The following is a 112,539-nucleotide window of genomic DNA, read 5'->3' on the forward strand; positions in this document are numbered from 1 at the left end:
CGTGGGCAGCCATCCTGAATACGCAACACCTGAGTGTGACAACGTCATCGAGCTCGTCACGCACGACAAGGCGGGTGAGCGCATCCTCGAGGCGATTGGGGAAGGGGTGCGCGGCCCGGCGGTGCAGGCGGTCCACGGAGCGGAAGCCCCCGCCCCCGATTGGGTCGGAGGCTTCCGCGTCAGTGGCCCCTCCTGTCCTGGTGGCCCGGTGCCGGGGCCGCCGAGACGCTGGACACGGCACCGGGCTGCTCTTGTGCGCCGGCCGTGGGACGCGCCACGGCCGGCGTCATGGAGGTGCGGGGCCGGCCCGCGGGTGCTGCCCGCCGGCCCGCTTCTCCTGGTCCCGGAGCCGGCCGCGCAGGCCGTCCGGGTCGTCCGCGTCGATGGTCATCGCACATCCGGCATCGCGCTGCGCCGCGTCGAGCGGACGGTGTCTCGTGGCCCACCAGCGGCCCGCGTCGCTCCGCCAGATGGTCCATTGGGGGTACTCCCGGGCAATCTCGGCAAGATGCCGATCAAAGGACATCGCTGTTCGCCTTTCCCGGCCCCAGGCGAGGTTTCCATCTCCTTCGACGATGCGGCACTTCTCTAGAGAACACAATGATCGTGCCGGACAGGGTCACCTTCCTTGACAAACTAGGCATCGAAGTCGTACTGGAGTACGTACGCGGCGGAGTCGAGCACCATCTCGTTGAGCTCGACGGGCACCCCGCCCGAGGTGTAGGCGGTCCTGGCGATCACGATCACCGGCGTGCCCCCCGGCAGGTCGAGCATCGCGATCTCGCGGGGTGACGGCATCCTGGCCCGCACCTCCTCGGTGAAGTGGGCGGGGGAGACGCCCAGGTCGCTCAGCCTGGCGTAGACGCCACCGGGTCCGGTGTCCGCGAGGGTGATCGCGCTGCCTTCGACCAGGTGCGCGGGGAAATACGAGGTGGCCAGCTGCACGGGTCTGGTGTCGACCGAGTAGCGGCGGCGACGTACCCATACCTCGCCGCTCTCGAGGACGCCCGCCACCTCCTCGCCGGCTCGCTCCAACACGACTTCCACCCCGTCCACCGTGAAAGGCCGGCCACGCGTGTCGGCGTCCCAGATGGCCCGCCCCTGACCCCACTGCTCTCTCGACAGGCGGCGTGAGCCGTGCCTGCGGATCGGTTTGAACAGCCGCACGTATACCCCCGAACCTCGTTTGGGCACCGCCAGCCCCTCGTTGATCAGTACGGCAAGCGCCTGCCTGGCGGTGGCTCGTGCGATTGCGTATTCGGCCATCAGCGCGTTCTCGCCCGGCAGTCGGTCCCCGTCGCGCAGTTCGCCGGACAGAATCCGGGCGCGGAGGCCGTCGGCGATGCGGCGATAGATAGGGGGCTCGTGGGGTACCGGGGATTCAGACAACTTTGATCACCCTCTGTCACCAACCAGGTTGTGGCGTCTCCAGAGAACTTGCCCCGTCTTGTCCACGATCGCACAGATGGAAAGGTTGGTCGTGGCCTTCTTTTGAGCGGATCGTGCCCGAGTGGTGAATTCCGGCGAGTTTTAGCAGACCGTTACCGTGGAACGGTCCCGGCCGGTATCCGATCGGCCCACCAGCGCCGAGTAACCAAAGCGAAGATCACGGCGCCTGCCGTGTTCATGAGCACGTCGTCGACGGAGGAGAAACGGCCTAGTCGCAAGGCGTACTGGAGGACCTCGACGATGACCGAAAACGCGGCCGCGACCGCCGCAACGCGCGCGAGAGAGGACATCGCCCGGCTGCGTACCGGAAGCAGCGCGCCGAGCGCGGCGAACACCAGCAGGTTGCCTCCGACCTGCACCAACACCGCGTCCCACGGCGCGCTGACCAGGTCGGCAAGATCTTTGAACGGGACGAGACTGACTCCGGTCTGACCGTTGCGCGGGGTGAGGGTCATCCAGATCCACGGGGCCGTGCCGACCGCTATGCCGACGTCGGCGATCGACGTGCGCAGCGGTGCCGGGTGGCCGGCGCGGGCGCGGTGACGGGAGAGGAGCAAGATTGCTAGCAAGGCCAGGGGAAGTGCAAAAGTACCAGCAATAATGACGTTTCCCCACAATTCCCACGTCCGCGCCATCCGCCCATAATGGCGATGATCTAGGGGTACCGGAAGATGTCTATCTGGACAGGGTCACCGGCAGGTGCTCGGACAGGAAGGTGAGCGCCACCTCCCAGGTGCGCGCGGCCGCCTCCGGGTGGTGGAACATCGGTGCCTCGCTGTTGTGGAAGGCGTGCCCGGCCTCCTCCTCGACGTGCATGACCACGTTCGGCCGGCCCTGCGCGGCCTGCTCGACGACGGCCACCCGGTCGCGCCGGATGAACGGGTCGCTGCCGCCGAAGACCAGCAGGAGCGGCGCGGTGACGCGGTCCATGAGCCCGGTCGCGTCGGGCACGGCGGAGCCGTAGAAGGACAGGACCGCGGCCAGCTCCACCTGCGTGGCCAGCATGTAGTCGATCGAGCCGCCCAGGCAGAACCCGACCGCGCCGACCCCGCCCGCCACCTCGGGCAGCTCGCCCAGGTGGGCCACCGTGAGCGCGCAGTCGGCCACCCCCTGCGCGAAGTCGAACCGGCCGGCCAGCTCGATCGCGGCCGCCGTGCCCTCGGGGGTGTGCTCGCCCAGCCAGCCGGGGTGCAGGCGCCAGAACAGGTCCGGCGCGGCCACCACGTAGCCGCGCGAGGCCAGGTCCAGGGCGACCTTCTCGATGTACGGCCCCACGCCGTAGATCTCCTGGACGAGCAGGATGCCGGGGCCCGTCCCGGCGTCGGGGAACCACAGATGGACGTCGAAGCCGCCGTCGTGGGCGGCCACTTGATCGGTTCTGGTTCGCATGTGCAACAGCATCGCGCATGGCGCGGGCCGCGTTCCGGGGAGACGATGCGATCAGAAAGGTCCCGACGCACCCGTTGTCCGCCGATCGACCAGCGATCTATACAGGGAAGTAGAGGAGAGTGTGGTGCTGACGCATTTCATCGGTGGCGAGCCGGTGGGCGCGGGTAAGACGTTCCCCGTCCATGACCCCGTGACGGGCGCGGTGATCAGGCAGGTGCACGAGGCCGACCCCGAAGTCGTGGACCGGGCGGTGCGCGCGGCCAGGGAGGCGGCCCGCGACTGGGCGGCGCTGCCCGTCGGCGAGCGCGCCGGGTGGATGCGGCGCCTGGCCGAGGGCATCGAGTCCCGCTTCGACGACCTGGTGGACGCGGAGATCGCCGACACGGGCAAGCCGATCGACCAGACCCGCACGCTCGACGTCCCGCGCGGCATCGCCAACTTCCGCGCGTTCGCCGAGATCGCCGCCCAGCGCCCGGACGACGCCTTCCACCTGTCCGGGGTGCTCAGCTACACCGTGCGACGGCCGCTCGGCGTGGTCGCGGTGATCGTCCCGTGGAACCTGCCGTTCCTGCTGATGACCTGGAAGCTCGCGCCCGCCCTCGTCGCCGGCAACACCGTGGTGGTCAAGCCGTCGGAGCACACGCCGGGCTCGGCGGCGGTCTTCGCCGAGATCTGCGCCGACGCCGGGCTGCCCGCCGGCGTCGTCAACATCATCTTCGGGTACGGCTCCTCCGGACACCTCCTGGTCGAGCACCCGGGGGTGGACGCCGTGTCGTTCACCGGTTCCACCAGGACCGGCACCGCGATCATGAATACGGCGGCCGACCGGGTCAAGCCGATCTCGTTCGAGCTGGGCGGCAAGAACGCGGGGCTGATCTTCGATGACTGCCGGCTCGACCGGGCCGTCGAGGGGACCGCGAAGTCGGTCTTCACCAACGGCGGGCAGGTGTGCCTGTGCACCGAGCGGGTCTACGTGCAGCGGCCGATCTTCGAGGAGTTCTGCGCCCGGCTGGCGGCCCGCGCGCAGGAGTTCGAGCCGCAGCCCATGATCTCGAAGGAGCACCGCGAGAAGGTGCTCTCCTACTACGCCTTGGCCCGCTCGGAGGGAGCCAAGGTGCTCACTGGGGGTGGCGTCCCCACGTTCGGCGACAACCGCGATTCCGGATATTTCGTGGAACCGACGGTGGTGGCAGGCTTGTCGGAGTGGTCGAGGTTCAACAGAGAAGAGATCTTCGGCCCCGTCTGCCATGTCGCCCCCTTCGACAGCGAGGCCGAGGCGGTCGATCTGGCCAACGGCAGCGAGTACGGCCTGGCCGCCACGCTCTGGACGGGTAACCTCGACCGCGCCCACAGGGTGGCGCAGCGATTGGAGGCCGGGCTCGTCTGGGTGAACACTTGGTATCTGCGTGACCTGCGTACCCCGTTCGGCGGTATGAAGCTGTCGGGCATCGGCAGGGAGGGCGGCGTCCAGTCACTCGACTTCTACTCTCAACCCACCACGATCACCATCAAACTGGAGCAGCCCGATGCATGACGAATGGTCCGAGGCCGTGGACGCGCGGTCCCAGGTCGCCGACCGGCTGGCGGAGGCCGCGAGTTCCGGCAAACCGTGCCCGCCGATCAGGGACCTGGTCGGCACGGTGGCCGAGGCGTACGCCATCCAGGAGATCAACACGCGGCGGGCGCTCGGAGCGGGGCGGCGGCTGGTGGGCAGGAAGATCGGCGTGACCAACGTCGTGCTGCAGCGGCAGTTCGGCATCGACCAGCCGGACTTCGGCATGCTCTTCGCGGACATGTCCTACTGCGACGGGCTCCCCGTGCCCGTGGACGCCTTCCTGCAGCCGCGGGCCGAGGCCGAGGTCGCGCTGGTGCTCGGCAAGGACCTGGCCGGCGGGCCCTTCACGGCCGCCGACGTGCTCAGGGCCGTGGAGTTCGCGCTGCCCGCCATCGAGATCGCCGACTCGCGGATCGCCGACTGGGACATCACGCTGGCCGACACGGTCGCGGACAACGCCTCGGCCGGCGCGTTCGTGCTGGGCAACACGCCCGTCCCGCTGGCCGGGCTCGACCTGCGGGCGGCCCGGATGACGATGACCCGGGGCGGCGAGGAGGTCTCGACCGGCTCCGGCGAGCTGGTCATGGGCAACCCGCTCAACGCCGCCGTCTGGCTCGCCTCCCGGCTCGGCCGCACCGACTACGCGCTGCGCGCCGGAGACGTGGTGCTGACCGGCGCGCTCGGCCCGGTCGTGCCCGCCGGCCCGCAGGACGAGTTCGAGGCGCGCATCGAGGGGCTGGGCTCCGTCCGGGCGGTGTTCGCCAAGTGATCGAACGCACCAAAGGGCTCCTGGTGCCCGGCAAGGCCACTCCCCGAGGCAGGTTCCCGCACGTCAAGCAGGCAGGCGACCTCCTGTACGTCTCGGGCACGAACTGCCGGCGCACCGACGGCACCTTCGTGGGTGTGGAAGTGGACACGTACGGTGCGACGAACCTGGACATCCGCGCACAGACCAGAGCGGTCATCGAGAACATCGGCGACATCCTCAAGGCCGCCGGAGGCTCGCTCGGCGACCTCGTGCAGATCACCACGTATCTGGTCAACATGAACGATTTCACGGGCTACAACGAGGTCTACGCCGAGTTCTTCGACGAGGAGGGGCCCACGAGGGCCACGGTCGCGGTGCACCAGCTCCCGCACCCCCACCTGCTCATCGAGATGCAGGCCGTCGCCTACCGCCCGCAGGAGCGGCCATGACCTGCCGGGGGTGAGCCGTGCGCGTATCCGTCCTGGGGTTGGTGGTGCTGATGGCCGCCGGTTGCGGCGGGACGGCGCCGCTCCTGGCCGAGGGCGATCCCCCGGTCAAGGTCGGCGCGATCATCTCGCAGACCGGCGTGTACGCCGCGCTCGGCGACGACATGGAGGCCGCCATGCGCCTCTACCTGGACGACCACGGCGGACGCCTGGGCGAGCGCCCGGCCGGGCTGGTGGTGGCCGACGACGCGGGCAACCCGGAGGAGGGCCAGAAGCAGGCCAGGCGGCTCATCGAGGACGAGGGCGTGAACGTGATCACCGGGCTGCTCTCCTCGCCCGTCGCCGAGTCGGTGGTCGAGGTGGCGGGCCGCACGCCCGTGGTGATCGCCAACGCGGGCGCCGACGCGCTGGGCGGACCGAACGTCTTCCGCGTGTCGTACACCAACCGCGACCACGGCTACGCGGCCGGCCGGTACGCCGCCGAGCGGTACGGCAAGGAGGGCGTGGTGCTCATGGCCTCCGACTACTCGGCGGGCGTCGAAACGCTCAGGGGCTTCGCCGAGGGATACGGCGCGCAGCCCCTCAAACGCATCCTGACGCCCTACGGCAGGGTCACCGACCTGGAGCCGTACTTCGCGCGGATCCCGCCCGGGACGAAGCTCCTGTACGCGTTCTACGCCGGGGGAGAGGCGGTCGAGTTCCTGAAGGGGTACCGCCAGCACGCCTCCGAGATCGCGTTACTGGGCTGCCAGAACCTCACGGACGAGGACGTGCTGCGGGCCGTCGGCCGGGAGGCCGAGGGCATCACCACCGTCGGCATGTACTCGCCCGCGCTGTACAACCCGGACAACGCCGCGTTCGTGGCCCGGTGGCGGGCCAAGACCGGCAGGAACCCGTCCGCGGTCGCGCTCCAGGGCTGGGACGCCATGCGGCTCATCGACCGGGGCCTGTCCGCGAACGGGGGAATGGCGGCGGTGGGTGAGCTGGGCGGCCCGCGCGGGACGTTCCGGCTGGACGCGACCCACAACCCGGTGCAGAACTGGTACGTCCGCGAGTACCAGAATGGCGTGAACCGGATAATCGCCACCATCCCCCCGCGACAGGAGTGAATCGTGGACCGCGACCAGTGCCTCGCCCTCGACGCGAACGACCCGCTGCGGGCTTTCAAGGGCGAGTTCGTGCTGCCGGAGGGGGTCGTCTACCTCGTCGGCAACTCGCTCGGCGCGCTGCCCCGCCGTACCGCCGAACGGGTGCGCCAGACGGTGGAGGACGAGTGGGGCGGGCAGCTCGTCGGCGGCTGGAACCACGCCGGCTGGTACGCGCAGCCGCTGACCGCGGGCGACCGGCTGGCCCCGCTGATCGGCGCGGGTCCCGGGCAGGTCGTGGTGGGCAACACCACCTCGATCGCGGTCTTCCAGGCGGTGGCCGCGGCGCTGCGGCTGCGTCCCGACCGCCGGGTGATCGTCTCCGACGTCCGGAACTTCCCCACCGACCACTACATGGTCCAGGGCCTGGCCGGGCTGCTCGGCGGCTACGAGGTGCGCGACTTCGCGCAGGGGCGGTTCGACGACGCGGCCGTGGTGCTGCTGTCGGAGGTCGACTACCGCACCGGCGCCCGCCACGACGTGCCGTCGGTCACCGCCCGGGTGCACGAGGCCGGCGCGCTGATGGTCTGGGACGTGTGCCACAGCGTGGGGGCCATGGACGTGGACGTCTCGGGGGCCGACTTCGCGGTGGGGTGCACGTACAAGTACCTCAACGCGGGGCCGGGCGCGCCCGCCTTCCTCTACGTCAACCCGCGCCACCACGCCGCCGCCGAGAACGTGCTGTCCGGCTGGCACGGGCACGCCGAGCCGTTCGCGTTCGAGACCGGCTACCGCCCGGCGGAGGGCATTCGGCGGTTCGCGGTGGGCACCCCGCACGTGCTGTCGTTCGCGGCGCTGGAGGCGGCGCTCGACGTGTGGGAGCGGGTGCCGATGGACCAGGTGCGGGCCAAGAGCATGGCGTTGACCTCGCTCTTCGTGGACCTGGTCGGCGACGCGCTGGAGCTGGTCTCGCCCGCCGACGCCGCCGCCCGGGGCAGCCAGGTGAGCTTCCGCCACCCCCACGGCTACCCGGTGATGCGGGCGCTGATCGACCGGGGCGTGCACGGGGACTTCCGCGCGCCGGACGTCCTCAGGTTCGGCTTCGCGCCGCTCTACATCGGCTACGCCGACGTGTACGACGCGGCGGCCACGCTGCTCGAAGTGCTGGACAAGGAGCTGTGGCGGGACGAGCGGTACGCCACGCGCCTGGCCGTCACCTGACCGGGTGCTCGTCCAGTTGCTTGACCGCCCGCTTGGGCGCGATGGCCCGGTAGCTCTCCTCCACCCAGTCGAGCAGCACCTCCGTCTCGGGCAGCTCCGACAGGAACGGCACCGTCACCCACCCCGCCCGGCCGAGCCCGTGGCCGGTGGGCGCCGCCCCCTCGACGGTCAGCGCGTGGCCGTGCGCCTCCGAGACCAGCTTCACGCTGAACATCGGGTCCCACTTCTCGGTCTGCTCGTCGATGCCGAGGAAGAGGAAGACCTTCTTGTTCGCCTTGATGACGGTCTCGCCCCACGGGTGGTCCTCGTGCGCCTCGGGCAGCCGGAGCGCGAAGGCGCGCAGCTCTTCCCGTACGTCGTGCCAGTCGCTCATCCGCGGAACTCCTCCAGTTTGCGCTCGATGCGTTCCCTGATTCTGTCCCTGGCCTCCATCCTGGGAACGCCCGACATGAGCAGGCTGTCGTAGTCGGTGTCGAGGTGCCTGATGGAGGCGATGACCGCCAGCGTGATGGCGTTCTCGTCGAGCGCCTTGGCCGCCGCCGTCCTGCCCACCCGGCCGCTGCCGCGCTGGGCGGCGTGCTCGGCGATCTCCTGGGCCCGGTCCCGGGGGCAGCCGGGGAACAGCCTGGCGATCTCGGCCGCCATCCTGGCCTGGAAGTCGACGTCCTGCTCGGCCCTGCGGTCGCGGTCGCGTACGCGGCGGCGCTCGCGTACCTCCTCGTCGGCCAGGCACCGCTCCTCGGCGGCGGCCAGCGCGGCCTCCTCCACCAGCAGGCCGAAGCGCTGGTAGACCTTGCGCCGCCGGTTGTACCGCACGACCACCGCCGACAGTCCGCTCTCCTGCTTGGCGCGGCGGCTGAGCGCGGCGTTACCGGACGGCAGGAACACCAGGTGGTCCATGTCCGCGCAGGTCAGGCAGTGCGGCCGGTCCTCCTCCATGATCAGGTAGGGGCCGGTGTCGCCGCAGGAGGCGCACGTCCAGGTGTCGAGCGGGGCCACCGCCACCAGGTCGGGCACCTTGGGCTCGCTCAGCTTGCGGACCCTGGCCTCGCTGAGGTCGGGCGAGAGCCAGTGCACGCGGAACGGCTCCTGCCCGTCCCCGGAGGTGAAGCGCAGCTCCCGGCGGTCGCGGGTGCCGGCCACGTACGGCGTGTCCACCGGCCTGAGCCCCTTGGCCAGCGCCCATTCCCGCAGCAGGCCGGCCGTCGCGAGCAGGCGGTCCTCGTCGACGGGCGCCAGCTCGGCCAGCGTGCCGGCCCGGCCCTGCCGCCAGATGTCCACGTGCCTGGAGTGCAGCCAGCGCAGGCCCGTCACCACGTCGATGAACGTCACGTACTTCCGCGTGGTCAGCGCGATCTCGGCCGCCTCCGCGACCCTGCGCGCCAGATTGGGCTTGCTCATGGCCTCAAGTCTCCCGCGCCTTTGTCGTGAGATGGCGAGACCGGCAGCTTTGCTTTTGCCCATCGCGGCAAGTAACACGTTCGGACCACCGGCCGTGAGGCCATGGAGGATATCGTGCGCCTGTTCTTGCCGGCCGTGCTCATGCTCGCCACCTCGTGCGGCTTGGCCGAGGAGGGCACGCAGCCCGTCGTCACGGGCGCGTTCGGCACCAAGCCGGTCGTGGCCATACCCAAGGGCAGCCCGGGCCGCACGCCGCGGATCACCGTGCTGTCGTCGGGCAGCGGACGGCGCACGCTGCCGGGCGACGTGGTGCTCGCCGACGTGGACATCCGGCGGTGGTCGGGCAACCAGCCCTATCTGAGCACGTACGACGGCCACCAGCCCACCTCGGTCGTCTTCGACGGCAGGCGGGTGTCGGAGACCTGGCGGCAGGCGCTCATCGGCCGGTCCGCGGGCAGCCGGATCATGCTGGTCAGCCAGGCGGGCGAGGCCCTCGGCCCGGACGCGCCGCTCACGCTGACCGATCTCGCGCCCGCCGACACGATGGTGCTGATCTTCGACGTCCTGGGCGGCTACCCGCCCGACGCCCGGCTGGTCGGCCGCACCCTGCCGGTGGTCCCGGCGGACCTCGGGCCGGGCTCGCCGCCCCGCACGCTCATCGCCGGCTCCGGCGAGGAGGTCCTCGCCGGTTCGAAGGTGGTGGTCCAGTACGTGGCCGCGTCATGGCCCGAGCGGACGGTCGTGGACTCGTCCTACCGGAGGGGCGGGCCGAGCGCGTACACGCTGAAGGAGGGGGACGTCCCCGACGGCTGGCTGGGCGCGCTCGTGGGCCGGCAGGTCGGGAGCCGGGTCGCGGTCTCCGGCCTCGGTGACCGGCCGTCGCTCTACGTCATAGACGTGCTGGGCACGGTTCACGTATGAGAGGGGCCGGGCGCATTCCACCCGACCCCTCCGCATCGTCAGTCGCAGTGTTCGAGCGGGCTGTCGTAGGTCGAGGCGCCGGCCTTGCCGCCCCACTTGACGCACTTGCCGGACGCCGAGGCGATGACCGGTCCCGCGTAGTAGGCGAAGTTGCCTGAGTCCGTCTTCCTCGTACTGCCCTCCACTTCCAGGTAGGCCGTGGTGGCGGTGGCCGTGCCGACGTTCTTGTACTTCAGCGTCGTCACGCAGTTGTTGCCGTTGGAGGAGTTGTAGAGCAGGTAGACGGCGCCGTCACTGCCGAGCGTGGCCGAGTCGATCACGTCGTAGCCGGAGCCGCAGACCTCCGTCGGGGTGTGCGGGTTGCCGCAGTTCTTGGAGGTCACCGACTGCTGCGGGTAGCCGAAGGTGACGCCGTTGAAGACGGCCTTCTGGATGTTGTCCGGGTAGTTGGTGCCCAGCCGCACCTCGTAGTGCAGGTGGGGGCTGATGTTGTTGCCCGGCTTGCTGGTGTTGCCGACCGTGCCGATCTGCTGGCCCTGCGACACCGCCTGGCCCTCGCTGACCGTACGGGAGTTCAGGTGGGCGTAGTACGAGGTCCAGCCGCCACCGTGGTCGATCTTGACGAGGTTGCCGTACCCGTTGGTCGAGCCCTGGTGCGCGGAGATCACCACGGTTCCCGCCGCGGCCGCCACCACGGTGTCGCCGAGGTCGGCGTCCGCGGTGCTGCCCCGGTTGAAGTCGATCTCCCACGACTGGTGCGCGCTGCTGTTGCTGGAGTTGCCCGTCCACGTCTGGTTGCAGGGGAACGGGAGCTGGAAGTTCGTGGCCAGGATCTGCGCGTCCGCCCCCGGCACGGGGTCGGCCGCGGCGACTGACGTCGTACCGAGGCTGAGTAACAAGGCGAGGCCCGCGACCATTGCTGCGCCGAGCTTCATGGGGTGATCCTTTCCCTGGGATCTCTGAGACCAGGGTCTGGACAAAGCGCACAGGAATCGTCCAGAACCGATACAGGAAGCTGTCAGACCTCCGTAGAGGAGCCGATGTGCCGGTCACCTTCCATGTGCTCGGGCCGCTGGAGGTCCGTCGCGATGGCCGTCCCGTCCGGATCTCCGGCAGGAAGCCCCGCATGTTGCTGGCCACGCTGCTGCTCGACGCGGGCCGCGTGGTCGGCGCCGATCGGCTCGCCGACGTGCTCTGGCCGCACCGCCCACCGCGCTCCGCCCAGGCCAACCTCCGTACGTACGTCAGCTCCCTCCGCTCCGACCTCGGGCCCGCGCTCCTCCGGGCCGACGGGGTCGGGTACGCGATCGACGTGGGGGCGGGCGCGCTCGACCTGCTGGAGTTCGAGGCCCTGGTCGACCGGGGCGAGTTCGCCGAGGCGCTCGCGCTGTGGCGCGGGGCGCCGCTGTCCGACCTGCCCGGCAGCCCCGTCTGGGACCGCCGCCTCGAACCCCTCCACCGGGTACGCCTGTGGGCCGCCGAGGCGCTGATCGACCGGCGGATCCAGCGTGGGGACCACGACGGGGCCGTGTCCGAGCTGCGCGGGCTGCTGGCCGAGCACCCGTACCGCGAGGACCTGTGGGGGCGGCTGGTGCTGACCCTGCACAGCGGCGGCAGGAAGGCCGAGGCCCTGCGTGCCTACGCCACGGTCAGGGCCCAGCTCGTGGACGAGCTCGGCGTCGAGCCGGGGGCCGACCTGCGCGGGGCGTACGAGCTGATCCTCGCGGACGAGGCGCTGCCCGCCGTGCCCCGCCAGCTCCCGCCCCGCCTTCCCGACTTCACCGGCCGGGCCGGCGAGGTGGCCGCGCTGGGCCGGCCGTTCACCGTCGCGGTGATCTCGGGGCCGCCGGGCTCGGGCAAGTCGGCGCTGGCCGTGCACGCGGCGCACGCGCTGTGCGGCGCCTACCCCGCCGGGCAGCTCCACCTGGAGCTCGGCCTGCGGGAGCCGGGCGACCTGCTGGCCGAGGCGCTCCGAGGGCTCGGCGTTCCCGGCGTGCCGCCGACCGTGGGCGAGCGGTCCGCGCTGTTCAGGTCGCTGCTGGCCGAACGGCCGATGCTGGTGCTGCTCGACGACGCCCGCGACGCGGACCAGGTGCGCCCGCTGCTGCCCGGCGACGGCAGCGTGGTGATCGTCACCAGCCGCCGCCGCGTCACCGAGCTGCCCGGCGCGGTGCTGGTCCAGCTCGGACCGCTGGCGCCCGACGAGGCGCTGTCCCTGCTCGGCTCCATCGTGGGCGGGGACCGGGTGGCCCGGGAGCGCGAGGCCGCGCTGGCCATCGTGGCCGCCTGCGCCGGGCTGCCGCTGGCCGTCAGGAACGCGGGCACCCGCCTGGCCGCCCGGCCCGGCTGGTCGCTGTCGGTGCTCAGGCAGCGGCTGGCGGATGACTGGCTCGGCGAGTTACGGGACGTGCGGACCAGCTTCGACGCCGGGTACGCGCGCCTGCCCGCCGAGGCCGCTCGTACGCTCGCGACGTTCGGCCTGCTCGGCGCGTCCGCGCAGCCCGGGTGGGTGGTCGACGCGGCGCTCGGGCGGCATTGGGCCGACGACGTGACCGACCTGCTGGTGGACGTCAGCCTGCTGGACCTGGTCGGCACCGACGCGGTGGGCCAGCCGCGTTACCGCGTCCCCGACCTCATCGGCCGTCACGCGCTCGAACGCGTTCCTGCCCTCCCTCTCGGAGAACCCCGGCTGGACGCGGTGGGCAGGGTGCTGGCGGCGTGGACGGCGACCGCGGAGCACGCCATGGCGCGGCTGCCGACCACCGTGTTCAGCCTCACGGCCGCCCGGGCGCCCCGCTGGCGGCTGCCCGACCGCACCCTCGACCGGTTGACGGCCGACCCGGTCGCGTGGTTCGAGGCCGAGCACGAGGCGCTGGCCGGGGCGGTGGACCTGGCGGCCGGGTCGGGCCTCGCGGAGTCGGCGTGGGGGCTGGCCGCGGCCATGGTCCCGTACCTCGACCTGCACTGCCATCTCGCCACCTGGCGGCGCACCCACACGGCCGCCCTGGCCGCCGCCCGGACGGCCGGCGACAGGTACGGCGAGGCCGCGATGCTCAGGGGCCTGGCGCAGGTCAGCCTCTACCAGGACCGCTACGAGGAGGCGGCCGACGGCTTCACCCGCTCCCGCCAGATATTCAGCGACCTGGGCGACCGGCGGGCCGAGGCCACCTCCATCTGCGGGCTCGGGGCCGTGAGCCAGTTCAGAGGCCGGCCCGCGCACTCGCTCATCCACTTCAGGAACGCGCTGGCCATCTTCGTGGCCACCGGCGACCGGCACGGCGAGGCGTTCGCCCGCCAGGCCATCGGCCGGGCCTGCCTGAAGTCGGGGGACCTGGAGCAGGCGTCGGAGTCGCTCGGCCAGGCCATGCGGCTGGCCCAGGAGCTGGGGGACGCCCATCGGGAGGGGTGCGTGTGCCTCCAGATGGGACACCTGCACCAGGCGATGTCGTTCCACCAGCACGCTCTGGAGATCTTCGAGTCGCTGGGGGACCGGCACTGCGGGGCGTACGCGCTGCAGAGCCTGGCCGGGCTGCAGGCGGCGCGCGGTGACCTCGCGCGGGCCTCCACCGGGCTCGAAAGGTCGCTGGAGATCTTCCAGGAGCTCGGCGACCTCAGCGGCGCGGCCTCCTCCACGCAGCTCCTGGGCGAGCTGTACCGCTCGGCCGGTCGTACGGGGCTGGCGCGCACCTATCTCAGCCACGCCAGCGCGCTGCGCCGCAGCCTGCCCGTCTAGGGCCTTCCGCCGAGGTCGGAGCGGATCATGCTGTACCGCACACCGTCGTGCCACTCCCCGGCCCGGAAGCCGGCGCCGCGGATGACGCCCTCGCGGGTGAACCCCGCCTTCTCCAGCGCCCGCTGCTCGGCCACGTTGGTGATCTCCGTGGACGCCTCGATCCGGTTGGCCGTCGAGTGGTCGAACAGGTAGCGCGCGAGCAGCCGCTGCGCCTCGGTGCCGTGGCCCTGGCCGCGGTGCTCCGGCGCCACGATCAGTCCCATCTCCCAGTAGTAGCTGGCGCGGTTGGCGACGTGCTTGCTCCACACCAGGAAACCGACCTGCTCGTCGGCGTTCGCGATGATCAGGGTGCCGCCGTCGTCGCCCAGCATGCCGTTCTCCTGCCAGCGCGTGCGCATGCGATGGGGGTTCTGGAAGCCGTACCACTGGAACTCGCCCGAGCTGCCGGGGTCGCTCGTGAGCCGGTGCAGGAAGGACAGGTCGTCCTCTTCGACAGGACGCAGGCGAACAGTCATGATCGGGACACTAGACGACGTACCAGTCGCTTGAGGCGGGACTCCTGGAGCGGGGCGCCCTCAAGGGCGTCAAGGGCCTCCGCGGCGGTCGGGCGCTTGGCCGGGGAGTGGTCGAGCATCCGGCGCACGACCTCCGGCACGTCGGGACCGTGGGCGTCGGCGCTGGTCGGGAACTGGCCGGTGAGGAGCTGGTAGGCGATGGCGCCGGCCGCGTAGACGTCGGAGGCGGTCGTCATGAGGTCGGGCCGCTCCTGGCACTCGGGCGCCACGTAGTGCGCGTCGAGCACGTTGCCCAGCTCGTGGGCGACGGTGTAGTTGCGCGGGCCCGGCTTGGCGTAGTCGAACCCGGTCAGCACCGCGTGCCCGTCGTCGGTGACCAGGACGGAGGCGGGGGTCAGCGCGCGGTGGACGACGCCGTGGGCGTGGGCGTGCGCCAGCCCGCGCAGCAGGTCCTGGATCACGCCCAGCCGGGCGCCCTTGCCCAGCGACAGCTGCAGCGTCTCGCCGTGCACGTCGTCCAGCACCAGCACGAACCGGCTCTCGTCGTCGATGGCGAAGAAGTCGCGCGAGCGCACCACGCACGGGTGCGGGGGGATCCTGGCCAGGGTCTGGTACGCGTTGGCGATGCGCTGCCGTTCGGCCGCCCGCGCGTGGTGGTCGGCCAGCGGGTCGGCCTGGTAGACCCGCAGCAGCACGGTCTCGCTGCCCGGCAGCGTGGCGTTGAACGCGCGGTATTCGGTGATCTTGGTGTCGCCGCCGAGCTGCTCCTCGACCTCCCAGTTGCCGAACCTCGGCGGCGCGGTGCTGCGGCGTACGCTCTGGTTGAGCGCGTCGAGGATCGCGGTGAGGTACGGCTTGGTGTCCGGGCTGCAGCCGCGCCTGACCCTGGAGACGTCGCTCAGCGTGGCGAGCAGGCGGGGCAGGTCGGTGACGTTGATCGCGTCGCGCCCGGCCGGGTCGATCAGCTCGGCGTCGGGCGAGGAGAGCACGACCAGGCTGTCGACGTAGACCCGCTCCAGCTGGGTGGCCTTGGACACCAGCAGGCCCTTCAGCGCCTTGGCGGTGCCCCGCAGCTTGGCCACGGGAGAGCCGAACGCCTCCCTGCGCGGCGGGAACCAGCGCGTGCCCGACACCTCGATGCGGCCCCTGGTGCCCTTGACGTCGACGACCACGATCGAGTGGCCGGTCAGCACGATCAGGTCGACCTCGAAGACGTCGTGGCCGCGCGGAACCTCGATGTTGTGCAGCAGCAGCCAGTCGGCGGGCGCCTGGTCGCGCAGATAAGCGATCACCCGCCGTTCGGCGTCGTTGACCGGACGTCCCCCGCCGACGATCTCTGCCATGAGAGGTATCCTCCCACGATTGCGCATTGACAGCATGTTGTCGAAATGACAGGATGTTGTCATGAAGGGAATCGTGCACCACGCCGTTTATGACACGTTCGCCGACTGGGAGACCGGTCACGCGACCACGCACCTCCGCAACGGGCGCTACCAGCGCGAGCCGGGCGGCTTCGAGATCGTCACCGTGGGGTTGACCACGGATCCCGTCGTCAGCATGGGCGGGCTGCGCGTCACCCCGGACCTGGCGCTCGACCAGCTCTCGCCCGCCTCCAGCGCGCTGCTCATCCTGCCCGGGGCCGACCTGTGGGACGCCGGCCCGTCGCTGGCGCCGTTCGCCGCCAAGGCTGGGGAGTTCCTGGACGCGGGGGTGCCGGTGGCGGCCATCTGCGGCGCCACCGCCGGGCTCGCCCGCGAAGGGCTCCTGGACTCGCGTGATCACACGAGCGCGGTGGTGCAGTATCTGGAGGCGCAGGAGGGCTACGCCGGCGCCGGTCACTACCTCGACCGGGACGCGGTGCTCGGGGGCGACCTCATCACGGCTGGTCCCACGGAGCCGGTGGCGTTCGCGCGGGAGATCTTCCGCCGCCTCGACATCTACCGTCCTGAGGTGCTGGACGCGTGGTTCCGGCTGTTCGCGAGCAGCGACCCGGCGGCGTTCGGGGTGTTGATGGCGGCATGACCGACACGGGGGAACTGCTCTCGGGCCTGGCGCTGGGGTCGTTCCGGCTCAACGGGCAGTTCCTTCAGGTGGCGGAGGGGCTGGCCCGCCCGGCGGGGATGACGGCGGCCTGGTGGCAGGTGCTCGGGGCGGTCCTGCGGGAGCCGCTCCCGGTGGCGGGGGTGGCCCGCGTCATGGGGATGACCAGGCAGGGGGTGCAGCGGATCGCGGACCTGCTGGTGGAGCGGGGGCTGGCCGAATACCTGCCCAACCCGGCGCACCGGCGCGCCAAGCTCCTCCAGCCCACGGCCGCCGGGCGCGCGGCCGTCGCCAAGATCAACCCCGGCCATCAGGCCCTCGCTGATCGGCTGGTGGCGGAGATGGGGGTGGACGCGGCCCGCGACTGCCTCGCCGCCCTCCACCTCCTCTCCACCACCCTCGACCGCCTCACCACCCCCTCCTGACCCCGCCGCCGCACCCCGGCGTCCTGGAACGCCACGTCGGTGGGAGGCGGCGCGGTGGAGCCCGGCGCCGGGGTGCGGCGGCCCGCCGGTCGCGCCACCGACGCGGTGCGCGGGCGTCCGTCGGGTGTGCGTCCTGGGGCGCGGTGGTCGGACGCGGGCAGCACCCAGCACCTCGGAGCGCCGCAGCGGCGGTGACGAGGCGCGGCGGGTGGAATTCATGGTCGTTTTTGAATCCCGCCACCCACCCGGCCGTCACCGGAGTTTGCGGCGGGGTTTGAAGACCGAGAGCGTGGTCGCGGTCATCAGCATGGCGATCTGCGTCCCCAGTACGCCCACCTGCCCCCACTGGCGAGTGGCTGGGACGGCGGCGGCGCCTTCGGTGGCGGCCGCCATTCCCTCGGGGTCGAACAGGAACATGCCCACGCAGATCACGGCCACCAGGAGTACGAGCTTGGCCGCCACCCAGTAATAGCGAAACAGCCCCCAATGGCTGGTCAGCCCCAGTGTGAGGCCGCTGATCAATGCGATGAGGCTGAGCGGTATGCCGCCCGCGAAGACCAGGGCGGGCATCAGCCGATAGGCCGCGTGCGCCAGTCCGGCGTCCTTTGTCAGGGCCGCCGCCGTATTCAGCACGACCAGGCCCCACACCTCTCCGACCAGCGCGACGGACGCGATGACATGGATAACCATGACCGTCTTGCGGATACTCGGCCGCATCGATCTCACCTCCGCATTGAGTGAACTCGCCGGCCATCATCGACGCTTTGTTCGCCCGGCACGTCAGCCTCCGGAGGGCTCTCCGGGTACGCCGGCAGGCGTAGGGGCGCTTCTCAAGTTTCGGGTGATCGTTTCCTAAACGACAGTGCAGGTTCGGCCCATCGGGTGCGCGACGGGCCAAAATAAATCCCGCCAAAAGGGCTTCGAACCCTGCGCGTGGGTCCCGTTTCGGCGACGGTCGGGAAAACTCCGTGCCAAGAATGCGAGGTGCCGCCTTGACTTCGAGGTGGGCTTTTTGAGTTGCAGTTCCGGCCGCCTGCCGCGATGGTTATTTCCGGCACCTCACAGCCCTGCACAAACGACTAGGCGCTGAATTCCGGCGCCGTTCCATGGAGGAAACCACACATGATCCGTCGCATTCTGGCCGGTGCAGCAATCGCGGCCGCCGCGTTCGGTCTCTCCGCAACGGGAGCCTCGGCCAGCGTCGGCCCCAACCCGCACAACAGCGGGCAATCCATCCTGAGTCAGCTGAGCGCCCTGGACGACCTGACCGCGCTCAACGACGTCCTCAACGACTCCGTGAAGTACGTCGACATCCTGACCCTCCTCCACCTGCAGGACATCGATGCCAACATCCTAAACAACCAGGAGAACACGGGCGACAACAACTGACGGCTCCTCTCGTGGCGTAGGCAGGAAGCCGATCGGCGGTTCCCGGGAGGGACTCCGCCCGGCCAAGGTCGTCTTCCTGGTGCCTTGAGGTGAACCGCGAAAACGGGCCGTGGACGTTCGCGAACCCACGGCACGGGCCCGGTGCGCACCGAGCTCTCCGTCCCGCGGCCCAGGTCGATCACTGCAGGACGACCTGGGCCGCGTGGCCGTTCACGGCGGCGGAGCTCGGGGCGTCGCCGCCGTCCGAGGCCGCGGAGCTCAGCGCGTGGCCGTTCATCCAGGTGTCGCTCGGCCGGACCACGCCGAGGAAGGTACGCCTGCCGAGCGGGTCCACCCGGACGGACTGCCCGGTGTACGGGGCGTGCACCATCCGCGTCGCGTCCACGACGATGCCGACGTGCTCGGGCCCGGGGCTGTGAGAGTCGCTGTCGAAGAAAATCAGATCCCCCGGCTCCGCCCGCTCCTTGGGTATCCGGATCCCGGAGCGCCACTGCTCCCGCGTGGTCGAGCCGATCGACACCCCCGCCCGCGCCCACGCGTATTCCGCGAGCCCCGAGCAGTCGAATCCCCACGTCTTCGCACCTCTTCCGGTGCCGAACCCGGGGCCGTTCACCCCGCCGCCGCCCCACGAGTACGGGACGCCGATCATCTCTATCGCCGCACGCATCGCGATCGTCCCGCTCGCCGATCGCCGGGCCATCGCGGGAATGGCCGGAACCGCGCACAGAATCATCGGTGCCAGTGCTATTGGCAGCAGCCGCCGTGTTCTATTCATGACATATTCAGCGCTCCCGTCGGCCCGCCTCCGCCCGCCCGTTCTCCCGATAGCATTCCTCCTTCTGTATAGCGATAAAACGGACTTTGACCATACGGGAGGTCCGTATGGCCATAAGCTGAAAAACTGCCCCCACGCCACCCCAGGGCAAATGCGTGCTTGTCGTATATATCCGGACGATCCATGATCAACAATCAAGGAATTGGTGCGCGCATTTGACTCCGGCTTAGCACAGTCGGGTTGCGGCCCGTCGAGGCACCGCGAAATGGTATTCCTGGAATCCCGCAGCCCGGTGCGAGTGATTCACGATGACGCGCATCCCGCGCAAATTCCGACGAAGGAGAAACAAGAAATGATGCGTCGCATTCTCGCTGGTGCAGCGATCGCGGGTTGCCTGCTCGGGTTCTCGGCCACGAGCGCCTCCGCCGACGTCGGTCCCAACGCGTTCAACAAGAAGCAGCAGATCCTCAGTCAGCTGAGCCTGCTCGACGACCTCACGCTGGCCAACGACGTCCTCAACGACTCCGTGAAGTACATCGACGCCGCGACCATCGGTCACCTGCAGGACCTCGACATCAACCTGCTCAACAACCAGTCCCACGTGGGCGACAACAACTGAGCGCGTACGCCTGACGTGAGGGCGCTCCGGTAGCCACGGCCCCTGTGGCGGCACCAGTGGCGGCACCTTGCCGGAGCGCTCCCCGGGCCGGGGCGGCACCGTCCGAGTCGGATCTTTCGCAGCAGTCAAGGGCACGGCCATGCCGTGCCCTTCATAATTTCCCCGAAATTCGGTCATTTTCCGGCGAAAATTACATAGCCAAACATACTTCGTGTAACCTGGGTTCTGGTTATTTGCCAGAGACCGGATTACACCCCCAGAGCGTGCGTGTTGGGGGGCGAAGAGCGTGAGCGTCCAAGAGCGGTTGCTCTACCAGGATGGGCAGCTGACGATCACGGTGCGCGCTGCGCCCGGACCGCCGGCCGTCGCGCTGGTCGGCGAGATCGACGCCTCCAACAGCCCCGCGGTGGCCGACACCCTGGCGGGGTGCCGCCAGGGCGCGTACATCGTCGTCGACACGGGCGAGCTGACCTTCATCGACGTCTCCGGCCTGCGGGTGCTCGTCATGCCCACGCTGCCGCCCGCGGAGCGGTGGATCCGCCTGCACAATGTCACGCCGTACCAGCGGCGACTGCTCCGCATGATGGGCTGGTTCTACGAGCCCCGCACCCATCACCTGCCCGCGTAGGCCGCCGAGGTGCCGAGGCCCGTCGGCCCGCCCAGCCGCCGCTCGGGCACCCGGTTGTGGCGGAGCAGCGAGGCCTCGTCGAACCGGGAGCAGTGGTGGTGCCAGTGGAACACCCCGGCCACCCAGTTACGCAGCCCGTCCACGAACGCGTCGAGGTCCTGCCGGGCGTCCGCGTCGAGGTCGAGGTCGTCGGCGACGACCGGCAGCTCGTGCTCGACGATGTGCTGGAACTGGCCCACCCGCGAGTCCAGCAGGTCGGTCACGATGCCGAGCGCCGTCGGGTAGTCGCAGTCGAAGAAGTGCTGCACCACCAGGATGCCGTTGTGCAGGTCCCCCTCGAACTCGATCTCCTTCTGGTAGGAGAAGACATCGTTGATCAGCGTTCCGCAGTCGGCGGCGGTGTTCTCCAGTGACCGGATCGGCCCGCTCTCGCGCAGCTCACGGGGGAGCCGCCGGCCGTGCCGCATCCGGCTGAAGCTCATGGTCAGCTCGCTGCCGGCGGCCTGCCGGCGCATCTCGACGAAGTCCACGGGGTCGGGGATGCGGTTGGCGAACTGGTTGCCCAGCTCCCACAGCCAGGCGAGACACGTGCTCTCGACCGCCTCGCGCAGCTCGCGGCGCCCCTCCGGCGGCATCGGCCCCACCGTACGCGCCCAGACGTCGGCCAGGCCCCGCTCCAGCACGCTCGCGGGCGCCGGCGCGGGCGAGCCGTCCAGCGGCATGAACGCCGAGAACCGCTCCACCGCGATCCTGGCCGCCGCGAGGTTGCGGGACCGGCCGAAAACGGCCGGGAAGTAGTCGTCCGCGTACGTGCCCCACGCCATCCAGTACGACGCCAGGTCCAGCTCCTCGGGACTGCCGTCGGGATGCAGGCCCGCGGTGCACAGAGGCAGGTCGAGGTCGACGAGCCGTTGCTCGTCCCACAGGGTCGAGTCGAGCATCCCCATCTCCCCACACCAGGCCACGGTGTTGCGCCGGGCGGCGTCGAGATGGGACGACAGCCTGACCTGGAAGGGCATGGGCAGGTCGGGGATCCGCGAGGGCCCCACCCGCTGGTACGGCACGTACGTGAAGTTACGCAGCCGCTTGGCCCCCAGCATGTTGACGATCGACGGCATGCCCAGCGGCTTGCGGGCGGCGACCCGCTTGTTCATGTACCGGCTGGAGCGCAGGTGCCACTCGTGCCCGCCCGACTGCCAGTCCTGCAGCCCCTTGACGTAGGCCAGCACGCCGGCCGCGGTGAGCGGGTCGACGCCGTACTCCACGAACAGCGGGCCCAGCTCGCCCAGCGCCGTGTGCTCGAACTGCTGCATCCGCGAGGTCAGCAGGTCGTTGACCGCGTCCGCGGCCTCCTGCGTGCCGCATCCCAGGAACCTCTCCAGCACCAGCACGCCGTTGCTCAGCTCACCCTCGTCCCCGACCTCCCGCTCGTAGGAGAACAGGTCGTTACGCAGGTGGACCGCGTCCGCGAAGGCGTCCTTCAGCACCCGCAGCGGCCGGGTCCCGGCCAGCCGGGCGGGCACCTCGGCGCCCACCGCGTGCTCGACGAGCCCCGCCGACCAGGGAGCCCCGCCGACCTTGCGGCGCATCTCGATGTACTCGACCGGGTTGGCCACCCGCCCCCGGTTGATGTTGGCCAGCTCCCAGAGGGACTCGTTCAGCAGGTTTCTGGTGCTCTCGGCGAAGCGCGCCCGCCAGTCCGCCGACCTGCTGGGCACCGTACGCACCCACAGGTCGGCCAGGCCCGCCTCGACGGGGTTGGTGGGCTCGGGCATGGTCAGGTCATCGCCCATCGGCATGAACTGCGCGATCCGGTCGAGGTACGCCTTGCTGCCGGCCAGGTCGCCGGTGCGCTTGAAGACCTCCAGGAAGTGGTCGTCGAAGAAGAAGACCCACACGTACCAGTCGGTGATCAGGCAGAGCTCGACGGCGTCGCAGTCGGGATGCGTGTACGAGCACAGCAGCGCGTAGTCGTGGGCGTCGAGGTCGGCCTCCTCCCAGATGCCAGAGCCTTCGGACATGCCCAGGTCGCGCGCCCACTGTCTGGAGTGCGCGCGAGCCTCTTCGAGATGCGGGTTCAGCCGCGCCGGGTACGGCATGTAGAAGTCCGGCAGTTCGAACGGCTGGCTCATGGCAGCTCCTCCACGTAAGTGATCGGCCGGCACCGCGCGCAGGCGGTGCCGGCCGTCCGGTTCCTCGCTCAGCCGTTCCTGCCGACCTCGACGTCCTCCAGCACGCCGAGCGCGTCAGGCACGAGCACCGCCAGCGAGTAGTACGCACTCACCAGGTAGGACATGACCGCCTTCTCGTTGATGTTCATGAACCGGACCGACAGGCTCGGCTGGTACTCGTCGGGGATGCCGGTCTGGTGCAGGCCGACGACCCCCTGGTTCTCCTGGCCGGTACGCATGAGCAGGAATGACGTCGTGTAGGTGGAGGAGACCGGGATCTTGTTGCACGGGAAGATCGGGACGCCCCGCCAGGCCGGCACCTTGTGCCCGAAGGCCTCGATGGACTGCGGGTAGACGCCGCGCTTGCTGCACTCCCGGCCGAAGGCCGCGATGGCCTGCGGGTGCGCGAGGAAGAACGCCGGGTCCTTCCACACGGTGGCCAGCAGGTCGTCGAGGTCGTCGGGGGTGGGGCGGCCGGAGCGGGTGCGGATGCGCTGGCTGAAGTCGGCGTTGTTGAGCAGGCCGAACTCCTTGTTGTTGATCATCTCGTGTTCCTGCCGCTCGCGCAGGGCCTCGATGGTGAGGCGGAGCTGCTGGTCGAGCTGGCTCATCGGCTGGTTGTACAGGTCGGAGACCCGGGTGTGCACCCGCAGGACCGTCTGCGCCACGCTCAGCTCGTACTCGCGCGGGCTCAGCTCGTAGTCCACGAACGTGCCGGGCAGCACGGGCTCGCCGCTGTGGCCGGCCGACAGGTCGATCGCCGCCTCGCCGTAGTCGTTGTGGGCGTGCTCCCCGCTCGCCGAGAGCCACTGGTCCAGGTGCTCGCGCAGGCCGGGAGACTGGTCGGCGAGCTGCTCGAAGTCCTGCCGGGACAGCGTGAGCACGGTGGTCTTGGTCTTGGCCCGCGCGGTGAAGTCGAAACTGCCGCCACTCGTCAGCGTCGCCTCACCGAGATAGTCGCCGTCGGCCAGGACGCCGAGGTTCTGCTCGTCGCCGTACGCGCCGCGGCTCACCTTGGCCACCCGGCCGTGGGCGATCAGCACGAGCCGGTCAACGGGACGGCCCTCGGAGACGATCTCCTCGCCCGCCTCCACCTCACGCTGGGCGAAACGATCGGCCAGCGCCCCCAGCACCTCCGTATCGTCGAAGCCGCGCAGCATGGGCAGCTCGGTGAGCTCCGCAGGGATGACCCGCACGTCCGAACCGGTCGTGCTGAACGTGATGCGGCCGTCACCCAGCTCGTACGTCAGCCGCCGGTTGACCCGGAACACACCGCCCGAACACTGCACCCACGGCAACAGCCGCAGCAGCCAGCGGGAGGTGATCTCCTGCATCTGCGGCGCCGTCTTGGTCGTGGTCGCGAGCTGTCTGGCGGCCTCGGTGCTGAGGCTGAGCTGGCTGTTGCCGTTGGCGGCCTCAGGTGTGGGCGAGTTGGTCGTTTCGGTCATCGTGCTGCACCACCAATCTGGGTTTGGGACCTAGCCGGGGTTGCGGGTGGATCGGATTTCGAGCGGCAGGGAGAACGTGAGGGTCTCCTCGGTCACGGTCACCGGCTCCACGTCGTCGTATCCGTGGGCGGCGAGCCAGCCGAGTAACTCCCCGACCAGCCGCTCGGGGACGGAGGCGCCGGAGCTGACCCCGACGGTCCGCACGCCGTCGAGCCAGCGCTCGTCGGCGTCGGCGGCCCGGTCGATCAGGTACGCCGCTCCCGCGCCCGCGTTGAGGGCCACTTCGACCAGCCGCCGCGAGTTCGACGAGTTGGCGGAGCCGACGACGATGACCAGCTCGCACCGCGGGGCGATCCTGGTGATCGCCTCCTGGCGGTTCTGGCTGGCGTAGCAGATGTCGTCGCTGGGCGGGTCGACCAGCTGGGGGAAGCGTTTGCGCAGCTCGGCGACGGCCTGCATGGTCTCGTCCACGGCCAGCGTGGTCTGCGACAGCCAGCTCATCGGGCGCGAGCCGCCCGCCGTCAGCTCGTCGGGCCTGGCCGGGTCCACGACGTGGATGCGCTCGGGGGCCTCGCCGAACGTGCCCTCGACCTCCTCGTGCTCGGCGTGGCCGATGAGCACGATCTCGTAGCCCGCCTCGGCCATGCGCACGGCCTCTTTGTGGACCTTCGTGACCAGCGGGCAGGTGGCGTCGATCGTCCGCAGGCCGCGCAGCCCCGCCTCGTCCTTCACCGCCGGCGCGACGCCGTGGGCGGAGAAGACGACCAGCGAGCCGTCGGGGACCTCGTCGAGCTCCTCGACGAAGATAGCGCCGCGCCGGGTGAGGTCGTCGACCACGTACGTGTTGTGCACGATCTGTTTGCGCACGTAGACCGGTGGACCGAAGCGTCTCAACGCCTCTTCGACGGTGCTGATCGCACGCTCGACACCCGCGCAGAAGCCGCGCGGGGCCGCGAGAAGAACCTGTCCCATCTGGGGAACCTCTCTACTTGGTGCGGTGCGCGAGCTGGTCGGCCAGCACGGCCAGCGCTCTCGCCGCGTCCGGCTCCATCCGCGCCGCGGCCAGCGCCGTCACGGCCTCGCGCACACGGTCTTCGATCATTTCCTCGACCTCGGCCAGCGCTCCCGTGTCGCGCAGGATCTGCCGCAGCTCCTCGGCGCGCTCCTCGGTCAGCTCCGGGTTGCCGTGCCAGCTCTTGAGATGGGCGAGCTGGACGGGGGTGGCCCGCAGCACGGCGTGCGCGACGAGCACGGTGTGCTTGCCCTCGCGCAGGTCGTCCAGCGCCGACTTGCCGGTCTCCGACTCCAGGCCGAACGTGCCGAGCACGTCGTCGCGGAGCTGGAACGCCTCGCCCAGCGGCAGGCCGAAGCGAGAGTAGGACTCCAGCAGCTCCAGTGAGGCCCCGGCCAGCGCGCCGCCGATCTGCAGCGGCCGCTCGACGGTGTACTTGGCGGTCTTGAACCGGATCACCGTGAGCGCCTCGTCCACGCTCGCACCTGAGCGGATCTGGGCCAGGACGTCGAGATACTGGCCGCTGATGACCTCGGTGCGCATGGTGTCGAACACGTGGTGCGCGGCCCGCAGCCGGTGCGGCTCCACGCCGCACGACGACAGCATGGTGTCGGACCAGGCCAGGCTCAGCGTGCCGAGCAGGATGCCGCCCGCCTGCCCGAACGCGTCCGAGCCCGGGCCGCGGTGCAGCCCGGCCAGGCTCCTGTGCACGGTGGCCCGGCCGCGCCGCAGCTCGCTGCCGTCCATGATGTCGTCGTGGATGAGCAGGCCGGCGTGGCAGAGCTCCAGGGACGCGGCGGCGGTGATGATCTCGTCGCCGTCGCCCCCGCCGGCGCCCCGCCAGCCCCAGTAGCAGAGCTGCGGCCTGACGCGCTTGCCGCCGTTGAGGACGAAGTCGGTGAGCAACTGGTACGCCGCCTCGACGTCGGGGTCGTCGAGGGGAGCTCGCCAGGTCTCGAGGAAACCGGCCAGGCGACGGTCGATGCGTGATCCAACGTTGTGCTGAGTGAAGCTCACCGGCATGCGCGCGGCTCCTTCTGTCAGGGCGTCAGCTACCAATAGTTACTCACCCAATACAGAGCGTGTAAAGCGTTTTGGCGTGGAGCGTTCGCCCTTTGCCAAGATCCAGGCGTGTCGGGAGGCCACCTGGAGCCACGGCCGATTTGATGGCATATGTACGGGTATGCGGCATTTGTGGCTATTCCGTAAGGAGGCACCATGAAGGCAGTCACCTGGCACGGCAAGCGCGACGTCCGGGTCGAGGAGGTTCCCGATCCCGCCATCAAGGAGCCCAACGACGCGGTCATCAGGATCACCACGACCGGGATCTGCGGCTCCGACCTGCACCTGTACGAGGTGCTCGGGCCGTTCATGGCCGAGGGCGACATCCTCGGGCACGAGCCCATGGGCATCGTCGAGGAGGTCGGCTCCGCGATCGAGAACATCAAGCCGGGTGACCGCGTGGTCATCCCGTTCAACATCTCCTGCGGCCACTGCCACACGTGCGGCATGCAGCTCTACGCGCAGTGCGAGACCACGCAGGTCCGCGAGCAGGGCATGGGAGCGGCCCTGTTCGGCTACACCAAGCTCTACGGGCAGGTGCCCGGCGGGCAGGCCCAGTACCTGCGGGTCCCCGAGGCGCAGTTCGGCCCGCTCAAGGTGCCCGAGGGGCCGCCGGACGAGCGCTTCGTCTACCTGTCCGACGTGCTGCCGACCGCCTGGCAGGCCGTCGAGTACGCGGACGTCCCCGAGGGCGGCAGCGTCACCGTCTTCGGCCTCGGCCCCATCGGCCAGATGTGCTGCCGCATCGCCCGCCACCGCGGCTACCGGGTGATCGGCGTGGACGGCGTCACGCAGCGCCTGGAGATGGCCCGCCGCCACGGCATCGAGGTCATCGACGCGAGCGAGGTCGCCGACGTCCCCGAGGAGGTCCGCCATCGGACCTCCGGACGCGGCACGGACTCGGTCATCGACGCGGTCGGCATGGAGGCCCACGGCTCCCCGGCCGCCAAGCTCGCCCAGACGCTCACCACGATGCTGCCGGGCGCGGTGGCCGCGCCGCTCATGTCGCACACGGGCGTGGACCGCCTCGCCGCCCTCAACCACGCCATCGGCTCCGTACGGCGCGGCGGCGTCATCTCCGTCATCGGCGTCTACGGGGGCATGACGGACCCCATGCCCATGCTGCGCATGTTCGACAAGGGCATCACGATGCGCATGGGGCAGGCCCACGTCCGGCGGTGGACCAACGCGCTGATGCCGCTGGTGACCGACGAGTCGGATCCGCTCGGCGTGATGGACCTCGCCACCCATCGGATGCCCCTGGAGCAGGCGCCCCTCGCGTACGAGATGTTCCAGAAGAAGTCCGACGGAGCCGTCAAGATCCTGCTCCAGCCATAATCTGGCAGGTCAGAGGGGTTTCGCTGCCCGGTCGGCGGGCAGCGAAGCACCCATGAGAGTCGTTGTGGTGGGTGCGACCGGCAACGTCGGCACCAGCCTGGTGCGGGCGCTGGCCGCCGACGACGGCGTGACCTCGATCGTCGGGGTCGCCCGTCGGCTGCCCGGATGGCGGATCGACCGCACCGACTGGCGGCAGGCTGACGTCGCGACCGCGGATCTGACGCGGATCTTCGACGGGGCGGACGCCGTCGTCCATCTCGCGTGGCTGTTCCAGCCCACCAGGGACCCGGCGACGACCTGGCGGGCGAACGTGCTGGGCAGTATGCGCGTCTTCCGCGCCGTCGCCGAGGCGGGGGTGCCCGCGCTCGTCCACGCCTCGTCCGTGGGCGCGTACTCGCCGGGGCCCGAGGACCGGGCGGTGGACGAGAGCTGGCCCACGCACGGCTGGCCGGGGGCCGCGTACGGGCGGGAGAAGGCGTACGTCGAGCGGGTGCTCGACGTCTTCGAGAACGATCACCCGAGCATCCGGGTGGTGCGGATGCGGCCGGGGTTCGTCTTCCAGCGGGTGGCCGCCACCGAGCAGCGCAGGCTGTTCGGCGGGCCGTTCGTGCCGGGGTGGCTGATCAAGGAGGGGCGGATCCCGTTCGTGCCGGACATCCCGGGCCTGCGGCTCCAGGCGCTGCACGCGGAGGACGCGGCGGAGGCGTACCGGCTGGCCGTCACCAAGGAGGTGCGGGGGGCGTTCAACCTCGCCGCCGCGCCCGTGCTCGACCCGCCCGACCTGGCCAAGCTGCTCGGCACCCGTACGGTCCCGGTCTCGCCCGCCGTGGCCAGGACGGTCATGTCGGCGGCCTGGCACCTGCGGCTCCTGCCGGCCGCGCCCGGCCTGCTGGACCTGGTCCTGCGGGCCCCGATCATGAAGACCGACCGCGCCAGGGACGTGCTGGGGTGGACGCCGCGGCACCCGTCGTGGGAGGCCGTGCGGGAGCTGTTCGAGGGGCTGCACGACGGGGCCGGCATGGACACCGCGCCGCTGGCCCCCGACGGCGGACCCGTCGGCCGCGTCAAGGAGCTCGCCGCCGGTGTCGGTGGTGCGTCCGGGGTGTAAGTCGTCTCCTCCGGGGAACGTGACACACGACGCGAGGTCCTGAAGCGCGAGAGCCGCCCTGTAGCCGCCCTGTCGGACGACACGGAGGGAGCGCATGCGGACCCTGATGGCCCAGCCCTTCGCCCTCGACGACGTCACCAGGCTGCGCCGCGCCGTGGCCGAGTGCGCCAGGAGCTGCGGGCTGAGCAGCCCTCGGCTGGACGACTTCGTCCTGGCCGTGCACGAGAGCGTCGTCAACGCCGTGGAGCACGGGGGTGGGCATGGGTACTTCAAGCTGTGGACGGTGGACGGAGTCATCCGCTCGGAGACGTCCGACGAGGGGAGGGGCATCCCCGACGGGTACGTCAACGGCAGCATCACCCCGCTCGAGCTCGCGCAGGGCGGCAGGGGGATCTACCTCATCCGCCGGCTGTGCGACACGGCCGACTTCGACACCGGTCCCGGGGGGACGACGGTCCTGCTCACGATGCGGCTGCCGGGCGGGCCCGAGCGCGCGGCGCACGAGGTCATGAAACGCATCCGCGTGATGGCCGGCTGCCGCCCCTTCGGCCGTTTCATGGCCTGACCCCCGCTCCGCGCCGGGTGGTCGGGTGCCAGGTAGGCTCGCTACGTGAGCGGCGAAGCGCTTTCCCCGGGGATCATCTCGCCCGTCCGGCGCATCGGGCGGCGGGAGTTCGATTTCGCGCGCCAGGTCGCCGTCATGGCCATCGTCAACAGGACGCCCAACTCCTTCCACGACCAGGGCAGCACGTTCGAGCTCGACAACGCCGTGGCGGCCGCGTGCCGGGCCGTGGACGACGGGGCCGACTGGGTGGACATCGGCGGGTTCGCCTTCAGCGCGGCCCAGGCGCAGATCGGCGCGGACGAGGAGATCGACCGGGTCGCCCCGGTCATCGCCGAGGTCAGGAAGGCCACCGACGCCGTCATCTCCGTCGACACCCACCGGCCCGACGTGGCGCGGGCGGCCGTCGAGGCGGGCGCGGACGTGATCAACGACACCAACGGCCTGCGCGAGCCCGGCATGGCGGAGTTCGCGGCCAAGTCGGGGGTCAGCGTGATCGTGACGCACAGCCTCGGCGGCCCGGGCAGGCGCGTCTTCCGGCCGAGCTACCAGGACGTCGCCGCCGAGGTGGCCGGCTACCTGCGCGAGCGGGTCGCGTACGCGCTGGAGGCCGGGATCGCCCCGGACCGGATCATCATCGACCCCGGCCACGACCTGAACAAGAACACCTTCCACTCCCTGGAGATCACCCGGCGGCTGGAGGAGATCACCGCGATCGGCTACCCGACGCTGGTGGCCCTGTCCAACAAGGACTTCATCGGCGAGACGCTCGACCGGCCGCAGGGGGAGCGGAGGGAGGGCACGATCGCCGCCAACGTCTTCTCGATCGTCAAGGGCGCCCGCATCCTGCGGGTGCACGACGTGGCCGGCACGGTCGCGTCCGTACGCATGACCGAGGCCATGCTCGGCTGGCGTGGCCCGCTGACCCCGAGTCACAACCTGGCCTGAGGAGGCCGTCTTGACCGAGCGGAAACCCCTGGGCATGCCGTTCGAGAGCTGGATCGACCGGCAGATCCGCGAGGCGCAGGAGCGCGGCGAGTTCGACGACCTGCCCGGGGCCGGCAAGCCGCTGCCGGACCGGCCGCACGACGACATGTGGTGGATCAAGCAGAAGATCGAGAGCGAAGGGCTGTCGATGCCCCTGCCGCCCACGCTGGCGCTGCGCAAGCAGGCGGAGGAGGCGCTGGCCGACGCGCGCGGGGCCCGGTCGGAGACCGAGGTGCGGCGGATCCTCGACGAGATCAACCAGAAGATCCGCGACGCGATCAGGACGGGGCTGTCGGGCCCGCCGCTCAACCTGATGCCCTTCAACGTTGACGAGATCGTCTCGGAGTGGCGCAGAGCGCAGAGGTGAAGGGGCCCCGCGGACGGGGCCCCTTCGGGTGAATCGAGAGACCCGGGTCAGGCGGGTCCCTCCGAGAGACCCGGGTCAGGCGGGTCTCTCGGGCTCATGCCGGGGGCGATGGCCCCCGGTCCTGACGGTCGTCAGTTGACGGGCGGGTAGGCGTTCCTCAGCAGCTCCTGGAACTGCGCCGAGAACCAGCGTCCCGACAGCGGCGAGTTGGGCAGCGCGCCGCTCAGGTTGTTGCCGTTGAGGCTGTTGCCGTGGTAGGTCGGGTCGCACATCCGGTCGAACTTCTTGCCCTCGTCGTTCGGGATGTCCGAGCTGGCGCCGTCCGACTCGCCCGGAGGCTTGATCCAGACGTAGGCGTCGAACCCGGCCGCCGGGCTGGCGGTCGGCCGCGCGCCCAGACCGGCACCGCTCTGGTTGCACCAGTTGCCGGCGTGGATGCGGCGGTCGGTGCGCGACTGGTTGACGAAGTCGTCCACGTTGGTCGAGGTGCTCGGCCCGCTCGGGCGGGCGGAGCCGCCCCAGCCGTTGCGCGAGGTGTCGATCAGCATGCCGAGCCCGCTCTTGAAGCCCTTGGCGATGAGGGCGCTGCGCAGGGCGGCGGCGAACGACTGCTCGTCGACGTACCAGTTCCAGTCGACCCACTTGGACTGCCGGACCGACGTGCCGTTCACGGACGAGTTGATCGTGAAGTACGGCTCGGTGGTCGCGCCGTAGTTGGCGGTGTTGACGATGAAGCCGTCCACGCTGTCCACACCGGCGGTGGCGCCGGCCACGGTGTTGTAGAAGAGGTTGACCGTCGGGTTGAAGTTCGAGTCCCAGCCGAGCCAGGCGTGGTGGGCGGCGTCGATGTAGGTGTAGACGTTGGTGATGGCGTGCAGCTTGTTGAGCGCGTAGCGGACGCCGTCGACGTAGGCACCGGACGAGTTGGCCTCGGCGCACTTGGCGAAGCTGAGGTTGGTGACCAGGTTGGGCAGCGAGTCGGGCTCGATGATCGTGACGATGCGCAGGTTCGCGTACGCGGAGTCGCTCATGATCGCCGAGATCGGGTCGATGTACTCGGTCTTGTAGCGGTTGAGCCCGTTCTCGGCGACGAGCAGCTCGCCGTTGGAGGCCAGCGCCGAGCAGTCGCGGTTGGGCAGGTCGTAGATGACGAACTGGACGGTCAGCGGCGCGGAGCCGTTGGCGGCGTCCTGCCTGACGGCCTCGTCCAGGTGGGCGCGCAGGCCCATGGCGGAGGAGGAGCCCGCGATGGCCGCGATGCGGTCCAGCCAGACGGCGGTGGAGGTGTTGGCCACCGCGGAGCCGCCGGGCTCGGCCTGGGCCTTGGCCTTCCAGTCGGGGTTGACGTAGCCGGTGGCGCCGGCGTACGGGTTCTCGACGTGGCCGCCGGGGGTGGTGCCGCCGTCGTTGTCGGCCTCGGTGGCGGTGACCGTCCTGGAGGTCAGACCGGTCGAGGCGACGGTGATGGTGCGGCTGCCGTTGGCCGTGTCGGAGTCCTCGGAGGCGGCCAGGGTGACCGTCTGCGGGGTGTTCCAGTTGGACGACGTGAAGGTGAGGCTGCCGCCGCCGGAGACGGTGATGTTGGTGTCGCCGGTGCCCGCCGTCGAGGTGACGGTCACGTTCGAGGTCGGCGCGGCGGCCAGGCGCACGGTGTACGTGGCGGTGGCGCCCTCGGGCACGGTCACCGCGGTCGGCGTCACGATGATCGACTGCTCCACCACGGCGTCGTCGTCCACCTCGGTGGCCGAGACCGTGGCCGGGGTGACGCCGGTGCCGCCGACGGTGAAGGAGGCGGTGCCCGCGGTCGTGTCGGAGTCCTGGGCCGCGGCCAGGGTGACGGTCTGGGCGGTGTTCCAGTTGGACGGGGTGAAGGTCAGCGAGCCGCCCGAGCTGACGGACAGGTCGGTGTCACCGCTGGCCCGGGTGGTGGTGACGGTCACGTTGGCGGACGGGGCCGAGGAGAGGCGGGCCGTGAACGTCGCCGTGCCGCCCTCGTTCACCGCGACCGAGCTGGCCGAGGTGACCACCGACGGGGTGGTGGGGTTCCCGCCGCCGCCGCAGGTGACCCCGTTCACGGTGAACGCGGTCGGGTTCGGGTTGCTGCCCGTCCAGGTGCCGTTGAAGCCGATGGAGACCGAGCCGCCGGTGCTCAGGCTGCCGTTGTACGGCATGTTCGTCCCGGTCACCCGCGTGCCCGACTGGCTCCAGTTGGCCCCCCAGCCCGTCGGGGTGTACTTCTGCCCCGTGGTCGGGAAGTCGAAGCCCAGGTTCCACGACGTGATGGGGTCACCGGTGTTCTTCAACGTGATGCTCGCGGTGAAACCGCCCTGGCCGGGGCTGCTGGTCCACGAGTTGGCAGAGTAGGTCACGTCGCAGGCGACGGCGGCGTTGGCTGCCGTGCTCTGGCCGACGACGAGCCCTAAGGCCGCGACACTCGCGGCGGTCACGGTCACGGCCCATTTGCGGAGGCCGCGTTGGAGTCTCACGAGCGATCATCTCCAGTGTTAGAGGGCTGGGAGCGCTCCCATGGTCTGTCGTGGTTCCATCCGTGTACAGAGGGCGATGCTCGCGGAGGTGTCCGCCGGGCCGCATGCTCGTTGAATGCCCCGGAACGCGGATGAAACTTTCATCCCGGGCACCCTGGTGAGAGGAAACACGGGGGTTACCGAACCGCCATTCCGTTGACATACGCGTTGGGGCACCCACAATCCCGTTTGGGAGCGCTCCCACTCCTCTACTCCCATGGAGACCCCGTGAAGTACAGACCTCCTCCCCTTCTCTCCCGCTTGTCGCGGCGACTGGCCGTGGCCGCGACGCTTGTCCTTGTGGCGGGTGTGACCTCGGCCGTGTCGGCCGGACCCGCGCAGGCGGCCGTGGCGTGCGACGTGACGTACACGGCCAATCAATGGACCAGCAGCCCCGGTCAGGGCGGTTTCACCGCGAGCATCACGTTGAAGAACACCGGTGACCCCATCACCTCGTGGAACCTGGGCTTCGACTTCCCGACCACAGGTCAGAAGTACACCCCGACCGGCTGGAGCGCCAACTGGAGCCAGTCAGGCACGCGGGTCACGGCCACCAACATGCCGTACAACGGCAGCCTGGGCACCGGCGCGTCCGTGTCCATCGGCTTCAACGGCACCTGGACCGGCAGCAACCCGAACCCGACGACGTTCAGCGTGAACGGGGTCACCTGCGGCGGCGCCAACGCCGCGCCCACGGTGTCGCTGACCTCGCCGACCGCGGGGCAGACGTTCACCGCCCCGGCCACCGTGCCGATCGCGGCGAACGCGTCCGACTCCGACGGCACGGTCTCGAAGGTCGACTTCTACCAGGGCTCCACGCTGCTGGGCACCGACACCTCGGCGCCGTACAGCTACAGCTGGACGAACGTGGCGGCCGGCAGCTACTCGATCACCGCGCGGGCCACCGACAACGGCGGCGCGACCACCACCTCGGCGCCGGTCGGGATCACGGTCTCGCAGAACACGGGTCCCGCGCTCGTCGTGAGCCCGACAAGCCTGTCCGTGCCGGAGGCGGGGACCGCGAGCTTCGGCGTGAAGCTGTCGCAGGCGCCCTCGGCCAACGTGACCGTCACCACGGCACGCGCCAGCGGTGACACCGACCTGACCGTCTCCGGCGGCGCCAGCCTGACCTTCACGCCGTCCAACTGGAACACCGCGCAGAACGTCACGCTCGCGGCGGCCAACGACAGCGACACCACCGCCGGCTCCGGCGTGTTCCGGGTGAGCGCCACCGGCTACACCGCGGTCGACGTCACCGCCACCGAGGCGGACGACGACGTCGGCGGCAACAACACCTACGTCCAGCGCTTCGTCGAGATGTACAACGAGCTCCACGACCCGGCGAACGGCTACTTCTCGCCCGAGGGCGTGCCGTACCACTCGATCGAGACGTTCATGGTCGAGGCACCGGACCACGGGCACGAGACCACGTCCGAGGCCTACAGCTACTACCTGTGGCTGGAGGCGGTCTACGGGCAGGTCACCGGCGACTGGGCGAAGTTCAACAACGCCTGGGCCTCGATGGAGAAGTACATCATCCCGGCCACGGCCGACCAGCCGACGAACTCCTTCTACACGCCGAACAAGCCGGCCACGTACGCGCCGGAGTCGAACCAGATCAGCAACTACCCGAGCCCGCTCGACACCGGCGTGACTCCGGGCACCGACCCGATCGCGGGCGAGCTGCAGAGCGCGTACGGCACCCGTGACATCTACGGCATGCACTGGCTGCTCGACGTCGACAACACCTACGGCTTCGGCCGCTGCGGCGACGGCACCACCAAGCCCGCCTACATCAACACCTACCAGCGCGGCCCGGAGGAGTCGGTCTTCGAGACGATCCCGCAGCCGTCCTGCGACACCTTCAAGCACGGCGGCACCAACGGCTACCTGGACCTGTTCATCAAGGACAGCTCCTACGCCAAGCAGTGGAGGTACACCAACGCCCCCGACGCCGACGCGCGCGCCGTGCAGGCCGCGTACTGGGCGCAGACGTGGGCCAAGGCGCAGGGCAAGGAGTCGCAGATCTCCGGGTCGGTCGCCAAGGCCGCGAAGATGGGCGACTACCTGCGCTACGCGATGTACGACAAGTACTTCAAGAAGCCCGGCTGCACGAGCCCGCAGTGCGCGGCCGGCACCGGCAAGGACTCCTCCAACTACCTGCTGAGCTGGTACTACGCCTGGGGCGGCGCGACCGACTCCAGCGCCGGCTGGGCATGGCGCATCGGCTCCAGCCACAACCACTCCGGCTACCAGAACCCGCTCGCGGCCTGGGCGCTGGCGAACGTGACCGAGCTGAAGCCCAAGAGCAGCACCGGCGTGGCCGACTGGAGCACCAGCCTCACCCGGCAGCTGCAGTTCTACGGCTGGCTGCAGTCGGCCGAGGGCGCCATCGCCGGTGGCGCGACCAACAGCTGGGAGGGCCACTACGCGACGCCGCCGGCCGGCCTGCCGAAGTTCCACGGCCTGACCTACGACTGGCAGCCCGTCTACCACGACCCGCCGTCGAACCAGTGGTTCGGCTTCCAGGCGTGGACGATGGAGCGGGTGGCCGAGCTCTACTACGCCTCGGGGAACGCCGACGCCAAGGCGCTGCTCGACAAGTGGGTCTCCTGGGCCATGAACAACACCACGATCAACGCGGACGGCTCGTACCAGATCCCGTCCACGCTGCGGTGGACCGGCCAGCCCGTGGGTGACTTCACCGCCACCTCCGGGATGCCTCCGGCCAACCCCGGCCTGCACGTGACGATCGCCGACTACACGAACGACGTGGGCGTGGCCGGCGCGTACGCCAAGGCGCTCATGTACTACGCGGCCAAGGCGAACAACACGGCGGCCAAGAACATGGCCAAGGCGCTGCTCGACGGCGTGTGGAAGAACCGCGACGCCAAGGGCGTGTCGGTCCCCGAGACCAAGACCGACTACAACCGCGTGGACGACCCGGTCTACGTGCCGTCCGGCTGGAGCGGCAAGATGCCCAACGGCGACACCATCAACTCCAGCTCGACGTTCATCTCGATCAGGTCCTTCTACAAGAACGACCCGGACTGGCCGAAGGTCGACGCCTTCCTGAAGGGCACGGGCCCCGCGCCGGTCTTCAACTACCACCGGTTCTGGGCACAGGTGGACGTCGCCGTCGCCCTGGGCGAGTACGGACGGCTCTTCCCGTGAGAAAAGCACTGATCGCCGTGGCGTCGCTGGTCCTGCCCCTCATTTCGATGGGGGCGGGGCCGGCGGCCCACGCCGCCGCACCGGCGTTCGCATACGGTGAGGCGCTGCAGAAGGCGCTGTGGTTCTACGAGGCCCAGCAGTCGGGCGACCTGCCGAGCTGGAACCGCGTCGGCTGGCGCGGCGACTCCGGCATGAACGACGGCAAGGACGTGGGCGTGGACCTCACGGGCGGCTGGTACGACGCGGGCGACCACGTCAAGTTCGGCTTCCCGATGGCGTTCTCCACGACCATGCTGGCCTGGGGCGCGGTCGAGTACCGCGACGCGTACGCGAACTCCGGGCAGCTCACGCACCTGCTCGACAACCTCAAGTTCGTCAACGACTACTTCATCAAGGCCCACCCGTCGGCGAACGTGCTCTACGGGCAGGTCGGCAACGGCGGCACGGACCACGCCTGGTGGGGCCCGGCCGAGGCCATGCAGATGACGCGGCCCGCGTACAAGATCGACGCGTCGTGCGGCGGGTCGGACCTGGCGGGCGAGACGGCGGCGGCGATGGCCGCCTCCTCGATCGTCTTCCGCCCGACAAATCCGACTTATGCTGACACGCTCCTGACGCACGCCAAGCAGCTGTACTCCTTCGCCGACACGGTCAGGAAGAAGTACACCGACTGCATCACCGACGCGCAGGGCTACTACAACTCGTGGAGCGGCTACAACGACGAGCTGGTGTGGGGCGCGATCTGGCTCTACCGGGCCACGAACGACGCCTCCTACCTGGCCAAGGCCGAGACCGGGTACGACAACCTCGGCAACGAGCCGCAGACCACCACCAAGTCGTACAAGTGGACGATCGCGTGGGACGACAAGTCGTACGGCGCGTACGTGCTGCTGTACAAGCTGACCGGCAAGCAGCGTTACCTGGACGACGCCAACCGCTGGCTCGACTGGTGGACGGTCGGCGTGAACGGCGCGAAGGTGGCGTACTCGCCGGGCGGTCAGGCCGTGCTCGACCGGTGGGGCTCGCTGCGGTACGCGGCCAACACCTCGTTCGCGGCGCTCGTGCACAGCGACACCATCACCGACGCCACGCGCAAGGCCCGCTACCACGACTTCGCGGTGCGGCAGATCAACTACGCGCTCGGTGACAACCCGCGCAACTCCTCGTACCTGATCGGGTTCGGCGCCAACCCGCCCAAGAACCCGCATCACCGCACGGCGCACGGCTCGTGGACCGACCAGATCACCAACCCCGAGCAGACCCGCCACACCCTGTACGGCGCGCTCGTCGGCGGACCGCCCGACCCGAACGACGCCTACACCGACAAGCGCGACGACTACGTCATGAACGAGGTCGCCACCGACTACAACGCCGGCTTCACCAGCGCGCTGGCCCGGCTCTACAAGGAGTACGGCGGCGCTCCCGCGGCGAACTTCCCGGTGGCGGAGACCCCGGACGGCCCCGAGCTCTTCGTCGAGGCGGGCGTGAACGCCTCGGGCACCGGCTTCACGGAGATCAAGGCCATCGTCCGCAACCAGTCGGCCTGGCCCGCCAGGGTCCTGTCCGACGGCTCGTTCCGCTACTACTTCACGCTCGACGGCACGACGACGGCCTCGCAGATCACCGTGTCGTCGGCCTACACGCAGTGCAGGGCGCCCACGCTGCATCAGGCGAGCGGCACCACGTACTACGTGAACATCGACTGCTCCGGCCAGGCCATCGCCCCGGCCGGGCAGTCGCAGCACCGCAGAGAGGTGCAGTTCAGGATCACCAGCGCGGGCACGTGGGACCCGGCGAACGACTGGTCGTACCGGAACATCCCCACCACGCCCGGCGCGACGCCGGTGCGCACCGGGAACATCACTCTCTACAGCGGCGCGACCAAGATCTGGGGTGAGCCCCCGGGTCCGGAGGAGCAGGACACGACAGCGCCCAGCAAGCCGGGCAAGCCCGCGGTCTCCGAGATCACGGGCTCGACGGCCAAGCTGAGCTGGACCGCCTCCACGGACAACGTGGGCGTGAGCGGCTACGACGTCTACCTGGGGTCCCAAAAGGTAGGCACGGCCACGAGCGCGTCCTTCAACCTGAGCGGGCTCACCCCTAGCACCTCCTACACCGCCTCCGTGGTGGCGCGGGACGCGGCGGGCAACGCCTCGGCGTCGTCCGACGGCACCTCGTTCACCACGACGAACACGACGCCGCCGCCGACCGGCGGGTGCGCGGCGACGTACAAGGTGACGAGCTCGTGGGGCGGCGCCTTCCAGGCCGAGGTGACGGTGAAGAACAACGGCACCTCGGCGACCACCGGATGGACGGTCGCCTGGACGTCGGCGAACCAGATCACCCAGCTCTGGGGCGGCAAGCACACCCAGGCGGGGTCCGGCGTCACCGTCAAGAACGAGGCGTACAACGGGGCGCTCGCGCCGGGCGCCACCACCACGTTCGGCTTCATCGCCAACGGCACACCCACCGTCCCCGACCCCATCACCTGCACTCCCGCCTGAGTGAAGACCCCGCCCCCGTCGCAGTAGCGGCGGGGGCGGTTCCACAGCTCAGTGAAAGGCAGCACATGAGATCAGTGATCACCGCGCTGGCCTGCCTTCTCGCCTTCTTCGTCGCCCCCGTCGCCCCCGCGAACGCCGCCGTCGGCATTCACGTGAGCGGTACGAAGATCGTCGAGGCCAACGGCCAGGAGTTCGTCATGCGCGGCACCAGCCACGCGCACACGTGGTACGCGACGCAGACCAAGGCGTTCGCGGACATCAAGTCGCTGAAGGCCAACACCGTGCGGGTCGTGCTGAGCGGCGGCCGCTGGACCCCCAACAGCGTCTCCGACGTGGCCAACGTCGTCTCCCTCTGCAAGCAGAACAAGCTCATCTGCGTGCTGGAGAACCACGACACCACCGGGTACGGCGAGCAGAGCGGCGCCTACACCCTCGACCAGGCCGCCAACTACTGGATCAGCGTCAAGTCCGCCCTGGTCGGCCAGGAGGACTACGTCATCGTCAACATCGGCAACGAGCCGATCGGCAACAACGCCGTCACCCCGGGCTGGGCCGCCGCCACCACGGCCGCGATCCAGAAGCTGCGCAGCAACGGCTTCCAGCACGCGCTGATGGTGGACGCGCCCAACTGGGGTCAGGACTGGCAGTTCGGCATGCGCGACAACGCGCGGGCGGTCTTCGACAGCGACCCGAACAAGAACACGATCTTCTCCATCCACATGTACGGCGTCTTCGACACGGCCGCGGAGATCAACGCGTACATGGACGCGTTCAAGACCGCGGGGCTGCCGCTGGTCGTCGGCGAGTTCGGCTTCAACCACTCCGACGGCAACCCGGACGAGGACACGATCATGGCCCAGTCCGTGAGCCGCGGCCTCGGCTACCTGGGCTGGTCGTGGAGCGGCAACGGCGGCGGCGTCGAATACCTCGACCAGGTCACCAACTTCGACGTCACCCAGCTCACGGATTGGGGCCGGCGGCTGTTCAACGGCGCCAACGGCATCGCCGCCACCTCCAAGCAGGCCTCGATCTACGGCGGCGGCACCACCGACCCGACCCCGCCGAGCACGCCCGGCACCCCGTCGGCGTCCGGCATCACCTCGTCGGGGGCGAACCTGTCCTGGACGGCCTCCACGGACAACGTCGGCGTGACCGGCTACGACGTCTACACCTCGACCGGGACCTCGCTCGGCTCGACCGCGACGAACTCGATCACGCTGACCGGGCTGTCGCCGGCGACCACGTACCAGGTGAACGTCAAGGCCAGGGACGCGGCAGGCAACCAGTCCGCCGCTTCGCCGACGGCGTCGTTCACCACGCTCAGCGGCGGCGGCACCGGCGGCGGCTGCACCGCCTCCGGCACCGTGCAGAGCCAGTGGGGCACCGGGTACGTCGTGCAGCCCGTGACCGTGACCAACACCAGCACCTCGACCAAGTCGAGCTGGACGGTGACCTTCACGCTGCCGGCCGGCCACACGCTCACCGGCTCCTGGAACGCCGCGGTGACGGTCAGCGGCCAGACCGTGACGGCCAAGAACCTGAGCTACAACGGCACGCTCGCGCCCAACGGCAGCACGAGCTTCGGCGTGCAGGCGAGCCGGCCCAGCGGTAACACGTCCGTGCCGTCCGGCTACGCGTGTGCCAACTGAACCGCCCGTCGTATCGCTGCGTATGAGGAGGTGAGGCGAAAGAACATCCCTGCCCCACGACACCATCCCGCCCGGATGGGACGGACGCGGCCGGTACCTCCAGCCGGCCGCGTCCGTTGTATTACTTGGCTTGGGTCTTGACGGCCTCGGCGAAGCGCTCGCGGGCGGCGTCGATCGCCGATTCGTCCTGGAACTCGGCGAAGGCCGCCTCGTGGTAGCGGGCCGGGATGAGCCGCTTGACGCGGTCCGGATAGCCCACGCCCGGCTCCGGCACCCGGACCAGGGGAGGGATGCCGACGCGCACCGCGATCGGGCCCGCGGCCCGTACGGAGGTGGCCCAGTCGGTGCCCGCGCCGGTGATCGCGCACATGTGGCGGGCGTAGACCCACTTCACCTCGACGAGGGAGGTCGCGTCGGGCGGATCGAACCCGAAGGGCTCCACGGCGCACACGACGCGCGAGTCGAAGTCGTGGCCGTGCGCGTGGTGCTCGTCGGGCGAGGACTGTTCGAGGATGAGCGTCACCTGGGCGGCGAGCTCCTGGTTCAGCTGGGATGACGGCTGGCGGGCGGCGAAAAACATCACCCCGGCCAGGGTCAGGCTGGCCAGGGTGACGAGTGCCGCGGCAAGCCCGCGACGTGATTTGATCACGGGCTGGTGCAGGTCAGGGCCGGGGCCGGGTTGGGGATCGAACCGGTGGCGTTGAAGCCGAACGAAGTGGTCGCGTTCGGCGCGAGCTGCCCGTTGTAGGTGGCGTTCTTGACCACCACGTTGGGCGGTTGCCCGGACAGCACGCCGTTCCATGGCGAGCCGTCGAAGCCCTGGCCGCCGGAGTAGGTCCACTTGACCGACCAGCCGTTGATCGACGAGGTGCTCGTGTTCTTCACGGTCACCTCGCCCTGGAAGTGGCCGGCCCAGCCGGTGTCCGTGGCCTTCCACGTGGCGGTGCAGGCGCCCGGGTTGGCCGTCGGCGTGACCGTCGGCGTCACCGTCGGGGTGGCGGTGGGGGTGCCCTGGCCGGGGCCGACGCCGGTGACCTCGCCCTTGCCGCCGTCGAAGACGACGTCGGAGCAGCTGTAGAAGTTCTCGTTGCTGTCGGAGCGGACCCACATCGTGTAGATGATGTGCCGGCCGGTCTTGCCGGACGGGAGCTGGGCGTTCCAGTAGTAGTAGTTGAGCGCGCCGGCGGGTCCGGTGTCCGGCGGGTTGGTGGCGCTGCCGAACGACTCCAGGTCGGACCACTTCAGCGGCCCGTTGGGGTTCCAGCCGTTCTTGGTGACGTAGTAGTTGAAGACGCCGGGGTGCTTGGCCCAGTTGCTGTGCCGCATCTGGATGGTGGCGCCCGAGGTCAGGTGGGTGAGCGGCCAGTCGCTGCGCACCGCGTTGTAGGCCGAGAAGTCGTAGGGACCGCCGGTGCCGCCGCTGCAGAGCTGCCCGTCGGGGATGAACCCGGTGGTCCGGCCCCCGCCGTCGGAACGCAGCACCGCGAACCAGTTGTACAGCGGGGTCGTGCCGCTCTGCGCGACGGCCGCCGCGCACGCGGGGTTGTAGGGGATGATCTGGCCGTTCTCCCGCAGGCCGTCCTGCCAGCACAGGAACGTCCTCGCCGCGGGGAACATCGACACCCCGTGCGCCAGTGCCTGCGTGGGCACCATCAGGACAGTCGTGATCAGAACCATGACGGCGGTGATCGCCGCCGACTTGAATAACCTCATGGGGATTCCCTTGCGCTGACGAATGAGGAAACCTGCCCACGAGCAGCCCGCCCGGCCAGCGCATTGAATCACGCCCCGCACGACGTCGACAACGCGCTGTGAAAGTTTCATTCGATCTTGGTCATAGCCGGTTGCAGGCGCTAGTCTGGGAGCGCTCCCATCAGGGGATGTGGCACGCGGCGTGCTTTGCGAGGGGTACGGACCGCGTATTGAGGGGTACGGCGGGTGCTGCCGTACCCCTCCTCAATCACGATCCAGCGCGGCGTCGATGTCGTCGAGCCTGGCCTGCAGCTCGCTCAGGCAGGCGGGCGCGAGCCGCCCCTCGCCGAAGCGGTCGGACAGCTTCTGGCGCAGGTTGTCCGTCCTCGACACCGACGGGCCGTGCGGTCCCACCGCGGCGTGCAGCACCTGTTTGAGGTCCAGCACCACGTCCGCGTCGGTCGCGCCGCACGGCGTCCTGGCCTCCAGCACCGTGTTGAAGCCGTCCACGGCCTGCTCGACGGTGGCGGCCGTGGCCGGCGTGCTCTCGATCAGCCTGGCGGTCGGCGGTGCCTTGACCGTCACCTCCGGCTGCGGCTTCTGCTGCTCCTGCTGGAGTCCCGTCTGCTGGAACCACAGCAGGGCCGAGAGCGCGACGGCCGCCGAACCGGCGACCGTGAGGCCACGTCTGACGTGCCGCCCGAGGGTCGCCGCGCTCAGCGCGGAGGTCAGCGCCGAGACGATCTCGGCCGCGGTCGGCCGCCGGTCCGGCCGGTCCGCCAGGCAGCGCTGGCAGAGCGTGGCCACGGAGTACGGCACACCGGCGACGCGGGGCGGGGGATACGTCCTGCGCGCGGCCTCGATCTCCTCCCACGTCGTCTCCGGGTACGGCGTCCGCCCGGTGAGCATGGTGTGCAGCAGCACGCCGAGGGCGTACACGTCGACCGCGGGATGGGTCGGCGCGCCGAGCAGCCGCTCGGGGGCGACGTAGGGAGGGGTGCCGCGGTCGTCGTCGGGGTCTCCGGCCCAGGCCGCGATGCCGAAGTCGAGCAGCTTGGGCCCGTCGGCGGTGAGCAGCACGTTCTCGGCCGTGACGTCCCGGTGGACCAGGCCGCGGGCGTGCCCGGCCATCAGGACCCGGGCCAGCCGCAGCGCGATGGCCGCCGCCTCGGTCCACGGCAGCGGCCCCTGCTCGATGCGCTCGGCCAGCGGCATGCCGTCGAGCAGCGGCATCACCACGTAGGCGGCGACGCCGCCGTTCGTGGTGACGGTCTCGCCGTAGTCGTAGATGTCGATGGAGTCGGGGTGGATGAACCGGGCGGCGGCGCGCGCCTCGCTGCGGGCGCTCATGCGCTCGCCGCCGCCGGCATGAAGTGAGGCGGTGAGCACCTTGACGGCGATCATCCGGTGCAGCGACTGGTCGAAGGCACGCCAGATGACCGACATGCCCCCGCGGGCCAGCGGATCCAGCAACAGATACCTGCGGGCCAGTATGTCCCCCGGCTCAAGCCGACTCACGGACGACCAGTTCCGTAGGGAGTATGGGGTCGATCCCCGCGGCCCCCGTCAGGAGCAGCCGGGTGGCGACGGTGGCGAGCTCCTCGACGGGCTGGCGGATGGTGGTCAGGGCCGGGACGGTGTGCCTGGCGACCGGGGCGTCATCGAACCCGATCACCGCCACGTCCGCCGGCACCTTGCGCCCGGCCCTGCGCAGTGCCTGGATCGCGCCTGCCGCCATCAGGTCCGAGGCGACGAAGACGGCGTCCAGACCTGGGGCGTGGCGTAACAGCCACTGCATGGCGTGGGTGCCGGAGGCCGCGGTGAAGTCCCCGTAGGCCACGGGAACGTCGGGTGCGCCCGCCGCCTGCAGGGTGCGTACCAGGCCTTCTAATCGGTCGCGCGCGCCGGGTAAGGACGGTGGTCCGCCGATGGCGGCGACGTTGCGGCGGCCGGATAACAGGAAGTGTTCCGCCGCCTGGCGGCCGCCGTCGAGGTTGTCCACGTCGGCGTACGGGAGTTTGAGATCGTGTGGCGGGCGGCCGATGTTGCGCACGGGGACGCCCGAGGTGGACAACTTGATCGCCAGGGGGTGCCGCTCGCGCGCGCCCACGATCAGCACCGCGCCGGACAGCACCGGCAGTACGGACGACGTGGGCGTGACGGTGGTCACCATGAGATGGGTGCCGTGTTCGGCGATCACGGCCCCTGCGGCGGACAGGAGCCGTGCGTAGTAGGGTTCGGAGAACAGGCGTGGGAGGTGGTCGCAGATCACCGCCGTGACGCCGTCGGCCATGGTCTTGGCGGCCGTTCCCCGGGGGGCTCGTTGGCGGACGTATCCCATGCGGGACACGGCGTCGTAGACTTGCCGGCGGGTCGAGGTACTGACCCGCACCGAGCCCGTGAGGACTCGAGATGCGGTCGCGGGGGAAACCCCTGCAGCGGCCGCCACCTGTGCCAGTGTGGGCTGCTCGGTCATGGAGCACCTCGCGGAAAAGATCCTGGGAGCGCTCCCACGTTACCAATGTTTCGGCGCTGTTAATAGGGCCTTTGCTGGGAGTGCGTCCCACTGTGCGGACGCACTCCGAATTTGCTCAGCTAGAGGCCCTGATAACCAACAGTTGTTTTTGTGCCGAACGTTGATCGCGCAATATTTGCGTGTCTGATTTCGCCCTATCCGGTCATTGAGTCACGTTGGTGCCGATCTCTGCCTCGTCGAGGCCCCCGTCCGTGTCGTCCGGCTGGGGGCGCACCGGCTGCTGGGGCTGGCAGCTCGAACCGCAGCCGCCGAAGCGCGCGGTGTTCACCGGGGTGAAGTCCGTCGCCGGGATGCCCTTGAGCGCGGACAGCATGGTGTCCTTCCAGATCGGGCCCGGGATGGAGGCCCCGAAGACCGAGGGGTAGTACCGGCCGCCGATGGTGATGCGGTTCAGCTTGTGCGTCACCGCGCCGCGCGGGTCACCGATGCTGACCGCTCCCGCGAGGTCGGGGGTGAACCCGGCGAACCAGGCGGTGGACTGCTCGTCCGTGGTGCCGGTCTTGCCGGCGGCCGGTCGGCCGATGCCGCCGACGCCCTTCATGGTGCCCTTGGTGAACACGCCGGAGAGGATGCTCGAGGCGGCGTCCGCGACCTCCGCGTCGAGCGCCTGCTTGCACTTGGGCTTGTAGTTCGTGACCTTGCCGTCGCGGTCCTTGATCGAGGAGATGGCCATCGGCTCGCAGTACTTGCCGCGCGCGCCGATAGCGGCGTACGCGTTGGCCACGGTCACCGGGTCCATCTCGTTGATGCCGAGCGTGAACGTCTCGAACTCCTGCAGGTCCTGCCCGTCGGAGCGCTCGATGCCCAGCGACTTGGCCGTCTTGACCACGTTGCACAGGCCCACCTTCTGCTCCAGCGCCATGAAGAAGGTGTTGACCGAGCCCCAGGTGCCGGTGGCCAGCGACTTGAAGCCACCGCCGCCGCCCTCGGCGTTGGTGACGGTGAAGCTGGGCTCGCCCATGTTCTGGCCCTTGCAGTTCTTGAACGACCAGAAGGCCGGAGCGCGGTAGCCGCTGCCCACCGAGATCCCGTCGTTGATCTTCATTCCCTGCTTGAGGGCGGTGAGCAGGGTGAACGTCTTGAACGTCGAGCCGGCCTGGAAGCCGGTGCCGCCGCCGTGCACCGCGTCGGCGACGAGGTTGTAGGACATCTCGTTCTTGCGCTTGTTGGTGCCGTACTTGCGGCTGGCGGCCATGGCCTTGATCGCGCCGGTGCCCGGCTGGACGAGCGCCTCGGAGGCGACCGGGTTGTCGGAGGCGAACACGTGCTTCTTGATCGCCTGCTCGGCGGCCTTCTGCATCTTCGGGTCGAGCGTGGTCTGGATGGTCAGGCCGCCCCGGTTGAGGAACTGGGTCCTGGCCTTCTTCGTCTTGCCGAAGTCCTTGTTGCTGAGGATCTCGTTGCGGACGTACATGCAGAAGTACGGGTAGTCGCTGGCCTCGCAGCCACCGGGCAGCGGGGTGCCCTTGTAGCCGAGCTTGGTCTTCTTGGCCTCGGCGGCCTGCTCCGGCGTGATCTTCTTCAGCTCGGCCATCCGGTCGAGCACGACGTTGCGCCGGAAAAGCAGCCGCTCCTTGAACTCCTTGCCCCGGCTGGGGTCGGTCTGGAGCGGGTCCTGCACGGCGCCGGCCAGGGTGGCGGCCTGGGACAGGGTCAGGTCGGCGGCCTTGACCCCGAAGAAGCGCTTCGCGGCCGCCTCGATGCCGTAGGCCCGGGCGCCGAAGTACGCGATGTTCAGGTATTTCTCGAGGATCTCGTTCTTGGTGTACTTCTCCTCGATCGCCATCGCGTAGCGCAGCTCGTTGAGCTTACGGGCGTAGCTGGCCTCGAGGGCCGCGTTCTTCTCCTTGGTGGTGCTCGCCGAGTTGAGCAGCACCTGCTTGACGTACTGCTGGGTGATGGACGAGCCGCCCTGGGCGATGCCGCCCGAGGTGAGGTTCTTGGCCAGGGCGCGGACGGTGCCCTCGATGTCGATCGGGCCGTGCTCGTAGAAGCGGTAGTCCTCGATCGAGATGATGGCCGTCTTCATGATCTCGGCGATGTCGTCGAGCTTGACGTTCTCGCGGTACTCCTCGTAGAACGTCGCGATCGGCTTGCCCGTGGAGTCGAGCACCGTCGTCTTCTCCGCGAGGGGCGGCTCCTTGAGGTCCCGCGCCTTGAGGCCTAGGTCCTCGGATGCCGAGACGAACATCGCTCCGGTGCCTCCGACCGCGGGCAGTGCGATGGCCGCGGCCACTACACCGGCCGCTGCCGCCGCCCCGGTCAGGCGCGCGATACTCGACAAACGGGAACCCATGGTTGTAAAACCTCCCCCTCGTGGCATTAGGGTGCATCCTAAACCCCGCCATGACGTGCTCTCGGTAAAAGCTTGGACGCCGCATGGGGCAGTTTTGTTCGCGCGGGAAGCGGGATTTTTCCGGCTCTGGCGTCGTTACGCCGGATCGTGCCGGGTGGGGCGCCTGTGGCGCCTGTGACGATCTTCAGTTTCTGCCAGGTGCGGGCAAAGAAGCGTGTTGACGCGCGGGTGATCGTCCGCCCGTCTGGCAATGTCTGTTTCCTGCCGGTCATGGTGGGGGGACTTATGCGTCGTGCCGGAGATGGCGAGCATTTCGATCGGTTGCTCGCCGCTGCGAGGACATATTGGGGCGAGAGCCCCAGCGGTGAGAGCTGCGTCGTGGCCGAGGCGTTCGACCAGGACATCAGAGTCGTGGTACGGACGCTCATGGTCGCGAAGGCGGTCTGCGAGCTGCTCTCCGCGCGGCTGTTCGCGCTGGTCGAGCCCGAGTGGCGGAGGCTGGCGGAGATGTTCGGGGCCGAGGGGGACGGGCGGCCGCGGGTGCCGCCGGCCGCGCTGGTCACCAGCCGGGCGGATCCGTACGTGATCAGGGACATCCCGGTCGTGCACGTCCACGGGACGGGGTCGCTGAAGGCGTACGCGATCTTCCCCGACCAGGGGCCCTGCTCGTTCCGCGAGGAGCTGCCCGCCAGGGTCGGCGCGTTCTTCGAGCGGCACGTCTGGCCGTACCGGGACACGATCAGGCCGGGCGCGGAGCGGACGGCCTGGCGGGCCAAGAGCGGCTACCAGATCCGCACGGAGACCGAGCGGAACCAGCTGCGCGACTACGGCTGCGCCCGTCTGGGCCTGGACCCGCGGCGGCCGACCATCGCGGTCTTCGGCCACACGCCGGGCGAGGACACCGAGCTGTTCCAGTCGACGGTGGACTTCGCCTCGTCGGATCCGTCGGCGAACTGGCTGTTCCTCGACCCCGTCGGCTACCCGCACTCCCGGGTGAGGTGCGTGACGGGAGCCCTGTCCACGAACCTCCTGTGGAGCATGGCGGACGTGTGCGTCACGTTCGGCGACAGCGACCTGCCCGCGTTCGGCATCCCGGTCGTCCAGGCGGGCTGGTCGGTGGGGAGCGCCTGCGGCGGCACGCACGTGGCGCGCGACCCGTCGGACATCCGCCTGTGGCTGGACGAGGCCATCGCCAAGCACGAGAAGGGCGAGTCCATCCTGGAGCCCGAGCAGCGCGACCGCGCCCGCCTGTGGCTCTGGCTGCGCCGCTGCGGCGCGGACGTGCCCACCCAGCTCCTGCCGCACTGGGAGTACGGCGTCGACTACGCGCGGGCGCTGGCCGTGAACCTGTGGCACGTGGAGCGCGACGGCGACCCTCTCTACAGCGCGGTCGCCCGCATGTGGACCAGGCGCGAACCCATGCTCACGCGGTTCGACTTCCACGACCCGGCGGGGCCGTTCATCAGGAACGCCTTTGACCGGTTCCCGCGGTTCGGCGATGTCGTCCGCACCGACGAAGACCCCATGAGCAGCTTCCACGAGCCGGAAGAGTCGTCATTCACGAGGAGCACCCCATGAGCACCCCAGGATCCGCCACCGAGCTGGACCAGCTGATCCTCCCCGCGATCCCGCCCGTCCACGTGCGCAGCGGCCAGATCGCCGCGCTGCAGGTGACCGACAGGCTGCAGCGCGGCAGTTCGATCGTGGGCAGGTTCGAGACCTCGGGGCTGGCCGGGTTCAAGGTCTCGGCGCAGGGGCGCGCGCTGCGGGTGCTGGTGTCGCTGTCGACCGACGATCGGTCCGTGAGCGGCTGGGACGCCGGCAAGACCGACCTGGTCGGCCTGCAGCCGCGCCTGGTGCAGGTGCGTTCCCAGGGGCGGCTGCGCCAGTGCGTGCTGCTCAGGGGCCGGCGGGCGCACGCCCAGGTGGCCTTCGACCTGACGGCGGAGGAGATCCCCGACGACGGGCTGATCTGCGTCGAGGTGCTCGACATCGCGGAGGGCGAGGGGGTCAGCGAGGAGGTCCGCCAGGCCGTGTCGGGGCACGTGGTGGCCGACGGCGTGGCCGGGCTACGGCTGGACAAGGTGGTGTTCGAGGAGCCGCCGGCGGTGGACTTCGACCCCGACACGCTCGACGGGTTGCGCTGCGAGGTGTCCTCGCTGATCAGCGCGGGCGGCCTGGCCAACCGCAACCGGCAGGGCACGCGCGTGCTGCGCGCGGGCATGTTCGTGGTCAACCCGGTGCTGAAGGACACGTTCGGGTCGAGTGGCCGCCTCACGCTCCGGCTGGGCACGAAGGCGGAGCCGGCCAGCCTCATCCCCGCGACCTGGCGGCGGGTCAACAGCGAGTGGCGCTGGATGCGGCACGCCACCAGGAAACTGCTGGGCATCGCGGCGCCGCCGGTGGAGCGGGTCATCAGCATCAGGGACGGGGACCTGGGGCTGCCCGAGCTGCGTACGGACGGCAACGTCACCGAGCTCACGCTGCCCAGCCCCACGAACTCGCCGTACCTGGTGATCATGGGTCAGTGCCTGGGCGCGGTGCCGACGCTGGAATCGGGCGCCACGCACTAGTACGGGCGTGAACTATCCCTGCTCGAATAAAATCCTGGGTCATGGACGACGCGGTCGAAAGGATCCTCGGGGAGTGGCGGCGCGAGCGGCCTGATCTCGATCTGACGGCCATGGGCGTCTTCGGGCGGCTCACCCAGGTGATGCGGGTCCTGGAGCCGCGGGTCGACCGGGTGCTCACCCGGCGCGGGCTGCGGCAGGGGGAGTTCGACGTGCTGGCCGCGCTGCGCCGGGCCGGCCCGCCGTACACGCTGATCCCTTCGGAGCTGTCGGCGGTGCTGATGATGTCGCGGGCCGGGATGACCAACCGGCTCGACCGGCTGGAGGCGGCGGGGCTGGTCGAGCGCAGCCTCGACCCCGCCGACCGGCGCAGCTTCCACGTCCGGCTGACCGGCGAGGGCCTGCGGACCATCGACGAGACGCTCACCGAGCACGCCGCCAACCTGGCCCGCCTGGCCTCCCCGCTCACCTCCGAGGACACCGAGACGCTCGCCGCGATCCTGCGCAAGCTGCTGGACGGGCCGCTCGGCAACCCGGAGCTCCCAAAAAATCGCGAAAATCCGTGATATCCCCGCTCAGGGGGAAGTCGTTTTTAGGTGAGGAACGGCTTGTACATCGAGACGATCCGGCACCTCCATTGCACGGTCCTGCGCGCCGGCGGCGAGCTTGACCACGCGGGCCGGGTCCGCTTCAGCGCCTGCATCGACGCGGTGTGGGGCTGGAGTGCGGGGCCCGTGCTCGTATTCGATCTTGCTGATCTGGATTTTTACGACTCGTCCGTCATTGGGGTGCTGGCGATGGCGATGCAGCGGATGGAGGAGCAGGGGAGCGGCCGGATCATCCTGGTCCGGCCGTCGGACCACCTGCTGTCAGTGCTGCGGCTCACGGACCTGCTGTCGCGGGTGGAGCTGCGGGAGAGCGTCGAGGAGACGGTGGCCGAGCTGATGCTGGACGGCTCGGCCCGCGGCTCGCCGTCGTCCCAGGACCCCCGCCTCTCGACCCCCGCCCCTGACTCCTCCGGGCGTCAGAGGCCGTAAGCCTCCAGCAGGCGCAGCCACACCTCGCTGACCGTCGGGAAGGACGGGACGGCGTGCCAGAGGCGCTCCAGCGGCACCTCGGCCGTCACCGCGATCGTGGCGCTGTGCAGCAGCTCGGCCGTGCCCGGCCCGACGAACGTGACGCCGAGCAGCACCTTCCTGTCCTCGTCCACCACGGCCCTGGCCCGGCCGCGGTAGCCGTCACCCATCAGGTACGCCCCGGTGACCGAGCCCAGCTCGTAGTCCACCACGCGCACCCGGAACCCGTCCTCCCGGGCCACCGCCTCGGTCCTGCCGACCGCGCAGACCTGCGGGTCGGTGAAGACGACCTGCGGCGCGCCGAACCCGTCGGCCAGATCCCGCATCGCGGGCAGCTCGTCGCCACGCGCCCGCGCGGCGATCACGTCACCGCAGATCCTGGCCTGGTACTTGCCCATGTGGGTGAGCAGCGCGCGCCCGTTGACGTCGCCGACCGCGTACAGCCAGCCGTCGGGGACGCCGGTCGCCCGCATGCTGTCGTCCACCTCGACGTACTTCCCGTCGGCCAGACCGATCGTGCCCAGCCCGATGTCGCCGGTCGCGGGCCGGCGGCCGGTCGCGACCAGCAGCTCGTCGGCCTCCACCGGGGGCCCCTCGGGCAGGTGGACCGTCACCTTCCCGCCGGGCTCGGGGCGCTCGATCCTGACGGCGTCGGTGCGGGTGCGCACCTCGATGCCCGCCTCCGCGAACGACTCGGCCACCAGCTCTCCCGCGAACGGCTCCATCCTGGCCAGCAGCCCGCCGCCGCGCACCAGCACGGTCGTCTGCCGCGCGCCGAGCCCGTGCATGGCCTGGGCCATCTCGCAGGCGACCACGCCGCCGCCGAGCACGACCAGCCGCTCGGGGACGGCGCGGGCCGCGGTCACCTCATGGCTGGTCCAGGGCTCCGCCTCGACCAGCCCGGGAACCCGGGGGAGGGCCGCCGTGCTGCCCATGGCCAGGACGACGGCCTGCCGGGCCGTCAGCACCCGCTCGCCGCCGTCCTCGGTGGTGACGCGTACGCGCTTGGGGCCGTCGAGCCGCCCGTGCCCGCGTACGAACTCGGCCGGCACGCTCTCGATCCACCCGACCTGCCCGGAGTCGTTGTAGTTCGAGACGGTCTCGTCGCGCCGGGCCAGCACGGCCTCCACGTCGACGGGCCCCAGCGACAGCCCGGGGACCCGCGCCACCTCGCCCATCAGGTCGACCGGCCGCAGCAGCGCCTTGCTCGGAACGCAGGCCCAGTAGGCGCACTCGCCGCCGGCCAGCCGCTCCTCCACGATCGCCGCGGTCAGGCCGCCGCGGACGGCCCGGTCCGCGACGTTCTCACCGGCGGGACCGGCACCGATCACGATGACGTCGAACTCGTCAGCCACCACGCCTCCAGGAGCACTCGCTTATGAGGTGAACTCTTTCATGCCGCCGGCCCGGCCATGCCGGGGACCGGCCGGTTGGACGCCCCCTCTGTCCCTTACATCCCTCCTCCACCGCCCGTCACACTCGTCTTCACGTCTCGTTCACCCGGCGGCCGTAGCGTGCCCGCATGGCGGATCGTTACCCGACGTCAGTGCCGTACCGGCAGCGGACGGACGGCTACAACACGTACCGGATCCCCGCGGCGGTGGTGACGAAGGCGGGCACCGTGCTGGCGTTCGCGGAGGGGCGGCACGCCTCCGCCGGGGATTCCGGCCACATCGACGTCGTGCTCAGGCGCTCCACGGACGGCGGCAGGACGTGGGGCGCGCTGCAGGTGGTCGCCACGGAGCCGCGCCGGGGCACCGCGGGCAACCCCGCGCCCGTGGCGCTGGCCGACGGCCGGATCGTGCTGGTCTTCGTCAGGCAGGGGCCGCAGGCCACCGAGGACAAGATCCGGCGCGGCCAGGTGGCGGCGGCCGACGGGCGGCGGGTGTTCGTGCAGGTCAGCTCGGACGACGGGGTCACGTGGTCGGCGCCTCGCGAGATCACCGGCAGCGTGAAGCGCTCCGAGTGGCGCTGGTACGCGACCGCTCCCGGCCACGCCGTCGCGCTGCGCAGCGGGCGGATCGTGGTCCCCGCCAACCACTCGCTGCCGCCCGGCGGGTCCGACAACGGGACCGAGGGCAAGTACAACGGCGGCCACGGGCTGCTGAGCGACGACGGCGGCCAGACCTGGCGCATCGGGTACGTCGATGACAACCCGGACGGATACGTCAACGTCAACGAGACCACGGCCACCGAGCTGCCGGACGGGCGGCTCTACCTCAACACGCGCACCGAGTCCACCGCCCCCGGCACCCGCGCCGACGCCTACTCGGCCGACGGCGGCCAGACCCTCCTGCTGCCCTTCCGGCCTCAGGCGGGGCTGGTGGGGCCGGTGGTGGAAGGCAGCACGCTGTGGTGCTCGTCGCCGGACGTGCTCCTGTTCTCGGGACCGGCCGCGCCGGACGCGCGGGCGCTGATGACCGTACGCGCCAGCGACGACCTGGGGGTGACCTGGCGGGTCGCGCACACGGTGTCGGGGCTGCCGGCGGCCTACTCCGACCTGGTCCGGGTGGACGGGGACACGGTGGGCCTGCTGTTCGAGACCGGCGACTTCGGCGCGTACGAGAGCATCGCCTTCCGCCGCCTCCCCGTCGCCGAACTCGCCCCCTGACCGTTACGCGCCGAGCGGGTTGGGCAGCCTGGTCCAGCTGTCACCGGGCGGCGCGCCCTCCAGGCGGGCGAGCAGGTGGGCCTTGACCGTGAGGTGCGGGCCGAACAGGGCCCCGCGGTCCTCGGCGCACGGGAACTCCGCGGAGCGAGCGGCCGCGGCCACGACGTCCCACAGCCGGGACTCGGCGGCCCGGTCGCCCTGGCAGAACAGCGCGATCAGGCTGCCGAAGGTGGTGCCGACGAGCCCGCCGAAGAGCTTGGCGTGCAGCGTCCCGGGGTCGTCGGTGAGCAGCCTGGCACTGACCGGCGGCACCTCGATCCCGTTGCGGGCGAGCCTGGCGGGGCTGATCCTGACGTCGGCCAGGTCGCGGTAGACCAGCCGGCGCGGGAGGCCGTCCGGGTCGAGCTCGACGAGCAGGTTCTGGCCGTGCGCCTCGAGCGCCACGCCGAGCGCCAGCAGGCCCAGCGCGTCCCTCCAGACCAGGCTGGCGAACGCGGCCAGCCAGGCCGCCGGGTCCCGCACGGTCGCGCGGGTGACGGCGCCGACGGGGATCGCGTTCCCGGTCGGCTCGCGGAGCATGGCCGACACGTCGGGGCTGTGCTCGCCGTTCACCTTCCCGGCGGCGCCGGCCAGGTAGCGGGCGATGCCGAGCCGCCCGCCCAGCCGGCCGGCCAGGGTGGAGAGCAGGTCCGACAGGTGGACGCAGTCGCGTACCGAGCCGGGGGAGATGTCCCTGACGCCGGAGGTCATCCGGGTGCTGAACGCCGTCTTGACGTGCGGGCCGCCGTCGAGGGGCGCGAGGGTCCGTACGGACATCAGCGGGCGGGCCGGGACGGCGCCCGTGACGTGTGGCCGTAGGCCCAGCGCGGGCAGGACGTGGGCGCTCTGCCAGGGGTGCACGGGGAGCAGGAGCCGGTCGCCGTCCATGAGCGCGGCCGGCCACGGGCCCGTGACCAGGCAGTCCGCGGCGGGCAGCGCGAGCAGGTCCAGGCGGACGACGGCGCGGTGCTCCGGCATGTAGGCGAGCTGCTCCGCCACGGAGACGCCGGGGCGGCTGCGGCAGCCCGGATGGTACGGATGGCCGTCCACCACGCTCTGCTCGTACTCCTCGGGCGTGACCGGGACGCGGGCGGGCTCCGCACGGGACAGCGCCAGCGAGGCCACGCTGTTGTCCAGGTCCTCGACCAGCCCGGCGGTGCCGGGCAGGCCCAGAGCGGCGAGCAGTTCGGCGGGGTGCGTGTGGGGGTGGCCGTCCAGCCAGAGCGCGGGCTCGCCCCCGAGGTCGTACGGCTCCCGCGCCGGCCCGGTGAGCACGCGGCCGTCCGCCAGCTCGACGCGGGCCTGTCCCCGCGTGCCCAGGAGCCCGGGGAGCGGTTCGTGGAGGAGGCTGCGCCAGAGACGGCCGAGTACGGCGGCCCGCGCGTCCGGGAGGGCCGCGAAGTACGCCGCCGAGAGCTCCGGGCGCACCAGGGAAAGGTCGGCCGCGAATTCCGCCTCCCAACGCCTCATAATTCCCACCATTTCCAGGAAACCCGCCCAGTAGCTACCCTGTTGGCACCAATAGGGACAAAGGGTAGGGATAAGGTCGCCATGGCACCTACCGACGGCCTTCTTCCTCTCCCGCGAGAGGCACAGACAGACGCCGCGAACCTCGCGACGACGGCACTGCTCAACTGCCTGATCCGCGAAGTGGCCCGGCCCGCGCGCGCCGGCGCTTTCCTGCTGCCCGCGACCGGCCGGCTCCTGCGCGTCGGCGGCGGGCGGTTCCCGGACCGGGCCGAGCAGCGGACGCCCGGCGGCTGGCGCCCCCTCTCCCTGGACGACCTGGTCGCGCTGACGGCCGCCGAACTGCGTGCGGGGACCGGGGTCGACAACGACACGCTGCCCGCCGAGATCACGCACAGCCGGGACGTCATGGCCGCCCTGCTGGCCGCCAGGCGGGCCGCGACGCCGCCCGCGGACCTCTACCTGCGTTCCGAACAGGCCCTCGTCGCGGGCCATCGCTACCACCCCGCGCCCAAGGCCCGCGGCGGGTCCGGTCCGGGGGCCTGGCTCCCGTACGCGCCGGAGGCGTACGCGAGCTTCGCGCTGCCGCTGTTCGGCGTGCCGGCCGAGCGGCTGGTGGAGGTGGGGGAGGCGGGCGCGCTCGACCGGCTGGGGCCGCCTCCCGGCGACGGCCTGGCCCTGCTGCCCGCGCATCCCTGGCAGGTGGAGCTGCTGGGCGGCCCGCCGCTGCGCCACGTGGGCGTCACCGGGGTCCTCGCCTCACCGACCTCGTCGATCCGTACGGTGTACCTGCCCGAGCTGGACCTGTTCTGCAAGTTCAGCCTGGACGTGCGGATCACGAACGACATCCGGCGGCTGTGGCTGCGCGACCTGAGCAGGCTGGCCGTGGTGGCCGAGGTCGTCGGGCAGGCGTTCGACGACCTGCCCGACCACGTGGCCCGGCCCGCCGTGCTGCGCGACCGCGGCTACCGCAGCGCCGAGCTGGACCGGGACGGCGGGGAGGCGCTGGCGGTGATCGTCCGCGACGGCCTGCGCGAACACGTGCGCCCGGGGCTGACGGTGCTGCTCGCGGCGGGGATCAGCGAGGGCTTCCCCGGCAACCCGCTCGACGGGCTGGGCGAGGAACTGGCGCTCGTGTGGTGGGAGCGGTACCTGGATCACGTGGTTCCCCCGCTCCTGCACGCCTATTTCCGTCATGGGGTCGTGCTGGAGTGCCATCTGCAGAACGTGCTGATCGCGGTGGACGAGCGCGGGCTTCCCGCGCAGGCCGTCTTCCGCGACCACGAGGGGGTCAAGCTCGTCGCGGAGCGGCACCCGTCGCTGAAGGGCGTCGGGGGTGCGCGGGCGTGGGAGCGGCTGGTGTACTGCCTGGTGACCAACAACCTCTGCGAGATCGCGGGAGCCCTGGCCGAGCGCCATCCGGGGTTGCGGGGGGAGCTGTGGGCACGGGCCAGGACGGTGTTCACGGGGTGCGGCAAGGATCACGGGGATCCGGACGAGTTGCGCGATCTGCTGGGCGCCACGCACATCCCCGCCAAGGCCAACCTGCTGCTGCGCTGGCTGAACGCCGGGGGCGGCGACATGCGGGCCGTCCCCGTACCCAACCCCCTGGCCCCGTGACGCATAGCGGGGTGACCGGGGGGCGTCTGAGGGGGTGACGACTAACCCCTGGAGGTGATCGTGGACGTCGCGGACGAGCAACGTTTCCGCGAGTTCGTCTCTGCGCGCTCCCCCGCACTCATGCGACTCGGGTTCCTGCTCACCGGTGGTGACCAGCACGCGGCCGAGGACCTGGTGCAGACCGCGCTGGCGAAGCTGGCGAGCCGGTGGCGGCGGGTGGACGCGCCTGAGGCGTACGCCAAGCAGATCATGTACCGCCAGCAGATCAGCTGGTGGCGGGCGAGCAGGCGGCGCGGCGAGGTGGTGCAGGCGGAGCCGCCCGAGCTGGCGGACCGGGACCTCAACCACCAGAGCGAGCTGCGCATGGTGTTGCGGTCGGCGCTGGCGCGGCTCACGGCACGGCAGCGCACCGTGCTGGTGCTGCGGTATTTCGAGGACCTGCCCGAGCAGGACGTGGCGCGGGCGCTGGGCTGTTCCGTCGGAACGGTCAGGAGCACGGCGCACAGGTCGCTGGCCCGCCTGCGCGAGATCGCCCCCGAACTGGCCAGGGAACTGGAGGCGGCCAAATGACGCGACTGCTCAGGGACACGCTGCAGGAGTGGGCCGACGAGACGAGGGTGCCGCACGATCTGGCGGACCGGGCGCTGCGGAGGCGCGCCTGGAAGCCCGTCGGCATGGCGGTGCTGGCTGTAGGACTGGTGGCGGCGATCGCGGTGTCCGCCGTGGGCCTGCGCGGCGCCGGGCCGGACGTGCGCGACCCGCAGGCCACCATGCACGCGGCCACCGGCGTCACGCTGCCCCCACGCCCGTCGCCCGCGCCGACCGACGTGCGGACCGACACGGAGCACAGCCCGCCGGTCAAGCTGATCGCCGCGGGACGCATGGCCGTGTCCGCCTACTACACCACCCGCCTGGAGCGGGTCTCGGACGACCAGCAGCGGGTGGTGTACACGTGGTCGCTGTACGACCCGCGCACCGACGGCTACGAGAAGACCTCGTGGGCCTGGGTGGACGTGGCCCCCGGGCTGCAGGTGGCCGCCGTGCTGGAGGGGGAGCTGATCAGCAAGCGGCTGGGGATCCTCGACCTGAACACCCGGCAGATCCTCAAGTGGATCGACCTGGAACACCCGGTCGGGTCGGTCGTGTGGTCCCCGGACGGCACCAAGGTCCTGGCCACGGCGTACTCCGGCTACCCGGACATCCTTCGGGGGAAGGGCGACGAGCTGGGCCACACCGGGAACAGCCCCCGTACCGGCTACTACATCGTCGACGTCGAGGCAGGCACGGCCGCCTACCACGAGCTGCCGCCGATGGCCGACGCGATGGTCACCGACGACAAGATCTTCAACGGGAACGGCCGGCAGGATCTCGGCTGGAGCCTCGACGGCACGATGCTCTGGGCGCCCACCAGCACCATGCCGGATCGCGTCTTCTACAGTCTCGATGGTCAGCGGCGCGAAGCGCCTGAAGGGGACCGGTATGTGGACTACACGGGCATCTCGGCGACCTCGCCGAACGGCCGCCTGGTCCTGGGCCGCGGCGTGCCGGCCGATCCCGTCGGGGGGCAGAAGGTGCTGCAGCTGCACGCCTGGGCCGACGACGACAACGTCCTCGCCCTGGGGTGTGCCGGGTCGTGCGAGAGCGAGTTCAACAACGGGCTGATCCTGGTGAGCGTGGACGGTCAGCGGACGACGCAGCTCAGCGCGAACCGCGACTCCGACAAGGACGGCTCCTGGCGATGGGTGCTCACTCCTAGGTAACTGGATCGATCGTTCTCGAATGTGCTAGCTTTGGGCCGTGGCGAGGAGCAAGGAGTTCGATCCCGAGGTCGCGTTGCAGAAGGCCCTGGAGCTGTTCTGGGAACGCGGATACGAGGCGACGTCGATGGCGGACCTCGTGGAGCACCTCGGGATCGCACGGGCGAGCATCTACGGCACCTTCGGCGGCAAGCGCGAGCTCTACCTGAAGGCGCTGGAGCGCTACCTGGAGCAGCACAACGTGGTCGAGCGGCTGTCCCAGCCGGGGCCCGCGCTGCCCGCCGTCCGGGCCTTCCTCGACTCGTACGTCGCGGAGTGCCTGGCCGACGAGCTGCGGCGGGGCTGCATGGTGGTGAACACGGCGGTGGAGTTCGCCACGCGCGACGCCGCCGTGTCCCGCAAGGTGACGGAGAGCTGGGCGGGGCTGGAGACCGTGCTCGCCGCCACCCTGGTCCGGGCGCGGGCCCAGGGCGAGATCCCGGCGGGGAAGGACCCGCACGCGCTGGCCAGGTTCCTGCTCGTGCTGCTGCAGGGCATCAGGGTGCTCGGCAGGGCCGACCCCGATCCGCGCCGCCTGCGCGACGCGGTCGACCAGGCCATGGTCGCCGTCCAAATTTGAGAACGATTGGTATGGAATAGATGAATCGCTTTGAAGGCAAGGTCGCCCTGGTCACCGGCGCGAGCGGCGTCCTGGGACGGGCCGCGGCGCTGGCGTACGCGGGTGAGGGCGCTTCCGTGCTGGTCGCGGGGCGCGACACGGCCAGGCTGGCCGAGGTCGTGAAGCTGATCGAGGAGCGGGGCGGGCGGGCGAGCGCGTTCGCCGTGGACATCACGCGGTCGGCCGACGTCGCCGCCATGGTCGAGGCCGCGGTCTCCCGGTACGGGGGTCTCGACGTCGCGCTCAACGCGGCCGGCGTCTTCGGCATGCTCGCGCCGCTGGCCGACTACGACGAGGACGTCTGGGACACCGCGCTCGCGGTGAACCTCAAGGGCGTGTTCCTGTCGATGAAGCACGAGATCGCCCACATGCGCGCCCACGGCGGCGGGGTCATCGTCAACGTGGCCTCCAACCTGGGTGCGCACTGGCGGCTGCCCGGGGCCGCCGCGTACGCCGCCTCGAAGGCGGGGGTGAGCTTCCTGACCCGCACCGCCGCCCGCGACCACATCGCCGACGGCGTACGGATCAACGCCGTCAGCCCCGGCCCGATCGACTCGCCCATGGCGACGCGGCCCGGCGAGACCCGGGAGGAGCGGGACGAGCGCATGAGGGGCGCGTTGCCGATCGGCCGGGTCGCCACGCCGGAGGAGGTCGCGGCGGCGGCGCTGTGGCTGTCGTCGCCGGAGTCGAGCTTCGTCGTGGGCCAGGACCACGTGATCGACGGCGGCGCCACCGCCTGACTGGTCATCCTGCTCGATCACGGGCTCTGCCCGGCAGTCCGTTCGAGTTGGCCCTGCCGCGCGTTTCCTCCTCCAGATGCTCGAACAACTCCGGCAGGGTCGCGCCGCACCGTACGTTGGACAGCGGGCTGTGCTCGGACACCAGAACGGTGCGGATGGCGATGTAGCCGCCTCCGGCGCCTTCGATGATCTGCCAGCCGGGAAATCCCCTGGTCGCCGTCACGGCACGCCCGCTGCAACGTCGGCCCACACGACGCGGTGGCCGTCCTCGGTGAGGTGCGTGCCGCAGCTGGTGCTCAGCCGGGCCACGATGCCGAGGCCGCGACCCGACTCCTCCAGGGGGCCCAACTGGCGAGGGACGAAGCGCGGCTCCGGTTCCGGAGCGCCCGGGTCGATCACCTCAAGGCGGACGAAGCCGTCGCCGAAGCCCAGCCGGATCTTGACCCAGTCGCGCCGCCTGCCGCCCGGGACGTGCTGGATGACGTTGGCCACCAGTTCGGAGACGATCTGGAGCGCGTCGGAGCGGACCGTCGGATGGCTGCCGGTGAGCCAGAGCCCGGTCGCCTGCCGCGCCTGCCACGACGTCCTGTCGTTTCGGCGCAGCGTCGTATCGCGCCATAGGACGACATCGGCGAGCTCTGCTGATGTGGTTCCTGCCCGCACAAAATCACCGCCTTTGTTCTGTTACGCCGATATTTGGCTCGGACAACACGCTGACCAGGTGTCTGGAAGCACTTCCCAGGGTGCCGCCGCCGGGCTATTTTGTAATCGGCTCGTCACAGTCCGTTTTCAGACAGACGTGCTGGCACTTGTCCGGGTCCTGCGAAAGGGCGATGACATGACGACAGAGGTTTACGGCGAGGTACTGAAAAAGGCGCGTAACTCGGCAGGTCTTTCTCAAACGGCCCTGGGAGACCTGCTCTCGTGCAGCGAGAGCCTGGTCGGCCTGATCGAGCGCGGTAAGCGGAGGCCGAGCAAGAAGTTCACCCTGGCGGCCGAGGCGGTGCTGGGGCTGAACGGGGAGCTCTTCGGGCTCCTGCCCAACACCACCGTCATGTCCACTCCGAAGTGGTTCAGCGAGTGGCCGAAGGTGGAGGAGAAGGCGCACACCATCCGAACCTGGCAACCGCTCGTGGTCCCGGGACTCCTCCAGACGGCTCGCTATGTACGGGCCATCCTCTCTGTCGCACCGTGGGCCACCGAGGAGTGGGTCGAAGCAGCCGTCGAAACGCGGCTCCGGCGACAGTCCGTGTTCGAGCGCGAGAATCCACCCATGTACTGGGCTCTGATCGACGAATGCGTGCTCCTTCGGCCGGTTGGCGGAAAGGAGGTGATGCGCGAGCAGCTGAGGCATTTGCTAAAGATGGCCGAGCGGCCCAATGTCTCGTTCCAGATCGTGCCACTGGAAGTGGGCGCCACAGCAGGTGTGCTCGGAGGCTTCGCCCTCGCCCAGGGTGACGATATGCCGGATCACGTCAGTATCGATGCCGCCGCGCAGGGCGCTGTATCCGCTCGCGAGGAGACGGTAAGGCGGGTTAACGTCATATATGACGCAATTCACACATGGGCACATCCCATACATGTGAGCCAGCAGCTAATACGTGAGGTGGCGGCAAGGTATGAAGATCAGTGACGAGTTGCGCGCTGAGTTGGACGCCGCGCAGTGGACGAAGTCCACGCTCTCCGGCCCAGACGGGGGAGACTGTCTCTACGCGGCCAAGCTGAGCGGCGACCGGTACGCGATCCGGGATTCCGAGCAGCCCGACGTCCCGCCGATGATCGTGCGCGGAGGGGTCTTCCGCGCCTTCGTGGGCGGCGCGAAAATCGGCGAATTCGACTTCTGACAAGTTGGCGGAAGCGACGCGCGCTGACATGCAGCCCGCCGCTTGGCACAGGGCGCGACGGCGTCGACGCCGATCCGCTGTTGCGGGAGATGGACGTGCCGCGCCGCTGCCGGATCCTGGCCGACGCCTACGGAATGTCAGACGTCGGCCGTTCCCGGCCGGACGAACTCTATGATCAGGTCGTCCTGATCGTTGAGATTCGGAGAAGATGTCAATCTCATGCGCCGCACCATGGTCCTTCTGGGTGGCGCCGCCCTCGCCGTCGGCGCGTTCGTCCTCTTCTACCGGGGCCCGGGACAACCGTTCGTCCGCGGTTACGTGAGCGACGTCGCCGCCACCATGCTGGTCTACGCGTTCTTGGGGCTGCTGTGGCGCACCACCGCCGCACGCCGCGCCCTGGCCACGGCCGCGATCGCCGCCGCCGTCGAGTTCTACCAAATAGTCGGCATGACCCCGCCGGGGATCGGCGGTGTCCTGGTCGGCGCGTTCCCCGACCCATGGGACCTGGTCGCCTATGCCATCGGTGTGGTCGCGGCCCTGGCCTGGGAACGCCGATCGGTCCGATCCGGTGATCAGACCGGCTGACTCTCGGACACCACCCCACCGGCACGGCATGTCGCCCTGAGACGTGAAGGTACGGCCCGCGCCCTCGCTGCGGAGAGGACGCGGGCCGTACGAGGTGATTCTCAGACCCGGCTGATGCGGACGGCGTCGGCGATGACGTAGCCCGTGCCCGAGGTCCAGCGGCTCACGCCGACGGCGTTGTACGTGCCGGCGTTGAGCGAGAAGGTGCCCAGGCTCTTCCAGGCCCCTCCGCCGGAGCGTTGGTCGACGTAGACGGTCTGGTTGCCACCCGACGCCGCCACGATGAACGGCGCCGAGCTGTTGTATCCGGGATCGTCCGGATACCAGACCTCGACCCGGTACGTGCCCGCGCTCGGGATGGTCGCCGAGTACCACGCCGGGTCGCTGGCGGCGACCGGGTCGGCGTAGCGGTAGTCGGCGCCGTAGCGCTGGCTGGAGTAGGTGGAGGTGCCCCAGTTCGCGCTGGCGGTGAACTGGCCGGAGGTGGTGTTGTCGATGGTCGTGGACCACGACGGGGTGCCGCCACCGGTCACGTAGTTCATGTACGTGGTCCAGTTCCAGTACGAGCCCGGGTCGGTGTGGGTCGCGCCCGGGACCTCGTTGTGCCCGATGATGTGGCTGCGGTCCTTCGGGATGCCGTACTTGTCGCAGATGGCCTTGGTCAGGGCCGCGGAAGCCCGGTACATCGCGTCGGTGAACCACGAGGCGTCGGCGACGTAGCCCTCGTGCTCGATGCCGATGGACCTGGTGTTGTAGGTCCAGTTGCCGGCGTGCCAGGCGATGTCCTTGTCGCGCACCATCTGGGTGATGGCGCCGTTGGAGGACTTGACCACGTAGTGGGCGGAGACCTGCGCGGCGGAGTTCTGGAACCAGGAGATGGTGCCGGCGTACGAGCCCTGGGTGACGTGGATGACCACCCGGTCGATGGCGTAGGCCGACGGGCGGCTGGAGGCGGTGTAGTTGCTGGAGCTGGCGGCCACCCACGCGGCCGGCGGGTAGTCGGGGCTGGCCACTTCGGCCTGCGCGTTCAGCTGGCGGGCCTTGGCGAGCTCGCCTCGGTCGGCGGTGACCTCCTGCGGCTTGACCTGGACGCCGCGGATGTCGATGCCGAGGCCGAGCTGCTCGTACACGGCGTCGGCGTAGAGGCGGGCCAGCTCGGGCGAGGAGGCGTTGCCGTACTTGGCCACGGCCTGGTACCAGCGCCCGGCGTCCTTCCTGGCCGTCTCGTCGAGGCCCAGACCGTCGGCGAGGGAACGCAGCACGGTCGCGCCGCCGAGGATGTTCGCCTCGTCGTCGGCCTTCAGCTTGTCGGCCGGGAGCTTGGTCAGCTCGGCGGCCTTCTCGAGCGAGTGGTTGGTCGGATTGCTGACCAGGTGCATCACGCCGTATCCGCCGCTGGCGCTGGGCTCGCCCTTGTGGCCGTCGAGGTGGGTCTCGGCGTAGGCGAGCGCGACGAGCAGGTCGCGGGGGACGTCCTGCGCGGCGGCCGCCTTGGCGAACGCCGCTTGGAGCGGGCTGTCCTTGGCCACCGCCAGGGCGGGCTGGCCTGCGGCGATGAGGAGGACGGCGAGAGTCGAGGTGGCGAGGGCTGCTAATCGCGTGCGGACGAGAGTCATGGGGGTGCTCCTCGTTGGTGATAAGCGGCGCACCGTGGGCGCGCGGAACCTGCTACCTCCGGGTGGACCGCTAGACGCGCCCACCGTATGGCACGTCTTGACATATGTCGATAATTGACATTACTCGCGTGTTAGGTGAAACTTTTCGCCCCTTTGACGGCGGTCGTCCGGTGTCGAGGCCGCCCGGGGGAAGAGGTTCGAGTGCCGCTTCAAAGAGAGCGGGCGCGCCTGACGTGGTGCGTGTTCTGCGCCCCGAGATTGGGCCCCACCGAAGCGGTGAAGACTATTGCACTTTCTTCTGAACGCGCTGAAACTTCTCTTCGTGATCGCGTTGCGCACCGCTCTGGCGGCCTTCGCCGTACTCGTCCACCTTGTGACCTCCACTTTCTCCGCCGCCGCAGCCGCCTGCACGCCTGACCCCGCCACCCCGAAACGCCAGCTCAGGGCCATGTGGATCTCCACGGTCGCGAACATCGACTGGCCCAGCGACCAGGGGCTGAGCGCGGCGAAGCAGCAGGCCGAGTTCCGCGCGTGGCTGGACATGGCCGTGCAGAAGCGGATGAACGCCGTGGTCGTGCAGATCAGGCCCACGGCCGACGCGTTCTGGCCGTCACCGTTCGAGCCGTGGTCGGAGTGGCTGAGCGGCACCCAGGGCGGGAACCCCGGGTACGACCCGCTGGCCTTCATGGTCAACGAGGCGCACGCGCGCAACCTGGAGTTCCACGCCTGGTTCAACCCGTACCGGATCGCCAACCACGCCGATCCGAACAAGCTCGTGTCCACGCACCCGGCACGGCAGCACCCCGAGTGGCGCTTCGCGTACGGCGGGAAGCTCTACTACAACCCGGGCATCCCGGCGGTACGGGCCTTCATCGAGGACGCGATCATGGACGCCGTCTCCAAGTACGACGTGGACGGCGTGCACCTCGACGACTACTTCTACCCCTATCCGGTGGACGGCCAGACCATCCCCGACGCGGGCACGTTCGCGCAGTACGGCGGCGGGATCGGCAACATCGCCGACTGGCGGCGCAACAACGTCAACCTGCTCGTGCAGGAGCTGGGCCAGCGCATCCACACCGCGAAGCCGCACGTGTCGTTCGGGATCAGCCCGTTCGGCATCTGGCGCAACTCCTCGACCGACCCCCTGGGCTCGCGCACGTCCGGGTTGCAGTCGTACGACGCGATCTACGCCGACAGCCGGAAATGGGTCAAGCAGGGCTGGGTGGACTACATCTCGCCCCAGATCTACTGGCACATCGGCTTCTCCGCCGCCGCCTACGAGGTGCTCACGGCCTGGTGGTCCGACCAGGTGCGGGGCACCGGCGTGCAGCTCGTCGTCGGCCAGGCCGCCTACCGCGCCGGGGCCTCCGGGCAGGACGCCGCCTGGCAGGACCCGGCGGAGCTGAGCGACCACCTGACCGACAACCGCCGGCATCCCGAGGTGTCCGGGGACATCTTCTTCAGCGCGAAGGACGTCAAGGCGGACCGGATCGGGTCGATCACCCGGGTGGTGAACGCCCACTACTCCAAGCCCGCGCTGCTGCCCGCCCGCGGCTCGGCGGCGGCGCCGCCCGCGCCCGCGATCACCTCGGCCACCCAGGGCTCGACCGGCGTCCAGCTCGCGTGGACGGGCTCGGGCACGTACTACGCGGTGTACCGGGTGAACGGGTTGCAGTCCACCGCGGACCCGTGCTCCTTCGCCGACGCCCGCAACCTGCTCACGACGACCCGGAAGACGTCCTTCACGGACTCGTCCGCCGCCTCCGGGGCGTTCACGTACTACGTGACCGCCCTCAACCGCACCCACCAGGAGAGCGCGCCCAGCACGGGCAAGCCCGTGGGCCAGTCCGGCGACGGGTTCAGCGTCGTGATCGACAACTCGGACGCGGGCTTCACCGCCAGCTCGAACTGGGGCACGTCCGCCTTCTCCGGGCAGCTGCACGGCGCCGACTACCGCTTCGCCAACCCGGTCTCGGCCAGCGATCCCGCCTGGTACCAGACGACCATCCCCAGCGCCGGGACCTACCGGGTGGAGGTGTGGTACCCGGCCGACTCCGGCTACAACAGCGCGACGCCGTACATCGTCGCCACCTCCGGCGGGAACCAGACGGTCACCGTGGACCAGCGCAGCGGCGGCGGGCAGTGGCGGGTGCTGGGCACGTACACGCTGGCGGCGGGCACGTACAACGTGGTCGGGGTGAGCCGGTGGACCTCGGCGACGGGCTACGTCATCGCCGACGCCGTCCGCATCACCAAGACCTGAGGTCGCCCGGTTGGAGGCTGGGCAGGGCCGGTGCGTGATCGTACGATGAGCCGGTGGACGGTGTCCGTCCGCGGCCGATCGACGCGGTCGCGGTCCTGGCCGCGGGAGGCTTGACGCTGGCGACCGGCTACACCGGCCCGGTCCTCGTGGTCCTGCTCGCGGCGGCGGTGCCGGTGCTCTGGATGCGCAGGGCGCCGCTCACCGTCGCCTGGGTCAGCGCGGGGACGGCGATCGCCCTGCCCGTGCTGTCGGTGGTCTGGCACGTGCCGCTGCCGGACGCGGCGCCGCTCTGGCCGCCCACGTGCGCCTTCGCCGCGTACGGCGCGATGGCGTTCGCGGCGGAGCGGTATCGCGGCATCCAGCGCTGGCTGCCGGTGATCATCCTGGGCCTGGCCGTCCTGTCGCTGCCCGACCGCCTCCCGCTGATCCTGCGCACCGAGGCGGCGCTCGCCCTGGCCACCCTGTACGGCATGTACGTGGCCGTCAGGGAGCGCCTGCGCCGCGAGCTGGCGGAGCGGGCCCAGCGGGTCGAGCGCGAACGGCTGGCGGGCGAGATGCACGACGTCGTGACCCACCGGGTCAGCCGGATGGTGCTGCAGGCCGGGGTGCTGGCCATGGCGGCGCGCGACGAGCGCGGGAGGGCGGCGGCGGAGGAGATCCGGGCGACCGGGTTCGAGGCGCTGGACGAGCTGCGTCACATGGTGGCGCTGCTGCGGCGCGGCACCGGGGAGGGCTTCGACCTGGGGCTCCCGCTGCCCGACCTGCGGCCGCTGGTCACCGAGTCGGCCTGCGCGGGCGTCCCCGCGGAGCTGGTGGTGGACGGCACGCCGGTGCCCGTGTCGGGCGTGGTGGGGCGCACCGCGTACCTGATGGTCGAGGAGGCCCTCACCAACGTCCGCAAGCACGCGCCCGGGGCGGAGGCGCGGGTGCGGGTGCGCTATCGCCCGGGATCGGTACGGATCGCCGTGCGCAACACCTCCGGCCAGCCGGACGCCTGGGTCGGCGGCGCCGGGCCCGGGATGGGGCTGCTGGACCTGCGGCGGCAGGTGGAGCTGGTGGGCGGCACCCTGGAGACCGGGGAGGACCGGGAGGGCGGCTTCCGGGTCGAGGCGACGTTCCCCACGCCGCCCCCGTGAACGGGAGATCAGTCCCAGTCGGTCAGCAGGCGCTCGAAATGGGCGTTCGCCTCCACGGGGTCGTAGCCGGGCAGCGCCTCGCGCATGAAGTCATGGGTCTGGCGCTGGGCGTCCGCGCACGCCTCGCCCACCGCGGCGAGCGTCTGCTCGGCCAGCTCGTGGCTGCTCAGACGGGTCGCGCGCGGGCCGTACCGGACGTCCAGGACGCGCCCGTTGACGTCGACGGTCGCCTTGACCTGGCCGGAGGCCGCCTCGCCGGTGCCGACGATCTTTTCGAGGTCCTCCTGGGCCGTCTCGAGCCAGGCCAGCATCTGCTCACTCTGGCGGCCGGCCTCGTCCAGGTCCTGTTCCCTGATGTTGGCCGGGTCGTAGGGATGGCGGTACACGCTTGCCTCCGAGCCTAAAGAAGATCGCGGGCCGCCTGCTCGACCCGCTGGCGTACGAATGTCTCGTCGAGAGGTTCGGGCAGGTGCGCGGCGCCCATGGCCTCGTCCGCGATCTCCTGCGCCTTGCGGGCCGCGTCCTCCTGGGCCGCCTGGAGCACGGCGGTCACCTCGCGTCCGAGCGTCGCCTCATCGAGCCGCAGAGCGCGCGGGTCGATGCGCAGGCGGGTCAGCCCGCCCTGGCCGTCGGCGGACGCCTCCAGCAGCCCGTCCTTGCTCCTGGCCAGGCCTTCCACCTGCCGGATCGCGGCCTGCGCCGCGCGCAGGTCACGGATGACCCGCCGCCCCTGGGCGGCGTACTCCTCCAGGTATTCGGCGTCGTGGTCGGGTGAGGGGAAGGACATGGCGACCTCCGGGTGGTCAGGAGAGCAAACCAGGCGGCCAAGTCTAGACATACACCGACAAGATCATTACTGAGCGATGTAGATCTCATTAACAGGAAGCGTTACGCGCGCGGCGATATGCCCCTATATGGTCATTTGGCATGACGGGACTTGAGATAGCTCTGGGAGCGGTGGGGCAGGATGCCTCCCGGATCAGGACCCACGGGGAGGACTACGGCGCCGCTCTCGCGCCGATGCACGGACGCGGGGATGGCGTGTCGTCCTGGGGGGACGACGGCCTCTTCGCCGTGTTCACCAGCACGTACGCCGAATCCCGCGCCGTGTCCATGGCCGCGCTCTCCGGGCTCTCCCAGGAGATGGGCGCGACCGGCGAGGGCCTGCAGGCCGTGGTGAAGAACACGAGCGAGACCGAGGCCGCCAACGTCGAGGCCGTGCAGAACCTGGGCCGCACGTGGGTGTGACACTTCCCCCGGAGGCCGCCGGGGTCATGCAGATGCTCGGGCCCTACCCGACCTTCGACGAGGACGACGCCAGGCGGGAAGGCGGCGCGGTGCGCCTGGCGCACGCGAACACGGTCCCCGCCGCGGCGGGGGCCGACTCGTCGGTACGCGCCACGCAGCAGGTCTACCGAGGCGAGTCCGCCGACGCCATGCAGGCCCACTGGGAGCGCACGGGCACGCAGAACGGCCACGTCGCCCAGGCCAACGCCGCTCTGAAGCTGGCTCCCGCGGTGCTCGAAGGCGCCGCGTCGGTGGTGTCGGCGGTGAAGGTGGCGGCGGGCACTCAGGCGGTCTACACCTCGGTCGAGCTGGCCAGGCTGCTGGCGTTCGGCGGGGCGGTGGGAGCGACGGCCGCCACCGCACGCGTTCTCATGCGCCGCAAGATCGTCGGGAAGGTCCTGCGCGAGGGTAGCGAGGGCACCGGCAAGGTCATCGCCCCCATCGTGCGCCGCCGTATCACCGCTCCCATGCGCCGCATCCTCGACGACCTGCGCCGCCCGGGCGGCCGCGGCGGAAGCCCGGCCCTGGCGGGCGCGGGCGGCCGGACCGTCCCGCTACGGCCGGGGCCGTCGGGCCCCCGTTCCCTCAAGGACGGCATGGCCCAGATGGCCGGGAAGAAGGGCGGCAGGGGCGGGGGCGGCGGCCGCGGCGGTTGGAGAGACCAAGGAATAAAATTCCATGGAAAAGTCCCCAAAAGCACAGAAAACATGACGAAAGAGGAGGCGGAGGCGCTCAAGGCGCAGCTGGAGAAGAGCGTCCAAGAACGGGAGCTGCAGCTGAAGTGGTACAACGACAACGATCGTGGGCACGTGCACAGGGTTGATGAGGAAAAGGGAGCAATCAACATGCTCAAGCGCTTCCTGGGGGGAGGTTAACCGCCGATGCAGACGCAAGCAGGCGACGACCTGATCCATCGCATCCGCGCGCATTCGCACGACGGCGACGTCGTCGGCCCGGCGGCCAACGACCTGCTGAGCCAGTTGTACGACGGATACCCCGTCGGGAACCTCGCCGAACTCCTGCACAGCGGCGACGACGTGGCCGTGCGGACGGCGACCTGGCTGCTGTCGGAGCTGGGAGAGCTCGCCGCCCCGATGATGGACGAGGTCCCCGCTCTGCTCGCCCACCCGTTCGCCCAGGTGCGGTTCTACGCGGTCGAAGTCGTCCTGGTCAACGGCGACGCCCTGCACGGATCCACCATCGCGCGCGTCATGAGCCTGAGCACGGACTACGACACCGGTGTCCGCTGGCAGGTCCTCGGCTTCCTGGCTTCGGCCACGACGGACCAGCTGGCAGCCGGGGCGGCGAACCTGGAGCCCGGTCCGGTCAAGGACCTGGCCGAATGGCTGGTCCGCCTGGACGCCGAGGCGCCCGACCCGCGCGAGGTCCTCGCCCGGCTCGAAGGGCCCGACCCGACGGCCCGGCTGTTCGCCGCGGCGGCCGCCGGGCGCCTGTCCGACCAGGACACGGGCCTCCTGGAGCACGCGGTCAACGCGGAGGACGAGGAGATCCGGGCTTTCGCCGAGAGATGGCTGAGCGGGTCGGACTGACCCGGTCTCGACCCAGGGGCGACCCGGGTCTGATGCCGGAGTCCTACCAGGGAACGAACGAGAACGTCCCGTGGAAGGATGTCCGGAGCCGCTTCCCGGGCGAGTGTTGACGTATGAATCGACTCGCCCGGACGGCCGTGTTGCTCTTCGCGGTCGTTCTGCTCGCCTCGTGCGGTGCCCGGAGCTCCACCACGCCGGCCGGTCACACCGGTCACACCGGACATGCCGCCAAGGCCACGGTTGCGGCGGCCCCGCTGCGGGCCGGTGAACGGTTCGTCAACCTGACGATGGCGGAGCCGTACACGCCGAACCCGCCCAACGGCGGCACGGACGACTACCGTTGCTTCCTCATCGACCCCAAGCTGGCGAGCAAGGTGTTCCTGACCGGCGCCCAGTTCCAGCCCCAGAACCTCGACCTCGTCCACCACGCGATCTTCTTCAGGATCGACCCCGAGCACGCCGCCAAGGCGCGCGAGATCGACCGGCGCACCCCCGGCCAGGGCTGGACGTGCTTCGGCGACGACGGCGTCGGCGACTCCTCATGGGTGGCGCACTGGGCGCCCGGCACCAGCGAGACGCTGCTCGACCCCAAGTACGGCTACGAGCTGCCGCCGGGCAGCCGGCTCGTCATGCAGGTCCACTACAACCTGCTGGGCGTGGAGGGCAAGCCGGGCACCGACCGCTCGGGCATCCGCCTCCGCGTGACCGACCAGACCCTGCGGCCCCTGGAGACCGCCCTGTTCCAGGCCCCGGTGGAGCTCCCCTGCACGCCGAAGGAGTCGGGACCGCTCTGCGACCGGGCCGCCGCGGTCAAGGACGTCGGCGCCAGGTTCGGCGAGGAGCTGACGGCGCAGGTGGCGATCCTCACCAAGTACTGCGGGCCGAGCAAGCCGGGGCCGACCCAGCACTGTGACATGCCCGTCGAGGGCACCGCCACGGTCCACGCCATGGCGGGCCACATGCACCTGCTCGGCCGGGCCATCAAGGTCGAGCTCAACCCCGGCACGCCGAAGGCGCGGACGCTCCTGGACGTGCCCGAGTACAACTTCGACGACCAGTCGCTGCGGGTCCTGCCCAAGCCGGTCACGGTGAACAAGGGCGACGTCGTACGGGTGACGTGCACGCACGACGCGGGCCTGCGCGCGCAGCTGCCCCAGCTGCAGAAGCTGCCGCCCCGGTACGTGGTGTGGGGCGACGGGACCAGCGACGAGATGTGCCTGGGCATCGCGATCGTGACCCCCGGAGCCGCCTGACCCCCCGGAGCCGCCTGACCCCCGAGCTGCCCGATCCCCGAGCCCCTGACCTCAGGCGGCGACGGGCCCCTCGCTCTCCCACCGGGTGAGCACCGCCCGGTGCCCGGTCTGCAGCCCGGTGCCCGGGTCGATCGCGAAGTCGCCGAACAGGGTCGCCGTCTCCAGGCCGGCGGCGGCCGACCACAGCTCCGCCCGCCCGGTCCCACCCGCCCGGGCGGCGCAGTACGTCGCGATGATCGCGGCGGCGACCCCCTGGACCGCGATGTAGTTCGGCGGCACCCCGGACCGCTTCTCGTAGGCCGCGACGAACTCCTGCTCGGAGACCCCGAAGGCCGCCTCGCCCGCGCCGCCGGGGAACCACTGGCCGACGCCGTAGATCCCGCGCGGATCGCCCACGGCCGCGCCGAACTCCCGCACCCCGGCGGCCACGGCGCAGATGGTGCGCGCGCGCCCGGCCCGCCTGACCACCTCCACGTCCTCGTCGAAGGCCCCGGCGCAGAAGAGATTCCAGGAGTCGTCCACCGGGCCCCCGAAGACCACCGGGATGCCCACCGCGTGCGCGGCCCGCGCGGCGCCCTCCGCGACCTGCAGGGCGAAGCGCCCCTTGCCGCTCACGATCCGCAGCGGGCTGTGGTCGCCGCTCTCCGCGAGCCGGCGGACGAACGGCTCGGCGTACCGGCCGGCCGGCGTCTGGACGGAGACGACATGCCCGGGGTTGGCCGCCTGCACGTCGTCGCCCGAACCGCCGTGGTTCCAGATCAGCATGTCGAGCGCCGCGCCGATGCGCCCCGCCCGGCGCATGAGCTGAGTGGAGTACGGCCCCAGCAGGAGGTCGCACTGGCCCGCCAGCCGGGGGAGCACGACGTCCAGGGAGCGGGGCTCGCTGTGGTCGTCCTCGACGATCAGCTCCACGCCCGGGTCGAGGGACTGCCAGACTTCGAGGCCGAGCCGGATCTGTCCGCCGAAATGGGCGTGCTTCCCGGACAGGGATACGGGCACCCCGATGCGGAGCCGCGAGGACGTCATCCCATTTTCACTCCCCACTCAGCAAGGCAATAACCCTGACCTGGGCATTCAGTGGTTCGCCAGCCTCGTGAGCGGATAGAGACCACCACGTGAGCGAGGAGATTCTCAAGGCCGAGGGGCTGCGCAAGACCTTCCCCGGCGTGGTCGCCCTCGACGGCGTGGACCTGAGCCTGCGCACCGGCGAGGTGCACGTCCTGCTGGGCGAGAACGGCGCGGGCAAGAGCACGCTGATCAAGATCCTCTCCGGCGCCTACCACCCCGACGAGGGCCGCATCCTGGTGGACGGCCACCCGGTGCACCTCCGCACCGCGGGGGACGCGCAGCGGCTGGGGATCTCCACCATCTACCAGGAGTTCAACCTCGTCCCTCAGCTCACGGTCGCGGAGAACCTCGCGCTCGGCCGCCCGCCGCGCAGGTTCGGTTTCGTGGCCACCGGGCGCATGGAGCAGCAGGCCAAGGGGCTGCTGGACCGGGTCGGCGTGGACGTGCACCCGCGTACGCCGGTCGCCGGGCTGGGCATCGCGCGCATGCAGATGGTCGAGATCGCCAAGGCGCTGGCCCTGGACGCCCGGGTGCTGATCATGGACGAGCCCACGGCCGTGCTCACCACCGGCGAGGTCGCCCGGCTGTTCGCGATCGTGCGGCAGCTGCGCGAGGAGGGCGTGGCGGTCGTGTTCATCACCCATCACCTGGAGGAGATCGCCGAGATCGGCGACCGGGTGACCGTGCTGCGCGACGGCAGGTCCGTGGCCAGGGTCCCGGCGGACACCCGCAGGGACGAGCTGGTCGCCCTCATGGTCGGGCGGCCCGTCGACCAGCAGTACCCGCGGCGACCGGCCAGGCGGGGCAAACCGCTGCTCGAGGTGTCCGGGCTGACCCGCAGGGGAGCGTTCGGCGACGTGTCGTTCGAGGTGCGGGCCGGTGAGGTGGTCGGGATGGCCGGGCTCGTGGGCGCGGGCCGCACGGAGGTGGTGCGGGCGGTGTTCGGGGCCGACCGCTACGACGCGGGCGAGGTCACCGTACGGGGGACGCGGCTGCCGCCCGGCGACGTGCACGCCGCCATGGAGGCCGGGCTCGGCCTCGTCCCCGAGGACCGCAAGGGCCAGGGCCTGGTGCCGCAGGCGGGCGTCGCCGAGAACCTGGGCCTGGTCACCATGCGCGCCGCCACCACGGCCGGTTTTGTGGACCGTTCCTGGATGCGTTCGGCCGCCGCGAAGGCGGCCGAACGGCTCGGCATCCGGATGGCCGGGCTGGACCAGGAGGTGCGCACGCTCTCCGGCGGCAACCAGCAGAAGGTCGTCATCGGCAAGTGGCTGATGGCGGACGCCCGCGTGCTCATCCTCGACGAGCCGACGCGCGGCATCGACGTCGGCGCCAAGGTCGAGATCTACGAGCTCGTCAACGAGCTCACGGCCGAGGGGGACGCCGTGCTGATGGTCTCCAGCGACCTGCCGGAGGTCCTCGGGATGAGCGATCGGATCCTGGTCATGGCGCGGGGGCGGCTCGTCGGCGAGTTGCGGGCGGCGGGGGCCACGCAGGACGACGTGATGGCCCTGGCCGTCGCGGAGGTGGAGGGTTCCCGTGCCGAGTGACGCGCTCCTGGGCCGCCGGTCACCGGCGGCCGCCTGGTTCGCCGAGAACGGCGCGCTGGCGGCGCTCGTGGTGCTGGTCGTGGCGCTGTCGCTGCTGTCGCCCGACTTCCTCAGCGTGACGAACCTGCTCAACGTCGGCGTCCAGGCCGCCGTCACCGCGATCCTGGCGTTCGGGCAGACGTTCGTGATCGTGACGAGCGGCATCGACCTGTCCGTGGGCTCGGTCGCGGCGCTCTCCGCGATCGTCCTGGCCTGGACCGCCGGCGTCGCCGGCCTCCCGTGGCCACTGGCCACCCTGGTGTCCCTCCTGGTCGGGGTGGTGTGCGGGCTGGTCAACGCGGTCCTGATCGCGTACGGCAGGCTGCCGCCGTTCATCGCCACGCTGGCCATGCTCGGGGTCGCCCGCGGCCTGGCCCTGGTCATCTCGGCGGGCAGCCCGATCCCGATGCCGGACGCCGTCTCGCACCTGGGCGACACGGCCGGCGGAGTCCTGCCGGTCCCCGTGATCGTGATGGTGGTCATGGGGGTGATCGCCGCCGTGATTCTCAACCGCACGTACGCGGGCCGCGCCATGTACGCCATCGGCGGCAACGAGGAGGCCGCCCGCCTGTCGGGCATCAAGGTCGGCCGCCAGAAGCTGATCACGTACGCGCTGTCCGGCGGCTTCGCGGCGGTGGCCGGGATCGTGCTGGCCAGCCGCCTGGCCTCGGCGCAGCCGCAGGCGGCGGCCGGGTACGAGCTCGACGCCATCGCGGCCGTCGTGATCGGCGGCGCCAGCCTGTCCGGGGGGAAGGGCAGGGCGCTCGGCACGTTCGTCGGCGCGCTCATCCTGGCCGTCCTGCGCAACGGCCTGAACCTGCTGTCGGTCTCGGCGTTCTGGCAGCAGGTCGTGATCGGTGTGGTCATCGCCCTGGCGGTGCTCGTCGACACCCTGCGGCGCAGGGGAACCACTTAGGGGGAGAGATCATGCGGATGCTCATAGCGGGTGCCGCACTGGCCGGCCTGGCCGCGTGCGGCGGCGGGGGAGCCACGGGCGACGTCAAGATCGGCCTGTCGGTGTCGACGCTGAACAACCCGTACTTCGTGCAGTTCCGGGACGGCGCGCAGGCCGAGGCGAAGAAGCTGGGCGCCAGGCTGACCGTCACCGACGCCCAGAACGATCCGTCGCAGCAGGTGAACCAGGTCCAGAACTTCACCAGCCAGAACATGAAGGCGATCATCATCAACCCGGTCGACTCCGACGCGGCCGCCCCCGCGGTCAAGGCGGCCGACCGGGCCGCCGTCCCGGTGATCGCCGCCGACCGCGGAGTCAACGGCGCCGAGGTGGCCCAGACCGTCGCCTCCGACAACGTGGCCGGCGGGCGGCTCGCCGCCCAGGAGCTGGCCAGGCTGCTCGGCGAGAAGGGGAACGTGGCCGTGCTCCAGGGCGTGCCGGGCACCTCCGCCTCCCGCGACCGCGGCAGGGGGTTCGCCGAGGGCATCGCCGCGTACCCGAACATCAAGGTCGTGGCCCGGCAGCCGGCGTACTTCGACCGGGCCAAGGCCCTGGACGTCATGACGAACGTGATCCAGTCGCACCCCGACCTCGCCGGCGTGTTCGCCGAGAACGACGAGATGGCCCTGGGCGCGATCAAGGCCCTGGGGACCCGGGCCGGGCAGCGGGTCAAGGTGGTCGGGTTCGACGGCACGCCCGACGCGATCAAGGCGGTCCAGGCCGGCACGCTCTCCGCCACCGTCGCCCAGCAGCCCAGGCTGCTGGGGCAGCAGGCGGTGGACGCCGCGGTGAGAGCCGCCAAGGGGGAGAGCATCCCCAAGGCGGTGGCCGTGCCCGTGAAACCGGCGACCAAGGAGAACGCGGACCAGTTCGGCTGAGGCTGAGCCGTTCGGCGCTCCCATCCGTCCAAGTAGGTGTGAAGAAGATGTGGCGAATCGTGCTCGTGCCGGTGCTCCTGCCGGCCCTGACCCTGTCCGCTGTCCCGGCTCCCGCGCAGGCGGCCGTCGCGGCGAAGAAGGTGCTGATCGACTACCGGAAGCAAGGCGGGTTCGCGGGGCTGAGCGACCATGTGATCGTCTATACGAACGGCTGCGTGCGGCTCAGCCACCGTACGGGGCCGACCGTCGACAAGTGCCTCACCGGCAAGGAGGAGCGCAGGCTGCGCACGTCCCTCAAGGGGCTGAAGCTCGGGCGGTCCGAGGCCACCCCGCAGGGGGCGGACTTCCTCAAGTACACGCTTGTTTATAAGAAGCAGCGCGTGAGCCGCTACACGCTGACGCCGAGCTGGCAGCCGGTGGTGCAGCAGCTCGACAAGATCATGGTGAAGTACTGGGCGCCGGACTGAGCCGGGTCTCCATCAAGCGATTGACCGAAAGGTGAGGGTGGCACTACCTTCGGCCGCATGGACAGCGGACAGGTCAACCTGATCCTGAAGGTCGCGACACAGCTGTTCGCCGCGCGAGGCTTCGACGGCACCTCCACGCGCCAGATCGCCGAAGCCGCGGGGATGAACATCGCCACCGTCAACTACCACGTCGGTGGCAAGCGCGAGCTGTACCTGGCCGTCATGGAGCGCGCGCACCGGGCGGAGAAGGCGGCCCTGGACCTGGCGTTCGCCCGGCTGCCCGGTGACGACCTCGTCGCGGCCGTCCACCGGCTGCTGGACGACTACCTCGACTTCTGCGTGGACAACCCCGAGGTGCCCGCCCTGTGGATGCACCGCTGGCTCTCCGACGCCAGTGACATCACCGAGCTGGAGCGCGAGTACGTGCAGCCGCTGGTGGCCTCGGTGACCGCCGCCGTCCGGCCCGCGGTCGAGGGCGGGCTGATCGACGAGAAGGTCGATCTCGAGTACGCGATGTGGATGGTCATCTGGTCCGTGCACGGGTTCGCCAAGGGAGGCGTGCTGGACGCGGAGGGCCGCCGCAGGGCCGCCGGCGACCGGGCCGCCCTGCGCCGCTTCCGCTCCCACCTGCACCTGAGCGTCCACCGCACGCTCGGCCTGCCCGGCGACCCCAGCACGAAGGAGCCGATGTGAACCCCGCAGCGAGGACCACCGAGGAGCTGCTGGCCGAGGTGGCCAGGCTGAGGTCGCACGACTTGCCCGTGCGCGGCGGCCAGGTGACGGCGTACGTCTACGACACCGGCCGGGCCGAGGTCCACGAGGCGGCGGCGCGGGCGTACTTCGAGATGCTGGAGGTGAACTGCCTCGACCCGACCGCGTTCCCCAGCGTGGTCGAGATGGAGCGGCAGGTCGTCGGCGCGGTCGCGGACCTGCTCGGCGGCGGCCACGGCATCTTCACCAGCGGCGGCACCGAGTCGATCATGCTGGCGGTCAAGGCCGCCCGCGACGCCGCGCGCAAGGCCCGCCCGAACCTGGTGCTCGCCGTCAGCGCCCACCCCGCCTTCCACAAGGCGGCGCACTACCTCGGCGTCGAGGTCGTGGCCGTGCCGGTGGACCTGGAGACGTACAAGGTGCGGGCGCGGGACGTGGCGGACGCGATCGACGAGAACACGATCATGGTCGTCGCCTCCGCGCCCTCCTACCCCCAAGGGGTGGTCGACCCGGTCGAGGAGGTCGCCGCCGTGGCCGCGGCGGCGGGCGTCCCGTGCCACGTGGACGCCTGCGTCGGCGGGTGGCTGCTGCCGTGGCTGCGCGCGGCGGGTGCGGCGGTGCCGCCGTTCGACCTGTCCGTGCCGGGCGTTACGTCGCTCTCGTGCGACCTGCACAAGTTCGGGTACGCCCCCAAGGGCGCCTCGGTCGTGCTCTTCGCCGATCCCGCGATGCGGCGCAAGGCGTACTTCGCCTCGGCCGCGTGGCCCGGCTACACGATCGTCAACGCGACCGTCCAGAGCTCCAGGTCCGCCGGGCCGCTCGGCGGCGCCTGGGCCACGTTGCGGGCGCTGGGCACGGAGGGCTACCTGGAGCTGGGCCGGGCGACCCTGGAGGCGACGGCCAAGCTGCGCGAAGGGCTCGCGCGGATCCCCGGGCTGCGAGTGCTCGGCGAGCCGGAGTCGTCGCTGGTGGCGTTCGCCGGGGACGGGATCGACGTGTTCGTGCTGGCGGACGAGGCGCGGGAGCGGGGCTGGTTCCTGCAGCCGCAGCTCTCGTACGCCGGGATCCCGGCCAACCTGCACATCACGGTCACCGGGGTGACGCTGGCAGGGGTCGAGGACATGCTGAAGGTGATCGCCGAATCGGCCGAGGCCGCCCGGGAGCGGGGGCCGGTCGTGCTGCCCGACGGGCTGGTCGAGCTGGTGGCGGCCACGGACCTGGAAACGCTCGACGAGGCGGACTTCGCCGAGCTGGCCTCCTCCGTGGGGGTGGACCTGCGGCCGGAGGCGGGGCAGCCGGAGATGGCGACGGTCAACGCGATCCTGGACGCGCTGCCCGCGGCCGCCCGGGAGGCGGTGCTCGTCCGGTTCCTGTCGGCCGTTTACGCTACCTGAGCGCGTCCACCGGCTCCATCCTGGCCGCCCGCAGCGCCGGATACAGCCCGGCCAGCAGGCCCACCAGGGCTCCCGCCACCGGTGCCGCGACCGCGAGGCGCACGTCCAGCAGCGGCGTCCACTGCTTGGCGGCCGACACCGCGACGACCGTGACGACGCCCAGGCTGGCGCCGATCACGCCGCCCGCGAGGCCGATCAGCGTCGACTCCAGCAGGAACTGCGCGGCGATGTGCCGCCTGGCCGCCCCGAGCGAGCGGCGCAGGCCGATCTCCGGCACGCGTTCCATCACGGTGACGAGCGTGACGTTCGCGATGCCGACCGCGCCGACCACGAGCGAGACCAGGCCGAGGATCAGGAAGAGCGCGTTGACGTCGTCCTGCGCCTGGTCACGCGCCCGGGTGGGGCTGGGCGGGGCCATCACCTGCAGCATGTCGCCGTTCCCCGGGCTGAGCGCGGTGGGCGCCTGCCGGGCCACCAGGTCCGCCGCGCCCAGGCTCGTGTTGACCAGCACCCTGGTGACGTCCCGCAGCCCGAACTGCCTGCCCACCGTGGGCGGCACGAACACGGCGGTGCTCAGGTTCCGCTCGCGGCGCAGGTCGCCCAGGATGCCGATGACCGTGTACGCGTGCTTGCCGATGAAGATGGCCGGCGCCCGGTCGAGGCGGCCGACGCCGAGCAGCTTGGCCGCCTGGTCGCCGATCACCGCCACCCGGTCGCGCCGCTCGATGTGCCCTCGGTCGTAGAACCTGCCCTGCACCATCCTGCCGCGCGCCGCCTCGGGCAGCCCGGTCGTCGCGGCCAGCACGGTCAACGACTGGGCGGTGACCCTGGTGGGGTCCACGATGTCGTTGGAGCGCACGGACAGGTTCGCGCTGTCCTCCGACTCGGCCAGCGCGGCGGCGGACTCGACGCCGCGCAGCCTGGTCAGCCGGTCGATCGAGTCCCACTCCACGAGCGGCGTGTTCGGCGACTCCGGCACCTCCACCGTGATGGCCGTGGCCACCAGCGCGTCGAAGCGGCCGACGATCTGGTTGCCCGCGGTGGCGGCCACGCCGAGCGTGATGACCAGCGTGGTGATGCCGAGCACGGTCCCGAGCGTGGTGAGCGCCGAGCGCACCGGCCGGGCGAGCATGCCGGCCACGGCCTCCCCGAACAGGTCGCGTACGTGCATCACTCCTCCTCCACCAGCACGCCGTCGGTGATCCGCACCCGGCGCCCGGCCCGCTTGCTGACCTCCTGCTCGTGGGTGATGACCACGATCGTCATCCCCTGCCCCCGCAGCTCGTCGAACAGGCCGAGCACCGATTCGGTGTTGCGGCTGTCGAGGTTGCCCGTGGGCTCGTCGCACAGCAGCAGGGACGGCTCGCCCATGAGGGCCCTGGCGATGGCCGTACGCTGGCGCTCGCCCCCGGACAGCCGGTCGGGCGCGAACCCGGTCCGGTGGCCGAGGCCGACTCGTTCCAACGCCGCCAGGGCCCGCTCCCGCCTGCCCCTACGCGCCTGCTTGACTGCGCTCATGGTCGCAGCCGCTTCGGAGCTCGTTGGCTTCGCTCTCTCCCTCCGAGCTCCTCTGCTCCGATAGACCTCGGCGAGCATCACGTTCTCGACCACGCTGCGGTGGGAGAGCAGGTGGAAGGACTGGAAGACGAAGCCGATCCGGTCGCCGCGCAACCTGGTCCTGGCCCCGTCGCGCAGGGTGGTGGTCTCCGTGCCGTCGAGGCGGTAGCTGCCCGAGCTGGGGCGGTCGAGCAGGCCGAGCACGTTCAGGAGGGTCGACTTGCCCGAGCCCGACGGGCCGACGATGGCCAGGTAGTCGCCCCTGTCCACCCGGAGCGTGACGCGGTCGAGCGCCCGGACCGGCGGTTCGGCGGCGAACTCCCTGCTGACCTCCGCCAGCGAGATCACCGGCTCAGGCACCGCTGACCACCACCCGGTCGCCCTCCTCGATCGCGCCGGCGACCTGGACGTTCCCGTCGGCGGTCAGGCCCGTGCGCACCTCGACGTCCCTGGTCTGGTCCGTGGCGTACTCGACCCGCACCCGGGCCCTCCCGTCGGCCCCCGTGATCACGGCCGCCACCGGCACGACCAGCACCGGCTCCTTGGTCGCCCCCACGGTCACCCGCGCCGTGACGGCGGTCCCCGGCTTGAGCCCCTTCATCGAGGCGGGCGTGATCAGGACGGGCTCCGACCGGTCCTTGGCCTCCTCGGAGCCGGGCACCTTGGCCTGGTCGCCGACCGCGGTGAGGCGCGCCTTGTACGTCTTGCCCGTGTCGAGCTCGATGGCCGCCTCCATGCCCGTGCGCAGCAGCTCGGCCTCCGTCGCCTCCACCGCCCCCGTCACCGTGAACGCCGAGCTGGTCACCGTGGCGACCTCCTTCTCGACCTGCTGCCCCTGCTTGACCGAGACCTTGCGCACCCGGGCGGGCAGCTTCGGCAGGAACACCACCTCGCCGGGCGGGATGGAGGTCCCGTACGTACGCGCGAACTCCGCCAGCATCCCCTTGGCCGCCGCCACGTCCTTACCGGCGTTGGTCACCTTGAGCCTGGTCGGGGAGAGCTGCCTGGCCTGGCGCAGCGCCTGCTCGGCGGTGGCCTTGGCCTCCTTCGCGGTCCGTACGGCCTTGCGCAGCTCCACCAGGCTCTTCTCCCTGGCCTGCCGCGCCTCCTCCGCGACCCGCTCGCGCGCCTCCAGGGCCGCCGCCAGGTCGGCCTGGGCGTTCTGGACCCGCAGCTCCAGCAGGCTCGTGTCGGTGGAGGCCGTGGGCTGGGGGGTGGCGGTGGCCGCCGGCGTGGGCTGTTTCCTGGCTTCGGCCAGCGCCTGCTCGGCCTCGGCCAGCTTCTCCTGCGCCGCGCGCACGGCCGCCTCCGCCGCCGCCATCCTGGTCTCGTCCTCCGGCGTCACCTCCCGGGCCTCGGCCTCCTGGAGGGCGCGCTCCGCCGTCTTCAGGTCCGCCTTGGCGTTGGCCAGCCTCATCTTGAGCGGCAGCACGTCGCGCCCCTGGTCCAGCGCCTTCTTCTCGGCGGCGAGGGTCTCCTGGGCGGTCTGTACGGCCTTACGCAGCGTGTCGTACGCCTGCCGGTCGGTCAGCGTCGGCTGCTGCGCCTCGTACCCCTTCCTCGCGTACATGCGGGTGACGGCGGCGATCGTGGCCCGGTCGAACACGCCGGAGACGGGACCGCCGTACCCCAGCCTGCGCAGCGCCCGCTGGAGCTGCTTGACGTCGTCCCCCTTGCTGCCGGGGGCGATCGTGCGGTGCATCGGCACGGACCCGCGCAGCGCGAACACCGGGCGCCCGTTGACCTCCAGGAAGACCGAGCCCTCCGTGAGCCGGCCCTGGCGCGGCGCCCGGGTGGCCCGCTGCTGCTCGGCCGTGCCTCCGACGGCCCCGGCCAGGCTGACCGGCAGGGGCGAGCCGTATTCCAGCGTGCCGCTGACCACGACGGTGCTGACGAGCTTGCGGCGCTCGACGGCGGCGGTGACGAGCGAGGCCCGCGGCGCGGCGCGGCGGGCCGCCTCGTCGGCGGGGGAGCGCAGCCGGGAGCCCACGGCCCAGCCGGCGCCCGCGATGATCACTACTCCGGCGACGATGCCGGCGAGGAGCTTGTGCGGTGACTTCATGAGGTGGTCACATGCCGAACTGGGCGCTGACCTGCCGTTGGACCGCCCATTCCTTCGGCAGGAAGGCAGGGTAGAAGTCCTTGCCGCACTCCAGGTCGTCGAGCGCCGCCTTGATCTCCTTGGCCAGGTATGGCCTGGCCTGCTCGGGGGTGAGCGTCGGCACGTAGTACATCGGCGGCTTGTCGTCCTCGGCAGGGGGAGCGACGTCGGGCACGTCGTCCATCTGCTCCCGGCCCAGCTTGTCCTGCTTGAGCTGCCACGTCTTCTGTCCTTGATCGGACATGGAGACCGGCGCGGTGTCGCCGACGGCGTAGCCCTTGCCCTTCAGGCAGGTGGCCATGGCGGTGGCCAGCTCGACCAGGTCGGGGTCGGTGTTGAGCTTGCCCTTGCGGGCCCGGACGGAGGCCTTGAACTGCGCGTCGTAGAAGTCTTCCGTCGACTTCAGCTTCAGGCCGAGGACCTTGTTGGCCGCCGAGACCTGGCAGGCGTCCATCGCCTTCCGGTACGCCTGCAGCTGCGCCTTGGAGAGCGATGACTGGATCTTCCCGTTCGGGTTGCTCTCGGGGCCGCCGGCCTGGATGTTGAAGGTGTCAGGGTAGATGTACTCGGCGAAGACCCCGAAGCCGTATTTTTCGCGATATTTCCGCATTGCCTGGTAGTTGCCAGAAGCGCGGCTCTTGTCATCCTCGGTGCCCGGCTTGTGCGGCGTCACGTACGCGACGTACTTGAAGCCTTTCTGCTTCATGCAGTCCGCCTTGGCCGCCTCGAGCTGAACCTCCTTGCCCTCGGCGGTCGAGCCGGGCGTGGGCGCGGCGCTCTCGGCGGCGCCCCCGCAGCCGGAGAGCGCGGCCAGGGCCAGCAGGGCGGTGGCGGTCACGGTGAGTCTGGTGAGCATGGCGAAGTCCGTCCTCCGATCCTGGGTGTCAGTAGGCGAACTGGGCCCTGACCTGCGTGTCGATCGCCGACTTGCGCGGTGTGAAGACCGGGTAGAAGTCCTTGCCGCACTCCAGGTCGTCGAGCGCGGCCTTGATCTCCTTGGCCAGGTAGGGCCGGGCCTGCTCGGCGGTGAGCGACGGCATGTTGATCGGCTGGCTCTCGCCCTTCTTCGCCGGAGGCGCGACATCGGGCACGCTGTCGTCCTGCTCCCGGCCCACCTTGTCCTGCTCCTTGAAGAACGCGTCCTGGCCGCGCTTGGCCATGGCCGTCGGCCCGGTGTCGGTGACGGCGTAGCCCTTGCCCTTCAGGCAGGTGGCCATGGTGCCGGCCAGCTCCACCAGCTTGGGGTCGCTGTCGAGCGTGGCGGCGGTCGCGCGCTTCCTCGTCAGGGCTATCTGGTTGTAGTAGTCGAGGCTCGACTTCAGGGTCACGCCGAGGACCTGCTTGCCCGCCGTGACCATGCAGGCGTCCTTGGCCTTGTGGTAGGCGCCCAGTTGAGCCTCGGAGAGCGCCTCTTGGATCTTCATGTTCGGGTCTTGATGGGGGCTTTCCCTCTGGGCAGCCGGGGCGTTCATCTCCTTGGGGTAGATGAACTCGGCGAAGACCCCGAAGCCGTATTTTTCGCGATATTTCTTCATGGCCTGGTAGTCGCCCGCGTCCCGGCGGCGGTCCTCGTCGCTCTGGGGCTGCTCCGGCTTCACCCACGCGACGTACTTGAAGCCCTTCTGCTTCATGCAGTCGGCCTTGGCCGCTTCGAGCTGGTGCTTCTTGTCCTTGGCTGCCGCCGCCGCGCTGGGGGAGGGCGGGGCGGCGGTCTCTGCGGCGCCCCCGCAGCCGCAGAGGACGGCCAGGGCGAGCAGCGCGGTAGGCAGCGTCTTCCTCGTCATGGCGGGAGACCATACTCCGTTTAACGGAGCATGGTCAATCCAGACAGTGCCGCCGCCTCCGGAACGGCACGGAGGCGGCCCCGAGGGCCAGCACGGCCAGCACGCCCCAGTAGGCCAGGTGCTGCCTGGTCAGGGAATCGGCGTTCATGGACAGCTCGACCGATCTCACCAGCAGGTAGATGCCCGACGCGAGCGCCCACCGGTGGTCGCGCGCCAGGTAGCAGCCCGCTACGGCCAGCCCGAACACCGCCGCCTCCGTCGCCAGCCGGCTCAGGCTGAGCGGGTACCAGGTGCCCTCCTCCATCCATTGGGGGCCCGCCCACGCGACGGCCACCACGGCCGCCGGCCACCACCATGACCGGATCCGCGGCGTCTCCCGCCTTCTCGCCATGAGCACCAGCAGCCCGAGCAGCACCACCGCGTACCCGAAGGCCACGGCGAAGGGGCTGCTGTCCTGGAACAGGGCACGCCCGGTGAGGACCGACGGGTACACCGGCATCAGCGTCGGCTCGAACATCTGCCAGCCACCCGCGACCGCGACCGCCTTCACGCCCGCGACGAGCGTGAGCGGGAACGCCACCGGCAGCCGTCCGCGCAGGACGGCCAGCAGCGCGAGCGCCGACAGCAGCGTCCACAGCGGCACCGCGCCCGCGTAGGGGAGCAGCGCCGCCAGGTTCGCGGCAGCCACGGCCGTGATGCCCAGGTGCAGGCCGTCCTCCCACGCGCTGCCCGTCGCCAGGTGGACGATGCGGCTGCGCACGCCGCCCACCAGCAGGCCCCACGCCTCCTTGGGCACCGGGACGTTCCTGCCGGGGCCGGCCGACTCCAGCAGGATGTCGACCAGCTCGTCGCCGTGCGCCGCGCGATACTGCCTCGGGTATGCCCGCAGTAACCGGCGGTAACGCCGTTCGAGGGACGTCATGGGCTGGGGCACGGTGGCGGTCATGTGATGGGGCGCAGCACGAGGGAGGCGGCCTCCTGCATGCGCCTGGCCTCGGCCTCGACCAGGGTCCGTCCCTCGTCGGTGATCCGGAAGTAGCGCCTGTTCCGGCCGTTGACCGTCTCCTCCCGGTCCACGGTGATCACACCGCGCTCGTTCAGGCGCTCCAGGATGCCGTAGAGGGTGCCGACCGACGGCTGGACCCGGCCGCTTGACAGTTCTTTGATCGACTTGCTGATCGCGTGGCCGTGCAGCGGGCCGGCGCGTAGGGCGGCGAGCACGAAGAACATCGGCTCGCTGACTTCTGAGGTTCCCCTGGGCATGGCCCAGATTATTCCGTTCAACGGAGCGTCCGCAACGCCCGGCGGCCTCTCGCGGAGAGGCCGCCGGGCTGGCGGGGTCATCCGCAGCGCTCGCCGTTCAGGTGGAAGACCTCGGGGGACGGGTTGGGGCCCGAGGGGTTCGTGGCCACGAAGCCGAACGTCACGGACCTGCCCGGCTTGATCTTGCCGGAGCTCGTGGCCGTCACCACCGAGCCGGACTGCGACAGCGCCGCGCCCCAGTCCTGCCGGACGCGCTGGCCGCCGGGGAAGGACCAGCGCAGGGCCCAGCCGTCCACGGTCTGCCTGCCGGTGTTCTCGATCACGATCTGGCCGGTGAACTGGCCCGAGCCGTGCGCGGTGTAGCGCACCCGGCAGTCGGACCGCCCGCTCTTGTCGGCCAGGAACGCGGAGACCCAGGCCAGCGGGGAGTTCCAGTTGATGGTCAGCTCGTTCGTCGCCCACGACTCGATGTCGTCGATGTAGCAGAACTGCGGCTTGCAGCCCTTCAGCAGCCGCTGCGCGAGCGGGTCCTGGATGCCGGAGTTCGGGCCGCCGGCCAGCGTGCCGCGCGGCGGGTTGGGCAGCGCCGGGTCGAGCTGGTGGGAGTACCAGCGGCTGTGCTGGTTGTGCGAGGCCACCTCGCCGTAGCCGGTCACGTACGAGTGGTTGAGCGCGTTACGGCCGAGAATGTAGTCCATGCCCTCGCGCACGGCCGCCCGGTACTTCTCGTGGCCGGTCAGGTCGTACGCCGTGGCCAGGACGACCAGGTTGTTCAGCACCAGGTTGTTCGAGCCCCAGTCGAAGTCCGGCGGGTTGTACGGCAGCCCGTACGGGTGCGCCCGCTGGACCGCCAGATACTTCTCGGCCCCCTCGACCACGGACTGCCGCACCCGCGCCCGGTCGGGGAGCGCGTTAGGCACCGTGGCCAGGTCGAGGCGGCCGAGCTGGGCGGTGTTGCCCCAGTCGAAGCCCCGGTCACGCCAGATGTCGCCCGTGTGGTGCGGCGAGGCCAGCACGAAGTCCTTGAACTCCCTCTCGCCCGTCGTGATGAACAGCTCCGCCGCCGCCCAGTAGAACTCGTCGCTCACGTCGGCGTCGTTGTAGGCGCCGCCGCCGGTGCCGTCGTTCGGGTCGGCGTACCTGGCCGGGTTGGCCTTGGCCGCGGCCCACGCCCTGCGGGCGGCCTTGAGGTTCCTGGCCGCGAACGCCGGGTCGTACGGGGCGAACAGCCTGGCCGCCTGGGCCGCCGTGGCCGCGAGGTTGAGCGTGGCGGCCGTGGAGGTGGGGTGCAGCTCGCGCGGCTGCGGGTCCAGGTGCGGCAGCAGCGGCAGGCCCGTCCAGCTCCGGTCGTGGATCTTGTGGTGGGCCATGCCCGCGAACGGCTTGCCCTCCGGCACCTGCATGCTCAGCAGGAACTCCTGCTCCCAGCGGGCCTCGTCCAGGATGTCCGGCCTGCCGTTGCCGCTCTCCGGGATGGCGAGCTGGCCGTCCTTGAAGGCCGCCCTGTCCCGCTCGTACGCGGCCATGAGCTGGTAGACCGAGATGCCGCCGTTGACGACGTACTTGCCGTGGTCGCCGGCGTCGTACCAGCCGCCCTTGACGTCGAGGGAGTAGTCGCAGACGCCGGGCTGGCAGGGGACGCTCACGTCGCCCTGGTTCGGCGCGACCCCGGCGTGCCCGGCGGGCCGGCCGTAGCCGGGCCTGAGGCTGTCGAGGATCTCGATGCCGCTGCGCTGGGTGTAGTAGAACTTCAGCGCGTCCGTGGGGAGCTGGTCGTAGATGTCCGCGGCGATGTCGAACGGCCGGCTCGTCTCGCCGTCGGCCGTCAGCGTGTAGTCCTTGCCGGGCTTGCGGTAGGAGCCGAAGTCGAGCGTGTGCACGTTCTGGCCGGAGCTGGCGTCCACGCCTCTGGGGGTGGTCCGGCCCTTGGCGACCGTCTGCTTGTCGGCGTTCCTGAGCTCCCAGTCCAGGGCCGTGGTCGCGGAGGTGACCACGGTGGCGTTCTTGGGGCCCTGGGGGAGGTAGCCGACCATGTTCACGCGGACGCGCGGGCCCGTGTCGGGCTCGTACACCTCGGGTTCGGCGCCGCCTTTGAGCGACACGTTGTCCATGCAGAACCTCCATGGCTCGGCGCTGCCGCCCAGTTGGAAGACGACCTGGGAGTTCGGCAGCGACACGGGGGCGGTGAACGTGTAGGAGTGGTCGTTGCCCGAGACGCTCAGCTCCGGGTTCGCCGACAGGTACTGCGTCCACGGGTCCACCGGGAGCTGGATCAGCGCCTTGCCGACCTTGGCGGGGGTCGCCGAGGCGCTGAACCGGTACGCGTACGTGTCGCCCGCCACCAGCGGGATGTCGTTCTGGCCGATGATCACGTCCCACGGGTTGGCGGTGCCGCCGGGGATGTCGGCGCAGAGCCGGCCCGCGTCTATGGCGAGGGCGGTGTTGCCGGTGCTCCACCAGGGGGCGGTTCCGGAGTCGAAGGTGCCGTTCACGATCTGCTCGGGTCCCTCGTCGGCCAGTGCCGTCGTGGCGGGGGACAGGGCGACCATGGTGAGGAGGGCCAGTAAGGCGGCCCGGCTTCGGGTCATGGAGGTCCTCAGGGGTTGGGAGCGCTCCCAATCGGAGCCCTCCGATCCTCCTTTCCCGTCGCCGTCCCGTCAACGGCCTGCGGAAACTCTGAAACTTTCAGGCGGGACGGCGCATCGGCCAGAACAGCGTCCCGTCCGGCAGCGCGAACGGCTCGCTCTGCCGGTAGCCGTGGCGCACGTACAGGTCGCGGTTGCGCGGGTCGCTGGCTTCCAGGTACGCGGGCACGCCGCCCAGCCGGGCGTGCTGGTAGCGCAGCAGCGCCGAGCCGAGCCCCTCGTTCTGGCGGTCCGGGTGCACCGCCAGGAAGGCCAGATGGTGGTACGGCTCCGCCGGATGGTTCGCCTCGAACAACTCGTCGAGCACGCGGAAGCGCTCGACCCATTCGCCCGTCGTCTCGGCCAGGCGGCGGTCGTAGTCGAGCGGCTCGGGCAGCGGCGCGGTGCGCGGGAACCAGACCGACACCGCGGGCCCGTCGTCGATGAGGTGGATCTCCCCGTGCTCGACGGCGTGGTCGACGAGGATCCGGAAGTTGGCGGTCATGACCCGGTGCCGCTCCCTGCGCTCCGGCACGAGGTAGTGCACCACCCTCAGCCCGGAGAACGCGGTCGCGATGAGCTCCGCCACCCGTCCCGCGTCGTCCGCCGTCGCGTGACGGATGACCGGCCGCATCGCCCACGTCTGCTGTTTCATCGCCCAGGCTCCTCTCGTTCTGTCAGCTGCCGTCCTGGGCGGTCGCCGCCTTGGCGCCCATTCCGACCAGTGAGTAAACGGCGGGTTGTCCGGCACGCAGGATGAACGCCCAAATCACCCCAATTACCGCAGTTACCCCGTAAACACCGGGCAGAATCCAGGTCAACGGATCACTCTCGGGTACGTTGAGCAGTGCGGCGAAGTTCGTCACCGCCAGCCAGACCATCACGGCCAGCGCGAGCGCGGCGGGGCGCCCGGCGACAGCGTCTCCATCGAGAACCCGGAGGCCGCCGGGTGGGCCAGGTCCGCGAAGTCGAACAGCAGGATGACCGCCACCTCGGCGGTCAGCAGCACGGCCAGCAGGCGGCCGTTCACGTCCACCCGCATCAGGCCCAGGACCGCGACCAGCGCCCACGCGACCAGCGCGACCAGCCACCAGGGCGGCGTGAGGCCCAGCCAGCGCTCCAACAGCGGCGTGGCCGCCGTCCCGAACGCGCCGTACAGGCCCACCTGCAGCGCGTTGTACGCGATGAGCGCCACCCAGGCGGCCGCGATGCCCGCGGGCCGGCCCAGGCCGCGGCTGATGTAGGTGTAGAACGCGCCCGCGTTGGCCATGTGGCGGGCCATCGCCACGTACCCGACCGCGAAGACCGCCAGCACCACCCCGACCACCAGGAACGCGACGGGCAGCCCGGTGATCCCGGTGACCGCGTACGCGGTGGTGACCACGCCCGCGACGACGGTGAGCGGCGCCGCGGCGGAGAGCACGAAGTAGACGACCGAGGGTGCGCCCAGCCGGTCGGCGGCGAGCGCGCCGGCGACGAGGTCGGGCCCGGACTTCACGGGAAGCATCGGATTCCTCCGGGGGTGGGGGGTGTTCAGGTGCGGTAGGTCACAACCGCGCGCCCACGTCATCGACTGAGCGCTGCGCCAGATACGCCAGCCACGTGCGCACGTCGGTGTGGTGCGGCGAATCCCCGATATCGGCCAGCACCCGATTGGTCACTTTGTCCATGACGTCCTCGGAGTCGATCACGTCGAGCCGCACGCCGCGCACGGCGATTCTCTGGTGCAGCACGAGTTCGCCGATCAGGGCCCCGCCAGGCCGAGTGCGATGCCGTGCACGTGGAGGCGGGGTTTGCCCGTGCCGGTCGTGTCCCATGAGACGAGGAAGAAATCATCGGCAAGCACCTTGAATCGGTCCGCTCACTATCGCCTTAAAAGGACAACCCGCTTTCGGCCGGCGGCGTTCGGCCGCCAGCGGAAATGTCTACCAAGAACGTGATCGCCCGGGTAGGACCATTTATCCCTAAGTCCTGAAAAATGGTGATTTTGGGTAAAGTGCCAGATAAAAAATGAGGAATTCTCGAGTGTCGGAAAGCCGTGCTGCGACACGAACGCGCAGGTCAGGCGGGTCTTGGGTTTGCCCTGCGGCAGCCGGTACGGTCGGGATCATGTGCGCGTACCGGACCGGATTCGTGGCGGTCGTCACGCTGGCCGCGCTGACCACGGCGTGCGGCACCGCCGTGCCTGTTTCGCAGGAGGCGGCGCTGCCCGCGGCACCGTCCGCGAGCCGGACGCCGGCCGCAGGCGCGCTCGCGGGCAAGATCGTGGTGATCGACCCCGGCCACAACGGCGGCAACGCCGCGCACCCCGCGGAGATCAACCGCCAGGTCGACATCATCACCGGCAGGAAGCCCTGCAACACGACCGGCACGCAGACCAACGCCGGATACCCCGAACACGCCTTCACCTGGGACGTCGCCGGCCGGCTCAGGCCGATCCTGGAGAAGATGGGCGCCAAGGTCGTGCTGACCAGGCCCGACGACAAGGGCGTCGGCCCGTGCGTCACCGAGCGGGCCGCCATCGGCAACGAGGCCAGGGCGGACGCGGTCCTGTCGATCCACGGCGACGGCGCCGCGCCGAGCGGGCACGGCTTTCACGTGATCATGCCGGGGCTGGTCTCCGGGCACAACGACCAGATCATCAAGCCGTCCCGGCGCCTCGGGGCGGACATCAGGAACGCCTACCGGGACGGCACGGGCCTGCCGTACGCCACCTACACCGGCGTGGACGGGCTGCAGACCCGCACCGACCTGGGCGGGCTCAACCTCTCCGTGCGCCCCGCGGTGTTCATCGAGTGCGGCAACATGCGCAACCGCGGCGACGCGGCCAAGATGTCCGACCCCGGCTTCCGCGAGCGCATGGCCGTGGCCCTGGCCGCCGGGCTCAGGAAATATCTGACCTAGCCCTGCCGGTCGGGGAGGCCCCGTACGCGCGCAGGAACGCGGCGACGGCGGACTCGGAGAGCCGTTCGAGGTCGGCCTCCGTGTAGTGGTCGCCGCCGCCCCAGAACATGACCTTGTTCACCGGGACCCACAGCAGCAGGCCCACGAAGTGCTGGGCGATCAGCTCGGGGTCGTCCGGGCGGAGCAGGCCACGGGTGGCCAGGCGGTCGAAGGCGGCGGCCAGGGTCTCCAGCGAGCGCTCGAAGCCCTGCTGGTACCAGGTGCGGCCGAGGTCGGGGAACCGGTCGGCCTCGGCGATCACCAGCCGGCGCAGGCGGAGCACGTCGGGCCGCATGAGCGCGCCGAGGAACTGGCGGGCCAGCTCGCCCAGGTCCTTCGCCAGGTCCTCGCTGTCGTCGAGCGCCGCGGTGATGAGCTTGGCCAGCCCTTCGACCTGGGTCGTCGTGTCGAGGATGATGCTCGTGAACAGCTGCTCCTTGTCGGTGAAGTGCTTGTAGACGGTCTGCTTCGAGACCGACGCCAGCGCCGCCACCTCGTCCATGCTCGCGCCCACGTAGCCGTTGCGCAGGAACACCGGCCGGGCCGCATCCATGATCTGCCTGCGCTTGCGTGCCGTGCGGCCGTCCTCTTCCGGTGCCATGCCCATCCCTTCGCCCTTCGACGAGAACACAGTACTAGACAGTTCCGTACTTATGTGGGTACGGTACCGTCTAGTTCCACCGATGAAAAGGACAGAGCAGGACATGAGTGATCTTCAGCAGCAGGTGCAGGAAGCCGCCGACGGGCTCGTCGAGTCAGGCGCGGAGCGCGGGCTCCAGGTGGCCGTCTATCGTGACGGCGTCCAGGTCGTGGATGTGGTGGCGGGCGTGGCCGACCCCGGGACCGGGCGGCCTGTCACGGCTGACACGCCTTTCTACAACTTCTCGATCGGCAAGGGCGCCACCGCGACCGTGGCTCATGTGCTGGCCGAGCGAGGGCTGTTCGGTTACGACACCCCGGTGGCGGAGCTGTGGCCGGAGTTCGGGCGGCACGGCAAGCAGGGCGTGACCGTACGCCACGTGCTGTCGCACACGGCGGGCGTGCCGGGGGTGCCGCTCGACACCACGCCTGAGGACGTCTGCGACTGGGACAAGATGGTCGCCGCGCTGGAGGACGCCGAGCTGTGGTGGGAGCCGGGCACGAAGGTGGGCTACCACGCGTACACGTTCGGGTTCCTGGTCGGCGAGATCGTCCGGCGGGTCACCGGCAAGCCCATCTCGCAGGTGCTGCTGGAGGACGTGGCGGGCCCGCTGGGGGTGGCCGACGAGCTCTACTTCGGGATGCCGGAGACCGAGCACCACCGGCTGGCCAGGCTGGAGGATGCGCCGGTGGACCCGGCGGCGTGGGGCGAGATGCCGGCGGACCTGCCGATGTTCAAGGCGGGGCCGATGACGCTGATGCCGACCGCCGAGCTGGGCAACCGCGGCGACTACCTGTCCTCCGACATCCCCGCGGGCGGCAAGACCTCGGCCCGGGCCATCGCGCGGATGTACGCCGCGCTGCTCGGCGAGGTGGACGGGACGCGGCTGATCCCGTCCGGCCGGCTGCGCGAGGCGACGGCGGTGGCCTCCAGCGGGCTCGACGAGGTGTTCGGCATGCCGACGACCTGGGGGCTCGGGTACGGCATCGGAGGCCCCGGCTCGACCGCCGAGGCGAGCCCGACGGTGTTCGGGGTGCCCGGGGCGGGCGGCAGCGCGGCCTGGGCCGACACGGCGACCGGCACCGCGTTCGCGCTCACCAAGAACCGGCTCACCAACGACTTCGCGGCCGCGAGCCTGATCGGCGGCATCGTGGCCGGTGCCTAGAACCTCCGGCCCGCCGGTCAGCCGTCGCGGCAGAGGGGCTTGCCCCCGACCACACAGGCGATGTCGTCGAGTTGGCAGCTGAGCAGGGTGCCGTCCATGCCGAGCACGAGCACGAGGTCGCGCCTGGAGGGATGTGCCAGCATGACCCTGCCGACCACGCCATTGTCCAAGATCACGGTCGGGCGGCCTGCCGCGTTGTCCATGCCCTCGTGACTCCTCTCCGCTGCGGAACGAAAGCCGTTCCCCACCAGGATGCACAGGTGTGTGCCGCGAGCGCATCGGTCATCCGGCTGTATTTTCCGGTCCGGGGGTCGGGAAGGCCGTGGAAGACTGGTCTCAACAGGGGTTTTCTATGGGGAGATGACCTTGCGCACATGGCTTACCGAACGGTTCGGCCTGGCGGTGCCCGTGGTGGGGGCGCCGATGGCGGGGGTGGGCGCGGGCCGGTTGGCCGCCGCCGTCTCCGAGGCGGGCGCGCTCGGCATGATCGGGGTCGCCGCCGCGGCCACGGGTGAGTGGATCACCAAGGAGGCCGCCGTCGCGGGCGGCGGTCCGTACGGGATCGGGCTCATGGCCTGGGCGCTGGCCGGCAACCCGGCCCAGTTCGACGCCGTGCTCGAGCTCCGGCCCACGATCGTCTCCGTGAGCTTCGGGCCGTACGCGCGTTATGTGGAGGAGCTCCGGCAGGCGGGCGTCACGGTCGTCACCCAGGCGGGCACGACCGACGAGGCCCGCGCCGCCGAGCAGGCCGGGGTGGACGCGGTCGTGGCGCGCGGGGCCGAGGCGGGCGGTCACGGGCGCGACGCGGTGGGCACGCTGCCGCTGCTGCAGAGCGTGCTCGACGCGGTGAGCGTCCCGGTGCTCGCGGCGGGCGGCATCTCGACCGCGCGCGGGCTCGCCGCCGTGCTGGCCGCCGGCGCCGCCGGGGCCTGGGTGGGGACGGCCTTCATGGGATGCGCGGAGACGGCCCTGTCGGAGACGGCCACCGAGCGCCTGCTGGCGGCCGAGGAGACGGGCACCGCGTACGGGCGGGTCTTCGACATCGCCCAGCGCCTGGACTGGCCGCCCGAGTTCGGCGGGCGGGCGCTGCGCAACGCGTTCTTCGACCGGTGGGCCGGGCGGGAGGACGAGCTGGCCGCGGACGACGACGCCCCGGCCCGGCAGGCGGCGGCGCGGGCCGAAGGTGACTTCGACACGGCCTGCATCTACGCGGGGCAGGCCGTGGGCATGGTGCGCGAGCGGCGCACGGTGGCCGACGTGGTCGCCGGCTTCGCCGCCGCCGAGGAGCTCCTGGCTCGCTTCTCCTGATCGGCGGGGCAGGGCAGAACCTGTTCTGTTCGGGCTGCCCGTCCGGCTTGAGGTTGCCTGCGTAATCTGCCCTATTACGTGCGGGACTGCCGAGTAGTATGGCGTTCGGAGTCGCACGCGTGGAAGGAGACGGCCCCCAGTGACCGAGCTAGAACGCGTTCCGCCCGGAGTGGACCCGACGGTTCCCAGCTCCGCCCGGGTGTACGACTATCTGCTCGGCGGCAAGGACCACGTCGCGGTCGACCGGGCAGTGGCGGAGAAACTCCTCGCGGTCGCCCCGGACACCCGTCTGGTCGCCAGGGCCAACCGCAGGTTCCAGGTCGAGGCCGTCCGCCATCTGGCGAAGCAGGGCCTGCGGCAGTTCATCGACCTGGGCACCGGCATCCCGACCTCGCCCAGCATCCACGAGACCGTCCGCTCGGTGAACCCGGCCTGCCGGGTGGTCTATGTGGACTATGACCCGGTGGTGCGGCTGCACGCGCAGGTGCTGCTCGCCGACTCGCCGGGTGTCGCCAGCATCCAGGCCGATCTGCGCCGCCCCGAAGACGTGCTCTCCGACCCCAGCGTCACCGGCCTGATCGACTTCGAGCAGCCGGTGTGCGTGCTGATGGTCGGGGTGCTCCACTACGTCATGGACGAGGAGGACCCCGGCGGCATCGTGGCCGCCTTCAGGAAGCGCATGGTGCCGGGCAGCTGTCTGGTGGCCACCCACGGGATGGCGGAGAGCGCCCCCGAGGCGATCGCCCAGCTCACGATGGCGACGGCGGGCACCCCCGCGCAGGCGCGGTTCCGGACGCGGGACGAGGTGCTGGAGTTGTTCGACGGGTTCGAGCTGATGGAGCCGGGCCTGGTGCCCGTCCAGGACTGGCACATCGGCGACGACGAGCCCCACATCCCCCTTCTGGACGGCCCCCCGCAGCTGCGCATCGACGGCGGGGTCGGCCTGCTCAGAGCTTGATCCCCTTGATGATCTTCGACAGCTCGGGGACGAGGGGCGTGCTGGCCATCACGGTGACGACGACTCCCTTGCGCTCGACCCATCCCGCGTACCGGCCGTCGCCGAGCGCGCCGTCGCCCTCCTGGGTGAGCACCTGACGGCCGCCGATCTTCACGGTCTCGGTGTCGCCGGAGAACGTCCCCATGTCGAACGGCCCGTTCTTGAGCTGCGCCGGCTTGCTCGCCTTCGGCCAGCACACGATCCTGACCCAGAGTGAGCGCTGCTTGATGTCCGCGTTGGGGCGGTCGTCCCCCCACTGGTAGCCGTACTCGCTGATGCCGTCGTGCTTGCTGATGACGACCCCGCCGTACGTGAAGCCCTTCGGGATGTAGTTGACGCGGACCCCCTTGATGGCGGTGGCGCCCCTGGCCGGCTGGTCGACGTTGCTGTCGCCCGACCGCTTCACCTCCGCCTTGGTCGGAACGGGGCAGGTGGGGCGCTCCGCGGCCTGGGCGGGGAAGGCGATCAAGACCGCGGCGACGGGCAGCACGGACAGGGCGGCAAGCTGCTGAATCTTGTTCATGTGTGGGTTGGATGCGGTCGATGCGCGAAAGGTTCAGTACTCCTTCAGCGTGATGTCGTTCGCGAACTTGTCGGTCATCTTCATCATCCAACCGAGCAGGAAGCCGTACTTGAACATCCAGTTCCGCATCCGGATCCCCTTCCTGGTGCGGGGGGCGAGGAAGGGGCCCGCGTTGCCGTTCTTGGCGACCTTGGCGTATCCGCGCATCTGCTCCTCGTACTGCGCGAAGGCCACGCGGTGATCGCCGCCGGCCCGCTTGAGCTCGCCCGCGAGCACGTACGCGCCGACCGCGGCCAGGCCCGTGCCGAAGCCGGCCAGGGTGTTGCCGTACGCGGCGTCGCCGAGCAGCACCACGCGGCCCTGGCTGTAGCGGTCGATGGTGACCTGGCTGAGGGAGTCGAGGTAGACGTCCGGGGAGCGGCGCACCGCCTCCATGAGCGCCGGGCCCTGCCAGCCCATGCCCGCGTAGGCGCGGGTCAGCAGGTCCTTCTGCTGCCGCATGTCGTACCGGTCGTAGTCGAGGCGCTCGGAGGCGAAGACGAAGAACGCGGGCGCCTTCGGCCCGCCGACGGCGGCCATCCTGCCGGGCTCGTTGTACATCTTCGCGACCGTGCCGAACTCCCCCTCGACGTCGACCAGGGCGTAGTAGTAGCCGAGGTGCTTCACGTAGTCGGCCTCGGGGCCGAAGGCGAGGCGGCGGACGTTGGAGTGGATGCCGTCCGCCCCCACCACCAGGTCGAACGTGCGGGGGGCGGAGCGTTCGAAGGTGACGTGCACGCCACCGGGGGTCTCGGTGAGCGAGGTGATCGAGTCGCCGAAGACGTACTCGCAGCTCGCGGCGGTGCGTTCGTAGAAGACCCTGGACAGGTCGCCGCGCTTGATCTCGATCTCGCCGCCGGTGAACTCGCCGGGAATGACCGTCAGCTTGTGGCCGTCCGCGTCGACGATCACCTGGTCGCTGCCGCCGGTCTGGAGTGCCTCGATGTCCTTGAGCACCCCCATGCGGGTCAGGACGGTGCGGTGGGTGTGGCCCTTGAAGTCGACGGCCTGGCCGCCGGGGCGCAGCGACGGGGCCTTCTCGACGACGGTGACGTTGAAGCCGTAGCGGGAGAGCAGGAGGGCGAGGGCGGGGCCGCCGATGCTGGCGCCGGAGATGAGGACGTTGGTGTTCTTCATGTCCGTCAGCTTCGCGAGCGCCGCTGACAGCGGGGCGACTACCGGCTGACAGCCGGGGCGGACCCCGTCAGCGGCTGGGTCGGCGGCTGGGTCGGCGGTCCGGGCCCGGGGTCTCGATCAGGGTGGCGAGCGCGTCGTCCCTGCTCATCGATGCTCCCTTGGAGTACGCCGCCGCGAATCCCGCGGGCCCGAGGACCTCCGTGGCGGCGGCGGCGATCCTGGCGACGTCCCGATCCCCGGCCACGGCCATGCCGCGCAGCGCCACCCCCACACCCAGCAGCACCGCCGCCCGCTCCGCCGGTCCGCTGCCCGCCGCCGCGCCGTCCAGCTGCCGGCCCGCCGGGTCTTCCGTGGCGTCCAGCAGGCACTGGCCCGCCAGGCCTTCCACGGCGTCGGCGAGGTCGGTGGTCAGCGGCGAATTCAACGTCATGGCCAGCGCCTCCGCGTGCCGGCGCGCGGCCTCGGGGGCGTCGCCGGTCGCCTCGGCCAGGCGGCCGAGCGCCGTCAGCACGTGCGACCTGGCCCCGTGGGCCTGGAACAGGCCGATCTCGGAGGCGGCGAACGCGGCCTCCAAGTGGCGGGACGCCCCCGCCAGGTCACCCTCCAGGCGGGCCATCTCGCCCAGCCGCAGACCCACCCATGCCGTCTGTTCCGGCCGCCCGAGCCGGCGCGCCAGCTCCCCGGCCCGCTCGCAGTCGGCGCGGGCGGCCGGAGCGTCACCGGCCCGCCAGTGCGCCTCGGCGCGCCGGTGCAGCACGTCCACCAGCTCCTCCATCGCCCCGAGCTCTTCGAGCAGGCCGACCGCTTCCTGCCACAGCCCCATGGCGCGTCCCCACTCGCCGCGCCAGCTCGCGATCAGCCCGAGCCAGTCGAGCCCCTGTGTCTTGCCCCAGCGCTCACCCAAGGCGCCGAACTCCGCGACCATCGACTCCAGGCCCCGCTCCGCGCCGGCGACGCCGCCGCCGCTCAGCAGCTCCAGCAGTGCGCCGCTGAACCGTCCGAGCGCCTTGCTCCAGGGATCGGACCCGATCACGTGGACGGCGGCCGCCTCCCCGGGCGGGGGCGGCCCCGCGAGCATCCCCCACAGGGCCGGGCCGAACCGGGACCGCATCGGCCGGTCCAGCGAGCCGATGACCGTCCGGGCCTGCTTCCAGTGCGGGGAGTCGGCGCGGGGTACGGCGTGCAGCACCACCAGCACGTACTCCTCGGCCAGTTCGGGCCCTGTCGCGTCGAGGAGGCGCACGACATGCGGGGTCGCCTCCCCCCGCCGCCCGCTGAGCCACCAGTACATGGCCAGCGCCGACACCAGCCGCGCCGCCCCCGGCGGGTCGTGCTCGACGCCCCACCGCAGCGCCGCCTGCAGGTTCGCGTTGTCGGCCGAGAGCAGGGCCAGCCACCGGAGCTGCCCGGCGCTGTAGAGGTGCCCGTCGGCGCGGCGCGCGAACTCCAGGAACCAGGCGGCATGGGCCGCTCTCAGCCGGTCCTCCTCGCCCGCCTCCGCCAGCCGCTCCGCGCAGAACAGGCGGATGGTGTCGAGCATGTGGTAGCGCTCGCCGTCGGTCTCGACCAGCGACTTGTCCACCAGATCGGCCAGCAGGTCGGCGCTGTCCGCGCCGCACACCCGTTCCACCGCCTCCAGGCTCGCACCCCCGGCGAACACGGAGAACTGCCTGGCCAGCGCCTGCTCCTCGGCGTCGAGCAGGCTCCAGCTCCACTCCACGATGGCGTGCAGCGTCTGGTGGCGCATGGGGGCGGTACGGTCGCCGCGCGACAGCAGCCTGAACCTGTCGTGCTCGGCCAGCCGGGTGGCGATCTCCTCCACGCCGAACGTGCGCATCCGGGCCGCCGCCAGCTCGATGGCCAGCGGCAGGCAGTCCAGCGCCGCGCAGATCCGCAGGACGGCGTCCAGGTTGCCGGGCCCGACCGCGAACTCCTGCCGCACCGCCGCCGCCCGTTCGGCGAACAGCGTGACGGCCGGGTCGGTGGGCAGGGGCGCCAGGGGGACCAGGTGCTCGCCGGTGATGCCCAGCGGCTCCCTGCTCGTGGCCATGATCATCAGGTCGGGGGCGGCGGCGAGGAGGCGGCGGGCCAGCGTGGCGACCTCGGCGAGCACGTGTTCGCAGTTGTCCAGGACGAGGAGGAGGTCCTGTTCGGCCAGCGCCGCCACCAGGCGTTCGGTGGGGTCGGGGAGCCCGTGCAGCGCCGACTCGCGCAACCCGAGCGCCGCCAGCACCGCCCCCGCCACCTGCCCGGTCCCGTCCACCAGCGACAGGTCCACGAAACACGCCTCCCGGGCACGTCGCACCGCACCCCCGTCAGCGGAGGTCGTGCCCGGGGGTTGGAGGCGGGTGGTGGCTTCGATGGCCAGGCGGGTCTTGCCGATGCCGCCGGGGCCGACGAGCGTCACCAGGCGGACTCCGCTCAGGGCGGCCAGCCGTGCGAGCTCCTCCTCCCGCCCGACGAGCCGGTTCAGCTGGGCCGGCGGCGCGACCCGCCGGACCTGGTGCCGCTCGGCGCGCAGGATGTCCAGGTGCAGGGCCGCCAGCTCGGGTGAGGGGTCGGTGCCGAGCTCGTCGGCGAGCAGGCGGCGCGTCTCGTCGAAGACCGTCAGCGCCTCGGACGGCCGCCCCGCCGCCTCCAGCGCGCGCATCAGCAGCCCGCGTGGCCGCTCGCGCAGCGGATGCGCGGCCACCAGGTCCTGCAGCGCGGCCACCGGGCTGCCCTCGGGCAGGCCCAGCTCGGCCTCCATCAGGTCCTCCATGGCCGACACCCGCAGCTCCTCCAGCCGGAGCGCCTGCGGCCCCGCGAACGGCGCGTCGGCCACGTCCGCGAGCGCCGGCCCCCGCCACAGCTCCAGGGCCTCCCTCAGCGAGGAGGCGGCTCCCGGGAATCGACCGGCCGCCAGCAGCCTGCGCCCCTCGCGGGACAGCCGCTCGAACCGGTGCGCGTCCACGTCGTCCGGCGAGACCGCCAGCCGGTATCCCGCCCCGTGGAACTCGATCAGGCCGGCCGGCAGGCTCCGCCTGAGCCGGGAGATCTGCGCCTGGATGGCGTTGGCGGCCTCCGTGGGCGGCCGGTCGCCGTACTGGCCGTCGATGAGCCGTTCGACGCTCACCATGCGCCCGGCGTCGAGCAGCAGCAACGCGAGCAGGGCACGCGGGCGCGGACCGCCGATCGCCAGGGGCTCGCCACCGGGGGAGCGCACCTGGAGCGGGCCCAGGATGCCGAATTGCACGCCCCGATTGTCCCCCAACTGAGCAGTTGAAACGGAATTATCGGTATACCTACCGATGCGTATACGTATTTCCCAGTCGGGAGTGACCGTTTAGCGTCGCGGCATCAAGGCGCAACAGCACTGCTAGCTTCCACCCCCCAATCTCCCTGCAATCCCGCCGCCGAGGCGATCCCCGTGCGGCGCGCGGGCCGTCGTGCGCTCACGAAGCGCGCCGACCCCGAGGGAGATCTTCGAAAGGAGCAGCACAGCCGTGAAACGCAAAGCCTTACTCGCGGCGGTCGTCGGCGTGGCCACGGCCACGACCCTGGCGTTACAGACGCCGCCCGCGAACGCCGCCCCTCCGGGAGCCGCACCGCAGCAGCAGCAGCAGACGGCGCGCGTGAGTGACCCCGCCTCGCTCGCCGCACAGGTGGCCGACAAGGCCGTCTCCAGCCAGCTCGACGAGCTCACCCGGGGCCCCGACGAGGCCTACAGCCGCGTGGCGGTCACCCCGGGCGCGGCCGACATGTTCTACGTGTCGTACGAGCGCACCTACAAGGGCCTGCCGATGGTCGGCGGCGACGCCGTCGTGGTCACCGACGCGGCGGGGAACGTCCGGGACACGGTCGCGGCGACGGGCCCGACCCCGGGTGACGTGCCGACCAGGGCCACGGTCAGCGCCGCCAAGGCCACCGAGGTCGCCAGGACCAAGCTCTCGCGCGTGGACGACACCGCGGCGCCCCGCCTGGTCGTCCTGGCCTGGGGCGAGAAGCCGAGGCTGGCCTGGGACGCCATGGTCAGCGGCATTTCCGACGGCAAGCCGAGCATCCAGCACGTGTTCGTGGACGCGCGTACCGGTGAGATCGCCGACTCGTACGACCTCGTACGCGCCGGCACCGGCAACGGCTACTACTACGGCCAGGTCACCATCGGGACGAGCGGCTCCGGCAGCTCGTACTCGATGACCGACACGTCCAGGCCCGGCATCCAGTGCGGCGGCCAGAACGGCAGCGCCTACACCGGCACCGACGACGCGTGGGGCAACGCCTCCGGCACCAACCTGGAGACCGCCTGCGTGGACGCGCTCTACAGCGTGCAGCGCGAGTGGGACATGCTGCGCGACTGGCTGGGCCGCAGCGGCATCAACGGCAGCGGCCGCGGCTTCCCCGCGCGGGTGGGGCTCGCCGACGTGAACGCCTACTGGAACGGCAGCTACACCAACTTCGGCCACAGCCAGGACAACGCCCGGCAGGCGACCCCCATCGACGTCGTGGCGCACGAGTTCGGGCACGCGATCTTCCAGACCACCCCGGGCGGCGCCGGATCGGGCAACGAGAACGGCGGCATCAACGAGGGCACCGGTGACATCTTCGGCGCGCTCACCGAGGCGTACGCCGCCAACCCGAACGACCCGGCCGACTACCTGGTCGGCGAGGAGGTCGACCTGGTCGGCGACGGGCCGATCCGGAACATGTACAACCCGAGCGCGCTCGGCGACCCGAACTGCTACTCCTCCTCGATCCCGAGCACCGAGGTGCATGCGGCGGCGGGCCCGCTGAACCACTGGTTCTACCTGCTGGCCGAGGGCAACAACCCCGGCGGCGGCAAGCCGTCCAGCCCGATCTGCTCCGGCGGCCCCTCGTCGGTCACCGGTGTCGGCATCCAGAACGCCGGCAAGATCTACATGGGCGCGCTGGCCCGCAAGACCTCGTCCTGGCGCTACACGAACATCCGCGCCGCCTCGGTCGCGGCCGCGATCGAGCTGTTCGGCGCCAACAGCGCCCAGTGCAACACCACCAAGGCGGCGTGGAGCGCGGTCAGCGTGGCGGCGGCCTCGGGCGAGCCCGCGTGCGGCACCTCGACCAGCGACTTCTCGATCTCGCTCAGCCCGACCTCCGGCAGCGCGGCTCCCGGCGGCTCGGCGACGGCCACGGTCGGCACGCAGACCACCTCCGGCAGCGCCCAGACCGTGACCCTGAGCGCGTCCGGGCTGCCCAGCGGCACCACGGCGAGCTTCAGCCCGTCGTCGGTGACCTCGGGCAACTCCTCGACGCTGACGCTCTCGGTCGGCTCGTCGACGGCGGCGGGCACGTACAACATCACCGTCACGGGAACCGGCTCGACGTCGCACACGGCGACGTACGCGCTCACCGTCAGCTCGAACCCGCCGACGCGTGACTTCTCGATCTCGCTCAGCCCGACGTCCGGCACGGTGCAGGCGGGCTCGGCGGCCACGTCCACGGTCAGCACGGCCACCACGGCGGGCACCGCGCAGACGGTGAACCTGTCGGCCAGCGGCCTGCCGACCGGCGCCACGGCCGCGTTCAACCCGGCCTCGGTGACCTCGGGCGGCTCGTCCACGCTGACGATCTCGACCGCGCCCACCACTCCGGCCGGCAGCTACACCGTCACGGTGACGGGCACCGGCGTGACGGGCACGCACACGGCGACGTACGCGCTGACCGTCCAGACCACCTCCGGCGGCCGGACGTTCACCAACGACACCAACTATCCGATCACCGACTTCAACAACACCCAGAGCTCGATCACCTCCACCGCGACGGGCACCGCGACCTCACCGGTCCGGATCTCGATCACGATCAGCCACACGTGCGCGGAGGACCTCGACATCTGGGTACGCGGGCCGAGCGGCACCTGGTACGCGGTCGACAGGTACGGCGGCACGACCTGCACGCAGTACGGCACCAGGACGTTCTCCGTCCCGGTGAGCCAGCAGGCGGCGGGCACCTGGGTGCTCGACATCGAGGACGTCTACGCCGGTGACACCGGCTTCATCGACTCCTGGAGCATCACCGTCTAGCTCTCCACGAGCCCCGGCCGGTCGTCCGGCCGGGGCTCCCGCACGTCCGCCCTCGTCCGCACGCCGAGCTTCTGCAGCACCCTGGCCACGTGGGTGTCCACCGTGCGGCGCGAAAGGAACAGCACCTCCGCGATCTCCCGGTTCGTCCGGCCGAGCGCGACCAGCCTGGCCACCTCGCTCTCCCGGGGTGACAGCACCCCGCTGCGGCCCCGCCGGCCCCTGCGCCGCGCCCCGGTCGGATCGATCTCGCGCAGCAGGTGGCGGCAGCGGGCCGCGTCGTGGGTGGCGCCGAGCGCCGCGTACCGCTCGCCCGCGTCGGCGACGAGGTCGGCGGCCCGCGCCCGGTCGCCGAACGCGAACCGCGCGACCGCTTCGGCCTCGGCCGCCCGCGCCGCGCCGTACGGCCGCGGCATCGCCTCATACGCGCTCCGGGCCCTGGCGTGGTGGCGGGCCGCCTCCTCCGCGTCCTGGGCCAGTGCCCCTCTGGCGGCGTCCAGCCCGGCCTCCGCGGACGGCGCGTTCCTGCCCTCGATCCCCGCCGCGAACTCCGCCACCAGATCCGCCGCCGCGCCCCGCCTGCCCGCCTTGAGCAGTGCGAGGACGGCGGCCGGCACGAGCTGGTCGCCCCACACCCACACGCCCTTGCGCCGGAGCCTGCCGACCGCCAGATCGGCCTCGCGCAGCGCCGACTCCGGGGAGTCGCGGGTCAGGTGCAGCTCCACCAGCCCGCCGGAGGCCGCCGCGGCGACGGGCAGGAAGCCCGAGTCCAGGTCGCGCACGCCGGCCGCCTCCAGGTGCTCGCCGGCCTCGTCCCACTCGCCCCTGGCCAGGGCCAGCATGCCGAGCGTCAGCCGGGCGTCCACCGCCAGCAGCGGCGCCTCGAAGCTCATCTCGACGGCGGCGACGGCCCGCTCGCGCAGCCCCTTCCAGCGGCCGGTCAGCAGGTCGAGCCGGATCGATGACATCTCCAGCAGGAACTCCGGGTAGAGCGCGCCGGTCTCCTCGGCGATGCGCCTGCTCTGGTCCGCGAACCGCTCGGCCGCCGCGTAGTGTCCGAGCGCCACCGCGGCGTCGTACAGGTTGGAGTAGCCGCGTGCCACCTGGCGGCGCACGGCCGGGGCCGGGTCGTTGACCGGCAGCTCCCCGACCAGCTCGAAGGCGTCGGGCGCGCCGATCAGCATAGCGAACGTGACCTTGTTGACCAGCACGGCGGCGGTCAGCTCGGGGTCGCGGTCGTCGAGGAGCTTCTCCGCCTGGACCATCCACTCCTGGTGCATGGAGAGCGGCTCGCCGCCCCACGCGGGCATCGCCAGCAGGGCCAGCCCCCGCGCGGCCAGGCTGGGGCTGTCGTGCAGGTCGGGGAGCGCGGCCAGGATCTCCTGGCGGCCGGCGGCGACCGCGCCCGCCTGGTTGGACAGGAGCACGCCCAGGTTGAGCCGGGCCTGGCCGCGTACCTGCGGGGACAAGAAGTCGTCCGACAGCAGGTGGCGCAGGATGCGTACGACGCGGCGGTGGGACAGGCCGATGGCGGCGACCCTGCTGAGCCTGAGCGCCAGCGGGCCGCGGGCGTCGTGGGGGAGCTTGGGGTCGGCGAGCAGCCCTTCGAGCACCTCGACGGCGAGCGGGATGTCGCCGAGCGCGGCGGCGTGGTCGGCGGCGGCGGCGCCGTGGCGCTGCCAGGCCGTGTAGTCGCCGGCGCGGCGGGCGTGGTGGGCGAGCTGGACGAGGGGCGGCAGGTCGAGCCCGGACAGCGCGGTCATGGCCCGGTGGTGGATCTGGCGGCGCTCGGGGCCGGGGATCGTGTCGTAGACGGCCTGCTGGGCGAGGGTGTGGCGGAAGCCGTACTGGCCGTCCTTGTGCTCGAGCAGCACGCCGGCCTCCAGCGCCTGGCCCAGCCCGGGTTCGGACGGGGTGGGCGCGGAGACGGCGGCGATCAGGGTCTCGTCGGCGGGCAGCCCCAGGACGGCGGCGGCGCGCACGATGCGCAGCGCGGCCGGTGACAGCCCGGCGAGCCGTTCGGCCATCGCCTCGCGCAGCAGCAGCGGCACGGCCATGCGGTCGAGCGCGTCCGGCTCGGGTAAGCGGCCCTCGTCGTCGAGCAGCGAGCGCACCACCTCCTCGATCACGAACGGCACGCCCGCGGTGCGTTCGTGCAGCCGGGCGGCGAACTCGGGGGTCGGCGCCGACCGGCCGAGCAGCGCGCCGGTGAGGCTGCGCACGCCCTCGACGTCGAGCGGGGTCAGCGAGATCACCTCGCCGCGCACCCCGGGAGTCCGCCGGTACGCGTGCCCGAACGGCAGCCCCGGCACCGGCAGCTCCTCCCGCCGGAACGTCACCACCAGCGCCAGCCCGTCGGGCGGCTGGTCGGTGAGGAAACGCAGCAGGTCACGGGTGCCGTCGTCGGCCCAGTGCAGGTCCTCCACGACGAGGACGACGGGACCGGCCGCGGCCAGCAGCGCGTGGACGGCCCGGAACAGCCGGTGCCGCTCGGCCCGCGGGTCGTCGAACGCCGGCGGCGAGGGGGCGGGCGGGAGGTGGCCGGCCAGCTCGGGCAGGTGGCCGCGCAGGACGCCGGTGAGCGGGCTGAGCCGGTCCTGGGGCGGGAGCGCCGGGGCGACGTCCCGGAGCGCGTCGAGCACCGGGCCGTACGGGAGCGGCTCGCGGATCTGGTGGCAGTGGCCGAGCAGCACGGTTCGCCCGCTTTGACGCAGGGGGTCGATGGCCGCTCTGACGAGCCTGGTCTTGCCGATGCCCGCCTCGCCCTGCACCTGGATGACGGAGGGGGGCTCCGCGATGGCGCCGGTGAGCAGCCGCAACTGGGTGTCGCGCCCGACCAATGCGGGAGAAGCCGCGCTTGCCATCGGGGTCTCCGTAACAGTGCAGGTTTACTCCCTTTGTCGGAATCCGTTATCCACTACGTGGGACCCTTGGTCAACCCTCCTTCCCGCCGTAGAGGGTTGCCGTCCCTTTGGGGAGAGGGAGAGCCGAGGGGGTTGCCGTCCCTTGGAGGAGGGACAGTCGTGAAGGTTGCCGTCTCTTGGGGGAGGGACAGCCGTGGGGGTCGCCGTGCCTTCGGGGAGGGCGCTGTCCTTGGCGGAGGGCCGTTGGGGAGAGCAGGCGAGCGCCCGCCCCGCGGTGCTCGGTCGTGGATCGCGGGGCGGGCGCTCGTTCGGGGGCCGCGGGCGGGAGCGCGTCCGCCCGCGACGGCGGAGGGTCAGGAGCTCGCGACGGCGGGAGCCCGTGACGGTGGGAAGGGTCAGGAGCAGGTGGCGCCGGCGGGCTGGGCGGCCGCGCCGTTGGCGGTGAAGCCGACGGCGACCGACGCGCCGGGGGCGAGGTTCTTGGCGTAGTCGGGGCCCTTGGCGGTCCACGTGGTGCCCGACTGGGTCACGACCGCGTTCCAGCCGTTGACCAGCGTCACCCCCGACGGGAACGTCCAGGTGGCGGCCCAGTTGTTGATCGTGCCGGTGCCGGTGTTCTTCACCGTCAGCTCGCCCTGGAAGCCGCCCTGCCAGGAGCCCGTCTGCTTGTACGTCACCGTGCACTGCCCGGGAGGGTTGGGCGTGGGCGTGTCGGAGGGCTGCCCGGTGCCGCCGGTCGGCGGGATCAGGTACGGCTGGAGGATGGCCTGCTTGGCCTGGTTGACGGTGGTCCAGTCGTCGTTGAGGATGCCCCCGGTGTCACCGGAGTTCGGGTTCCACGACCAGTAGGTGAACGACATCCCGTTCACCCCGGTCCCCGTGTACTTCAGGAGCTCCTGCAGCCAGATCTTGTCCACGTTCGCGGCCAGGGTGGTGCCGAACTCGCCGATCATGATCGGCGCGATGTTCTGCTTGTAGAGGTAACCCCAGTACTTGTCCCAGATGGCCGGCAGGTTGGCGGGGTAGTCGGGGGCGTCGAACCAGGTCTGGTGGTAGACCGAGGTCGCGTAGTCGTGGGGCGAGTAGACCAGGCGGTTGGCCACGTTGAGCCGTACCGGATACTGGCCCGCCTTCGACAGGTTGCCGCCCCACCAGCCGCAGTCCTCGTCGTTGGTGGGATCGCCGTCCCACACGTTGGACAGGCCGCCGCTCGGACAGCTCACGCCCTCCACGAAGATCAGCCAGTTGGGGTTGACCGAAAGGACCGCGTTGCCGGCCCGCTCGGCGGCCAGCCGCCAGTCGCGGGCCTGGTCGCCGCAGCCCCAGCAGGAGCCGGTCGCGTTGGGGTTGGTGCCCTCGGCGTGCGGCTCGTTGTGCAGGTCGGCGCCGATGACGGTGGGGTTGTTCGCGTAGTGCTGGGCCAGCGCCTTCCAGTCGTTGATCCAGGTGCTCTCCGGCGTGGCGGCGACGTACCAGAGCGCGGACTGGCCCGCGGCGGTCGGGCGGTGGCGGTCGAGGATGATCCGCATGCCCTTGCCGCCCGCGTACGCGATGATCTTGTCCAGGATCTGCAGCGGCGACAGGCCGATCAGGTCGGGGTTGACGTAGTCGTTGATGCCGGTGGCCGTGGCGCCGGACTTGAGCGCGTCGTTGGAGTACGGCACGCGGATGGTGTTGTAGCCCAGCGAGGCCATCTTGTCGATGTGGCCCTTCCAGGGAGTGCTCGACCACAGGCCGTGGAAGGTCCGGTTGTCGGTCTCCATGCCGAACCAGTTCAGGCCGGTCAGGCGCACGGTCGCGCCCGTGCTGTCAACGATCTTGTTGCCGCTGGTGTGCAGGTAGCCGGTGCCCGTGCCGGCGGCCGCGCCTGCCGGGGCGGCGGTGGTCACCGCGACAGCGACTGCCGCTCCGGCCACCAGCGTGGCCAGGGCGGCCGTCATCGCCTTGGACAAGTGCATGGGGGTGCCTTTCGGAGAGGGAGAACGCGGCGTCATGCTCGGCCGCCGTCTTCACGCTCGTCAACGCACCGTGGGTTCTACGGCTGTGACCAGGCAGAATGCTTGAAAGTTTCACCGGGCAGGCTGGCGCTCGGGAGCGGGGAACAACCGGCGTACGCCCGCGGCCACCCAGATCGTGCCGATCCCGGCGTACAGGGCCAGCAGCGCGGCGCTCGGCGAGCCGAGGACCACGGACGCGACGATCGCGACCACGAGCAGCCCCGTCCAGCCGTACAGCACGCGGCGCCCGCGGGCCGAGCCCGTGTGCGTGGCCTCCTGCACCGGAGTGACCAGCGCCATGAGCGCCGCCCCCGCCATGCCGAGCGCGTCCTGGCCGAGCGCGATGCCCAGCGCGAGCACGCCCACCCCGGCGGCCAGCAGCGCGCAGCTCGCGATGGCCACGCGGCCCTCGACGCCCTCGAACAGCAGCTTGGTCGCCTTCGCGCGGGCCAGCCGCAGCACGGTCACCGCCTCGGCCACCCACGCCGCCCAGTGCAGCACCGCGATGAGGACGAACACGGCGATGAGCGGCGGCACCGCGGGCAGCAGGAGGACCATCCGCCAGCCGCCCAGGAACCGGCCGCGCAGGTTCGACAGGATCCGGTAGAGCGGGTTGCGCTGCTTGAGCGCCGTGACGAGGAGGTCCCTGGCCGGGTCGAAGCCGGGATCGAGCCGGAGCACCTCGCGGAAGGCCGCGGCGGCCGTCTTCGCGTCGCCGGCGGCCAGCGCCGCGTGCCCGTACGCCAGGTGCGCGGTCTCGCTCTCCGGATCGAGCCGTACGGCGTCCGCGGCGGCGGCCCTGGCCTGCTCCGCCTCCCCGAGCTGGACGTGCGCCATGGCCAGGAGGCTCACCAGGTCCGACTCCTGCGGATCGATGGCCAGCCCCCGGCGGGCCGCCTCGACCACCTGGCGGTACTGGCCCAGCCGCAGGTGGGCGCGGGCCAGCAGCTCCCAGGTCGACGCCGACTCGGGGTTGTGCGCCAGCGACGTCTCGGCGGCGGTGACGGCCAGGTCCGGCCGCTGGATGCGGAGGTAGACCTGCCCGGCCATGTAGTGCGGGTACGACTGGTCGGGCGCCAGCCGTACCGCCTCCTGGGCCGCGGACACGGCCTCGGCGGTCCTGCCCTGCTGGACGAGGGCCAGGCCGAGCAGCGAGAACGCGGTGAAGTGCTCAGGCATGACGGCGAGCACGCCGCGCAGCTCCCGCTCCGCGTCGGCCGGGCGGCGCATCTGCAGCAGCGTGCCCGCCCGCTGGATCGACTCGCGTGGGTTCACCGCTTGCCCTTGATCCAGGGCATCAGCTCGTCCCACGCGCCGGACTCGTTGGCGTGCAGCACGTAGTTGCGCGCGGTGGCCAGCCACTCGCGCACAGCGGTGGGCCTGGTGACCTGGGCGACGGCCAGCAGGTCGTGGGTGTTCATCGGGATGGGCCGGCCGGCGCTGATCGACTGCTGGAGCTTGACCTCCACCGCGCGGTCCACCACGCCCTTCAGGTCCGCGCCGACGAAGTGGTCGGTCACCCGCGCCACCGCGTCGAAGTCCATCTCGGCCAGCGGCTTGTCGCGGCAGAGGAGGCGCAGGATGGCCGCGCGGGCCGACGGGTCGGGCGGTGGCACGAACACGAGCTGGTCGAAGCGGCCAGGGCGGCGGAACGCCACGTCGATGTACCAGGGAGCGTTCGTGGCGGCCAGCACCAGGACGCCCTCGTTGGCGTCCTGGTCCACGCCGTCGAGCTCGGCCAGGAACTGGTTGACCAGCTGCCGGGTGTGGGCCTGGCGCATGTCGGAGCGGCGCGCGGCCAGCGCGTCCACCTCGTCGAAGAACAGCACGCACGGGCGGTTGCGGCGGGCCAGCTCGAACGTGGCGCGCAGGTTGCGCTCGCTCGACCCGACGTACATGTCGAGGATGTCGGACAGGCCGACGTTGACGAACGACGCGCCGAGCTCGCCGGCCGCGGCCCTGGCCAGGTGGGTCTTGCCCGCTCCGGGCGGGCCGTACATCAGGACGCCGCCGCCGGCGCGCTTGCCGTACGCGGCGAACAGCTCGGGCTGCTGGAGCGGCAGCAGCAGCTTCACCCGCAGCGCCTCCTTGACCTCGTCCATCCCGGCCACGTCGGCGAAGGTGACCTTCGACTTCTCCACCTCCGCGCCGGAGGGCGCGTCCGCCGGGGTCGTCGCGTACGGGGCGGGCGCCGCGGGCACGGACGGGGCGACCGGGGTGGTCAGGCGCGCGGCCAGCTCGGGGTCGGCGACGGACGCGTCACGGGAGACCGCCTCGTGGTAGCGGTAGGCCGCCCGGCCGAAGTCGCCCTCGCCGAGCAGGGCCCTGGCCGCGAGCACGCCCATCCGCGGCGGGTAGCCGGGCGAGGCCAGGAACGGCTCCAGCGCCGAGAGCGCCGCGCCGTGGGCGCTCTGCCGGACGAACGCCTCCGCCAGCCCCGCCGAGATGTCCGGGTCCTTGGGCGCGAGCAGGAGCGCGGCGCGGAACTCGGCCTCGGCGTCGGCCAGGTACCCCTTGGTCAGCAGCTGCTCGGCGAGATGCCGGCGGAGCGGGAGGTTGTCCGGAGACAGGCGGGCCGCCTCGCGTAGTGCTTGGAGGCCGGCATCGTCGGGCACGTGCCTGGTCCCTTCTGTCGCAGGATTCGGTCGTACTAAAACTACGCAGATTACATCCTGGTAGTGCTGGCTCTACCGTCGGTTCTCGCGACAGCGCCCGTGTGCGCGGGCGCGCCCGCCGCTTGGATCGGTGGCATGACGATCACGCACACGCTTCCCGGGCGCTGGGTCGAGGGCGCCGGGCTGGTGCTCGGCCCGTCGCTGCTGCTCGCCGGGGTGCTCATCCGGGCGGGCGAGGGCGACTTCTTCCCCGACCAGCTCGCCGCCTACGCCGCCCACCCGGAGCGGATGGTCCTGTCCTACAGCCTGTACGCCGCCGGGGTCGTGCTCCTGTGGCCCGCGGTGACCTCGCTGGCCCGCCTGATCAGGACCTCGCACCCCGGCTGGGCGCAATGGGGCGCCACGCTGGTGGTCCTCGGCCTTTTCGGACGGGTCTTCCACGCCGGGGTGAGCCACCTGGCCTTCCACCTGGTGGACGCCCTCGACCTGGCGTCGGCCCAAAAGGCGGTCAGCGCGACTTACGGCGCCTTTCACGTGTTCAAGGCGGTCAACGTCTGCATCATGGCCGGCTGGATCGTGCTCGCCGTCGGCGCCTACCGCGCCAGGGCGCTCGGCGTGATCCGGTGCGTCTGCCTGGCGCTGGCGGCAGGGCTGCCGCTGGGCGTGCTCAAGGGCAGCAGCGACCCGATCTCGCTGGTCGCGCTGGCCGGGCTGGCGGTCGCGTTCGTGCCGCTGGGCGTCGCCGTGCTGCGCGCCGGCCCCGCTCCCAGGTGGTGGGCCGCCGCCCTGGTCGTGGCGCTGATCCCGGCCGCGTTCTTCTTCGGGCTGTCCGGCTGATCAGGTCGCCAGGAGCTTGACGATCGCGACGACGCCGATGCAGACGATCACGCCGCGCAGGATCGGGGCGGGCAGCCTGCGGCCCAGCCGCGCGCCGAGGAAGCCGCCGATCGCCGAGCCCGCCGCCACCAGCAGCACGGCCAGCCAGTCGACGTCCGCGACCAGGATGTACAGGACGGCGGCGGTGAAGTTGACCAGCAGGGCGAGCACGTTCTTGGCCGCGTTGATGCGCTGCAGCTCCTCGTCCAGCATGATGCCCATCAGGCCGATGAGCAGGATGCCCTGGCCGGCGCCGAAGTAGCCGCCGTAGGCGCCGGCGGCGAGCGTGCCCAGCCACAGCCAGGGCCCGCCGTGCGCGCGTCCGGGCCGGGTGGACAGCAGGCGGCTCAGCCTGGGCTGGATGAGGACCAGCGCGCAGGACAGGGCGATCAGCACGCTGACGATCATGTTGAAGCTGCTCTCGGGCAGGGTGAGCAGCAGCAGCCCGCCGGCCAGCGAGCCGATGACAGAGGCCGGGGCCAGCCTGAGCAGCCGCTCCCGCTGGCCCTTCAGCTCGGGCCGGTAGCCCATGACGCCGGAGAGGCCGCCGGGGACCAGGCCGATGTTGTTGGAGACGTTCGCCGTGATCGGCGGCAGGCCGACGGCCAGCAGCGTGGGGAACGTGATCAGCGACCCGGAGCCGACGACGGTGTTGATGGCCCCGCCCGCCACCCCGGCCGCCAGCACCGCGACCATCTCCAGTGGTGTCATGCTCGGAACTCTAGGACACATCTCTCTTACTAAGACAAATCAGTCCAGGATGTGGGATCAGATGGAGATCACGACCTTGCCTGATGCGTGGCCCTCCTCCTGGTAGCTGACGGCCGCCGGGATCTCCGCGAACGGGTAGGTCCGGTCGATCACCGGGTGGATCTCGCCGCCCTCGATCAGCTCGGCCAGCGTCATGAGGTTCTGCCTGGTCTCCGTGCAGGGCACGACCTGCGTCACGACCACCCGCTGGGACACGAACAGCCCCGCGATGACCGTCGCGAACACGTGGCTCGCGGGCTGGAACCAGCGGCCGGCCGGGCCGCCGACGAGGACGTGGGTCGCCTTGCGGGTCATCACCCGCCGGCAGGCGGAGCCGGAGCGGCTGCCCGCGATGTCCAGCAGCAGGTCGTAGCGCCGCCCGCTCCGGGTGAAGTCCTCCTTGGTGTAGTCGACGACCTCGTCGGCGCCGAGCGACCTGACCAGGCCCACGTTCCTGGAGCTGCACACGCCGGTGACGTGCGCGCCGAACACCTTGGCGAGCTGGACGGCGAACGTGCCCACGCCGCCGGAGGCCCCGTTGACGAGGACGCGCTCCCCGGGCTGGACGCGGCCGTCGTCGCGCAGGGCCAGCAGGGCGGTGCCGGCCGCCATCGGCACCGCCGCCGCCTCCTCGAACGAGACGTTCCTCGGCTTGAGCGCCAGCTCGCTCTCCGGCACGCACACGTACTCGGCGAAGCCGCCCCGCTTGGGCATCGCGTACACCTCGTCGCCGGGCCGGAACCCGGTCACGTCCTTGCCGACCGCCTCCACCTCCCCGGCCACGTCCGCGCCCAGGACGCTGAACCGCGGGGCGCGCAGCCCCGGGCCGCCGCCGCCCATCACGCGGGCGACGTACGGCTCGCCGCGCAGGAAGTGCCAGTCGTAGGGCTGGACGGAGGTGGCGCGCACCCGGACCAGTACCTCGTCGTCGCCCGGCACGGGCTGGTCGATGTCGGTCAGGACGAGGGGTGAGCCGTACGCGGGAAGGACGAACGCTTTCATGGCTTTCTCCTTGTGGGGGACTCGCGACCAGTGTCGCCAGACCCGCCACGCCCGCTCTACGGCCGAAAGTACGACCTCTTCCCTGGCCGATCGGCCCGATCAGAGCCTGACGCGCTTGGTCTCGTACGCCCACATGGCGATCTCGACGCGGTTGCGGACGCCGAGCTTGAGCATGAGGCTCGCGATGTGGCTCTTGACCGTGCTGAGAGAGATGTGCAGCTCGTCGGCGATCTCGTTGTTCGTCCGCCCGCGGGCCACGGTGGCCAGGATCTCCTCCTCCCGGGTGGTCAGCGCCTCGCGGGGCTGCGCCGGCGGCGTGGCGCGCCCGGAGTAGGCGAAGTTCTGCAGCAGCCGGGCCGTGATGTTGGGGGCGATGAGCGCGTCGCCGTCGGCCGCCGCGCGGACGGCCTGGGCG

Annotated in this window: 102 protein-coding genes and 2 pseudogenes (1 of these 104 only partly in view); 52 read left to right on the top strand and 52 right to left on the bottom strand. The window is 71.0% G+C overall.

Annotated features, from left to right (window positions below):
- A pseudogene (locus ACWEPL_RS19670) lies at positions 1 to 136 on the top strand (proteasome accessory factor PafA2 family protein); the annotation flags it as partial.
- A 500-nt stretch (positions 137 to 636) separates the two neighbouring features.
- On the opposite strand, the gene ACWEPL_RS19675 reads toward ACWEPL_RS19670, so the two are convergent.
- From ACWEPL_RS19675 to ACWEPL_RS19685, 3 genes are all read right to left on the bottom strand, one after another.
- Complete coding sequence (locus tag ACWEPL_RS19675; RefSeq protein ID WP_363977789.1) at positions 637 to 1,389, bottom strand: GntR family transcriptional regulator; 753 nt, start codon at positions 1,387 to 1,389, stop codon at positions 637 to 639.
- Positions 1,390 to 1,541: 152 nt separating this feature from the next.
- A complete protein-coding gene (locus ACWEPL_RS19680; RefSeq protein WP_397368508.1) occupies positions 1,542 to 2,084 on the bottom strand; it encodes a VanZ family protein in 543 nt (180 codons plus the stop codon).
- A gap of 40 nt (positions 2,085 to 2,124) precedes the next feature.
- Positions 2,125 to 2,838: a dienelactone hydrolase family protein gene (locus tag ACWEPL_RS19685; protein ID WP_363977795.1), complete on the bottom strand. Its 714-nt coding sequence runs from the start codon at positions 2,836 to 2,838 to the stop codon at positions 2,125 to 2,127.
- Between the two features lie 124 nt (positions 2,839 to 2,962).
- On the opposite strand from ACWEPL_RS19685, the gene ACWEPL_RS19690 reads away from it, so the two are divergent.
- From ACWEPL_RS19690 to kynU, 5 genes are read left to right on the top strand one after another with little or no spacing between them, the layout of a single operon-like run.
- Positions 2,963 to 4,372 carry an aldehyde dehydrogenase family protein gene (locus ACWEPL_RS19690; RefSeq protein ID WP_363977798.1) on the top strand — a complete coding sequence of 470 codons (1,410 nt, stop codon included), beginning with the start codon at positions 2,963 to 2,965 and terminating at the stop codon, positions 4,370 to 4,372.
- On the top strand, positions 4,365 to 5,162 hold the full coding sequence (locus ACWEPL_RS19695) for a 2-keto-4-pentenoate hydratase (protein ID WP_363977801.1): 798 nt from the start codon (positions 4,365 to 4,367) through the stop codon (positions 5,160 to 5,162). Before ACWEPL_RS19690 ends, ACWEPL_RS19695 begins: the two co-directional genes overlap by 8 nt.
- Positions 5,159 to 5,590, top strand: a complete 432-nt coding sequence (locus tag ACWEPL_RS19700) for a RidA family protein (RefSeq protein WP_350723688.1) — start codon at positions 5,159 to 5,161, stop codon at positions 5,588 to 5,590. The genes ACWEPL_RS19695 and ACWEPL_RS19700 overlap by 4 nt, the downstream gene beginning before the upstream one ends.
- Positions 5,591 to 5,607: 17 nt before the next feature.
- Complete coding sequence (locus ACWEPL_RS19705; protein ID WP_452437020.1) at positions 5,608 to 6,696, top strand: ABC transporter substrate-binding protein; 1,089 nt, start codon at positions 5,608 to 5,610, stop codon at positions 6,694 to 6,696.
- On the top strand, positions 6,697 to 7,893 hold the full coding sequence (gene kynU / locus ACWEPL_RS19710; RefSeq protein WP_452437086.1) for a kynureninase: 1,197 nt from the start codon (positions 6,697 to 6,699) through the stop codon (positions 7,891 to 7,893).
- Here kynU and ACWEPL_RS19715 read toward each other — a convergent pair.
- Together ACWEPL_RS19715 and ACWEPL_RS19720 are read right to left on the bottom strand one after the other, a co-directional pair.
- Positions 7,886 to 8,266 (bottom strand): MmcQ/YjbR family DNA-binding protein, encoded by a 381-nt coding sequence (locus ACWEPL_RS19715; RefSeq protein ID WP_350723684.1) that lies wholly within the window; start codon positions 8,264 to 8,266, stop codon positions 7,886 to 7,888. The two genes, kynU and ACWEPL_RS19715, sit on opposite strands and share 8 nt — an antisense overlap.
- Positions 8,263 to 9,294: a DUF2293 domain-containing protein gene (locus tag ACWEPL_RS19720; RefSeq protein ID WP_452437021.1), complete on the bottom strand. Its 1,032-nt coding sequence runs from the start codon at positions 9,292 to 9,294 to the stop codon at positions 8,263 to 8,265. The genes ACWEPL_RS19715 and ACWEPL_RS19720 overlap by 4 nt, the downstream gene beginning before the upstream one ends.
- Before the next feature lie 114 nt (positions 9,295 to 9,408).
- Here ACWEPL_RS19720 and ACWEPL_RS19725 point away from each other — a divergent pair, with 114 nt between their 5' ends.
- Positions 9,409 to 10,215 carry an FKBP-type peptidyl-prolyl cis-trans isomerase gene (locus ACWEPL_RS19725; RefSeq protein ID WP_363977812.1) on the top strand — a complete coding sequence of 269 codons (807 nt, stop codon included), beginning with the start codon at positions 9,409 to 9,411 and terminating at the stop codon, positions 10,213 to 10,215.
- 38 nt (positions 10,216 to 10,253) lie between these two features.
- Here the strand turns inward: ACWEPL_RS19725 and ACWEPL_RS19730 are convergent, their stop codons facing one another.
- Positions 10,254 to 11,150: a M23 family metallopeptidase gene (locus ACWEPL_RS19730; RefSeq protein ID WP_350723678.1), complete on the bottom strand. Its 897-nt coding sequence runs from the start codon at positions 11,148 to 11,150 to the stop codon at positions 10,254 to 10,256.
- Positions 11,151 to 11,257: 107 nt separating this feature from the next.
- Between ACWEPL_RS19730 and ACWEPL_RS19735 the strand changes: the two genes are divergently transcribed.
- On the top strand, positions 11,258 to 13,948 hold the full coding sequence (locus tag ACWEPL_RS19735) for a BTAD domain-containing putative transcriptional regulator (protein WP_452437022.1): 2,691 nt from the start codon (positions 11,258 to 11,260) through the stop codon (positions 13,946 to 13,948).
- Here the strand turns inward: ACWEPL_RS19735 and ACWEPL_RS19740 are convergent.
- Entirely contained in the window at positions 13,945 to 14,463 is a 519-nt protein-coding gene (locus ACWEPL_RS19740; RefSeq protein ID WP_452437023.1) for a GNAT family N-acetyltransferase, read from the bottom strand. The two genes, ACWEPL_RS19735 and ACWEPL_RS19740, sit on opposite strands and share 4 nt — an antisense overlap.
- The gene (gene mads6 / locus ACWEPL_RS19745; protein ID WP_363977823.1) at positions 14,460 to 15,806 is read right to left on the bottom strand and encodes a methylation-associated defense system protein kinase MAD6; all 1,347 of its coding nucleotides are present in this window, start codon (positions 15,804 to 15,806) and stop codon (positions 14,460 to 14,462) included. Before mads6 ends, ACWEPL_RS19740 begins: the two co-directional genes overlap by 4 nt.
- Positions 15,807 to 15,867: 61 nt before the next feature.
- Here mads6 and ACWEPL_RS19750 point away from each other — a divergent pair, with 61 nt between their 5' ends.
- Together ACWEPL_RS19750 and ACWEPL_RS19755 are read left to right on the top strand one after the other, a co-directional pair.
- Positions 15,868 to 16,485 (top strand): type 1 glutamine amidotransferase family protein, encoded by a 618-nt coding sequence (locus tag ACWEPL_RS19750; RefSeq protein WP_363977825.1) that lies wholly within the window; start codon positions 15,868 to 15,870, stop codon positions 16,483 to 16,485.
- Positions 16,482 to 16,928, top strand: a complete 447-nt coding sequence (locus ACWEPL_RS19755; protein WP_363977828.1) for a MarR family winged helix-turn-helix transcriptional regulator — start codon at positions 16,482 to 16,484, stop codon at positions 16,926 to 16,928. The genes ACWEPL_RS19750 and ACWEPL_RS19755 overlap by 4 nt, the downstream gene beginning before the upstream one ends.
- 252 nt (positions 16,929 to 17,180) lie before the next feature.
- Here the strand turns inward: ACWEPL_RS19755 and ACWEPL_RS19760 are convergent, their stop codons facing one another.
- Positions 17,181 to 17,645 (bottom strand): hypothetical protein, encoded by a 465-nt coding sequence (locus tag ACWEPL_RS19760; protein ID WP_452437024.1) that lies wholly within the window; start codon positions 17,643 to 17,645, stop codon positions 17,181 to 17,183.
- A gap of 405 nt (positions 17,646 to 18,050) precedes the next feature.
- On the opposite strand from ACWEPL_RS19760, the gene ACWEPL_RS19765 reads away from it, so the two are divergent.
- On the top strand, positions 18,051 to 18,317 hold the full coding sequence (locus ACWEPL_RS19765; RefSeq protein WP_350723666.1) for a hypothetical protein: 267 nt from the start codon (positions 18,051 to 18,053) through the stop codon (positions 18,315 to 18,317).
- Positions 18,318 to 18,495: 178 nt separating this feature from the next.
- On the opposite strand, the gene ACWEPL_RS19770 is transcribed toward ACWEPL_RS19765, so the two are convergent.
- A complete protein-coding gene (locus ACWEPL_RS19770) occupies positions 18,496 to 18,984 on the bottom strand; it encodes a C40 family peptidase (RefSeq protein ID WP_350723664.1) in 489 nt (162 codons plus the stop codon).
- A 460-nt stretch (positions 18,985 to 19,444) separates the two neighbouring features.
- Between ACWEPL_RS19770 and ACWEPL_RS19775 the strand changes: the two genes are divergently transcribed.
- The gene (locus ACWEPL_RS19775; protein WP_363977835.1) at positions 19,445 to 19,711 is read left to right on the top strand and encodes a hypothetical protein; all 267 of its coding nucleotides are present in this window, start codon (positions 19,445 to 19,447) and stop codon (positions 19,709 to 19,711) included.
- Positions 19,712 to 19,997: 286 nt separating this feature from the next.
- Positions 19,998 to 20,339 carry an STAS domain-containing protein gene (locus ACWEPL_RS19780; RefSeq protein WP_350723662.1) on the top strand — a complete coding sequence of 114 codons (342 nt, stop codon included), beginning with the start codon at positions 19,998 to 20,000 and terminating at the stop codon, positions 20,337 to 20,339.
- Here ACWEPL_RS19780 and ACWEPL_RS19785 read toward each other — a convergent pair.
- The 4 genes and pseudogenes from ACWEPL_RS19785 to ACWEPL_RS19800 form a co-directional block, all read right to left on the bottom strand.
- Positions 20,324 to 22,471: a terpene synthase family protein gene (locus ACWEPL_RS19785; protein WP_452437025.1), complete on the bottom strand. Its 2,148-nt coding sequence runs from the start codon at positions 22,469 to 22,471 to the stop codon at positions 20,324 to 20,326. The genes ACWEPL_RS19780 and ACWEPL_RS19785 overlap by 16 nt on opposite strands.
- Positions 22,472 to 22,539: 68 nt before the next feature.
- A complete protein-coding gene (locus ACWEPL_RS19790; protein WP_350723659.1) occupies positions 22,540 to 23,958 on the bottom strand; it encodes a family 2B encapsulin nanocompartment shell protein in 1,419 nt (472 codons plus the stop codon).
- A 30-nt stretch (positions 23,959 to 23,988) separates the two neighbouring features.
- Positions 23,989 to 24,936, bottom strand: a pseudogene (locus ACWEPL_RS19795) (4-hydroxy-3-methylbut-2-enyl diphosphate reductase); the annotation flags it as partial.
- Between the two features lie 7 nt (positions 24,937 to 24,943).
- The gene (locus ACWEPL_RS19800) at positions 24,944 to 25,993 is read right to left on the bottom strand and encodes a polyprenyl synthetase family protein (protein ID WP_452437026.1); all 1,050 of its coding nucleotides are present in this window, start codon (positions 25,991 to 25,993) and stop codon (positions 24,944 to 24,946) included.
- A 195-nt stretch (positions 25,994 to 26,188) separates the two neighbouring features.
- Here ACWEPL_RS19800 and ACWEPL_RS19805 point away from each other — a divergent pair, with 195 nt between their 5' ends.
- From ACWEPL_RS19805 to ACWEPL_RS19825, 5 genes are all read left to right on the top strand, one after another.
- The gene (locus tag ACWEPL_RS19805) at positions 26,189 to 27,370 is read left to right on the top strand and encodes a zinc-dependent alcohol dehydrogenase (RefSeq protein ID WP_452437027.1); all 1,182 of its coding nucleotides are present in this window, start codon (positions 26,189 to 26,191) and stop codon (positions 27,368 to 27,370) included.
- A gap of 52 nt (positions 27,371 to 27,422) precedes the next feature.
- Positions 27,423 to 28,478 carry an NAD-dependent epimerase/dehydratase family protein gene (locus ACWEPL_RS19810; protein ID WP_355193653.1) on the top strand — a complete coding sequence of 352 codons (1,056 nt, stop codon included), beginning with the start codon at positions 27,423 to 27,425 and terminating at the stop codon, positions 28,476 to 28,478.
- A 94-nt stretch (positions 28,479 to 28,572) separates the two neighbouring features.
- Positions 28,573 to 29,043, top strand: a complete 471-nt coding sequence (locus tag ACWEPL_RS19815) for an ATP-binding protein (RefSeq protein ID WP_355193655.1) — start codon at positions 28,573 to 28,575, stop codon at positions 29,041 to 29,043.
- A gap of 45 nt (positions 29,044 to 29,088) precedes the next feature.
- Positions 29,089 to 29,988, top strand: a complete 900-nt coding sequence (folP, locus tag ACWEPL_RS19820) for a dihydropteroate synthase (RefSeq protein WP_452437029.1) — start codon at positions 29,089 to 29,091, stop codon at positions 29,986 to 29,988.
- Positions 29,989 to 29,998: 10 nt separating this feature from the next.
- Positions 29,999 to 30,394 carry a DnaJ family domain-containing protein gene (locus tag ACWEPL_RS19825; protein WP_363977852.1) on the top strand — a complete coding sequence of 132 codons (396 nt, stop codon included), beginning with the start codon at positions 29,999 to 30,001 and terminating at the stop codon, positions 30,392 to 30,394.
- 131 nt (positions 30,395 to 30,525) lie between these two features.
- Here ACWEPL_RS19825 and ACWEPL_RS19830 read toward each other — a convergent pair whose 3' ends face one another.
- Positions 30,526 to 32,880 carry a glycoside hydrolase family 6 protein gene (locus ACWEPL_RS19830; RefSeq protein ID WP_452437030.1) on the bottom strand — a complete coding sequence of 785 codons (2,355 nt, stop codon included), beginning with the start codon at positions 32,878 to 32,880 and terminating at the stop codon, positions 30,526 to 30,528.
- Between the two features lie 339 nt (positions 32,881 to 33,219).
- Between ACWEPL_RS19830 and ACWEPL_RS19835 the strand changes: the two genes are divergently transcribed.
- The 3 genes from ACWEPL_RS19835 to ACWEPL_RS19845 all read left to right on the top strand — a co-directional run bounded on the left by ACWEPL_RS19835 (position 33,220) and on the right by ACWEPL_RS19845 (position 40,246).
- Positions 33,220 to 36,093, top strand: a complete 2,874-nt coding sequence (locus ACWEPL_RS19835; protein ID WP_452437031.1) for a glycoside hydrolase family 48 protein — start codon at positions 33,220 to 33,222, stop codon at positions 36,091 to 36,093.
- A complete protein-coding gene (locus ACWEPL_RS19840) occupies positions 36,036 to 38,597 on the top strand; it encodes a glycoside hydrolase family 9 protein (protein WP_452437087.1) in 2,562 nt (853 codons plus the stop codon). Before ACWEPL_RS19835 ends, ACWEPL_RS19840 begins: the two co-directional genes overlap by 58 nt.
- 65 nt (positions 38,598 to 38,662) lie before the next feature.
- The gene (locus tag ACWEPL_RS19845; RefSeq protein WP_452437032.1) at positions 38,663 to 40,246 is read left to right on the top strand and encodes a cellulase family glycosylhydrolase; all 1,584 of its coding nucleotides are present in this window, start codon (positions 38,663 to 38,665) and stop codon (positions 40,244 to 40,246) included.
- A gap of 121 nt (positions 40,247 to 40,367) precedes the next feature.
- On the opposite strand, the gene ACWEPL_RS19850 is transcribed toward ACWEPL_RS19845, so the two are convergent.
- The 5 genes from ACWEPL_RS19850 to ACWEPL_RS19870 all read right to left on the bottom strand — a co-directional run bounded on the left by ACWEPL_RS19850 (position 40,368) and on the right by ACWEPL_RS19870 (position 46,758).
- Complete coding sequence (locus tag ACWEPL_RS19850; RefSeq protein ID WP_363977861.1) at positions 40,368 to 40,895, bottom strand: hypothetical protein; 528 nt, start codon at positions 40,893 to 40,895, stop codon at positions 40,368 to 40,370.
- Positions 40,892 to 41,959, bottom strand: a complete 1,068-nt coding sequence (locus ACWEPL_RS19855; RefSeq protein WP_452437033.1) for a lytic polysaccharide monooxygenase — start codon at positions 41,957 to 41,959, stop codon at positions 40,892 to 40,894. The genes ACWEPL_RS19850 and ACWEPL_RS19855 overlap by 4 nt, the downstream gene beginning before the upstream one ends.
- Before the next feature lie 243 nt (positions 41,960 to 42,202).
- Positions 42,203 to 43,456 carry a serine/threonine-protein kinase gene (locus ACWEPL_RS19860; RefSeq protein ID WP_452437034.1) on the bottom strand — a complete coding sequence of 418 codons (1,254 nt, stop codon included), beginning with the start codon at positions 43,454 to 43,456 and terminating at the stop codon, positions 42,203 to 42,205.
- A complete protein-coding gene (locus ACWEPL_RS19865) occupies positions 43,443 to 44,414 on the bottom strand; it encodes a LacI family DNA-binding transcriptional regulator (RefSeq protein ID WP_363977870.1) in 972 nt (323 codons plus the stop codon). The genes ACWEPL_RS19860 and ACWEPL_RS19865 overlap by 14 nt, the downstream gene beginning before the upstream one ends.
- Before the next feature lie 202 nt (positions 44,415 to 44,616).
- Entirely contained in the window at positions 44,617 to 46,758 is a 2,142-nt protein-coding gene (locus tag ACWEPL_RS19870; RefSeq protein WP_452437035.1) for a transglycosylase domain-containing protein, read from the bottom strand.
- 297 nt (positions 46,759 to 47,055) lie between these two features.
- Between ACWEPL_RS19870 and ACWEPL_RS19875 the strand changes: the two genes are divergently transcribed.
- Genes ACWEPL_RS19875 through ACWEPL_RS19890 form a run of 4 tightly spaced genes read left to right on the top strand, consistent with a single transcriptional unit; the run spans position 47,056 to position 50,377 of the window.
- Positions 47,056 to 48,348: a hypothetical protein gene (locus ACWEPL_RS19875; RefSeq protein WP_449897437.1), complete on the top strand. Its 1,293-nt coding sequence runs from the start codon at positions 47,056 to 47,058 to the stop codon at positions 48,346 to 48,348.
- A complete protein-coding gene (locus ACWEPL_RS19880) occupies positions 48,345 to 49,343 on the top strand; it encodes a hypothetical protein (RefSeq protein ID WP_363977879.1) in 999 nt (332 codons plus the stop codon). Before ACWEPL_RS19875 ends, ACWEPL_RS19880 begins: the two co-directional genes overlap by 4 nt.
- A gap of 41 nt (positions 49,344 to 49,384) precedes the next feature.
- A complete protein-coding gene (locus tag ACWEPL_RS19885) occupies positions 49,385 to 49,906 on the top strand; it encodes a MarR family winged helix-turn-helix transcriptional regulator (RefSeq protein ID WP_452437036.1) in 522 nt (173 codons plus the stop codon).
- A gap of 30 nt (positions 49,907 to 49,936) precedes the next feature.
- Complete coding sequence (locus ACWEPL_RS19890; protein ID WP_452437037.1) at positions 49,937 to 50,377, top strand: STAS domain-containing protein; 441 nt, start codon at positions 49,937 to 49,939, stop codon at positions 50,375 to 50,377.
- On the opposite strand, the gene ACWEPL_RS19895 is transcribed toward ACWEPL_RS19890, so the two are convergent.
- A complete protein-coding gene (locus ACWEPL_RS19895; RefSeq protein WP_363977888.1) occupies positions 50,365 to 51,771 on the bottom strand; it encodes a dihydrolipoyl dehydrogenase family protein in 1,407 nt (468 codons plus the stop codon). The genes ACWEPL_RS19890 and ACWEPL_RS19895 overlap by 13 nt on opposite strands.
- Positions 51,772 to 51,938: 167 nt before the next feature.
- On the opposite strand from ACWEPL_RS19895, the gene ACWEPL_RS19900 reads away from it, so the two are divergent.
- Positions 51,939 to 53,027, top strand: a complete 1,089-nt coding sequence (locus ACWEPL_RS19900; protein ID WP_364245290.1) for a sialidase family protein — start codon at positions 51,939 to 51,941, stop codon at positions 53,025 to 53,027.
- Positions 53,028 to 53,030: 3 nt separating this feature from the next.
- Here ACWEPL_RS19900 and ACWEPL_RS19905 read toward each other — a convergent pair whose 3' ends face one another.
- Complete coding sequence (locus ACWEPL_RS19905) at positions 53,031 to 54,536, bottom strand: IucA/IucC family protein (RefSeq protein ID WP_452437038.1); 1,506 nt, start codon at positions 54,534 to 54,536, stop codon at positions 53,031 to 53,033.
- A gap of 81 nt (positions 54,537 to 54,617) precedes the next feature.
- Here ACWEPL_RS19905 and ACWEPL_RS19910 point away from each other — a divergent pair, with 81 nt between their 5' ends.
- Genes ACWEPL_RS19910 through ACWEPL_RS19930 form a run of 5 tightly spaced genes read left to right on the top strand, consistent with a single transcriptional unit; the run spans position 54,618 to position 59,308 of the window.
- Complete coding sequence (locus ACWEPL_RS19910; RefSeq protein ID WP_452437039.1) at positions 54,618 to 56,153, top strand: IucA/IucC family C-terminal-domain containing protein; 1,536 nt, start codon at positions 54,618 to 54,620, stop codon at positions 56,151 to 56,153.
- 54 nt (positions 56,154 to 56,207) lie between these two features.
- The gene (locus ACWEPL_RS19915; RefSeq protein ID WP_449897456.1) at positions 56,208 to 56,723 is read left to right on the top strand and encodes a SigE family RNA polymerase sigma factor; all 516 of its coding nucleotides are present in this window, start codon (positions 56,208 to 56,210) and stop codon (positions 56,721 to 56,723) included.
- Positions 56,720 to 57,913: a hypothetical protein gene (locus tag ACWEPL_RS19920; protein ID WP_452437040.1), complete on the top strand. Its 1,194-nt coding sequence runs from the start codon at positions 56,720 to 56,722 to the stop codon at positions 57,911 to 57,913. The genes ACWEPL_RS19915 and ACWEPL_RS19920 overlap by 4 nt, the downstream gene beginning before the upstream one ends.
- A 37-nt stretch (positions 57,914 to 57,950) precedes the next feature.
- Positions 57,951 to 58,529 (top strand): TetR/AcrR family transcriptional regulator, encoded by a 579-nt coding sequence (locus ACWEPL_RS19925; RefSeq protein WP_355193694.1) that lies wholly within the window; start codon positions 57,951 to 57,953, stop codon positions 58,527 to 58,529.
- Positions 58,530 to 58,549: 20 nt separating this feature from the next.
- Complete coding sequence (locus ACWEPL_RS19930) at positions 58,550 to 59,308, top strand: SDR family NAD(P)-dependent oxidoreductase (protein ID WP_363977906.1); 759 nt, start codon at positions 58,550 to 58,552, stop codon at positions 59,306 to 59,308.
- A gap of 4 nt (positions 59,309 to 59,312) precedes the next feature.
- Here the strand turns inward: ACWEPL_RS19930 and ACWEPL_RS19935 are convergent, their stop codons facing one another.
- Entirely contained in the window at positions 59,313 to 59,531 is a 219-nt protein-coding gene (locus tag ACWEPL_RS19935; RefSeq protein WP_452437041.1) for a hypothetical protein, read from the bottom strand.
- Positions 59,528 to 59,971, bottom strand: a complete 444-nt coding sequence (locus ACWEPL_RS19940; RefSeq protein ID WP_452437042.1) for an ATP-binding protein — start codon at positions 59,969 to 59,971, stop codon at positions 59,528 to 59,530. The genes ACWEPL_RS19935 and ACWEPL_RS19940 overlap by 4 nt, the downstream gene beginning before the upstream one ends.
- A 175-nt stretch (positions 59,972 to 60,146) precedes the next feature.
- Between ACWEPL_RS19940 and ACWEPL_RS19945 the strand changes: the two genes are divergently transcribed.
- The 3 genes from ACWEPL_RS19945 (at position 60,147) to ACWEPL_RS19955 (ending at position 61,737) form a co-directional block, all read left to right on the top strand.
- Entirely contained in the window at positions 60,147 to 60,941 is a 795-nt protein-coding gene (locus ACWEPL_RS19945; protein WP_452437043.1) for a helix-turn-helix domain-containing protein, read from the top strand.
- Positions 60,928 to 61,152 carry a DUF397 domain-containing protein gene (locus tag ACWEPL_RS19950; protein WP_397224414.1) on the top strand — a complete coding sequence of 75 codons (225 nt, stop codon included), beginning with the start codon at positions 60,928 to 60,930 and terminating at the stop codon, positions 61,150 to 61,152. The genes ACWEPL_RS19945 and ACWEPL_RS19950 overlap by 14 nt, the downstream gene beginning before the upstream one ends.
- A gap of 219 nt (positions 61,153 to 61,371) precedes the next feature.
- The gene (locus ACWEPL_RS19955; protein WP_452437044.1) at positions 61,372 to 61,737 is read left to right on the top strand and encodes a DUF2809 domain-containing protein; all 366 of its coding nucleotides are present in this window, start codon (positions 61,372 to 61,374) and stop codon (positions 61,735 to 61,737) included.
- Positions 61,738 to 61,838: 101 nt separating this feature from the next.
- Here ACWEPL_RS19955 and ACWEPL_RS19960 read toward each other — a convergent pair whose 3' ends face one another.
- A complete protein-coding gene (locus tag ACWEPL_RS19960) occupies positions 61,839 to 63,353 on the bottom strand; it encodes a golvesin C-terminal-like domain-containing protein (RefSeq protein ID WP_355193707.1) in 1,515 nt (504 codons plus the stop codon).
- 322 nt (positions 63,354 to 63,675) lie between these two features.
- Between ACWEPL_RS19960 and ACWEPL_RS19965 the strand changes: the two genes are divergently transcribed.
- Entirely contained in the window at positions 63,676 to 65,619 is a 1,944-nt protein-coding gene (locus tag ACWEPL_RS19965) for a family 10 glycosylhydrolase (protein WP_363977924.1), read from the top strand.
- A 53-nt stretch (positions 65,620 to 65,672) separates the two neighbouring features.
- Positions 65,673 to 66,755, top strand: coding sequence for a sensor histidine kinase (locus ACWEPL_RS19970; RefSeq protein WP_452437045.1), 1,083 nt, complete (start codon positions 65,673 to 65,675; stop codon positions 66,753 to 66,755).
- A gap of 8 nt (positions 66,756 to 66,763) precedes the next feature.
- Here the strand turns inward: ACWEPL_RS19970 and ACWEPL_RS19975 are convergent, their stop codons facing one another.
- Together ACWEPL_RS19975 and ACWEPL_RS19980 are read right to left on the bottom strand one after the other, a co-directional pair.
- Positions 66,764 to 67,141 (bottom strand): YbaB/EbfC family nucleoid-associated protein, encoded by a 378-nt coding sequence (locus ACWEPL_RS19975; RefSeq protein ID WP_452437046.1) that lies wholly within the window; start codon positions 67,139 to 67,141, stop codon positions 66,764 to 66,766.
- 14 nt (positions 67,142 to 67,155) lie between these two features.
- A complete protein-coding gene (locus ACWEPL_RS19980; protein WP_452437047.1) occupies positions 67,156 to 67,542 on the bottom strand; it encodes a YbaB/EbfC family nucleoid-associated protein in 387 nt (128 codons plus the stop codon).
- Between the two features lie 140 nt (positions 67,543 to 67,682).
- Between ACWEPL_RS19980 and ACWEPL_RS19985 the strand changes: the two genes are divergently transcribed.
- The 4 genes from ACWEPL_RS19985 to ACWEPL_RS20000 all read left to right on the top strand — a co-directional run bounded on the left by ACWEPL_RS19985 (position 67,683) and on the right by ACWEPL_RS20000 (position 70,845).
- A complete protein-coding gene (locus ACWEPL_RS19985) occupies positions 67,683 to 68,003 on the top strand; it encodes a hypothetical protein (protein ID WP_363977935.1) in 321 nt (106 codons plus the stop codon).
- 26 nt (positions 68,004 to 68,029) lie between these two features.
- A complete protein-coding gene (locus tag ACWEPL_RS19990; RefSeq protein WP_452437048.1) occupies positions 68,030 to 68,917 on the top strand; it encodes a hypothetical protein in 888 nt (295 codons plus the stop codon).
- A 6-nt stretch (positions 68,918 to 68,923) separates the two neighbouring features.
- Positions 68,924 to 69,592 carry a hypothetical protein gene (locus ACWEPL_RS19995; RefSeq protein ID WP_452437049.1) on the top strand — a complete coding sequence of 223 codons (669 nt, stop codon included), beginning with the start codon at positions 68,924 to 68,926 and terminating at the stop codon, positions 69,590 to 69,592.
- A 113-nt stretch (positions 69,593 to 69,705) separates the two neighbouring features.
- Positions 69,706 to 70,845, top strand: coding sequence for a monooxygenase (locus ACWEPL_RS20000; RefSeq protein ID WP_363977941.1), 1,140 nt, complete (start codon positions 69,706 to 69,708; stop codon positions 70,843 to 70,845).
- A gap of 51 nt (positions 70,846 to 70,896) precedes the next feature.
- Here ACWEPL_RS20000 and ACWEPL_RS20005 read toward each other — a convergent pair whose 3' ends face one another.
- Positions 70,897 to 71,871, bottom strand: a complete 975-nt coding sequence (locus ACWEPL_RS20005) for a hypothetical protein (protein ID WP_452437050.1) — start codon at positions 71,869 to 71,871, stop codon at positions 70,897 to 70,899.
- An 89-nt stretch (positions 71,872 to 71,960) separates the two neighbouring features.
- Between ACWEPL_RS20005 and ACWEPL_RS20010 the strand changes: the two genes are divergently transcribed.
- From ACWEPL_RS20010 to ACWEPL_RS20035, 6 genes are read left to right on the top strand one after another with little or no spacing between them, the layout of a single operon-like run.
- Positions 71,961 to 73,463: a sugar ABC transporter ATP-binding protein gene (locus ACWEPL_RS20010; RefSeq protein WP_363977947.1), complete on the top strand. Its 1,503-nt coding sequence runs from the start codon at positions 71,961 to 71,963 to the stop codon at positions 73,461 to 73,463.
- The gene (locus ACWEPL_RS20015) at positions 73,453 to 74,418 is read left to right on the top strand and encodes an ABC transporter permease (RefSeq protein ID WP_363977950.1); all 966 of its coding nucleotides are present in this window, start codon (positions 73,453 to 73,455) and stop codon (positions 74,416 to 74,418) included. Before ACWEPL_RS20010 ends, ACWEPL_RS20015 begins: the two co-directional genes overlap by 11 nt.
- Positions 74,419 to 74,429: 11 nt before the next feature.
- Entirely contained in the window at positions 74,430 to 75,335 is a 906-nt protein-coding gene (locus ACWEPL_RS20020) for a D-ribose ABC transporter substrate-binding protein (protein ID WP_452437051.1), read from the top strand.
- Between the two features lie 47 nt (positions 75,336 to 75,382).
- Entirely contained in the window at positions 75,383 to 75,802 is a 420-nt protein-coding gene (locus tag ACWEPL_RS20025) for a hypothetical protein (protein WP_452437052.1), read from the top strand.
- A 57-nt stretch (positions 75,803 to 75,859) separates the two neighbouring features.
- Positions 75,860 to 76,495 (top strand): TetR/AcrR family transcriptional regulator, encoded by a 636-nt coding sequence (locus ACWEPL_RS20030; RefSeq protein WP_355193733.1) that lies wholly within the window; start codon positions 75,860 to 75,862, stop codon positions 76,493 to 76,495.
- Positions 76,492 to 77,907, top strand: a complete 1,416-nt coding sequence (locus tag ACWEPL_RS20035) for a pyridoxal phosphate-dependent decarboxylase family protein (protein WP_452437053.1) — start codon at positions 76,492 to 76,494, stop codon at positions 77,905 to 77,907. Before ACWEPL_RS20030 ends, ACWEPL_RS20035 begins: the two co-directional genes overlap by 4 nt.
- Here ACWEPL_RS20035 and ACWEPL_RS20040 read toward each other — a convergent pair.
- The 12 genes from ACWEPL_RS20040 to ACWEPL_RS20095 all read right to left on the bottom strand — a co-directional run bounded on the left by ACWEPL_RS20040 (position 77,900) and on the right by ACWEPL_RS20095 (position 89,053).
- Positions 77,900 to 79,078: an ABC transporter permease gene (locus ACWEPL_RS20040; protein WP_355193736.1), complete on the bottom strand. Its 1,179-nt coding sequence runs from the start codon at positions 79,076 to 79,078 to the stop codon at positions 77,900 to 77,902. The genes ACWEPL_RS20035 and ACWEPL_RS20040 overlap by 8 nt on opposite strands.
- A complete protein-coding gene (locus ACWEPL_RS20045; protein ID WP_363977968.1) occupies positions 79,078 to 79,824 on the bottom strand; it encodes an ABC transporter ATP-binding protein in 747 nt (248 codons plus the stop codon). Before ACWEPL_RS20045 ends, ACWEPL_RS20040 begins: the two co-directional genes overlap by 1 nt.
- The gene (locus tag ACWEPL_RS20050) at positions 79,817 to 81,526 is read right to left on the bottom strand and encodes a peptidoglycan-binding protein (protein WP_452437054.1); all 1,710 of its coding nucleotides are present in this window, start codon (positions 81,524 to 81,526) and stop codon (positions 79,817 to 79,819) included. Before ACWEPL_RS20050 ends, ACWEPL_RS20045 begins: the two co-directional genes overlap by 8 nt.
- 7 nt (positions 81,527 to 81,533) lie before the next feature.
- A complete protein-coding gene (locus ACWEPL_RS20055) occupies positions 81,534 to 82,421 on the bottom strand; it encodes a hypothetical protein (protein WP_452437055.1) in 888 nt (295 codons plus the stop codon).
- Positions 82,422 to 82,449: 28 nt separating this feature from the next.
- Positions 82,450 to 83,349, bottom strand: coding sequence for a hypothetical protein (locus ACWEPL_RS20060; RefSeq protein WP_363977977.1), 900 nt, complete (start codon positions 83,347 to 83,349; stop codon positions 82,450 to 82,452).
- 34 nt (positions 83,350 to 83,383) lie between these two features.
- The gene (locus ACWEPL_RS20065) at positions 83,384 to 84,295 is read right to left on the bottom strand and encodes a hypothetical protein (protein ID WP_452437056.1); all 912 of its coding nucleotides are present in this window, start codon (positions 84,293 to 84,295) and stop codon (positions 83,384 to 83,386) included.
- Complete coding sequence (locus tag ACWEPL_RS20070; protein ID WP_350723555.1) at positions 84,292 to 84,612, bottom strand: PadR family transcriptional regulator; 321 nt, start codon at positions 84,610 to 84,612, stop codon at positions 84,292 to 84,294. The genes ACWEPL_RS20065 and ACWEPL_RS20070 overlap by 4 nt, the downstream gene beginning before the upstream one ends.
- A gap of 77 nt (positions 84,613 to 84,689) precedes the next feature.
- A complete protein-coding gene (locus ACWEPL_RS20075) occupies positions 84,690 to 87,200 on the bottom strand; it encodes a glycoside hydrolase family 9 protein (RefSeq protein ID WP_452437057.1) in 2,511 nt (836 codons plus the stop codon).
- Positions 87,201 to 87,297: 97 nt separating this feature from the next.
- Positions 87,298 to 87,891 (bottom strand): GNAT family N-acetyltransferase, encoded by a 594-nt coding sequence (locus tag ACWEPL_RS20080; RefSeq protein ID WP_452437058.1) that lies wholly within the window; start codon positions 87,889 to 87,891, stop codon positions 87,298 to 87,300.
- 22 nt (positions 87,892 to 87,913) lie between these two features.
- A complete protein-coding gene (locus ACWEPL_RS20085) occupies positions 87,914 to 88,117 on the bottom strand; it encodes a hypothetical protein (RefSeq protein WP_452437059.1) in 204 nt (67 codons plus the stop codon).
- Entirely contained in the window at positions 88,117 to 88,743 is a 627-nt protein-coding gene (locus ACWEPL_RS20090; protein WP_363977992.1) for an APC family permease, read from the bottom strand. The genes ACWEPL_RS20085 and ACWEPL_RS20090 overlap by 1 nt, the downstream gene beginning before the upstream one ends.
- A gap of 40 nt (positions 88,744 to 88,783) precedes the next feature.
- Entirely contained in the window at positions 88,784 to 89,053 is a 270-nt protein-coding gene (locus ACWEPL_RS20095; protein WP_452437060.1) for a GPP34 family phosphoprotein, read from the bottom strand.
- Between the two features lie 292 nt (positions 89,054 to 89,345).
- Here ACWEPL_RS20095 and ACWEPL_RS20100 point away from each other — a divergent pair, with 292 nt between their 5' ends.
- The gene (locus tag ACWEPL_RS20100) at positions 89,346 to 90,140 is read left to right on the top strand and encodes an N-acetylmuramoyl-L-alanine amidase (RefSeq protein ID WP_452437061.1); all 795 of its coding nucleotides are present in this window, start codon (positions 89,346 to 89,348) and stop codon (positions 90,138 to 90,140) included.
- On the opposite strand, the gene ACWEPL_RS20105 is transcribed toward ACWEPL_RS20100, so the two are convergent.
- Positions 90,121 to 90,780: a TetR/AcrR family transcriptional regulator gene (locus ACWEPL_RS20105; protein ID WP_350723546.1), complete on the bottom strand. Its 660-nt coding sequence runs from the start codon at positions 90,778 to 90,780 to the stop codon at positions 90,121 to 90,123. The two genes, ACWEPL_RS20100 and ACWEPL_RS20105, sit on opposite strands and share 20 nt — an antisense overlap.
- 103 nt (positions 90,781 to 90,883) lie before the next feature.
- Between ACWEPL_RS20105 and ACWEPL_RS20110 the strand changes: the two genes are divergently transcribed.
- A complete protein-coding gene (locus tag ACWEPL_RS20110; protein WP_452437062.1) occupies positions 90,884 to 91,984 on the top strand; it encodes a serine hydrolase domain-containing protein in 1,101 nt (366 codons plus the stop codon).
- Positions 91,985 to 92,001: 17 nt separating this feature from the next.
- On the opposite strand, the gene ACWEPL_RS20115 is transcribed toward ACWEPL_RS20110, so the two are convergent.
- Positions 92,002 to 92,187: a hypothetical protein gene (locus ACWEPL_RS20115; RefSeq protein WP_345000866.1), complete on the bottom strand. Its 186-nt coding sequence runs from the start codon at positions 92,185 to 92,187 to the stop codon at positions 92,002 to 92,004.
- Between the two features lie 163 nt (positions 92,188 to 92,350).
- Between ACWEPL_RS20115 and ACWEPL_RS20120 the strand changes: the two genes are divergently transcribed.
- Together ACWEPL_RS20120 and ACWEPL_RS20125 are read left to right on the top strand one after the other, a co-directional pair.
- Positions 92,351 to 93,292, top strand: a complete 942-nt coding sequence (locus ACWEPL_RS20120; protein WP_452437063.1) for an NAD(P)H-dependent flavin oxidoreductase — start codon at positions 92,351 to 92,353, stop codon at positions 93,290 to 93,292.
- A 139-nt stretch (positions 93,293 to 93,431) separates the two neighbouring features.
- Positions 93,432 to 94,250, top strand: a complete 819-nt coding sequence (locus ACWEPL_RS20125) for an SAM-dependent methyltransferase (RefSeq protein ID WP_363978007.1) — start codon at positions 93,432 to 93,434, stop codon at positions 94,248 to 94,250.
- Here the strand turns inward: ACWEPL_RS20125 and ACWEPL_RS20130 are convergent.
- From ACWEPL_RS20130 to ACWEPL_RS20140, 3 genes are all read right to left on the bottom strand, one after another.
- The gene (locus ACWEPL_RS20130) at positions 94,240 to 94,812 is read right to left on the bottom strand and encodes a hypothetical protein (RefSeq protein WP_452437064.1); all 573 of its coding nucleotides are present in this window, start codon (positions 94,810 to 94,812) and stop codon (positions 94,240 to 94,242) included. The two genes, ACWEPL_RS20125 and ACWEPL_RS20130, sit on opposite strands and share 11 nt — an antisense overlap.
- Before the next feature lie 33 nt (positions 94,813 to 94,845).
- Positions 94,846 to 95,988 carry an FAD-dependent monooxygenase gene (locus ACWEPL_RS20135; RefSeq protein WP_452437065.1) on the bottom strand — a complete coding sequence of 381 codons (1,143 nt, stop codon included), beginning with the start codon at positions 95,986 to 95,988 and terminating at the stop codon, positions 94,846 to 94,848.
- A 67-nt stretch (positions 95,989 to 96,055) separates the two neighbouring features.
- The gene (locus ACWEPL_RS20140) at positions 96,056 to 99,223 is read right to left on the bottom strand and encodes a BTAD domain-containing putative transcriptional regulator (protein ID WP_452437066.1); all 3,168 of its coding nucleotides are present in this window, start codon (positions 99,221 to 99,223) and stop codon (positions 96,056 to 96,058) included.
- Between the two features lie 250 nt (positions 99,224 to 99,473).
- On the opposite strand from ACWEPL_RS20140, the gene ACWEPL_RS20145 reads away from it, so the two are divergent.
- The gene (locus ACWEPL_RS20145; RefSeq protein WP_452437067.1) at positions 99,474 to 102,023 is read left to right on the top strand and encodes a M4 family metallopeptidase; all 2,550 of its coding nucleotides are present in this window, start codon (positions 99,474 to 99,476) and stop codon (positions 102,021 to 102,023) included.
- Here the strand turns inward: ACWEPL_RS20145 and ACWEPL_RS20150 are convergent.
- The 4 genes from ACWEPL_RS20150 to ACWEPL_RS20165 all read right to left on the bottom strand — a co-directional run bounded on the left by ACWEPL_RS20150 (position 102,020) and on the right by ACWEPL_RS20165 (position 109,496).
- Complete coding sequence (locus ACWEPL_RS20150; protein WP_452437068.1) at positions 102,020 to 104,884, bottom strand: ATP-binding protein; 2,865 nt, start codon at positions 104,882 to 104,884, stop codon at positions 102,020 to 102,022. The genes ACWEPL_RS20145 and ACWEPL_RS20150 overlap by 4 nt on opposite strands.
- 395 nt (positions 104,885 to 105,279) lie before the next feature.
- Entirely contained in the window at positions 105,280 to 106,842 is a 1,563-nt protein-coding gene (locus ACWEPL_RS20155) for a cellulase family glycosylhydrolase (protein WP_452437069.1), read from the bottom strand.
- A 111-nt stretch (positions 106,843 to 106,953) separates the two neighbouring features.
- A complete protein-coding gene (locus ACWEPL_RS20160; protein WP_452437070.1) occupies positions 106,954 to 108,156 on the bottom strand; it encodes a tetratricopeptide repeat protein in 1,203 nt (400 codons plus the stop codon).
- A complete protein-coding gene (locus tag ACWEPL_RS20165) occupies positions 108,153 to 109,496 on the bottom strand; it encodes an AAA family ATPase (RefSeq protein WP_363978030.1) in 1,344 nt (447 codons plus the stop codon). The genes ACWEPL_RS20160 and ACWEPL_RS20165 overlap by 4 nt, the downstream gene beginning before the upstream one ends.
- Positions 109,497 to 109,631: 135 nt before the next feature.
- Between ACWEPL_RS20165 and ACWEPL_RS20170 the strand changes: the two genes are divergently transcribed.
- Positions 109,632 to 110,333, top strand: coding sequence for a hypothetical protein (locus tag ACWEPL_RS20170; protein WP_452437071.1), 702 nt, complete (start codon positions 109,632 to 109,634; stop codon positions 110,331 to 110,333).
- On the opposite strand, the gene ACWEPL_RS20175 is transcribed toward ACWEPL_RS20170, so the two are convergent.
- The 3 genes from ACWEPL_RS20175 to ACWEPL_RS20185 form a co-directional block, all read right to left on the bottom strand.
- The gene (locus ACWEPL_RS20175; RefSeq protein ID WP_452437072.1) at positions 110,334 to 111,083 is read right to left on the bottom strand and encodes a sulfite exporter TauE/SafE family protein; all 750 of its coding nucleotides are present in this window, start codon (positions 111,081 to 111,083) and stop codon (positions 110,334 to 110,336) included.
- Between the two features lie 57 nt (positions 111,084 to 111,140).
- A complete protein-coding gene (locus ACWEPL_RS20180) occupies positions 111,141 to 112,124 on the bottom strand; it encodes an NAD(P)-dependent alcohol dehydrogenase (protein ID WP_363978041.1) in 984 nt (327 codons plus the stop codon).
- Between the two features lie 99 nt (positions 112,125 to 112,223).
- A protein-coding gene (locus ACWEPL_RS20185; RefSeq protein WP_363978044.1) for a response regulator transcription factor crosses the window boundary here: on the bottom strand, positions 112,224 to 112,539 show its end. 356 nt of this gene lie beyond the right edge of the window; only the last 316 of its 672 coding nucleotides appear in the window; the start codon falls outside the window, past its right edge — the gene reads right to left on this strand; its stop codon occupies positions 112,224 to 112,226.

This window comes from Nonomuraea sp. NPDC004186 (assembly GCF_053603495.1).

Coding starts and splice junctions, on each gene's coding strand:
- mads6 (WP_363977823.1), bottom strand. CDS start 15,806: ATGGCAGAGATCGTCGGCGGGGGACGTCCGGTCAACGACGCCGAACGG.
- ACWEPL_RS20135 (WP_452437065.1), bottom strand. CDS start 95,988: ATGAAGAACACCAACGTCCTCATCTCCGGCGCCAGCATCGGCGGCCCC.
- ACWEPL_RS19995 (WP_452437049.1), top strand. CDS start 68,924: ATGCAGACGCAAGCAGGCGACGACCTGATCCATCGCATCCGCGCGCAT.
- ACWEPL_RS20040 (WP_355193736.1), bottom strand. CDS start 79,078: ATGCACGTACGCGACCTGTTCGGGGAGGCCGTGGCCGGCATGCTCGCC.
- ACWEPL_RS20030 (WP_355193733.1), top strand. CDS start 75,860: ATGGACAGCGGACAGGTCAACCTGATCCTGAAGGTCGCGACACAGCTG.
- ACWEPL_RS20095 (WP_452437060.1), bottom strand. CDS start 89,053: ATGGGACACGACCGGCACGGGCAAACCCCGCCTCCACGTGCACGGCAT.
- ACWEPL_RS20115 (WP_345000866.1), bottom strand. CDS start 92,187: ATGGACAACGCGGCAGGCCGCCCGACCGTGATCTTGGACAATGGCGTG.
- ACWEPL_RS20080 (WP_452437058.1), bottom strand. CDS start 87,891: ATGAAACAGCAGACGTGGGCGATGCGGCCGGTCATCCGTCACGCGACG.
- ACWEPL_RS19875 (WP_449897437.1), top strand. CDS start 47,056: ATGCGTCGTGCCGGAGATGGCGAGCATTTCGATCGGTTGCTCGCCGCT.
- ACWEPL_RS19815 (WP_355193655.1), top strand. CDS start 28,573: ATGCGGACCCTGATGGCCCAGCCCTTCGCCCTCGACGACGTCACCAGG.
- ACWEPL_RS19880 (WP_363977879.1), top strand. CDS start 48,345: ATGAGCACCCCAGGATCCGCCACCGAGCTGGACCAGCTGATCCTCCCC.
- ACWEPL_RS20000 (WP_363977941.1), top strand. CDS start 69,706: ATGAATCGACTCGCCCGGACGGCCGTGTTGCTCTTCGCGGTCGTTCTG.
- ACWEPL_RS19800 (WP_452437026.1), bottom strand. CDS start 25,993: ATGCCGGTGAGCTTCACTCAGCACAACGTTGGATCACGCATCGACCGT.
- ACWEPL_RS19985 (WP_363977935.1), top strand. CDS start 67,683: ATGACGGGACTTGAGATAGCTCTGGGAGCGGTGGGGCAGGATGCCTCC.
- ACWEPL_RS20130 (WP_452437064.1), bottom strand. CDS start 94,812: ATGAACAAGATTCAGCAGCTTGCCGCCCTGTCCGTGCTGCCCGTCGCC.
- ACWEPL_RS19990 (WP_452437048.1), top strand. CDS start 68,030: ATGCAGATGCTCGGGCCCTACCCGACCTTCGACGAGGACGACGCCAGG.
- ACWEPL_RS20175 (WP_452437072.1), bottom strand. CDS start 111,083: ATGACACCACTGGAGATGGTCGCGGTGCTGGCGGCCGGGGTGGCGGGC.
- ACWEPL_RS19720 (WP_452437021.1), bottom strand. CDS start 9,294: ATGAGCAAGCCCAATCTGGCGCGCAGGGTCGCGGAGGCGGCCGAGATC.
- ACWEPL_RS19785 (WP_452437025.1), bottom strand. CDS start 22,471: ATGAGCCAGCCGTTCGAACTGCCGGACTTCTACATGCCGTACCCGGCG.
- ACWEPL_RS20070 (WP_350723555.1), bottom strand. CDS start 84,612: ATGCCCAGGGGAACCTCAGAAGTCAGCGAGCCGATGTTCTTCGTGCTC.
- ACWEPL_RS19930 (WP_363977906.1), top strand. CDS start 58,550: ATGAATCGCTTTGAAGGCAAGGTCGCCCTGGTCACCGGCGCGAGCGGC.
- ACWEPL_RS20150 (WP_452437068.1), bottom strand. CDS start 104,884: ATGGCAAGCGCGGCTTCTCCCGCATTGGTCGGGCGCGACACCCAGTTG.
- ACWEPL_RS20055 (WP_452437055.1), bottom strand. CDS start 82,421: ATGCTCACCAGACTCACCGTGACCGCCACCGCCCTGCTGGCCCTGGCC.
- ACWEPL_RS19950 (WP_397224414.1), top strand. CDS start 60,928: ATGAAGATCAGTGACGAGTTGCGCGCTGAGTTGGACGCCGCGCAGTGG.
- ACWEPL_RS19765 (WP_350723666.1), top strand. CDS start 18,051: ATGATCCGTCGCATTCTGGCCGGTGCAGCAATCGCGGCCGCCGCGTTC.
- ACWEPL_RS19905 (WP_452437038.1), bottom strand. CDS start 54,536: ATGAGGCGTTGGGAGGCGGAATTCGCGGCCGACCTTTCCCTGGTGCGC.
- ACWEPL_RS19920 (WP_452437040.1), top strand. CDS start 56,720: ATGACGCGACTGCTCAGGGACACGCTGCAGGAGTGGGCCGACGAGACG.
- ACWEPL_RS19865 (WP_363977870.1), bottom strand. CDS start 44,414: ATGACCGAGCAGCCCACACTGGCACAGGTGGCGGCCGCTGCAGGGGTT.
- ACWEPL_RS19790 (WP_350723659.1), bottom strand. CDS start 23,958: ATGACCGAAACGACCAACTCGCCCACACCTGAGGCCGCCAACGGCAAC.
- ACWEPL_RS20020 (WP_452437051.1), top strand. CDS start 74,430: ATGCGGATGCTCATAGCGGGTGCCGCACTGGCCGGCCTGGCCGCGTGC.
- ACWEPL_RS20105 (WP_350723546.1), bottom strand. CDS start 90,780: ATGGCACCGGAAGAGGACGGCCGCACGGCACGCAAGCGCAGGCAGATC.
- ACWEPL_RS20065 (WP_452437056.1), bottom strand. CDS start 84,295: ATGACCGCCACCGTGCCCCAGCCCATGACGTCCCTCGAACGGCGTTAC.
- ACWEPL_RS20180 (WP_363978041.1), bottom strand. CDS start 112,124: ATGAAAGCGTTCGTCCTTCCCGCGTACGGCTCACCCCTCGTCCTGACC.
- ACWEPL_RS19955 (WP_452437044.1), top strand. CDS start 61,372: ATGCGCCGCACCATGGTCCTTCTGGGTGGCGCCGCCCTCGCCGTCGGC.
- ACWEPL_RS19770 (WP_350723664.1), bottom strand. CDS start 18,984: ATGCGTGCGGCGATAGAGATGATCGGCGTCCCGTACTCGTGGGGCGGC.
- ACWEPL_RS19980 (WP_452437047.1), bottom strand. CDS start 67,542: ATGTCCTTCCCCTCACCCGACCACGACGCCGAATACCTGGAGGAGTAC.
- ACWEPL_RS19805 (WP_452437027.1), top strand. CDS start 26,189: ATGAAGGCAGTCACCTGGCACGGCAAGCGCGACGTCCGGGTCGAGGAG.
- ACWEPL_RS19855 (WP_452437033.1), bottom strand. CDS start 41,959: ATGAGGTTATTCAAGTCGGCGGCGATCACCGCCGTCATGGTTCTGATC.
- ACWEPL_RS19885 (WP_452437036.1), top strand. CDS start 49,385: ATGGACGACGCGGTCGAAAGGATCCTCGGGGAGTGGCGGCGCGAGCGG.
- ACWEPL_RS19680 (WP_397368508.1), bottom strand. CDS start 2,084: ATGGCGCGGACGTGGGAATTGTGGGGAAACGTCATTATTGCTGGTACT.
- ACWEPL_RS19960 (WP_355193707.1), bottom strand. CDS start 63,353: ATGACTCTCGTCCGCACGCGATTAGCAGCCCTCGCCACCTCGACTCTC.
- ACWEPL_RS20090 (WP_363977992.1), bottom strand. CDS start 88,743: ATGCTTCCCGTGAAGTCCGGGCCCGACCTCGTCGCCGGCGCGCTCGCC.
- ACWEPL_RS19900 (WP_364245290.1), top strand. CDS start 51,939: ATGGCGGATCGTTACCCGACGTCAGTGCCGTACCGGCAGCGGACGGAC.
- ACWEPL_RS20170 (WP_452437071.1), top strand. CDS start 109,632: ATGACGATCACGCACACGCTTCCCGGGCGCTGGGTCGAGGGCGCCGGG.
- ACWEPL_RS19760 (WP_452437024.1), bottom strand. CDS start 17,645: ATGCGGCCGAGTATCCGCAAGACGGTCATGGTTATCCATGTCATCGCG.
- ACWEPL_RS20085 (WP_452437059.1), bottom strand. CDS start 88,117: ATGGTCTGGCTGGCGGTGACGAACTTCGCCGCACTGCTCAACGTACCC.
- ACWEPL_RS20050 (WP_452437054.1), bottom strand. CDS start 81,526: ATGAAGTCACCGCACAAGCTCCTCGCCGGCATCGTCGCCGGAGTAGTG.
- ACWEPL_RS19945 (WP_452437043.1), top strand. CDS start 60,147: ATGACGACAGAGGTTTACGGCGAGGTACTGAAAAAGGCGCGTAACTCG.
- ACWEPL_RS20110 (WP_452437062.1), top strand. CDS start 90,884: ATGAGTGATCTTCAGCAGCAGGTGCAGGAAGCCGCCGACGGGCTCGTC.
- ACWEPL_RS19845 (WP_452437032.1), top strand. CDS start 38,663: ATGAGATCAGTGATCACCGCGCTGGCCTGCCTTCTCGCCTTCTTCGTC.
- ACWEPL_RS20025 (WP_452437052.1), top strand. CDS start 75,383: ATGTGGCGAATCGTGCTCGTGCCGGTGCTCCTGCCGGCCCTGACCCTG.
- ACWEPL_RS20005 (WP_452437050.1), bottom strand. CDS start 71,871: ATGACGTCCTCGCGGCTCCGCATCGGGGTGCCCGTATCCCTGTCCGGG.
- ACWEPL_RS19715 (WP_350723684.1), bottom strand. CDS start 8,266: ATGAGCGACTGGCACGACGTACGGGAAGAGCTGCGCGCCTTCGCGCTC.
- ACWEPL_RS20075 (WP_452437057.1), bottom strand. CDS start 87,200: ATGACCCGAAGCCGGGCCGCCTTACTGGCCCTCCTCACCATGGTCGCC.
- ACWEPL_RS19730 (WP_350723678.1), bottom strand. CDS start 11,150: ATGAAGCTCGGCGCAGCAATGGTCGCGGGCCTCGCCTTGTTACTCAGC.
- ACWEPL_RS19910 (WP_452437039.1), top strand. CDS start 54,618: ATGGCACCTACCGACGGCCTTCTTCCTCTCCCGCGAGAGGCACAGACA.
- ACWEPL_RS19810 (WP_355193653.1), top strand. CDS start 27,423: ATGAGAGTCGTTGTGGTGGGTGCGACCGGCAACGTCGGCACCAGCCTG.
- ACWEPL_RS19685 (WP_363977795.1), bottom strand. CDS start 2,838: ATGCGAACCAGAACCGATCAAGTGGCCGCCCACGACGGCGGCTTCGAC.
- ACWEPL_RS19750 (WP_363977825.1), top strand. CDS start 15,868: ATGAAGGGAATCGTGCACCACGCCGTTTATGACACGTTCGCCGACTGG.
- ACWEPL_RS19755 (WP_363977828.1), top strand. CDS start 16,482: ATGACCGACACGGGGGAACTGCTCTCGGGCCTGGCGCTGGGGTCGTTC.
- ACWEPL_RS19740 (WP_452437023.1), bottom strand. CDS start 14,463: ATGACTGTTCGCCTGCGTCCTGTCGAAGAGGACGACCTGTCCTTCCTG.
- ACWEPL_RS20100 (WP_452437061.1), top strand. CDS start 89,346: ATGTGCGCGTACCGGACCGGATTCGTGGCGGTCGTCACGCTGGCCGCG.
- ACWEPL_RS20060 (WP_363977977.1), bottom strand. CDS start 83,349: ATGACGAGGAAGACGCTGCCTACCGCGCTGCTCGCCCTGGCCGTCCTC.
- ACWEPL_RS20155 (WP_452437069.1), bottom strand. CDS start 106,842: ATGCACTTGTCCAAGGCGATGACGGCCGCCCTGGCCACGCTGGTGGCC.
- ACWEPL_RS19695 (WP_363977801.1), top strand. CDS start 4,365: ATGCATGACGAATGGTCCGAGGCCGTGGACGCGCGGTCCCAGGTCGCC.
- ACWEPL_RS19775 (WP_363977835.1), top strand. CDS start 19,445: ATGATGCGTCGCATTCTCGCTGGTGCAGCGATCGCGGGTTGCCTGCTC.